This is a genomic window from Deinococcus deserti VCD115 (assembly GCF_000020685.1).
GTDB classification, from domain to species: Bacteria; Deinococcota; Deinococci; order Deinococcales; family Deinococcaceae; genus Deinococcus; species Deinococcus deserti.
In genome coordinates, this window is record NC_012528.1 from 227,887 (window position 1) to 343,229 (window position 115,343).

93 protein-coding genes and 1 pseudogene (1 of these 94 running past the window's edge) are annotated in these 115,343 nt (G+C 60.5%); 49 read left to right on the plus strand and 45 right to left on the minus strand.

Annotation, left to right across the window (positions count from 1 at the left end):
• Window positions 1–386: 386 nt before the first annotated feature.
• Window positions 387–1,295: a hypothetical protein gene (locus DEIDE_RS17070; protein ID WP_012694986.1), complete on the plus strand. Its 909-nt coding sequence runs from the start codon at window positions 387–389 to the stop codon at window positions 1,293–1,295.
• A gap of 119 nt (window positions 1,296–1,414) precedes the next feature.
• Window positions 1,415–2,395: a transaldolase gene (gene tal / locus DEIDE_RS17075; protein WP_012694987.1), complete on the plus strand. Its 981-nt coding sequence runs from the start codon at window positions 1,415–1,417 to the stop codon at window positions 2,393–2,395.
• A gap of 133 nt (window positions 2,396–2,528) precedes the next feature.
• Here the strand turns inward: tal and DEIDE_RS17080 are convergent, their stop codons facing one another.
• A complete protein-coding gene (locus DEIDE_RS17080) occupies window positions 2,529–4,889 on the minus strand; it encodes an isoamylase (protein WP_012694988.1) in 2,361 nt (786 codons plus the stop codon).
• A 1,065-nt stretch (window positions 4,890–5,954) separates the two neighbouring features.
• Here DEIDE_RS17080 and DEIDE_RS17085 point away from each other — a divergent pair.
• The 16 genes from DEIDE_RS17085 (at window position 5,955) to DEIDE_RS17170 (ending at window position 20,678) form a co-directional block, all read left to right on the plus strand.
• On the plus strand, window positions 5,955–6,866 hold the full coding sequence (locus DEIDE_RS17085; RefSeq protein WP_049760579.1) for a metallophosphoesterase: 912 nt from the start codon (window positions 5,955–5,957) through the stop codon (window positions 6,864–6,866).
• Between the two features lie 290 nt (window positions 6,867–7,156).
• Window positions 7,157–7,573 (plus strand): cupin domain-containing protein, encoded by a 417-nt coding sequence (locus tag DEIDE_RS17090; protein WP_041228062.1) that lies wholly within the window; start codon window positions 7,157–7,159, stop codon window positions 7,571–7,573.
• Between the two features lie 151 nt (window positions 7,574–7,724).
• Window positions 7,725–8,075 (plus strand): Rid family detoxifying hydrolase, encoded by a 351-nt coding sequence (locus DEIDE_RS17095; protein WP_338032152.1) that lies wholly within the window; start codon window positions 7,725–7,727, stop codon window positions 8,073–8,075.
• A 423-nt stretch (window positions 8,076–8,498) separates the two neighbouring features.
• Window positions 8,499–9,479: a proline iminopeptidase-family hydrolase gene (locus DEIDE_RS17100; RefSeq protein WP_012694992.1), complete on the plus strand. Its 981-nt coding sequence runs from the start codon at window positions 8,499–8,501 to the stop codon at window positions 9,477–9,479.
• Window positions 9,480–10,080: 601 nt separating this feature from the next.
• Window positions 10,081–10,848, plus strand: coding sequence for a hypothetical protein (locus DEIDE_RS17105; RefSeq protein ID WP_012694993.1), 768 nt, complete (start codon window positions 10,081–10,083; stop codon window positions 10,846–10,848).
• A gap of 2 nt (window positions 10,849–10,850) precedes the next feature.
• Entirely contained in the window at window positions 10,851–11,378 is a 528-nt protein-coding gene (locus DEIDE_RS17110) for a DUF5946 family protein (RefSeq protein ID WP_242403037.1), read from the plus strand.
• 588 nt (window positions 11,379–11,966) lie between these two features.
• On the plus strand, window positions 11,967–12,515 hold the full coding sequence (locus DEIDE_RS18270; protein WP_012694995.1) for a GAF domain-containing protein: 549 nt from the start codon (window positions 11,967–11,969) through the stop codon (window positions 12,513–12,515).
• 47 nt (window positions 12,516–12,562) lie between these two features.
• Window positions 12,563–12,751: a hypothetical protein gene (locus DEIDE_RS17125; protein ID WP_012694996.1), complete on the plus strand. Its 189-nt coding sequence runs from the start codon at window positions 12,563–12,565 to the stop codon at window positions 12,749–12,751.
• Between the two features lie 39 nt (window positions 12,752–12,790).
• Window positions 12,791–13,219, plus strand: a complete 429-nt coding sequence (locus tag DEIDE_RS17130) for a response regulator (protein WP_012694997.1) — start codon at window positions 12,791–12,793, stop codon at window positions 13,217–13,219.
• Window positions 13,220–13,371: 152 nt separating this feature from the next.
• Complete coding sequence (locus tag DEIDE_RS17135) at window positions 13,372–13,875, plus strand: hypothetical protein (protein ID WP_012694998.1); 504 nt, start codon at window positions 13,372–13,374, stop codon at window positions 13,873–13,875.
• A gap of 705 nt (window positions 13,876–14,580) precedes the next feature.
• Window positions 14,581–15,627: an ROK family transcriptional regulator gene (locus DEIDE_RS17145; RefSeq protein WP_012694999.1), complete on the plus strand. Its 1,047-nt coding sequence runs from the start codon at window positions 14,581–14,583 to the stop codon at window positions 15,625–15,627.
• 1 nt (window position 15,628) lies between these two features.
• Complete coding sequence (locus DEIDE_RS17150) at window positions 15,629–16,867, plus strand: extracellular solute-binding protein (protein ID WP_012695000.1); 1,239 nt, start codon at window positions 15,629–15,631, stop codon at window positions 16,865–16,867.
• Window positions 16,868–16,943: 76 nt separating this feature from the next.
• Window positions 16,944–17,801 (plus strand): carbohydrate ABC transporter permease, encoded by an 858-nt coding sequence (locus DEIDE_RS17155; protein ID WP_012695001.1) that lies wholly within the window; start codon window positions 16,944–16,946, stop codon window positions 17,799–17,801.
• On the plus strand, window positions 17,798–18,712 hold the full coding sequence (locus DEIDE_RS17160; protein ID WP_012695002.1) for a carbohydrate ABC transporter permease: 915 nt from the start codon (window positions 17,798–17,800) through the stop codon (window positions 18,710–18,712). Before DEIDE_RS17155 ends, DEIDE_RS17160 begins: the two co-directional genes overlap by 4 nt.
• Window positions 18,713–18,717: 5 nt before the next feature.
• Window positions 18,718–19,731 (plus strand): SIS domain-containing protein, encoded by a 1,014-nt coding sequence (locus DEIDE_RS17165; protein ID WP_041228199.1) that lies wholly within the window; start codon window positions 18,718–18,720, stop codon window positions 19,729–19,731.
• Window positions 19,728–20,678, plus strand: a complete 951-nt coding sequence (locus DEIDE_RS17170; RefSeq protein WP_012695004.1) for a carbohydrate kinase family protein — start codon at window positions 19,728–19,730, stop codon at window positions 20,676–20,678. The genes DEIDE_RS17165 and DEIDE_RS17170 overlap by 4 nt, the downstream gene beginning before the upstream one ends.
• A gap of 327 nt (window positions 20,679–21,005) precedes the next feature.
• On the opposite strand, the gene DEIDE_RS17175 is transcribed toward DEIDE_RS17170, so the two are convergent.
• The 4 genes from DEIDE_RS17175 to DEIDE_RS17190 form a co-directional block, all read right to left on the minus strand.
• Window positions 21,006–21,965: a DUF4394 domain-containing protein gene (locus DEIDE_RS17175; RefSeq protein ID WP_012695005.1), complete on the minus strand. Its 960-nt coding sequence runs from the start codon at window positions 21,963–21,965 to the stop codon at window positions 21,006–21,008.
• Window positions 21,966–22,232: 267 nt separating this feature from the next.
• On the minus strand, window positions 22,233–23,327 hold the full coding sequence (locus tag DEIDE_RS17180; protein WP_162485747.1) for a hypothetical protein: 1,095 nt from the start codon (window positions 23,325–23,327) through the stop codon (window positions 22,233–22,235).
• Between the two features lie 48 nt (window positions 23,328–23,375).
• Window positions 23,376–24,326, minus strand: coding sequence for an anti-sigma factor (locus DEIDE_RS17185; RefSeq protein ID WP_012695007.1), 951 nt, complete (start codon window positions 24,324–24,326; stop codon window positions 23,376–23,378).
• A complete protein-coding gene (locus DEIDE_RS17190; RefSeq protein WP_012695008.1) occupies window positions 24,323–24,859 on the minus strand; it encodes an RNA polymerase sigma factor in 537 nt (178 codons plus the stop codon). Before DEIDE_RS17190 ends, DEIDE_RS17185 begins: the two co-directional genes overlap by 4 nt.
• 1,535 nt (window positions 24,860–26,394) lie before the next feature.
• On the opposite strand from DEIDE_RS17190, the gene DEIDE_RS17200 reads away from it, so the two are divergent.
• Window positions 26,395–28,161: an ABC transporter substrate-binding protein gene (locus tag DEIDE_RS17200; RefSeq protein ID WP_012695009.1), complete on the plus strand. Its 1,767-nt coding sequence runs from the start codon at window positions 26,395–26,397 to the stop codon at window positions 28,159–28,161.
• A 502-nt stretch (window positions 28,162–28,663) separates the two neighbouring features.
• A complete protein-coding gene (locus DEIDE_RS17205) occupies window positions 28,664–29,266 on the plus strand; it encodes a response regulator (protein ID WP_338032144.1) in 603 nt (200 codons plus the stop codon).
• 683 nt (window positions 29,267–29,949) lie between these two features.
• Here the strand turns inward: DEIDE_RS17205 and DEIDE_RS17210 are convergent.
• On the minus strand, window positions 29,950–31,338 hold the full coding sequence (locus tag DEIDE_RS17210) for an RtcB family protein (RefSeq protein WP_012695012.1): 1,389 nt from the start codon (window positions 31,336–31,338) through the stop codon (window positions 29,950–29,952).
• 501 nt (window positions 31,339–31,839) lie between these two features.
• Here DEIDE_RS17210 and DEIDE_RS17215 point away from each other — a divergent pair.
• From DEIDE_RS17215 to DEIDE_RS17225, 3 genes are all read left to right on the plus strand, one after another.
• Complete coding sequence (locus DEIDE_RS17215) at window positions 31,840–33,153, plus strand: hemolysin family protein (protein ID WP_012695013.1); 1,314 nt, start codon at window positions 31,840–31,842, stop codon at window positions 33,151–33,153.
• On the plus strand, window positions 33,153–34,478 hold the full coding sequence (locus DEIDE_RS17220; RefSeq protein ID WP_012695014.1) for a hemolysin family protein: 1,326 nt from the start codon (window positions 33,153–33,155) through the stop codon (window positions 34,476–34,478). Before DEIDE_RS17215 ends, DEIDE_RS17220 begins: the two co-directional genes overlap by 1 nt.
• Window positions 34,479–35,068: 590 nt before the next feature.
• Window positions 35,069–35,338 (plus strand): hypothetical protein, encoded by a 270-nt coding sequence (locus DEIDE_RS17225; protein WP_041228074.1) that lies wholly within the window; start codon window positions 35,069–35,071, stop codon window positions 35,336–35,338.
• Between the two features lie 171 nt (window positions 35,339–35,509).
• Here DEIDE_RS17225 and DEIDE_RS17230 read toward each other — a convergent pair whose 3' ends face one another.
• The 5 genes from DEIDE_RS17230 to DEIDE_RS17250 form a co-directional block, all read right to left on the minus strand.
• Window positions 35,510–36,505, minus strand: coding sequence for a Gfo/Idh/MocA family protein (locus DEIDE_RS17230; RefSeq protein WP_012695015.1), 996 nt, complete (start codon window positions 36,503–36,505; stop codon window positions 35,510–35,512).
• Window positions 36,505–37,479, minus strand: a complete 975-nt coding sequence (locus DEIDE_RS17235) for a Gfo/Idh/MocA family protein (protein WP_012695016.1) — start codon at window positions 37,477–37,479, stop codon at window positions 36,505–36,507. Before DEIDE_RS17235 ends, DEIDE_RS17230 begins: the two co-directional genes overlap by 1 nt.
• Complete coding sequence (locus DEIDE_RS17240; protein ID WP_012695017.1) at window positions 37,476–38,321, minus strand: carbohydrate ABC transporter permease; 846 nt, start codon at window positions 38,319–38,321, stop codon at window positions 37,476–37,478. Before DEIDE_RS17240 ends, DEIDE_RS17235 begins: the two co-directional genes overlap by 4 nt.
• The gene (locus tag DEIDE_RS17245) at window positions 38,318–39,259 is read right to left on the minus strand and encodes a carbohydrate ABC transporter permease (protein WP_012695018.1); all 942 of its coding nucleotides are present in this window, start codon (window positions 39,257–39,259) and stop codon (window positions 38,318–38,320) included. The genes DEIDE_RS17240 and DEIDE_RS17245 overlap by 4 nt, the downstream gene beginning before the upstream one ends.
• A 166-nt stretch (window positions 39,260–39,425) precedes the next feature.
• Window positions 39,426–40,679: an ABC transporter substrate-binding protein gene (locus tag DEIDE_RS17250; RefSeq protein WP_012695019.1), complete on the minus strand. Its 1,254-nt coding sequence runs from the start codon at window positions 40,677–40,679 to the stop codon at window positions 39,426–39,428.
• A 439-nt stretch (window positions 40,680–41,118) separates the two neighbouring features.
• Between DEIDE_RS17250 and DEIDE_RS17255 the strand changes: the two genes are divergently transcribed.
• Window positions 41,119–41,595 carry a hypothetical protein gene (locus DEIDE_RS17255; protein ID WP_012695020.1) on the plus strand — a complete coding sequence of 159 codons (477 nt, stop codon included), beginning with the start codon at window positions 41,119–41,121 and terminating at the stop codon, window positions 41,593–41,595.
• Window positions 41,596–41,779: 184 nt separating this feature from the next.
• Here the strand turns inward: DEIDE_RS17255 and DEIDE_RS17260 are convergent, their stop codons facing one another.
• Together DEIDE_RS17260 and DEIDE_RS18880 are read right to left on the minus strand one after the other, a co-directional pair.
• Window positions 41,780–42,553 (minus strand): IS982-like element ISDds4 family transposase, encoded by a 774-nt coding sequence (locus tag DEIDE_RS17260; protein ID WP_012695021.1) that lies wholly within the window; start codon window positions 42,551–42,553, stop codon window positions 41,780–41,782.
• 71 nt (window positions 42,554–42,624) lie between these two features.
• Window positions 42,625–42,870: pseudogene (locus DEIDE_RS18880) on the minus strand (nicotinate phosphoribosyltransferase); the annotation flags it as partial.
• On the opposite strand from DEIDE_RS18880, the gene DEIDE_RS19335 reads away from it, so the two are divergent.
• On the plus strand, window positions 42,843–43,007 hold the full coding sequence (locus tag DEIDE_RS19335; RefSeq protein WP_162485748.1) for an HAD family hydrolase: 165 nt from the start codon (window positions 42,843–42,845) through the stop codon (window positions 43,005–43,007). The pseudogene DEIDE_RS18880 and the gene DEIDE_RS19335 sit on opposite strands and share 28 nt — an antisense overlap.
• 10 nt (window positions 43,008–43,017) lie before the next feature.
• Here the strand turns inward: DEIDE_RS19335 and DEIDE_RS17270 are convergent, their stop codons facing one another.
• The 6 genes from DEIDE_RS17270 to DEIDE_RS17295 form a co-directional block, all read right to left on the minus strand.
• Window positions 43,018–43,224 (minus strand): hypothetical protein, encoded by a 207-nt coding sequence (locus DEIDE_RS17270; RefSeq protein ID WP_041228077.1) that lies wholly within the window; start codon window positions 43,222–43,224, stop codon window positions 43,018–43,020.
• A 204-nt stretch (window positions 43,225–43,428) separates the two neighbouring features.
• Window positions 43,429–44,532, minus strand: coding sequence for a BMP family lipoprotein (locus DEIDE_RS17275; RefSeq protein ID WP_012695022.1), 1,104 nt, complete (start codon window positions 44,530–44,532; stop codon window positions 43,429–43,431).
• Between the two features lie 276 nt (window positions 44,533–44,808).
• Window positions 44,809–45,057 carry a hypothetical protein gene (locus DEIDE_RS17280; protein ID WP_041228079.1) on the minus strand — a complete coding sequence of 83 codons (249 nt, stop codon included), beginning with the start codon at window positions 45,055–45,057 and terminating at the stop codon, window positions 44,809–44,811.
• 364 nt (window positions 45,058–45,421) lie between these two features.
• Window positions 45,422–46,708 (minus strand): DUF945 family protein, encoded by a 1,287-nt coding sequence (locus tag DEIDE_RS17285; protein ID WP_162485749.1) that lies wholly within the window; start codon window positions 46,706–46,708, stop codon window positions 45,422–45,424.
• A 455-nt stretch (window positions 46,709–47,163) separates the two neighbouring features.
• Window positions 47,164–48,138, minus strand: coding sequence for a hypothetical protein (locus DEIDE_RS17290; protein ID WP_041228081.1), 975 nt, complete (start codon window positions 48,136–48,138; stop codon window positions 47,164–47,166).
• A gap of 219 nt (window positions 48,139–48,357) precedes the next feature.
• The gene (locus DEIDE_RS17295) at window positions 48,358–49,110 is read right to left on the minus strand and encodes a helix-turn-helix domain-containing protein (RefSeq protein ID WP_041228082.1); all 753 of its coding nucleotides are present in this window, start codon (window positions 49,108–49,110) and stop codon (window positions 48,358–48,360) included.
• A gap of 112 nt (window positions 49,111–49,222) precedes the next feature.
• Between DEIDE_RS17295 and DEIDE_RS17300 the strand changes: the two genes are divergently transcribed.
• Window positions 49,223–50,131, plus strand: a complete 909-nt coding sequence (locus DEIDE_RS17300; RefSeq protein WP_041228083.1) for a DMT family transporter — start codon at window positions 49,223–49,225, stop codon at window positions 50,129–50,131.
• Between the two features lie 331 nt (window positions 50,132–50,462).
• On the opposite strand, the gene DEIDE_RS17305 is transcribed toward DEIDE_RS17300, so the two are convergent.
• The 3 genes from DEIDE_RS17305 to DEIDE_RS17315 all read right to left on the minus strand — a co-directional run bounded on the left by DEIDE_RS17305 (window position 50,463) and on the right by DEIDE_RS17315 (window position 53,257).
• The gene (locus DEIDE_RS17305) at window positions 50,463–51,509 is read right to left on the minus strand and encodes a chemotaxis protein CheB (RefSeq protein ID WP_041228085.1); all 1,047 of its coding nucleotides are present in this window, start codon (window positions 51,507–51,509) and stop codon (window positions 50,463–50,465) included.
• 397 nt (window positions 51,510–51,906) lie between these two features.
• The gene (locus tag DEIDE_RS17310; protein WP_162485750.1) at window positions 51,907–52,641 is read right to left on the minus strand and encodes a metal-dependent transcriptional regulator; all 735 of its coding nucleotides are present in this window, start codon (window positions 52,639–52,641) and stop codon (window positions 51,907–51,909) included.
• A 37-nt stretch (window positions 52,642–52,678) separates the two neighbouring features.
• The gene (locus tag DEIDE_RS17315; RefSeq protein WP_162485751.1) at window positions 52,679–53,257 is read right to left on the minus strand and encodes a hypothetical protein; all 579 of its coding nucleotides are present in this window, start codon (window positions 53,255–53,257) and stop codon (window positions 52,679–52,681) included.
• Between the two features lie 709 nt (window positions 53,258–53,966).
• Here DEIDE_RS17315 and DEIDE_RS19940 point away from each other — a divergent pair.
• Window positions 53,967–54,125 carry a hypothetical protein gene (locus DEIDE_RS19940; RefSeq protein WP_415543109.1) on the plus strand — a complete coding sequence of 53 codons (159 nt, stop codon included), beginning with the start codon at window positions 53,967–53,969 and terminating at the stop codon, window positions 54,123–54,125.
• A 1,020-nt stretch (window positions 54,126–55,145) separates the two neighbouring features.
• Here DEIDE_RS19940 and DEIDE_RS17320 read toward each other — a convergent pair.
• The 5 genes from DEIDE_RS17320 to DEIDE_RS17340 form a co-directional block, all read right to left on the minus strand.
• Window positions 55,146–55,559 (minus strand): response regulator, encoded by a 414-nt coding sequence (locus DEIDE_RS17320; protein WP_012695032.1) that lies wholly within the window; start codon window positions 55,557–55,559, stop codon window positions 55,146–55,148.
• Window positions 55,560–55,595: 36 nt separating this feature from the next.
• Complete coding sequence (locus DEIDE_RS17325; RefSeq protein WP_012695033.1) at window positions 55,596–56,435, minus strand: coiled-coil domain-containing protein; 840 nt, start codon at window positions 56,433–56,435, stop codon at window positions 55,596–55,598.
• Between the two features lie 292 nt (window positions 56,436–56,727).
• Window positions 56,728–57,654 carry a DMT family transporter gene (locus DEIDE_RS17330; protein WP_162485752.1) on the minus strand — a complete coding sequence of 309 codons (927 nt, stop codon included), beginning with the start codon at window positions 57,652–57,654 and terminating at the stop codon, window positions 56,728–56,730.
• A gap of 551 nt (window positions 57,655–58,205) precedes the next feature.
• Window positions 58,206–59,093 (minus strand): glycoside hydrolase family 16 protein, encoded by an 888-nt coding sequence (locus DEIDE_RS17335; RefSeq protein WP_012695035.1) that lies wholly within the window; start codon window positions 59,091–59,093, stop codon window positions 58,206–58,208.
• 345 nt (window positions 59,094–59,438) lie between these two features.
• Entirely contained in the window at window positions 59,439–60,464 is a 1,026-nt protein-coding gene (locus DEIDE_RS17340) for a LacI family DNA-binding transcriptional regulator (RefSeq protein WP_012695036.1), read from the minus strand.
• Window positions 60,465–60,698: 234 nt separating this feature from the next.
• Here DEIDE_RS17340 and DEIDE_RS17345 point away from each other — a divergent pair, with 234 nt between their 5' ends.
• The 6 genes from DEIDE_RS17345 to DEIDE_RS17380 all read left to right on the plus strand — a co-directional run bounded on the left by DEIDE_RS17345 (window position 60,699) and on the right by DEIDE_RS17380 (window position 70,250).
• On the plus strand, window positions 60,699–62,021 hold the full coding sequence (locus DEIDE_RS17345) for an ABC transporter substrate-binding protein (protein ID WP_012695037.1): 1,323 nt from the start codon (window positions 60,699–60,701) through the stop codon (window positions 62,019–62,021).
• A 96-nt stretch (window positions 62,022–62,117) separates the two neighbouring features.
• Window positions 62,118–63,044, plus strand: coding sequence for a carbohydrate ABC transporter permease (locus DEIDE_RS17350; protein WP_012695038.1), 927 nt, complete (start codon window positions 62,118–62,120; stop codon window positions 63,042–63,044).
• Between the two features lies 1 nt (window position 63,045).
• Entirely contained in the window at window positions 63,046–63,891 is an 846-nt protein-coding gene (locus DEIDE_RS17355; protein WP_012695039.1) for a carbohydrate ABC transporter permease, read from the plus strand.
• 143 nt (window positions 63,892–64,034) lie between these two features.
• Complete coding sequence (locus DEIDE_RS17360; protein WP_012695040.1) at window positions 64,035–65,618, plus strand: mannitol dehydrogenase family protein; 1,584 nt, start codon at window positions 64,035–64,037, stop codon at window positions 65,616–65,618.
• Entirely contained in the window at window positions 65,615–66,709 is a 1,095-nt protein-coding gene (locus DEIDE_RS17365) for an NAD(P)-dependent alcohol dehydrogenase (protein ID WP_012695041.1), read from the plus strand. Before DEIDE_RS17360 ends, DEIDE_RS17365 begins: the two co-directional genes overlap by 4 nt.
• A 1,366-nt stretch (window positions 66,710–68,075) precedes the next feature.
• On the plus strand, window positions 68,076–70,250 hold the full coding sequence (locus tag DEIDE_RS17380) for a cyanophycin synthetase family protein (RefSeq protein WP_012695043.1): 2,175 nt from the start codon (window positions 68,076–68,078) through the stop codon (window positions 70,248–70,250).
• Window positions 70,251–70,371: 121 nt separating this feature from the next.
• On the opposite strand, the gene DEIDE_RS17385 is transcribed toward DEIDE_RS17380, so the two are convergent.
• Entirely contained in the window at window positions 70,372–71,436 is a 1,065-nt protein-coding gene (locus DEIDE_RS17385; RefSeq protein ID WP_012695044.1) for a spore photoproduct lyase family protein, read from the minus strand.
• A 260-nt stretch (window positions 71,437–71,696) separates the two neighbouring features.
• Here DEIDE_RS17385 and DEIDE_RS17390 point away from each other — a divergent pair, with 260 nt between their 5' ends.
• Complete coding sequence (locus tag DEIDE_RS17390) at window positions 71,697–72,206, plus strand: hypothetical protein (protein ID WP_012695045.1); 510 nt, start codon at window positions 71,697–71,699, stop codon at window positions 72,204–72,206.
• 64 nt (window positions 72,207–72,270) lie between these two features.
• Here DEIDE_RS17390 and ddrOP3 read toward each other — a convergent pair whose 3' ends face one another.
• Window positions 72,271–72,660 (minus strand): HTH-type transcriptional regulator DdrOP3, encoded by a 390-nt coding sequence (ddrOP3, locus tag DEIDE_RS17395; RefSeq protein WP_012695046.1) that lies wholly within the window; start codon window positions 72,658–72,660, stop codon window positions 72,271–72,273.
• Window positions 72,661–72,737: 77 nt separating this feature from the next.
• A complete protein-coding gene (locus DEIDE_RS17400; protein ID WP_041228090.1) occupies window positions 72,738–73,127 on the minus strand; it encodes a hypothetical protein in 390 nt (129 codons plus the stop codon).
• A gap of 551 nt (window positions 73,128–73,678) precedes the next feature.
• Between DEIDE_RS17400 and DEIDE_RS17405 the strand changes: the two genes are divergently transcribed.
• Window positions 73,679–74,584 (plus strand): delta(1)-pyrroline-2-carboxylate reductase family protein, encoded by a 906-nt coding sequence (locus DEIDE_RS17405; RefSeq protein ID WP_012695047.1) that lies wholly within the window; start codon window positions 73,679–73,681, stop codon window positions 74,582–74,584.
• A gap of 559 nt (window positions 74,585–75,143) precedes the next feature.
• Here the strand turns inward: DEIDE_RS17405 and DEIDE_RS18275 are convergent.
• Window positions 75,144–77,978 carry a PAS domain S-box protein gene (locus DEIDE_RS18275; protein WP_012695049.1) on the minus strand — a complete coding sequence of 945 codons (2,835 nt, stop codon included), beginning with the start codon at window positions 77,976–77,978 and terminating at the stop codon, window positions 75,144–75,146.
• Window positions 77,979–78,158: 180 nt separating this feature from the next.
• Window positions 78,159–79,100 carry a MurR/RpiR family transcriptional regulator gene (locus DEIDE_RS17425; protein ID WP_012695050.1) on the minus strand — a complete coding sequence of 314 codons (942 nt, stop codon included), beginning with the start codon at window positions 79,098–79,100 and terminating at the stop codon, window positions 78,159–78,161.
• A 279-nt stretch (window positions 79,101–79,379) separates the two neighbouring features.
• On the opposite strand from DEIDE_RS17425, the gene DEIDE_RS17430 reads away from it, so the two are divergent.
• The 6 genes from DEIDE_RS17430 to DEIDE_RS17460 all read left to right on the plus strand — a co-directional run bounded on the left by DEIDE_RS17430 (window position 79,380) and on the right by DEIDE_RS17460 (window position 87,238).
• Entirely contained in the window at window positions 79,380–80,126 is a 747-nt protein-coding gene (locus DEIDE_RS17430; RefSeq protein WP_012695051.1) for a DUF1028 domain-containing protein, read from the plus strand.
• A gap of 122 nt (window positions 80,127–80,248) precedes the next feature.
• A complete protein-coding gene (locus tag DEIDE_RS17435) occupies window positions 80,249–81,760 on the plus strand; it encodes an ABC transporter substrate-binding protein (protein ID WP_012695052.1) in 1,512 nt (503 codons plus the stop codon).
• Between the two features lie 13 nt (window positions 81,761–81,773).
• On the plus strand, window positions 81,774–82,718 hold the full coding sequence (locus tag DEIDE_RS17440) for an ABC transporter permease (protein WP_012695053.1): 945 nt from the start codon (window positions 81,774–81,776) through the stop codon (window positions 82,716–82,718).
• Window positions 82,715–83,599: an ABC transporter permease gene (locus DEIDE_RS17445; RefSeq protein WP_012695054.1), complete on the plus strand. Its 885-nt coding sequence runs from the start codon at window positions 82,715–82,717 to the stop codon at window positions 83,597–83,599. Before DEIDE_RS17440 ends, DEIDE_RS17445 begins: the two co-directional genes overlap by 4 nt.
• 534 nt (window positions 83,600–84,133) lie before the next feature.
• Entirely contained in the window at window positions 84,134–85,312 is a 1,179-nt protein-coding gene (locus DEIDE_RS17455; RefSeq protein WP_012695055.1) for a M20 family metallopeptidase, read from the plus strand.
• 339 nt (window positions 85,313–85,651) lie between these two features.
• The gene (locus DEIDE_RS17460; protein WP_012695056.1) at window positions 85,652–87,238 is read left to right on the plus strand and encodes an ABC transporter substrate-binding protein; all 1,587 of its coding nucleotides are present in this window, start codon (window positions 85,652–85,654) and stop codon (window positions 87,236–87,238) included.
• 515 nt (window positions 87,239–87,753) lie between these two features.
• On the opposite strand, the gene DEIDE_RS17465 is transcribed toward DEIDE_RS17460, so the two are convergent.
• From DEIDE_RS17465 to DEIDE_RS17480, 4 genes are all read right to left on the minus strand, one after another.
• Window positions 87,754–88,149 (minus strand): sensory rhodopsin transducer, encoded by a 396-nt coding sequence (locus DEIDE_RS17465; RefSeq protein ID WP_012695057.1) that lies wholly within the window; start codon window positions 88,147–88,149, stop codon window positions 87,754–87,756.
• Entirely contained in the window at window positions 88,146–89,441 is a 1,296-nt protein-coding gene (locus DEIDE_RS17470; RefSeq protein WP_012695058.1) for a D-arabinono-1,4-lactone oxidase, read from the minus strand. Before DEIDE_RS17470 ends, DEIDE_RS17465 begins: the two co-directional genes overlap by 4 nt.
• Before the next feature lie 12 nt (window positions 89,442–89,453).
• Complete coding sequence (locus DEIDE_RS17475; RefSeq protein WP_012695059.1) at window positions 89,454–90,455, minus strand: AI-2E family transporter; 1,002 nt, start codon at window positions 90,453–90,455, stop codon at window positions 89,454–89,456.
• Between the two features lie 383 nt (window positions 90,456–90,838).
• Window positions 90,839–92,203, minus strand: a complete 1,365-nt coding sequence (locus DEIDE_RS17480) for an Nramp family divalent metal transporter (RefSeq protein ID WP_041228099.1) — start codon at window positions 92,201–92,203, stop codon at window positions 90,839–90,841.
• Between the two features lie 783 nt (window positions 92,204–92,986).
• Between DEIDE_RS17480 and DEIDE_RS17485 the strand changes: the two genes are divergently transcribed.
• Window positions 92,987–93,994, plus strand: coding sequence for a TIGR03885 family FMN-dependent LLM class oxidoreductase (locus DEIDE_RS17485; RefSeq protein ID WP_012695062.1), 1,008 nt, complete (start codon window positions 92,987–92,989; stop codon window positions 93,992–93,994).
• 753 nt (window positions 93,995–94,747) lie between these two features.
• Here the strand turns inward: DEIDE_RS17485 and DEIDE_RS17490 are convergent.
• The 4 genes from DEIDE_RS17490 to DEIDE_RS17505 all read right to left on the minus strand — a co-directional run bounded on the left by DEIDE_RS17490 (window position 94,748) and on the right by DEIDE_RS17505 (window position 99,317).
• Window positions 94,748–95,026 carry a hypothetical protein gene (locus DEIDE_RS17490; protein WP_162485753.1) on the minus strand — a complete coding sequence of 93 codons (279 nt, stop codon included), beginning with the start codon at window positions 95,024–95,026 and terminating at the stop codon, window positions 94,748–94,750.
• A gap of 206 nt (window positions 95,027–95,232) precedes the next feature.
• On the minus strand, window positions 95,233–97,524 hold the full coding sequence (locus DEIDE_RS17495; RefSeq protein ID WP_012695063.1) for an ATP-binding protein: 2,292 nt from the start codon (window positions 97,522–97,524) through the stop codon (window positions 95,233–95,235).
• A gap of 443 nt (window positions 97,525–97,967) precedes the next feature.
• Complete coding sequence (locus DEIDE_RS17500) at window positions 97,968–98,489, minus strand: hypothetical protein (protein WP_041228100.1); 522 nt, start codon at window positions 98,487–98,489, stop codon at window positions 97,968–97,970.
• A gap of 144 nt (window positions 98,490–98,633) precedes the next feature.
• Window positions 98,634–99,317 carry a response regulator transcription factor gene (locus DEIDE_RS17505; protein ID WP_012695065.1) on the minus strand — a complete coding sequence of 228 codons (684 nt, stop codon included), beginning with the start codon at window positions 99,315–99,317 and terminating at the stop codon, window positions 98,634–98,636.
• Window positions 99,318–99,472: 155 nt separating this feature from the next.
• On the opposite strand from DEIDE_RS17505, the gene DEIDE_RS17510 reads away from it, so the two are divergent.
• A complete protein-coding gene (locus tag DEIDE_RS17510) occupies window positions 99,473–101,911 on the plus strand; it encodes an ATP-binding protein (protein ID WP_162485754.1) in 2,439 nt (812 codons plus the stop codon).
• A 119-nt stretch (window positions 101,912–102,030) separates the two neighbouring features.
• Here the strand turns inward: DEIDE_RS17510 and DEIDE_RS18280 are convergent, their stop codons facing one another.
• Window positions 102,031–103,809, minus strand: coding sequence for a winged helix-turn-helix domain-containing protein (locus tag DEIDE_RS18280; RefSeq protein ID WP_012695067.1), 1,779 nt, complete (start codon window positions 103,807–103,809; stop codon window positions 102,031–102,033).
• A gap of 158 nt (window positions 103,810–103,967) precedes the next feature.
• Window positions 103,968–104,573, minus strand: coding sequence for a TetR/AcrR family transcriptional regulator (locus tag DEIDE_RS17520; protein WP_012695124.1), 606 nt, complete (start codon window positions 104,571–104,573; stop codon window positions 103,968–103,970).
• A 150-nt stretch (window positions 104,574–104,723) separates the two neighbouring features.
• Here DEIDE_RS17520 and DEIDE_RS17525 point away from each other — a divergent pair, with 150 nt between their 5' ends.
• Window positions 104,724–105,482, plus strand: a complete 759-nt coding sequence (locus tag DEIDE_RS17525) for a DUF4386 domain-containing protein (protein WP_012695068.1) — start codon at window positions 104,724–104,726, stop codon at window positions 105,480–105,482.
• A gap of 238 nt (window positions 105,483–105,720) precedes the next feature.
• Here DEIDE_RS17525 and DEIDE_RS17530 read toward each other — a convergent pair whose 3' ends face one another.
• Entirely contained in the window at window positions 105,721–106,182 is a 462-nt protein-coding gene (locus tag DEIDE_RS17530) for a response regulator (RefSeq protein WP_041228101.1), read from the minus strand.
• Window positions 106,183–106,548: 366 nt separating this feature from the next.
• On the opposite strand from DEIDE_RS17530, the gene DEIDE_RS17535 reads away from it, so the two are divergent.
• The 3 genes from DEIDE_RS17535 (at window position 106,549) to DEIDE_RS17545 (ending at window position 111,325) form a co-directional block, all read left to right on the plus strand.
• Entirely contained in the window at window positions 106,549–108,855 is a 2,307-nt protein-coding gene (locus tag DEIDE_RS17535) for an ATP-binding protein (protein ID WP_012695070.1), read from the plus strand.
• 443 nt (window positions 108,856–109,298) lie between these two features.
• Entirely contained in the window at window positions 109,299–109,622 is a 324-nt protein-coding gene (locus DEIDE_RS17540; protein WP_162485755.1) for a hypothetical protein, read from the plus strand.
• An 11-nt stretch (window positions 109,623–109,633) separates the two neighbouring features.
• On the plus strand, window positions 109,634–111,325 hold the full coding sequence (locus DEIDE_RS17545; RefSeq protein WP_012695072.1) for a cation:proton antiporter domain-containing protein: 1,692 nt from the start codon (window positions 109,634–109,636) through the stop codon (window positions 111,323–111,325).
• 340 nt (window positions 111,326–111,665) lie between these two features.
• On the opposite strand, the gene DEIDE_RS17550 is transcribed toward DEIDE_RS17545, so the two are convergent.
• Entirely contained in the window at window positions 111,666–112,661 is a 996-nt protein-coding gene (locus DEIDE_RS17550) for an ornithine cyclodeaminase family protein (RefSeq protein WP_012695073.1), read from the minus strand.
• The gene (locus DEIDE_RS17555) at window positions 112,658–113,641 is read right to left on the minus strand and encodes a threonine ammonia-lyase (RefSeq protein WP_012695074.1); all 984 of its coding nucleotides are present in this window, start codon (window positions 113,639–113,641) and stop codon (window positions 112,658–112,660) included. The genes DEIDE_RS17550 and DEIDE_RS17555 overlap by 4 nt, the downstream gene beginning before the upstream one ends.
• 115 nt (window positions 113,642–113,756) lie before the next feature.
• Here DEIDE_RS17555 and DEIDE_RS17560 point away from each other — a divergent pair, with 115 nt between their 5' ends.
• Together DEIDE_RS17560 and DEIDE_RS17570 are read left to right on the plus strand one after the other, a co-directional pair.
• Window positions 113,757–114,422 carry a helix-turn-helix transcriptional regulator gene (locus tag DEIDE_RS17560; RefSeq protein WP_012695075.1) on the plus strand — a complete coding sequence of 222 codons (666 nt, stop codon included), beginning with the start codon at window positions 113,757–113,759 and terminating at the stop codon, window positions 114,420–114,422.
• A gap of 537 nt (window positions 114,423–114,959) precedes the next feature.
• On the plus strand, window positions 114,960–115,343 hold the 5' portion of the coding sequence (locus DEIDE_RS17570; protein ID WP_041228105.1) for a hypothetical protein. It continues 96 nt past the right edge of the window; the window shows 384 of its 480 coding nt (coding positions 1–384); the start codon lies at window positions 114,960–114,962; its stop codon lies off the right edge, out of view.

Sequence of the window (115,343 nt, forward strand, 5' to 3'; positions counted from 1 at the left end):
GGCAGTTCCTGCGTTGCGCCTGAGCTTGCGTCCGTCGCCTTCGGCGATCGTCCTGGCACCCTGCCTGGGCATGTGCTGGTGCGGGTGGGGGACAGAAGGGGGGAAGGTACAGTGCGGTGGCGCTGCAAAGAGGTTAAGGTTCTTCTCTTCCTTTCCTACCATCACGCCTGCACCGGCGCACCGAGAAACAGGCCGCATCCATTCACTTTCCGAGCCTCTCACACGTAGCGTCGGTGAGTACGCCGTTAGAGATCATCCAGTATGCTGTGATCATCACATCCAAGGACGGCACCCTAAGACGGGCCCTGAATGCTGCTGAGGCACGAGGTCGGATCCACATCCCGTACCTTTCTTTGAGGACATTCCATTCAAGGACGGTTTCAATCATGAAAACCCCCGCCCCTCTGCTCACCCTGGTGCTGTGCACCTTCGCGCTCGCCCAACCCGGCCCGACGGGCTCATCGAGCCTGCTGCGCCTGCCGCTTACGCCCGGTGCCGTGCGCGTCACTGACCCTGCCGCCACCCGAGAATTCGGCCTGCTGCTGAACACTGTGGCCGCCGGGCAGGGCAGCGGTTGCCAGACCAGCGAATACCTCGCCTGGAACGATGCGGACCTTGCCGAGCAGATCAGCGACAACCTTGCCGCGCAACTGAAAGCTCGTGCCATCAGCTTCAAAGGGCTTGACGAGGAGGAGGACGAGGAAAGCTACTGGCTGTCGTTCCTGTTGACTGAAAAGCAGACCCGCTATGTGGGCGTGCTGTACGGTGACAATGAAAGCGTCGTGCTGGGCTGGTGCCAGCTCAAAGCCAAAGTAACGGTTAAACCCGAGACGCCCGCGCCTGCCAAGCCCGCCGTGCCTGGTCCCCCCAAGCCTGCCGTTGTTGTTCAGGCTCCGGCACCAGTTCCTCAGCGCACCACTGGCGCGGCTTTGGCGGGCGACTACGTGTGCCTGAGCGGCGGCGCACCGGAACTCTCGGTGGCCGGCCCGGTATCGCAAGCTCCAGTCGATCCAGCCGCAGCGCAGATCCGCAGTTACGCGAACGCCTCCAAGTACCGCCTGTCCGCGAATGGCGCCTGGGGCGACTTGACTTTCGGAGAGAAGTACGTCAACCAGAAAGGCTACAAGGGCACCTACAGAATCCTCGCGAACGGCGACGTCGACCTGCTCAGCGACCCGGGAAGCCGTCTGTACCTCTTCCGGCCCATTCCTACCACGGACCGCCGCCTGGCCCTGGTCGAGGTACACCAGCCTGCGGACCGTTACAAAGCGCAATTCTGCACCCGCGTGGATTGAAGCACGCAGTTGGGAACACCTCTGCTGCGTCTGCCTGCACACCCTCGGCAGCCTGCACCCGAGTAACACCATGCTCAGGCCGCGCGGCGGGTTATGCTCCGCGCAGGAGGGCAGGAAGCATGACGAGCAAACTCGAACAACTCCGGACCCATTCGGTGGTGGTCGCCGACACCGGGGACCTCACCGCCATCGCGCAGTTCCGTCCACGTGACTGCACCACGAATCCCTCACTCATCCTGAAAACCGCACAACAGCCGGAGTCCGCTGCCCTGGTGCGTGAGGTGGTGGCCCAGGCTGCGCGGGACGGCGACGACATCGAAGTCGTGCTGGACAAGCTGGCCGTGCGCATCGGGGTAGAACTCACCCGGCTGGTGCCGGGCGACGTCAGCACGGAAGTCGACGCGCAACTGTCGTTCGATACGGACGCCATGGTCACCAAGGCGCGCCGCCTGATCGCCCTGTACGAGACGCAGGGCGTGGGCCGCGAACGGGTGCTGATCAAGCTGGCTGCCACCTGGGAAGGCATCCGCGCGGCCGAGGTGCTCGAACGTGAAGGCATCCGCTGCAACCTCACGCTGGTGTTCAGCCTGGAGCAGGCCATCGCTTGTGCGCAGGCCGGCGCGTTCCTGATCTCACCGTTCGTGGGCCGGATCACCGATTGGTACAAGAAGGCCGAAGGGCGAGACGCCTACCCGGTAGATGAGGACCCGGGCGTACGCAGCGTCCGGACCATCTACACGCACTTCAAAACGCACGGCTACCGCACGGTGGTGATGGGCGCCTCATTCCGGAATGCCGCGCAGGTCGAAGCGCTCGCGGGATGCGACCGCCTTACCGTAAGTCCCACGCTGCTGGCGGAACTCGACGCGGACCACGGCCCGCTGCATCGGCAGCTCAATGCACCCACGCAGCGAACCGAAGATGCGCAGGAACCACTTACCGAAGCCGCGTTCCGCTGGGCACTGGTAGACAACCAGATGGCCGGTGAGAAACTCACCGAAGGCATCCGTCAGTTCCACCAGGATTACCTCCAATTGCACACCGACATCGCCGCGCAACTGAAGGCACACCCTACCCCGGCAGCCGTGCCTGCCGGCTGACCTGACTTTTTGTGATGGCCGGCTCTAGATCTCTTACAGGACCTGGCCGGGTCAGCCGGTGGACTGCTTCTGGCCTCCAAGGAGCCCGGCGTTCTCCGTTGCCATAAAGCCCAGGGCATGCCGGAAACAGGCGTCAGCGGGCAACAAGAACCAGGAGGCCCCGACCGCACACGCTGTATGTAGCGTACTCGCCGCCGACATTCGCTGCAGCATTCAGGTCCACCTGGGTGGCCCCCTCGGCCCACGGGCAGGTGTCCGTCACCCGGTACCAGCTTTTGCCGCTGCCAGGCCACGGCAGCTTGAAATCTACGCCTCCGGACCAGCCGTTATACGCCACGTAGATGGCGCTCGCGGTGTCCCCGAACTCCGTGCCGTCGATCCGGTACGCCAGAGCATGATTGTCCGCATTCCCAAAGTAGCCGCTGTCCGCGACGGTACCATCAGGCTTGAACCAGCGGATCTGCTCCATCACGTTCCCGTTGGTGTCTGACGAGGAGTAGAAGTTCGCGGGCCGGAGTGCCGGGTGGCCCCTCCGGAATGAAATCATGTTTTGCGTAAACGATTTGAAGTTCGTCTGATCGGTCGTCAGCGTCGGGTTCAGCCAGTTTCCGCTGGAGTCCAGGTTGTACGCATTGTTGTTGCACTGCACCGACCGCAGTGTTTCGTCACCGCCGTTGAACATCGGCGTCCCAGCATTCAGCATCAGGAACGCCATGCCGTTTCGGGCAGCTTTCCGCTGGTCGGCGGCTACTCCGGCCTGGTCCCAACTGTGATTGCTGTCCTCTCCACCGTCTGACGGGCCGTACGGCCACGCCTGTGAGTTGTTCTTGCTGTTGCAGGCGTACAAGTCCTTTAACGTGAAGCCGTCGTGGGCCACCATGAAATTCACGGAATTCCACGGCTTGCGTCCGTCGTCGCCGTACAGATCGCTCGACCCGGCGAAGCGTGTGGCGAGTTGACCCGGCGTGACGCTCTCCACACCCAGGCCGTTCTGATCCTTGCGGAGCGTGTCACGGTAAATGCCGTTCCATTCCGACCAGCCGGCGGGGAAGTTCCCGACCTGATAAGAATTTCCGCCGATCGCCCACGGTTCAGCAATCAGGTCGGTACCGGCGCCGCCAGCCTCCGGGCGTGGACTGAGATCACGGACAATGCGGTTCAGGGCGGTGCTGCTGTTCAGCTTGTCGTAGTTAAAGCAGCCGTGCGTACAGGTGTTGCCCAGCACCGACGCCAAATCGAACCGGAATCCGTCCACACCCAGCTCAGTGCGCCAGTAGTTCAGGGAATTCACGATCAGGTTCTGGGCGGCCGGGTTGAAGGTGTTGTAATTCGCACCGATGCCGGTATTGTCCCAGAAAAACTGCCGGTCAGAAGTCAGGGAGTAGTACGTGGCGTTGTCCAGTCCACGCCACGAGTACAGCGTGGATGTGGTGGCATCCGTACCGGACCAGGTACCTCCCTCGGCCGTGTGGTTATACACGACGTCCACAAACACCTTGATGCCCCGGTCGTGGTACGCCTTGACCATCGCCTTGAATTCCTTGGTGGGGCCGCCGGCGCTCTGATCACAGCTGTACCGGCGATCTGGCGCAAAGTAATTTACCGTCATGTACCCCCAGTAGTTGTCCCCGCTGGTGCTGGTACTGGAGCGGCCCGTGGCGGTATCGGTCGCGTCGTTGGCGTCATTGTCCGTTTCCTGTACGGGCAGGAATTCCACGGCCGTGACGCCAAGGGCCTGAAGGGCAGATGCCCGGGCTGCCGCGCCTGCGTAAGTGCCGGCACACGACACTCCCGAATCCCCCCGGGTCAGGCCGCGCAGGTGCACTTCGTAGATCACGTCGTCTTTCAGCGCGCGGGTCGGCTTGGTACCGAAGCTCGTGGTATCTGAGGCCAGCACGATGCCTTTCGACGCCACCCGTCCGGAGTCCTTGGCGCGGTGTGTGGCGCCCGACGCATACACTGCGTTGCTGTAGTTACCGCTGGCTGGACTGATGGGGTCGTGGCTGATTTCGAGTGCGTATGGATCAATGAGCAGCTTGTTGGGGTTAAAGCGGTTTCCTGACGAGTCCACGTCGCTGACAAATCCAGCCGTGGACCCTTTGGTCCAGCTGCTGCTGTACGGCCAGTTCGGGCCCCAGGCACGGTAGCCGTAGTACACGGGGCCGGTGATGCCGTAGGTGCTGCTGAGGGTGCTGACTGGCACCGTGACCGACCATACGTTCGTGGTCGTGTTTTTCGTGAGGGTGTACCGGACTTTCTCGTCCGCCCCGGCGCGCTGCGCGTAAAGGTTGACTTCCATGCGGGAAGCGTTCGCGGAGTACACGCGGAATGTGATGTGAGTCGTGCCGGTGGCAGAGCCGGTCGAGTCGGTGTATCGCGCACCCAGCGACGTCGGACTCAGCGCCTGAGTGCTCAACACCGTGCGGGTGGTGTCGGGCGTCGTGCCACAGGCGGTCACAAGCAGGGCGAGGGCCAGTAGAGCGACGTGACGCATGCGAACTCCTTTTTGCTGTCCTCGGGAAGATGCCGAGGGAAAGCGCTGGGCTCTCGATGAATGACCGGCCCGCTGGTGTGATGTGTGCAACAGGTGTAGCACGTGAACGCCGCGCTGTGTAGCGGGGGGCATTCATCGGTCGCAGGCAGAGGGGAGGCCCGCTTGCGCAAAGGTTTTCAGTCAGCTGCGCGCACTTCCGGCTCCGGTCGATGCAGCGGGAGTTCACTCAACCGCTGCACGTTTACGGTCACCGCACGCCCCAACCGCGTTACCTGCTCCCGCTTCAACAGGCGTGGTGTCGATTTCAGCAGCACACGACCCGTCACCGCTGGGTCGTCGAGCATACACGCGCATGGCTCAACCGGTTCATGGCAGGTTAGTGATCACCAATTCGGCTTGTGGCCGGCGCCAGCTCCGTCCTGCCTGATCGCACGGCCGCTGGAGCAGATTCGGTGTGACGTGGCCTTCTCCAAGGGGAGTATCAGCACGTAAAGCTGGCCTGATCGTGATCAATAAATAAAATGGGGCGGTAGGTAGTGGGGGAAGCACAACGCATCCCCATCCCGGAAGCGCCAGCACCTGGCCCCACTCGACCTGGAGGTGCGTCAGACCCGCCGCGTCTACGGCAGGAGCATGGCCCGACCATGAAACAACGCCTCGTGATTGACATGGGCGAAGACGGCTTCGCCCATGTCGAATGGGGTGAACACCTCCTCGACCTCCACCTCAAGGAACGTCTGCATAGCGTCCTCTGAACTGGTTTCAACGCCGGCACCTTTCTGACCGCTCTGCGCGGCGATTAGGTCTGTATGGATTTAAGGAGAACCGGCAGGCATCGCCTGACAAAGGCGCGTCTCCGAGATTCCTGTGTATTTGTTTCTCAACATCCTGAATGGCTTCGCTGACGCCGCTGTACACAGGAAACGATGGTTCAAGTTTAAGCCGGGCGCACATGTTGGCATTGCTGAAGTGCGACCGCACGATTCTTCCGCCAAGCTGTGCACCTCAGGTGATTTCGTTCATGCACGCCCAGATGTGATGCCATGGGCCCGTAAGCTGAGACTCATGCGATCAAGTCGCGTCCTCGGCACTCTCGGCTGGAGCATTCTGACCCTCGGTACCCTGGGAGTGGCCAACGCATACCGCTTCGTCATCTCCAAGCACCAGCTGTCGGTGCCTGGACTGTCCCGGCCTGTCCGGATCGTTCAATTGAGCGACCTGCATTATGGTTTATTCGTCGGCCGGGCCACCGTCGCACGCTGGGTTGACGCGGTTTTAAAGCAGGAGCCGGACCTGATTGTCATCACCGGTGATTTCCTCGACAGCGGCGTCGGAAGCCGGCGGCACCGAAAACTGATGGCGGAACTCGCCCGCCTTCGTGCGCCGCTGGGTGTCTACGGCGTGTGGGGCAACCACGATTGGACCAGCCTGAACACCAACGCCACGCGAATATCATTCGCCGAGCAATTGCGACTCCACGGCGTGCGACTGATCAACAATACGGGCGTTCAGGTGCGTGAGGACCTGTATGTGGCGGGCGTCGACGACTGGTGGTTTGGCACGCAGGATCTGGATGCGGCGCTCCGAGGGCATACGGGAGGGGCTGTGGTACTGCTGTCACACAATCCCGATTACCTCACGCAGGTGCCGGCGCGGGTTCACCTGACGCTGAGTGGGCATACGCACGGCGGGCAGGTCCGGCTTCCCCTGTTCGGCTCCCTCAAACGCCGCTCGACCCTCCTCAACGTGTTGAGGGGGTGGGTGCGGGGGCCGCACGTGGTGCAATCCCCAGCAGAGGGCACGCCAGCGACTCCCCCGGAAGGACATGCGCTGGGTTTTGTGTCACAGGGGCTTGGGGTCACAGGGGTGCCGTTCCGTCTGGCGTGCCCTGCAGAAGTGGTCGTGCTCACTCTGGTCCCCGTGGGGCAGGGGCCCTCCTCAACCTCACCTGTGAGAGGTGCGCCCACTGCCCTGTAAAGCAACTGACCGCCTGGCGTGAGGCCGACACACGAGACCGACCTGGCGCTGCACCAAAATCCAAAACCAGTCCACGCCCACCAACTCAACGCCGCTCCCCGTGATGCCCGCCCTGATACGTTGTCTCCACCGTGACCAGCGGCCCGCCGCGCGTCACGACCAGCGACGACACCGGCTGCACCAGCGTTCTCCCCACCCAACCCTCATGTTACGATGATGTTGTTTCACTGTGTTGATGTCCCGGTTCAGACGAACAGGAGGGACGTCACTGTGGACGGGTGAGGAGCACCATGAGTGTCAGCGATGCCGGTGATATTCACGTGGTCGTTCATGGACAACAGGCGTACCGGGGTAAGCAGGGACTGGACTACACGCCTGGGATCAGTGCCACAAGCGTTGGCTCACGGGCGCTGTGGTTGGGGGCGGTCACCATTCCGCCTGGCGGCCGCACCAAAGCGCATGTCCACGAACAGCATGAATCCGCGTTCTATCTGGTCAGCGGTGAGGAAGTAGAGCTTTGGATCGGGAACGCCCTGGAGCATCGTCACCTTGCGCATCCTGGCGATTATCTCTATATCCCGCCGGGTATTCCCCACGTTGCCGTAAACCGCACGCCTGTGCCGGCTTTCTTTGTGGGCGCACGCACTGACCCGAGCGAACAGGAAAGTGTCGTCATGACGCCGAATCTCGACGGCCTCGTTCCATAGCACGGACTTTCATCGGTCTGTTTCAAGTTCATTGCATCACCTGGACATGGCCTGCAGAACGAGGAGGAGCCTTCGGCAGCGGTTATGGGCCCGCTTGATGGAGGACGGTATGGAATTCGAAGTGATTTCTGTTCCTTGAGTCTCGATTTCGATTGGGCGGTACTCGCACGCCACCCGGGGTGGTGGTCTTATCTTTGTGTCTGGCCAGGGCGCGTTCGACCCTGAGACTGGACGAATTGTAGACGGGGGAATTCGTGAACAGACCAGTCAGGTATTGCGGAATATCAGCCTCATTCTGCAATCCGCTGGGGCAGACCTCAGCAGTGTTGTGAAAGTCACAGTGTTCCTCCACGCGTGGAAGGACTTCGCGGAGATGAACGAAGTGTACGCCTCGTTTTTCCCGGCCAAAGCCCGAGCCCGCTCTACGGTCCAGGGCGAGCGGTGGCCGGAAGGTTCGCTGGTGGCCATAGAAGCCATCGCCCTCGTGCCTCCTGAACACTGAACCAGACGGTGCACCCTGGATGATTCCGCATGTCCGGGCGTACCTCTCCGTCAGGAACAAGCTCGCTGCCAGATCCAACGGCCACTTACCTGCCTTTCCTGCTTCCGCGCGAGCATTGGCTTAAGAGGCAGGACAGACAGGTTCACGTGCCGTTCTTCCCATCCTTCCAGCTCGCATTGGCCCGTGCTCTTGCGTCCGCGTGCAACCGCCGCCCGGCGCACCAGCCGCTGCACATCAGAGAACGCGGCTGGGATGGCGAACGGAGGCGGTGGGGTCCCAGCTGGCTACTCTCGGCAGCCCTGGCCATCGTTGTTGTGTGTAGAAGCTGCAGCAGGAGGCCGGGGGCCGTCATTTCAGGAAGCAAAAGGCCTAAGGTACAGTCAGTCACCTCGACCACGGCCGCGACTCAGACAGGAGGATCGTATGACGAACAAGCAACCGACGCCCTCATACTTTGATACCACGGGCCGGGACGACCGGCTGAGCGGGGGCGTCAAGCTGATCCCCATCACGACACCGCACGGCACCTTCCGGGTGTGGACCAAGCGCATCGGCAACCACCCGACCATAAAAGTCCTGCTCCTGCACGGAGGGCCGGGAGCCACACACGAATACTTTGAGGCGTTCGACAGTTTCCTGCCTGCTGCCGGCATCGAGTACTACTACTACGATCAGCTTGGTTCGGCCTACAGCGACCAGCCTGACCAGCCTGAGCTGTGGGACCTCTCCCGCTTCGTTGAGGAAGTGGAACAGGTGCGCCAGGCCCTGGGGCTGACCAGCGAGAACTTTTATTTATTAGGGCACTCATGGGGTGGCATTCTGGCCCTGGAGTACGCCTTGCGTTATCCGCAGCACCTCAAAGGTCTCGTGATCTCCAACATGATGGCCAGCATTCCGCAGTACAACACGTACGCGCGCGAAGTGCTGATGCCCGCCATGGACCCGGTGGTGCTGGCCGAGATCCAGCAACTGGAGGCGGCCGGGAAGCACGATCAGCCCCGTTATATGGAACTGCTGGTGCCGCACCACTATGTCCATCATGTGCTGCGGATGCCGGTCGACGAGTGGCCCGATCCGGTCAACCGGACCTTTAAACACCTCAATGCCTCTATCTATGTTCCGCTTCAGGGTCCCAGCGAACTGGGTGCCAGCGGCAAACTCGCGGATTGGGACCGCACGGCTGACCTGAGCAGCCTCATGGTCCCGACGCTGGTGATCGGCGCTCAGCATGACACCATGGATCCGGCGCATATGGCGTGGATGGCGCAACAGCTCCCCAACGGCCGGTACCTGCATTGTCCTGAGGGCAGCCATATGGCTCTGTACGATAATCAGGACCGGTACTTCGAAGGATTGATCACGTTTCTTGAGGACGTGGATCAAGCAGCTCAGGGACAGCGCTGATCGTGGCGGACAGTGCCTCCCCAGTCCCCATTTCCGTCGGCCGCCTTCCTCTGAAGGCACTCCTACGACCTGCTCCCGGAGAGCGAGCGGGTCGGGCAAAACCTGATCGCCCAGGCTGGGAATTGCGCCGAGCACCTGGGCCGGGCGCACCTGGACTGCCACCCAGACCAAAACAGCTGGCGGGCCACAGCGCAGGAACCGCGACATCCGCGAAGCTCTGGGGTTTGCTACGCCTCAGGCCGTGGTGGGACCACAGTGACGCGGCATTGCGCTTCGAGATGATCTCAACGGGCTGTCGACACCCACTGAGACAGGGTCGCATGGCCCTGACCGGTCACTGTCCGTGGGGTTTTTCCCGACCCCTTGCCCTGCTGAACGGGGCGTTCGGAATGGCCGATCTGAAGGCCCAGCAGCAGGGGCGTTGCACGTTTACACTCCCAGCAGGCTTCCCTCACTGCAACTACTGACCCTCAGGATGGTTGTGCTGGGTGACTCGCGACGCGTGGACTGGTTCACCACGCCGAACTCACCACAGGTACGCTGAGGACCGGTAGGTGATTTGGCGGTTGTGGCCGCAACACATGCTTTGTAGGCTCCCTGCATGCGCTTCGAGCTGGTCCCTACCCTGAATGAATTGCGTTCCGTGTACGCGCGACCGCTGGACGCCCGACGTTTTCAGGCATATCTCGACACCGTCATCAATGGAGCACAATCTGCCAAAGCCGTCCGGTTGCCGCCCTTGGTCCTCGCGAACCCCATGGCCAAAGCGCACGTCCTCAACGTCCTTGACCAATGGCTAACGCTCGACGCAGAAGAAACCGCCCGCGCTGCGCTCGAAGAAGCCAACGCGCGCTTGCTCCACGTGGCGTACGACGCCGCCGTCAAGGTCGGGCTGACTTTGCTGGATGACGTGGCGGGCGGCTGGACCAATCGGAACATCAATGACGCGATGCGCTTCCACACCGCGCAGGCGTTGAAGACATCCGGGTGGGTGACCGTCTGCCTGTGGACGAGCGCCGTTCCGCAGCGCGCCGCGTTGCGGCAGACCGTATTGGAGTGCGCTCAACGCGCCGCGCTCGCGGCGTGTCACGGCGATCCGTGCACGCTGCTCGGCATGATGCGCCAAGAAGGCGCTGCGGCCGTCTTCGCGGAGCGCACGCTTGAATTCAACGCCGAGGAGTTGGCATATTCCCGAGCGGTGCTGGCGCCGCTCTTGGAGAGCAGCCATCAACCAACCGTCCTCGCGGCAATGTATGGCGATGAAGCCGCGCGTGACTGGGGGTACACGCCGCTTGGACTTTCCAATCAGGCCGGATTTCAGGTTGCTTTGGCCGACGCGCTCGAAAGCCAGGCACGACCGCCCGCGTGACCATGGATGCGCCCTCGATGGAAGCGTGCGTGGGCTGCGGCGCGGTGTTGCCTCGTGTGGAGGGTCCCATTCATCGCTACATGACCTCCAGTCCTGCCTGCTGGGCGGCTTTCACTGCCCTCGGAAGTGCACAGCATCTACCCACGAACGCGTCCTGGGAGGCGCTGCTGGTGGACGCGTACGCAGTTCAGCACCCGGGCACGCCGTCCAACCAAGCGATCAATTCGGTGGCAGTTCACTTGATGGTGCTGTACGGCGTGCTGGTGCGTGGGTACGCTCCCGATCAAGCCCAACGGTTGCGTCAACGCCCAGGACAGCAGACGAAAGGACACAAACACGAACGCTTTCACTGGTTGACGCCGCCGTCGTTTGCTTCGGTCTTGACGGTGGCCGACGTGCAGAACGCTGGTGACGCTCAAGTGCGCGCGCAGGTGGCAGAGGCGTGGGTGCGCGACGTTTGGTCAGTCTGGGCACAGCTGCACGAAGGGCAGGTCGCGTCCTGGTTCGCGGCGTACATGGCGTTCGAATAAGGCTTCATAAATACGGGCGACCCAAACCTTGGCCGGGACAGTGCGGCTGCGCTTCTCGACACGGGCAGCAAACGCAAAATTACTGTGCTTCAATTTACTGGCGCTCACGTTGATGTCGTTGGGACACCCTGAGGTATGGCGTTACTGCATGAACGTTGGTGTCCTCCCACAGCTCGGGCAAGGTATCCCTCTGACCGGACCAAACAAGATTCCGATTGATGCCCTCACCTGCAGGGTTGACATGGACCCACGGGCGGTCGGGCGGCCTCTCGGCTTCGGCAAACAGGTGCAATTCTTGCTGGAGTTGGAGTCTGTGGCACACCACCTGTGGTTTATAAAGAATCTTCAGCAGATTCTCCGACAGTCCCAGGGTTGATCCAATTTCGTTTTCCCGGCTGGTCATTCGTTCTGGAACGTTGAGGAGGAGAATGCCCGCATGAAGGGTGACGTCCACCTTCGCAAAAACGGACGTGCGAGCGGGAGAGCAGGCGGGTGCCCTGACTGGTTCGAGGCCAGTCTTCCGCTACATCTTCAGGGGCCTGATGAGGCCTATTTGTTCTCCTATGCCGTTCCGTGAAGGAGCTCACCATGCCCTCTTCAATCACCAACGCTGCCGTCCACGAAGAACAACGCCTCACGCTGCTCGAGCGCTGCCGGCTCATGAACACCGCACAGGAGCGCTCCTACGACCTGATCGTCGAAGGGCTGGCCCGGCTCTATGGCGTGCCGATTGCCCTGATCACCTTCCTGGATGGTCAGCGGCAATTCATCAAGGCCAATGTCGGCACGGACGTGCGGGAGATGCCGGTCACAGAGTCGTTGTGTCAGTACACCCTGGAATCGGACAGCCCCCTGGTGTTGCCAGACCTGACGCAGGACTGGAGATGTCATTCCCACTCCCTGGTCACGGGAGACGAGGAGCTGCGGTTTTATGCCGGAGCTCCGATCATTGTGGACGGGTACCGGCTCGGCACGGTGTGCATTTTTGACCGGGTGCCACATTCCGCGAATGATCTGGATGCGTCGCTACTGGTGCACATGGCGATGATGGTGGCCGCGACGATCAAAGCCCGCAGTGAGAACCCTAGAGCTCCGGTGTCGTACCCCCGATACCGGGCACCTCAGAATGAGGCCTAGCCATCCCTGGCGGTCGAAGCCTGGGAAGGACGTGAGGACACCAGAGGATGCCGGATCGTGACTGGATGGTCGGCGCAAAGTACAGCACCCCGAGGCTCGAGACGCACCTCGAGGAGCTCAGGAACCGTCAGCAGCAGCTTGAGGAGCACAAGGTGGCTTACCTGTCCCGCCTGCTGGAGTACCAGGTTCTGAAGGACGAACAGAAATGGCGAAAAGAACACCCGAAAGACCGTTGAGTACCCCTGCCTTCCTGGCTTTCGGAGGCGGTTGAAGCCATGCCGACCCCCTGCCATTACCTGCTGGTGGACGACAACCCGGCCGACCACCTCCTGGTGCAGGAAGCGTTCGAGCTGCTGGGCCCCGGACACTGCCTGACGTGGGTGCAGAGTGGCCAGCAGGCCTTACAGATCCTGAATGCAGGTACGACCCAGCCGGATGTGGTGCTGCTGGACATCAACATGCCGGGCATGGACGGCTTCGAGGTCCTGGAAGCGATCAAGCGGGATCCCCGGCTGCGGACGATTCCGGTGGTGATGTTGTCCACGTCCAGTGCCGGAGGAGATGTCAACCGTGCGTACCGCCTGTTTGCGAGTGCGTTCTTAGTGAAGTCAGCGCGTTTTGACGCTTTTCTGGAGCAGATTGAAGCCTTCCTGAACTACTGGCAGACCAACCGGGTCTGTACGCCCGACAGGTTGCTGGCTTAAGGTTTGCCAGGCCAGGTGATGCTTGTCTCAGCAGGCGGGAACCGGACCGGTCGAACATCATCGGACCAGCAGGCGTGCCCACCCGCATCAGTCACCAGGAAATCTGACACCCGAAAGACTCACCCCGGCCCGTTAGGTCCAAGGAGCACCCCATGCATACCCTGGTGAAAGGCCTGATCGCAGGAGCGGCCGGCGTGGCCGCCATGACGGTTGCCGAGAAGCTGGAGCAGCAGTTCACGCGCCGCCCCAACTCGTACGTGCCCGCACACACCGCCGAACGTCTGTTCGGGCTGAGGCACCGTCCTGACGAGGAACGGTTGTGGCTGAACTGGGCCATGCACTGGGGGCAGGGCGTTCTGCTGGGCATGGCGCGCGCCACCATGGCGCAGCGTGGGCTGCGCGGCCCGGTCGGGTCGTTCATGTACATGAATCTGCGGCTGCTGAACGACCAGAGCCTTGAGAACAGCACCGGGGTTGGCGCGCCACCCTGGACGTGGCCGGTGGACGAGCAGGTGATCGACCTGCTGCACAAAGGGATCTATGCGTTCGTGACGGGGTATGTCGCTGACCGCCTGATTCAGGGCCCACCGGGGATTCCCTCAGCCCGCACCCCGTGGACGGCCAGGCCGCAACCGCCGACCGCGCCCTCTGACTAATGGCTGACGTGTATTGCGTGGCCCGGGCAGCAGGGAAGAGCAGGAGCCGGGTAGTGGTCGAGTCACAGCAGGTGTCCTCATCCTCTCGGGAGACGTTCTGACACCGCGGTCAGATGTTCACGCCAGACGTACTTTCACGCCTCCGGACCCGTTATGGTGAACGAACCGTGCATACCACTGGCACCGCGAGGCTCCCCCTGACACGGAACGGTTGACCCTGGTGACCTCCCTGGGGGTCTTCAGGAGTGTTCCCTATGGCCCAGCAGAACCACAACCCGGCCGGGCCGGCTCTCGTATTGTCCGTTTCCCTGTTGCAGGGTCCTGCGGGAGACATATGGAGGCGCCCATCGGTACTCCGGGAGCGGCGCCGCCACTTCAGTCAGCAGGGCATCCTTTGCGCCGGCCAGGATCATGCGTCTGATCATGGGTGGGGGCAACGGCCCTTACTGCTGGCACTCTGCCTGGGCGTGTGCTGGCGCCGGAAGGGGTGGGGTGGCGAATAATCGCCCGGGCACACGTCACGGTAGTTCTTGTATCCTGCCCTACATTTCTCGGTTCGTCCTTTCTCTGCTGTCGTCTGAGCAGAGAGGGAGCGAACGGACTTCGAAGTGCGATGCGAAGAAGAGCGCACACCTTGCGCTTGGATGATCCGTCCTCTATTATTTAAGTAACTTCATTAACTAATTCGCTTGTTCTGGAGGGTCCTTGACCAACCCCAATCCACTGCGCAGGAAAAACCGCACCGCGCTCCTCCAGCTGCTGTTTCAGCACGGGCCTCTGTCTAAAACGGCCCTTGCACAAAACAGCGGACTCTCCAGCGTCACCGTCAACGCCATCATCAATGAATTGCTGGACGCTCAACTGCTGGTGGAAATTGGAAAAACAGGAGGGAATGCCGGTCGCCCAGCCGGAATCCTGGATTTTCATCCTCAGCTCAGCACGGTGGCCGGGATCGACGTTCAGCCCAAGTGTCTCAGCGTCGTGACCTCCAACCTCCGCGGTGAAGCCCGGAGCCAACGCACTCTCCCCGCGGAACCTGCTTATGTCACTGAGTCACTGCTGAACGCCATCGACGAACTTGCTCAGACAATGCCACATGGACCGGTAGGACACATCGCGCTTTCCGTGCCTGCACCGGTCAATCCGATCACCCTCAAACTTCTGGAGCCTAATAGTCTTCCAGAACTGGATCTGCCACACATCATCAACCACTGCACTGCTCGAGGCATCACCCTCCTGGCAGACAACGATGCGAACCTCGCGGCCGTCGCCGAACGGGCTTACGGTTGTGCCCGCGGCCACACCAATTTCGGCGTCCTGGTGACTCGCGATTCCGGCATCGGCATGGGGCTGGTTCTTGATGGACGGCTGTTTCAGGGCGATGACGGGCAAGCCGGCGAACTTGCGCTGGCCTACTGGCCCCTCAACGGCGAGCCCGTGCCCATCGAACACCTTCCGCCTCGGGAACAGGACATCGCCATCGCCTACCTGGTCAGTGGCAACGCGGTCACCCTCAATCTTTCCCAACTGGTGGTGTATCAGGCCAATCCCGACCCAAATTCAGACCTGATTCATCGACTGCGCCAGCTTCTCCCTGACCGGATTCCCGTCTGCGAAAGCCTCGTTGCGGCCGAAGGTCCAGTGCTGGGCGCCCTCACGATGGCCGTCGCCTCGCACGCCGAGCAGTTATTTACCACTCACCCTACGCCGGCCCCCGTCCCTACGCCCTCTCGTGACGCCTCTGGAGGCTGAAATGAACCGAATCCACCGCACGTTAGCCCTGCTCTCTCTCGCCATGACCACGGCCGCATCGGCTGCTCCCGTGACGCTGAACGCCCTGCTGATGAAACAGGCGGCCTACAGCGAACAGGACATCCGCAACATGACCAAGGAATTCGAGGCCAAAAACCCGAACCTGAAAGTCAATATCGAATTTGTTGCCTACGAAGCGCTGCACGACAAGATCGTGGCCTCACAGGCCTCCGGCTCAAACGGCTACGACGTCGTGCTCTTCGACGTTATCTGGCCCGCCGAGTTCGCGCAGAACGGCTTTTTGCAGGATGTCACCAACCGCATCCCCAAGGCCTCCACAGACCGGGTGATCAAGGGTGCCTGGACCACCGTGGAGTACGACAACAAGCGCTACGGCATGCCGTGGATTCTCGACACGAAGTACCTGTACTACAACACCGACATGCTCAAACAGGCCGGCATCAAGGCACCGCCGCGGACGTGGGAAGAACTCCTCCAGCAGGCCGACATCCTCAAGAAAAAGAAAATCACGCAGTATCCCATCGTCTGGAGCTGGGCTCAGGCGGAAGCGCTGATCTGCGACTACACGACGCTCGTATCCGCCTTTGGAGGCCAGTTCTATAAAGGTGGTACGCCTGCGTTCAACTCTGGTGGCGGGCTTAAGGCTCTGACCTATATGACCGATTCCGTCAAGCGCGGTCTCAGCAACCCGAATTCGAAAGAGTACCTGGAAGAAGACGTCCGGCGCGTGTTTTCTAGCGGACAGGCCGCCTTCGCCCTGAACTGGACCTACATGTACAACATGGCGAACGACCCGAAAGAGTCGAAGGTCGCCGGAAAGGTCGGTGTCGTCGCCGCTCCCGGTGCGGCCGGCATCAGCAAGGCCAGCGCCATGAACGGCTCCATGGCGCTGGGTATCAGCGGCAACAGCCAGAAGGCGGATGACGCGTGGAAGTACATCTCCTTCCTGACTTCGCAGCCCACCCAGAACAAATACGCCAAACTCAGCCTCCCGATCTGGAAAACGTCCTACACCGACCCGAAAGTCGCCCAGGGACAGCAGCAGCTGATTAAAGCGGCCAACACGGCGCTGCCCCTGATGTACCCCCGCCCGACCATCACGCGCTACCAGGAGCTGTCCGTGACCTTGCAGAAAGCCATTCAGGAAGCGCTGCTGGGCCGCAAGACCCCACAGGCTGCGCTGAACGACGCCGCGAAGACCGCGGCCCGCCTGCGCTGACATGAGGCTCCCTGTCCTGGCGTTCAGAGGACGGGGAGCCCAGGGCCGGCCGGCGGACAACCGCACGGCCTGGCTTATGCTGGCTCCTCTGCTCACGATCATTCTCCTGATCGTCGGTTATCCCCTCGTTCGCACGCTCTACCTCAGCTTTACAGCCGGCATCCTGACGGCCGTCAAGGTCCCGCCCCGCTGGGTCGGTTGGGAGAATTACACCCAGGCGCTGACCAACCCCGAGTTCCTGGCCTCCTTGTGGAACAGTGCGTACTTCACGAGCGTTTCCGTGGGGTTGGAAATGATCCTGGGCGTCCTGGTGGCCCTGCTGCTTCACCAGCAATTCCGCGGGCGGAAGTTCGTTCGCGCACTCCTGATCCTGCCCTGGGCCATACCGACCATCGTCAACGCCGTCATGTGGCGCTGGATTTTCAATCCGGAGTTCGGTGCGTTCAATGCCCTACTGACGCAGACCAACGTGCTGAACACCTACCAGTCATGGCTGGGTGAGCCTGGCCTCGCCATGAATATGGTGATCCTGGCGGACGTCTGGAAGAATTACCCGATTGTTGCCCTGATCGCGTTGGCCGCACTTCAAGGAGTGCCGGACGATGTCTATGAGGCCGCGTCTCTGGACGGCGCCAATGCGTGGACGCGGTTCTGGCGCATCACGTTCCCGGACATTGTGGGTCCCCTGAGCGTGGCGCTGGTGCTGCGCACGATCGAAGCGTTCAAGGTCTTCGACATTGTCTTTGTCATGACCCGCGGTGGTCCCGCGGACTCCACCAAAACCGCCAGCTTCCATGTGTATCAGGAGTCGTTTACCTATCTGCGGGCCGGCAGCGGCGCTTCCTACGCCTACATCGTGGTGCTGATCAGCATGCTGCTGATCGGCGCGTATATGTGGCTTCTTCGCCGTCAGGCCCAGGGAGCCCGAACATGACCCGAGTGCCGTCCGTTTCTTCTCCTGCCATTCGCCAAAGCACTGGCCGCCGGGCGCCCAGCATCAAACGTAACCGCTGGACCGCGCAGGTCCTGACCTATCTCGGGGTGGGCGTGTTCGTCCTGAGCATCCTGGGCCCTGTTCTGTGGCTGCTGATGACCAGTGTCAGCTCCACCAATGACCTCACCACCCTGCCGCTGCGATGGTTCCCGGCACAGCTGGATCTGTCCCGTTACGCGAGCCTGCTCACCGTGACGCCGAACTCGCCGGGGGAAACGTTCCTGTATGCGTTGCGAAACAGCGCCTTCGTGGCTCTCGTGACCACCTTTCTCGCCCTCCTGGTGGGCATTCCGGCTGCCTACAGCTTTTCGCGCCTCCCGCAGGGACGATCCGGGCTGCTGTACGCGACCATCGCCACGTACATGATGCCGCCTGTCGCGCTGGTCCTGCCGCTGTACGCCATCCTCGCGCGGGCTGGGCTGCTCAACAATGTCTGGGGGCTGATCCTGGTGTACTGCACCATCGTGATGCCCTTCACCACGTGGCTGCTGAAAGCCAACTTTGACGGTGTCCCCGTCGATATTGAGGAGTCCGGTGCCATCGACGGTCTGAGCCGGTGGGGCATTCTGACGCGGCTGACGATGCCTCTGGCCCTGCCAGGCATCGTGACCTCAACGATTTTCTCCATCCTGCTGGCCTGGGACGAGTTCTTCTACGCTCTGCTCTTCACCAGCAATATTCAGGCGAAGACGCTTCCGGTCGCGATTTCGGACTTTACAGCCGGCAGGTCAGCCGACTTCGGCCTGATTGCCGCGGCTGGCGTTCTTGCAGCCCTTCCCCCCGTGCTTATTGCATTTGCTCTTCAGCGTGGCCTGATGAAAGGCCTGACTGCTGGAGGTGTCAAAGGATGATTCTGATGAACCTCACCCATGAATGTACCGGTCTGCAACTTATTGAGCGTGAACGCGAACGCCAGTTCCGCGACGCGCTGGACACCCTGGACAGTAACCGCGAGATGGCCAGGCAGGTGGCCGGCAGTATCCGGCGGACCGGGCAGGTCCTGCTGCTTGGGATGGGAGCGAGCCATCACGCCAACCTGGTGGCGACGGCTGCGCTGCGCGCACTCGGCATCGAAGCCTTTGCGATGCCGTTGAGTGAAGCGTTGTACGTTCCCCTTCCAGAGCGGCCACGCACCGTGCTGCTGACCTCACAGTCCGGCGGGTCCGTTGAGGCCGAGCGTTACCTGCACCTGGGCCGGCAGGGCGAGGACTACTTTGGTCTGACGCTCAATCCTGACAGCCTGCTGGCCTGCGCCGTGCCTTGCCTGGTGGCGGCTGGAGGTAGTGAGCAGGGATTTGCCGCAACGCGCTCGTACCTGCTCACCCTCGCCCTCCACTCAACGATTGCAAAAGCACTGGGAGATGCACAGGAGGATTTTCGCGCTGTGGTCAAGGCAGCGATGTCGCCGGACGTCACGGCGGCAGTTGATCACCTGCGTCTTGCCAGGTCCTTTGTGTTCAGCGCCCGGGGAGGGCTCCAGGGTGTGGCCGAGGTGGGCGCCCTCGGGATCCTGGAACTCGCCCACGTTCCGGCCTTTGCGCTGGAAGGCGGGCAGCTGCGCCATGGGCCCATGGAGGCCGTGAAAGCAGATCTCGGAATGATTTTCTTGAGAGACGCTGCACATAGAGAGCTGATTGACAGCCTGATCCGGGCGTGTCAGGAGGCCGGTGTAGTCCCGGTGGTTCTGGACGTTTCAGGTGAGGCCCCGCAGCCGGGTCGGATAACGATCAGTGCGGGCCGTCATCAGGGCCTTGCGGCGGCTGCGGCACTCTGCGAGCCTCTCCAGAAGCTGCTGCTCGCGGTTGCTGGCCAGCGCGTCGAGCGTGTGGGAGAGCCGGTGCGGTCGTCGAAAGTGACCCGGACCGAATGATCACCCCACACCTGCTGGTGATTGGCGGCGTCAATATCGACCTGCTGGTCGGTCCTCAAGCGCCGTGGCCCACTCCGGGCACAGAAGTGATCCTGGACCACAGCGACCTGCGGGTCGGGGGCGGTGGCGGCAACACCGCGCTCGCTCTGGAGGCCCTGAGCGTTCCCAGCGTTCTCGTGGGCGGGTATGGAAACGACGCGTTCGGGCCGTGGCTGCGCGAAAAATTTACGGGTGTGCTGTGCGATTGGCATCAGAGCGCCAGCCCGACAGGGTTATGTGTCGGGATCACCCACCCCGACGGCGACCGGACGTTCTTCACGCACATGGGTCACCTGGGCGACGATCCGCCCGAGCGCGTCTACCGGGCCCTGGACCGGGCAGGGCCAGGAAGCACCGCCCTGTTTACAGCGGGGTTCCTGATGGCGTTGTGGTTGCCTGAATATGACCAGTTGCTGTCGTACGCGCGTGCACGCGGGGTCCGGGTGGCCCTGGATACCGGTTGGCCGCCTCCCGGTTGGACGCCCGAGGTCAGGGCCATGGTCCGGTCATGGCTCGGAAAAACCGACCTGCTGCTGATCAATGAGCTTGAAGCGACGGCTCTGGCCGAGACGGATGATGTGTATGCGGCAGGAATGGTACTTCTGGAGCAACTGGCACAGGACGCTACGCTGATTATCAAACGTGGACCTTGGGGAGCAGCGGCGTGGGTTGGGAGTCAACAGGTGGAAGTAAGTGCCCCGCAGGTGCAGGTGGTGGACACGATCGGTGCGGGTGACACGTTCAATGCGGCATTTTTGGCCGCCCAGTACGACGGCAGGTCACTTCAGAACAGCATGGCGGCCGCCGTGGCCTACGCCTCGCACTCGATCAGTACGCAGCCGCGAACGTACGCAGCTACGCTTGGTGACCCGCTGCAGGATCGACCGACCGAGTTGTCCAGGCCATAAATGCAAGGAAGCCAGCGTGAGCTCCGGAGAGAACCTGGAGTCCATGCTGGCTTCCTTACGCAACGTCCCTTCCCTGTTGGCCTCAATGTGCTGAGTTTAGCGTCAGCCCAAGCTCAACCAGGCGTGACCTCCGCATTGATTGAGCCGAAATACGTTGCCTTCAATAATCTCGTTGGAATCCTCCTGGCATCCTGCCTGGGCGTGTGTTGGCGCAGGAAGGGGAGAGCGTGACTTCGAACGGTCCGCGAGCCGGGTTGGGCGTGCGTCACCTGGACGGCTGGGCCATTAGCACAGAGCAGCAGGGCCTGGGCAAGGGTCAATAATCTCCTACCGGTCGTTCGACGATGAGCCGATGGGAATCGCCAGCCCGGTCACTGTCTCACCGCTCCCGATAGTTCCTACCCTTGAGGCACTACCCCGGTATATGGACACGGAGTACAGCTCCGAGGAGCGGCTGCCCTGTGGGGTGAAAACCGCGTAGGCGTTGCGCGAACTGTCAATGTCGAAGCCGGCGAGGGTAGAGACGTCTACTCTTAGACTGCTTTTGGAAAACAATTGCCCGGTGTTGGGCGAGACGGGCGGTGTGGCCGATGGGTTGCCCTGCTCGGCGAGCAGCTCAAGGCTGGCGTCAAGCAAGTACAAATTGGTCTGGGTGGCCCCAGCAACCGGGTTCGTGTAGGCGGCAGCCACCACATCGGGTTTCCGCCCTTGATTGCGGTCTCCGGCAGCGTAAGCCAGGCGGCCGTCCACGCCTGCGACAGCGCCGGTATCGGGATGTACCCGCAGATCCTGGCCCGTGTTACTCACTACGCGGATGCGGTCGACCACCGGGTTAAAGTCAAACCCGAAAGACGTTCCTTCGAGCACCGGCGTGAAGGGAGCACCGACTGGTGTCGCGGCGCCACTTGCGAGGTCGATGGTGTAGATGCGGCTGGTCGAGCCCAGCGCATAGAGCCGACCATTGGCGGGGCGAAAATCAATACCCAGCACCCGCTCACCGGGAGCCAGGCCTGTAATCGGCTGAGCCTGCACGTCGCCGGGAGTAGACGCAGAAAAGCGCAGCAGACGGTTCGATGCCGTGGTGGCGTACATCATGTTGCTCCCGCCGCTCCACGAACCGCCGTCGTTCCAGGACCCACTGCCCCAATCGCCACCACCGAACGATGCGGCCATCAGCGGCGCTGGCGCCGTCTTCCTGTCAGCCATCCCACCGTCAGGGACAGATGCGGTCCCGCAGGCGGCGAGGGCGATAACCATGGGAATGGACAGAAAACGAAGCTGTTGCATAAGGGTCCTCCTTGAAGCAAATGGAATGGACGGCCTGTTCCGGAGTCTTCTGGCCGCCCGTCCTGAGGGGCCAGAGGAAACGCTGATCTTCTCCACTCCTAGAAACGCACCGCGGGCCGCTTGAGATGCATCCAGTCATACGTAAAGATCAGGTGAAGCAGGGCATTCCAGCGGAACGCGGCTTTTCGTTCGTCCATCGCTGGAGCGCGGTATCTGCCGGCAAGGCATTCCCCGGGTACACCCGGGACGTCAGGTGCCGGACGCCAGTCAGCGGGTGGCTGGTGGGATCAGCATGACTGATTCCGGCGCAACGACCGTGACAGCAGCGCTCGGTGCCAGATCGCGCCTGCCTTTTAATTTCAGTAGTCCATCGAATCGCATCAGCGTGTGGCGCGCCCGGTCCGCCACGAAAAGGGCAGAACCATCGAACGCCACCCCGACCGGATTGCCCAGCAGTGACTTGGGCCCGCTTATCCGCAACCGGACAGGAGCCTCGCCTGTGAGTTGCCGGATGCCTGAAAGCACCAGAATTGCCCCGTCGCTATCGAAGTTGGATTGGTCCCGGTCGATGGCCGCCCCCACATCGACCATCAACACGGTGTCCTGGGCCGGAAGGTAGACCAGGTCGTGCAGATTGGCTGCGGCCCGCTGCCCCTGCATGGTGGGCACGATAACGCGGTAGGAGCCTAGCCCCCGGCCCGCCAGGTACCGGTCAAAGACGACCAGCGTTCCGTCAGTTGCGCCCACGATCAGGCGATCTGCCGACTCGTCGTACGCCAGACCCCACGGGCGGCGCGGTCCGGCGGACGTCCGGCCCAGGTCCGGGGTGATGAAGCGCGGCGCTATATCACCCCGGGCGCCGCCAGCGAATACTTTGAGTGTGGCGTCGCCGAAATCCGCGATGATCACCAACCCGGCCCGGGGTGACACCACGATGTCCTTGGGCTGCTTGAGTCCTGAGCGTGGACCACTGACCCATTGATCACGCGCCGCGTCGAAACGCCCTGCAGCGCGTCCGGCCAGGTTCCTGATCTTCAGGAAACCACCTGGAGCCACTAAGCTGGGACCGTCGTCAAAGGTGATGAAGGCGTCGCCCGCCGAGTTGAAGTCTACGTATTCCAGACTCTGTGGAGCACCATCAATGGTGAAGGCCAGTTGGGCCGCCGAGAGATCGGGGGGGGTTCGGAACACGCGGCCGGATGGGGGGTCGCTCGCCACCACAGGCCTCGCCGGCTTACTGATCACCAGCAGACCGGTCGGTGTGGTGTGCGGCGCCGCCTGGGCCGTCACCAGCAATAGCGCGGTTGCCAGCCGGCACAGCCCACGTCGTAAGACGAGTTGTGGTCGAATCCTATTTTCCATTGACAGGCCCCCAGACCTCAGCATAGCCACCTGACGACCGGACACCGTTTACCGGACGGTTATCCGGACGGCCGTTTGTGCCGACCCGGCCCGCACCTCAATGCGGTTTTCTCCTGACTTCAGGCCGAGTACAGTGAACGTGAAACGGCCTTCAGCCACCGCGGACGACCGGAGGGATCCCGAATTCAGGCGATAGGCGATGGTCGTGACGTCACTGGGCGCGGTGCCGCTCACGATGACCTGGTGGGTGGTCACGACCGTTCCGTCGAGGGGCTGACTGACCGTGAGCCTGTCAGGTGTTGGGGCGGCCGCAAGGTTTACCCGGCTGAGTGCGCGGCTGGGTTGGACGCTGCCACCGCCCGGTTCACGACTGAGGTACAGGGCCACGAAACGCTTCGTTTCCACCTCAAAGACCCCGTCGCGCGATACCCGCAGGGAGACCAGCCGCTCACGACCGCCGGGTTGCCAGTCGGCCTGAGTGTGGCCCCAGGCCTGATACGCCTGCCCGGGCGGTAAAGTCCGGCTCACGACGAAGAGCGCCCGCTGGCCTCTCATCAGGACGCTGCCGATCGTCTCACCGCCAGCGCGGAGTGGGAGGCGGCGGACCTCAGGATGTGCCAGAAAAGCGACAAGGAGGGCGCGGTCTCCGGCAGTCTGCTGATACATGTCGTAGGTCCTCAGGCCTCCTAGTGCCCCACCGACGAGCAGCGTCGTACACGCCACCGCCAGCCAGCCCTGCGGGAACGGCCACGCCGACCTGCGTCTCTGCGATATGAGCGGCGTCTGCGTGCGCAACCGGGACTCAATGGCCGCCCAGCTTCCGGACGGGGCCGGGTGTACGGGCGCCGCTTCCGCAAGGGCCACCAGCGCCTCTCGCAGCGCACGCACCTGAGCGCGTCCAGCGGGCGAATGTTCCAGCTCAGCCTCAACCTGAGATTGTTCGTCCGGACTGAGCGTACCAAGCACGTACTCTTCCAGCCGGTCAGGAGACCCGGTCATGGCTGCTCCAGAAAGCGCTCCAGAGCCAACAGGGCCCGCCGTACCCGGCTTTTCACCGTGCCCAGTGGTAACTTTGAGCGTTCGGCCAGTTCCAGGTGAGTGTACCCGGCGTAGAAGGAGTCGTGCAGCAGTTGACGGTCCAATGGCTCGAGCTGCGCGAGCGCCTGGGTCACCACGGCGCCCAGGTGGCCGTCCACCGAGGCTGACGGCAGAGGCGAGTCCAGTTCATGCACGTCCCAGTCGGCCTTTTGTGGACGGGCACGCCTCGCCCGCAGACGGGACATGCAGTCGTTGCGCGCGATGGTATAGACGAAAGCGCGCGGTGATCCCAGGTCAGCGCGGTACGTGCGTGCCTGACGATACACTTTCAGAAACGTGTCCTGCATCACCTCCTCTGCCTCCTCGCGGCTTCCCAGCAGCTGAAGCGCCAGTGAGAAGACTTTGCTCCCCATGCCGCTATACAGTGCAGCGAGAGCCGCTTCGTCTCCCTGCTGCAGGCGACCCAGCAGCGCGGCCTCCTCACTGGACTCCATTAAACCGAGCCACGCGTGCCCGGCGAGCCAGAGTCAACCCGCCACCCAACCTGCGCTGCGAGTCCATCCGTTTCAATCATCGAAAGCCATACCCTTACTGTAAGGAATCAACGCAGTGATGCGCGCAGGTGGCCAAGAAGTTCGCAATCGCATTAAGGGCAGAGTGAAAGGTCTGGAGAAACAGCGCATGTCGGGCTCCTTGCTGAGAGAACTGGCCAGTACATATGAGCGGCCTTGCATCAGTAGAAACGCAGGAAATCGACGTTTGGATGCACAGCAGAATGTACGTGCTTAGCTTCACTTGCCCCCAATGCCCACCTTCCTCCTCACCTTCATGGCTTCTGATCCCGGATGATGCGCACCACGACCCTTTATGACCTAATGGTTTATGACAAGTTCACCGTTCGACTCCTGAAGTCCGGACCTTGCGTAACACATCTGATCAGAACTTCAGGGCGATGATCATATTCACTCCATCATCTGCAGCACGCCGGGCCAGGTCGATATAGCCATGGAATTTCAGTGCCTCCAGGCCATGCGCGCACAGCACCAAGGTCCGCCGCCAGCTTTCTGTGTATCCCGGTGCGTTTGCTGACGTCCACGGCCAGAATTTTGGCCACCTCATCAGCGTGACCCCGCAGGGCGAAACGGCCCGCAGCGAGTACGTCCACATCGATCTCCTTCAGTGGCACAGCACGCCGCACCGGTTGCGTGCTGCGGGAGAGTCGCGGTTAAATTCGGCGTTCCTGATTCGCCCGATGAGCCCTGTTATGTCGATGAGCAGTGCTCCTTGACAGGACTGTCCTAGAAAAAGGAGAGCCAATGACAACTCTCCTTTTTTCTTGAGGAAAAGGGTTGCCAGCCGTCGTCGCGACGAGCGGGGCGTTCACCGTCAGCAACCATGAAAGCATCCTTCGTCAGGACGATGTTAGAGGTGCTTGTGACCGCCTAAGCTCTGCGCGGTGAGATCCCAGAAGCCGCGTTCCTGCCAAAAGCGAATTTAGGCCATTCCAATCCAACAGGCATGACCTGCCTGGATCAATCTCAGCATGGTCGGCAAATTCTCATGAGGGGTGGACTCGCGGGTGGCCTTACCACAAAAAGACTGCACAAGACGACGTTCCGTTGCCCGCTCCTGATCTGGAGAGGAGCCGCGATCATCAGTCATCCTCACAGTGATTTACTGTGACTCATTTCTTCCGGTTTTAAAGTGCTCATGCTTTTCAAAGCAATAACAGATCACGTGACGTGAAAAAGTGGTTTATTCGCTTCACATTGCCTTGGAAAGCCGACATTCAAGTAGAACAGGATCCCAGTCACATAACCATCAGGATTTCTGCTTTAGACAGTATGTTCATCATTCATTTCCTGTTCAAGGAAAACCGCCTCATGTAACAATAGAAGACGGAGTCCTTGCGTATCTTTGACCCTGCTTAAAGCTTAAACGCACAGGGAATAAGCTTCCAGTTACCAAGCACCGGTTCGTATCCGGCGTCGAAGCCTACGAACATCACTCGTTTCCCCCGAGGCCCAACATGAAAAAAGCTCTCTTTGTTGTACTCGCCATGACCGTCACCTCTGCTACTGCGGCTCCCTTCGTGTGGCCTGCTGCCTGGACTGGTGAACCGAACACGGCCAACAAGCGCGGCGGGGAATTCCGCAGTTACACGATCTCGGACTATAAGACCATCAACCCTTTCACCACCGCTGAAGCCGACAGTCTCACCGACCTGATGACCCTCCGGACCAGCGGCCTGTTCACGCAGGACCCCCGCAACGACGAGTTCATCCCCTACATGGCTGAGGGAAAACCTACCGTCAGCAATGGAAACAAGCGTTTCGTGGTCAAGATCCGCAAGGGCATGAAATTCAGCGATGGCCAGCCGATCACCGCCGATGACTGGGTCACGACTGCCACCATTCATAAGGACGACAAGGTCGGCAGCAACAGTCGCGACACCTTCTTCATCAACGACAAGCCTATTACGGTCAAGAAGCTCGATACGTACACCCTTCAGTTCGACTTCCCGCAGGTGAGTGCCGGAGCCTACTCGCGCATGACCTATGCGCCCTGGCCAGACCATGTCTTCGGCAAGACATATCGCAGTGGTGGAGCCGCGGCCATCAAGAAGATGTGGACGCTGGGCACGCCAGCCGACGAGATTGTCTCACCCGGTGCCTGGACGCTGGACAGCTACCAGGCCGGGGAACGCGCTGTCCTGAAGAAGAACACCTATTGGGGCGAGTGGAACAAGGACAGCCGGGGCAATGCCCTGCCTTACCTTGACCGGTACTCCTCGCGCATTACTGCTGACCTGAACGCGGCTCTGGCCGCGTACCTCGCCGGGCAGATCGATACCTTCGGGCCCAGCAAGGCCGATGAACTGGCCCAGATCCAGAAGGCCATCAGCGCGGGCAACCTCAAAGCCACCCTTATCCCCAACGTCAGCCCGCAGGCCGACAGCTCGTGGATCGTCTTCAACTGGAACAGGGCTGGCAATCCCGCCAAGCAGAAGCTGTTCCGCGATGTCCGCTTCCGCCGCGCCATGAGCCACCTCGCCAACCGTCAGGCTATGGTGAAGCTCGCCCTGGGCGGCCTGGGCACCGAGACGTACTACAGCGTGTATCCCATCTTCAAACAGCAGATCGCCGCTGGAGAAAAGGCGAAAGCCCCGAAATACCCCTACAACCCTCGCGAAGCCGCCAGGCTGCTCGCTCAATTGGGCTACACCAAGAAAAATGCGCAGGGTTACCTGGTCGACAAAGCCGGCAAGGTGCTCGAATTCAACCTCAGCACCAACGCCGGTAACACCGTACGCGAGCAGCTCGGGCGTGTCTTCGCCGACGAAGCCAAGAAAGTGGGTGTGAAAGTCAACTTTACGCCCATCGATTTCAACAACCTGGTCAACCAGCTGACCGCCAAGGGTGAGAGCCGCCCCTTCGATGCGATCCTGCTGGGCCTGTCTGGTGGCGACAATATCTGGCCGTTCGGGAATAACGTCGTGCCCTGCGGCGGTTCCCTGCACATGTACAACAACAACTCCAAGGGCACCTGCCTGACTCCACAGGAGACAGAGATGACGAAGCTTTACAACCAGGGCGACGCTGAACTGAACGCGGCCAAGCGCCTGGCTATCGGCGGTCGGCTCATGAAGGTCGAGTCTGAACTGCAACCGGTTATCTATATGGTGGGTTCGAACTATCACGTGACCTACAACAACCGTGTCGGTGGCACGCGGGACCGCAAGCAGATGGACGCCTACTACGGCTCCCGGGAACTCCCGCTTACGTTCATCAAGTAAGGCCCACTGAAGCTGGACTGCCTGACCCGTCATCTCTCGGGCTGGGCAGTCCAGCTTATGACATGATGGGATCCCTCCGGGCATTTGAGGGTCGGCACCCGCCACGATCGGTAAGCATTGACTGCCCGTGTAAGCCGTGTAAGAGACTCTCCAGTAGGGCGCGGGCAGAGCCCCACAACGTCAGGCCAGCCACGTGTCCCTCCAGGTCGCCGCAACGGAGACTGCTGCTGGAGAGGCCTGAATCTGGCATACCGAGGTTATGTGAGCCCTATGCACTGTGCTGACAGGACGTTTGCAGACTGCGCAGAAAACGAACACGTTCAACACATAGGCCCCGGCCTCCCCCGAGCGGTAAACATCCGCATTCCACACACTTCCAGGCTGCCGCTTATTTAGGATTTCATCGTGGACCGATCTTCCCGGGCTTCACCTCTGGTTTGGTCGCGGCAGGTACCCCGCCGGTTGATCCCTCCTGCCGCCGATTCGTTGTGCACTCCTGAACGTGAGCCAATCTCGCATATACGGTGCATTATGGTACGACGTGACCGTCCCGGCAGACGCCCCGCCGCTGTGCCCGGCGTACGCGAATGACGACAACCTCAACCATCTGATCGTGGTCACTTCATTTACCTCTCTCACTTGTGCAATTTTTGAGACCCGGTCTGTACTCTGCGGTACGATGTCCATCCCACAGCACTACCTGTTGATAGATGACAGCCCCACAGACCAACTCCTGGCGCAGGAAGCTTTCGCACAATTACAACCGAGATCCACGCTCACATGTGTGTCAAGCGGAAGAGAAGCTCTTGAACTCCTGGAATCCGGTTTCTCACTGCCGGACGTGATCCTGCTGGACATCAACATGCCTGAGATGAATGGCTTACAGCTGCTGAAGTTGTTAAAAGACCAGATGCCATTGAAGGCTATCCCGGTGGTGATGCTAAGCATTTCAGGTGCAGAGGATGACATCCAGCAGGCATACCGTCTGCACGCGAGCTCGTATCTGGTGAAATCCAAAGGGTTTGATGCGTTTTTGGAGCAGGTGAAGTCGTTCCTTCGGTACTGGCAGGCGAATCAGGTGGTGGGCGCTTCAGCGGGACGATGATGCACCTGCCTCTGACGCAGCACATGCTGGAGATCAGAAAGGAAAGCGCAAGGCTGGAGTACCAGCAGCAATTGCTCCCTCACAACAATCAGGGGAGCTTAAGACAACCAGGCAATCGGATGCGTTTCCACACGACTTCAGTTGCCATTGCCGACTGTCCTGGAACCCGACGTCCTAAGGGTCAGGAGCGTGTCAGACCTTATATTCGGGCCTTGCAAACCATGGAAGAGGATGTTCGAATCCGACAATGCACGCTGTTCGTGATAGCACTGACGCTATGCAGGTCATCCGGACTGCCCTCGACGCAGAGCAGGCAGTACTTTATGCGGTCTGGAAAACTTTTAGGACGTTCGACTTGAATGGACCTAAGAAGGCAGTGTCGGCCGACCCGGAAAGCAGCCAGTAAAAGCGGGATTCAGGAGGCAGATGCCCGCACTGATCGCAGCGGGCCATCGCCTTCTGGATGAAGAGTGGAGGGCCGCACAGAGTACTCCTCAGTCCTCAGTTTCGCGCACGCCGCCTTGCAGCAGCCCGCAGGAACAACACTCAAGCACCAATAGCCAGCTGGGCTTCGCAAGCGACACTTTTACCTGGGCAGGCCGTCATAGCGCCGGCACCCCCAGGGACCTCAACCCCTCTCCACTGCTGGCCCAGAACCTGCATCACCTTCTGCCGTGTGCACGTTAAATGTCCTGCCTGCCGGTATCCATCCGTACGACTCTGGGCATAAATCTGGCGACCACGTCCACCAGATCAGCCTGGCTGGCCATGACCCTGTCGATGTTTTTATACGCCTGGGGCGCCTCATCTACACCGCCGCCCATCACCGTGACGTCCCGCGCTTCCAGGTACTCCTTCACAGCGCTTCGGCTCAGCTCGCGTTCCGCCTGCTTGCGACCCAGCAGGCGACCTGAACCGTGTGACGCGCTCTCCAGAGCCTGGGTATTGCCCTTCCCCCGAACGACATACCCTGGGTCAGCCATACTCCCGGGAATAATCCCGAGCTGACCCTGTCCGGCGGGGGTGGCCCCCTTGCGATGCACAATGACCTCGCGTCCATCCGGCATCCGCTGTTTCCAGGCCAGGTTGTGGCTGTTGCGGACAGTCACGAGGGGTTTGACTCCCAGTGCTCGTGCGATGCGTGCGTGAATCACCTCATGATTGGCCAGCGCGTACCGACCCGCGAGATTCATAGCGGTCCAGTAAGCCTGGCCCTCATCCCGGTCCATGTCCAGCCAGGCAAGCTTGCGGGCGTCCGGGTCAAGGTCTGGATGAAGATTCTGCGCAACCTGGGTGTAATGACCAGCGACCTGGGCGCCGAAACCGCGCGAACCGGAGTGGGACAGAAGGGCAATGTACTGTCCCGGCGCCAACCCCAGATCGGCGGCCTCAAGCGTCAGGGTACCGAACTCCACGAAATGATTTCCTGACCCACTGGTTCCGAGCTGCTCCGCCGCTTTGTTCCTTAACTGGCGGAGCAGGGGAAGCTCATGCCAGGTATCTTCATCCAGCACCGCGTGGTCTGGGCGCAGCTTGCGCTCCCAGGCATGCCCCGCACCAAAGCGGGTATTGCGACGGAGGAGACGAACTTCGTCTTCACGCGAGAGGTTGGCAACCGGCAGCACGCTCAGGGCCATCGCACATCCGATATCGACTCCAACGGCGTAAGGGATCACGGCGTGATCCGTGGCGAGCACACCCCCTATAGGCAGTCCGAACCCGACATGCGCGTCCGGCATCAGTGCGCCGGCGACGCTGATTGGAAGACGCATCGCGGTGTCCATCTGGGCGCGGGTGTTCTCGTCGATCAACTCAGAGCCCCACTCGGTATAGGACAGAGGCCGCTCCCGGAGCGTGTCGGGAAAGCGGGCTGCTTGACCCAGAAGTTCCCGGCCGAGGTCAGCGTAGAGGGGGTCCCTGATGAACGCCTCAGGACGGTGCAGGACGCGACCGAGTTCTGCTCTGATCTCATCGTTTGTTTGGCCTGCGGTCTCCCGGTGCCGGGCCGCATTCAACGCAAGGCCGATGGCTTTGCCCGTAAAGCCGAGTGCTGTGATGTCATTCCCGTTCATAGTGGCCTGCTTTTTTGTCCGGAACTTCTGAAATGCGCGTCACTCTGCTGGTCGCTGGTCGATCTCCATCAGGATGATCAATGGACTGGTGAGAGGAATTATCTTTTTGCCGCGCAGCCTCCATATCACTGTATTTATCGAACGGTGAAAACGGATATCTTCTGGCCCTCTCCAACGCTTCAGCACCAAACCCAAATTGGGGGGAACTGGGTAGACAGCCTCCTCAGGTACTGCGCACTCAATCTGCAGTCAGGGCTCTGCGATATTCAGCTAGAGCCCAACCATCGTGGCAGGTGGCAAAGCGGTGCAGGTTTCCAGGACGCCTGAAAGGCGACCGGGGCCGGCACATCTCGGTGACGGCTCAGACCTGACCACCCTCCGACGCACCATTGCGCTATGGTGACCGTCTATGCCGTTGCCCGTTAGCGACAACGCCGAACCTCCGAGTTCGACTCACAATCCTGCACCTCTGGTACGCACCATCAGGCCTGGTGGTGCGCCTTGACGGCTGCGCTTCCGTTTCTGGTCATCCTGATGATGGTGGCCCTGAATGCGCTCTATGTGGCTGCAGAATTCGCTACCGTCGGCTCACGGCGCTCCCGCGTGCAGGAAGCCGCTGAGGGTGGCCACCGCACAGCCGCGGACCTGCTGGACATTCTGAAAGACCCCAAGCGCCTCGATACCTATGTTGCCGCCTGTCAGATCGGGATCACCCTCAGCAGCCTGGTCGCGGGAGCGTATGGTCAGGCGCAGCTGATTCCCCTCCTGACTCCCGTCGTCGGGCCGGTGGGTGGTCCGGTCCTGGCGACTGTGCTGGTCCTGGTGTTGATCACGGCCCTGCAGGTGGTTCTGGGTGAATTGCTGCCCAAGACAGTCGCGCTGCGGTACCCGGAGCGGCTGGCCATGGCCACCCTGCGTCCCATACAGTTCAGCCTCTTCGTGTTCCGGCCACTCATCAGCCTCTTTAACGGCACGGCCTTTTTCCTGATGCGGGCCTTGAAGCTCCAGGTGGACCACAGCCACGCTCACGTTCATTCCCCCGAAGAGCTTGAGGACCTGTACCGGCAGAGTGCCCGCGGAGGCCTGATCGACGCCAGTGAGCGCAACATGGTTGCGGGGGTTCTGAACGTCGAAGACCGGGTCGTCCGGGAGATCATGACACCGCGCACCAAACTCGTCGTCGTGCCTGGGCACCTTACCGTCAGAGAAGCGCTTGCACGCCTGGCGAACACGCCGTATACCCGCTTCCCGGTCAGCGGCGACACCCCTGATGATGTGACCGGCATCATCCACCTGCGTCAGCTGTTCCTGGCAGGTGAGAGCCAGCCGGGTCGACTGGTCAGTGATGTGGCCCGCCCGCCGTTGATCGTGGCCGAGAGCATGCCGGTTCCGGAACTCTGGAGGCGGCTGCGTGAAGCGTCCAGGCACGCTGCCATTGCCGTGGACGAGTACGGTGGCGTGGCCGGCATGGCCACCCTGGAAGACGCCCTGGAAGAGATTTTCGGGGAGATGCAAGACGAGTTCGACCACGAAGAGGACCCCATTACGGTCGATGGTGACCGGGTGCTGGTCCGCGGTGACGTGCTGATTGACCTGCTCAATGACCGCTTCGAGCTGGATTTGCCCACCGATGAGGTGGATACCGTCAGCGGCCTGATGTGGCACGAACTGGGCCGGCTGCCGATGGTAGGCGACGAGGCTGGCGTGCGAAACCTGACCCTGCGCGTCGAGGCGATGGACCGCCGGGCGGTGCAGCGGGCGAGTTTCATCCTGCCGAGAGGCACCACGGACGGCGACACCGGGAGGACGGTCTGATGCAGGATGTCTTCGTCCCCCTCGTGGTGATCGTGATCCTGGTGGTCCTCAATGGCCTTTTTGTCGCTGCAGAGTTCGCCCTGGTGGCCTCCCGCCGGTCCCGCCTGAACACACTGGCAGACACCGGGAATCCAGCAGCGCGCTGGCTGACGGCCGTTTTCGACGATGAAACCGGGAAGGACCGCTATATCGCCATTGCGCAGTTGGGCATCACGCTGGCCTCGATCGGGCTGGGCATGTACGGCGAGCCCGTGATTGCCAGCTGGCTGTATGGACCGTTCGAGGGTGCGGGTCTCTCTTATGCGGCGGCGCATACGGCCGGGTTCATCATTGCGCTGAGCGCGATCACGTTCATGCACGTGGTGTTCGGGGAAATGATTCCCAAAGCCCTCGCCTTGCAGGCGCCGGAAGCCGTCAGCCTGCAGGTCAACCCACTGATGCGTGTCTTCGGCTTTCTCTTCCGGCCCCTGATCATCCTCCTGAACGTTCTGGCCCTTGGGCTGATGCGGGCGCTGCGCATCCGGGAGCCGGGAAAAAACGCGTTCCTGTACACCAGCAAGGAACTCAGCATCATTACGGACGAAAGTGCCGAAAGTGGGCAGCTGGGCGGCGTACAGCGGGACCTGATCCAGAACATCTTTGCGCTTGAGGACCGCACGGCCCAGGAGCTGATGACACCCCGCTCCAGTCTGGAGGCCCTTTCCATCCATGCACCACCTGACGAGGTCACCCGACGGATCGCCGGGTCGCCGCGCAGCCGGTACCCCGTCTACGAGGACAATCTCGACGAAATCATCGGGGTATTGCACGTCAAGGACTTCATTCGCGCACGCGTATCGGGCGGGTCGCCTCAACTGGGCCGGCTGATCCGTCCGCTGCCCAGCGTCGCGGCGTCCACAAGTGCCGAGCATCTGCTCGCGCTGTTCAAGCGCGAACGCCTGCACGCAGCTCTGGTGGTCGACGAGTTCGGCGGCACCCTTGGCTTCGTCACCATGGATGACCTGATCGAGGACGTGATGGAGGAGGAAGACGCGGGGTCGTCCGACTGGGTGCAGACGAACCCGGACGGCTCGCTGATCCTGAACGGCGAGGTCACGCTGAGCGAACTGCGTGAGGACCATGGCCTGAATCTGCACAGTGAGGACGCGACGACCATTGCAGGGCTGCTGCTCGGGGAGTATGGGACAGTGCCGGCTGCAGGAACCACCGTGTTTGTGCAGGGCCACGATCTGACGGCTGAAGACGTGCAGGGCCTCAAGATCACCCGTGTCCGGGTTCGGCCCGTCGCTTCTCCTGATGAGGTCAGCACCACCGGGACGTCATAGGCCGACGGTCAGTGACGACCTGGAAGTCGACCGTGACGTTACGCCCACTCCCGTGTATCAACGTAATCTCCCCAACCCATCCGCGAGAATGCAGTACCCCGTTGATGCCCTGCCGAAGAAGTGATCATGGCAGGCTGACGCGGTGCATAAGCAAACAACGGGGACAACTGACGGAAGTGCGATCTGCACGGCCGGAATCTGGCCCAGCCTGGGCGGTTGACGAGGTGTGAATACCGCCATGGAATAGAGGAATCAAAGCGGCCTCCGGGTCGCTTTCTTCTGTATGGTGTCTCAGGATGGCCTGCAGCACCCTCGCCTCCTGACAGGGCAATCAGGAATTGGACGCTGACTCCAGCGGCGCGGCTCTCACCCACACACCATGGACTCGCCTCTAAGGGGCCATTTGCGCGGGCTTCATGAGCCGAAGCGCCGCCAGTGTCCCGTGCACCCCAGTCTCAGCACTTCGGTTTGCCTCCACCAGGTACACGTCTCCTGTCAGCAGGGAGAATCCACCCTACCCCCCCTTGTGGGTAAACCTTCCTGAATCCTGGCAGATCATGTCCTGCTCCGGGTCCAGCTAGCCTGCTGGTATGTCCACGCCGAGCCCTTGCCTGCTGGTGATCGTGCCGGGGAACTGGGAAGCAGTGCCCGAAGGCGTGCAGGAACTCAAGCGGTATATGGCGCATGAAGTGGGTGGCACGCTGACAGTCCAGCGCACACCTGCACCACTGCGGTTCCCCCTCGTCCTGCCTATTGGAGTGTGGCCGCCAGGCAGTTGGCGAGTGGCACGCCAGGATATTGAGCTTGTGCTGATGTCACAGGCGTTTTTCAGCCTGGGGTGGCTGGAAGAAGTATCGTAATCCTTTTCCTCCAGCCCCCACGACCTGCACACTGGTTCCCGCTTCTATTCAGAGCCCGCAACACCGCAACCTGTGCTCAATCAGTTGTACGGCCCTGTGGCTTCCCAGCTGGCTGCCCCGCGCGGCGTGCAGCTGCCTCCTGCGTTGCCAGAAGGGCCAACCCCAAGGTATTCAGAGGTGGACCGCCTGTGCTCCAGCTTCTGCCTGATACGCGGCCAGAACCACACGCAAGGCCTGGTACCCGGCGTGCCAGTCTGCTCCTGACGAGTGCTCCCGCAGCGTACACACGTTCAGAAAATCACGGAGCATCAGGGCGTTCAGGTCGGTTCCATACCCGGCCCAGTGACGGCCCTCCGAATTGGTGATGGCAAGCGACTCGGCAAAAACGTCCAGCGTCTGCAGGCCCTGGGTTCCGGTGACGTCAAGTTTGAGGTGACCCCAGCGCGGATACGTGCGTGGGCGGCTCCAGGATGAATCTATGGTGGCGCTGGCACCAGAGGCAAAGCGCAGCGTCACCAGGGCAGCTGCGTCCACCCGGGCATGCTCCGGCAGAACCCACTCGGGTACCGGCACAAGCCGGGCATATACCGTCTCCACCTGCTCGCCGAACAGATGAAACAGATCGGCCAGGTGAACGATATGATCCATTCCTGCGCCGCCACCCGCCATCAGCGGATCACTGAACCACTGGCGCTCCCGGTCGGGGCAGACGCTGTGATTCACGCCACCATAGGCGAGTATCTGTCCCAGACCACCGGTCAGCACCATGTGCCGCAGGTTCTGTACCTCCGGAGAGAAGCGCACCGGGAAGGCGGTGCGGAACTCGACTCCTGCCTGCAAGCAGGCCTGATTCATGGCGCGGGCGTCATCCAGAGTGAGGGCGATGGGTTTCTCGCACAGAACGTGTGCGCCTGCCTGCGCAGCAGCCTCGACCAGAAAACGGTGCCGCGCCGTTTCACTGCATACGATCACGCCGTCCGGACCGGACTCCAACAACTGCGCGAGAGGCAGATGACGCAGCCCGGTCCGGGCCGCGAATTCTGCGGCGAGGTGAGGGGAATCCTCACTGAACCCTAGAAGCTCGACGTGCTTACAACCAGTCAGCCACGCTGCGTAGGCGTCGGCATGAACATGTGCGGCCCCCAGAAGGGCGATGCGGGTGGGCATTATGCGTCCTCCATCCCAACGGCCTGACCACTGGCCAGGCTGCGCCGGACCGCGTGACTCAGGGCCAGGGCAGCGCGGGCGTCCTCTGGCTCCACCAGGAACGGCAGACCCTCTTCAATAGCCTGATAGGCATGCAAGAGTTCGGCGGCGTAGGGATCGCCCGCCAGGGCCGGAAGAGCCGCGCCCAACTGCCGCGGCTCCGGCTGTGGCCCATGCCTGCGCAGCGCCGCCGGAGCGTCGGAACTCCACTCGATGACGCCTCGCGTGCCGGCCAGGTCCAGCGCAGTGCGGAAAACCCCCGCGGGCGCCGCCCACCCGCCTTCGATCAGGCTGATGGCTCCGCTGATGTGCGAGAGCGTCACCTGGACCATCGTGCGCCCGCCGTGGTGGCGGCCCGCGGCGTAGACCGTATTCACCTCGCCCGCCACCCAGCGCGCAAAGTCAAGATCATGGATCATCAGGTCCAGGGGCACGCCTCCGCTCTGGGCTTCGTCCAGCAGCCAGCTTCCGGGAGCAGGAGGCGAACTGACACGGCTGAGCCGCAGCACCCGGGGAATACCGATATTTCCTGCCTGCACCTGATCCCAGGCTGCGCGGTACTGCGGGAAGAATCTCAGGACGTGCGCGACAAAGAGCCTCACTCCGGCAGTCCGGCAGGCGGCCATGATCCTGTCCGCCTCGGCGAGGGTCAGCGCCAGAGGCTTCTCACAGATGACGTGCCGGCCTGCCCGCGCCGCCTGCACGGCCAGGTCGGGGTGGGTGGGGGTGGGGGTGCACAGGTCCACAATGTCGACCCGGTCCAGGAGTTCTTCTGTGCTGGCACAGGGACGCAGGTTGAACTCACGGGCGAACGTGCGCGCGCGCTCGTCTGGGGCATATACACAGGTGAGGACGCCCGGGCGGGTCTGCCATCCCTGGGCGTGGGTTCGTCCCATCAGGCCTGTGCCAATCAGTCCGACACTCAGGCCACTCATTTCAGGGCACCTCCGGTAATGCCACTGACCAGCTGACGCGAGAAGATGATGTACAGCACCACCACAGGCACAATGGCCAGCGTCAGGGCCGCCAGGACGGCGTTGTAGTCGTTGACGAACTGCCCCAGGAAGGCGCTTGCTCCGAGCACAATGGTCTTGGTTTTTTCTCCAGGAGCGAGAATCAGAGGAAACCACAGGTCGTTCCAGATCGGAATCATACTGATCGCCGTGACCGCGCCCAGCGCTGGCCTGATAAGAGGAAGCGTCATGCCATAGATGCGGTACTCGCTGGCGCCGTCAATGCGGGCCGCTTCTTTCAGGTCGCGCGGAACCCCGCGCATGAAGGACGTGAGCACGAAGACGGCCAGTGGAATGCCCTGCGCCGTGTACACCAGAATCAGGGCCCAGAGGGTATTGACGAGGTGAAGACTGACCATCAGGTTCAGAATGCCGATGGTCCCCAGGCGGATCGGAACCATGATCCCCACCGCCAGGTACAGGCCCAGCAGAGTATTGAGCCGGAACCGGTATTCGCTGAGGGCGAACGCCGCCATGCTGCTGAGCAGCAGAATCAGGGCGAGCGATCCCAGCGTGACCAGCAGGCTGTTCAGGAAGAAGAGTGAGAAGTTGGCTGAGCTGGCCAGCGTGTGATAGCCGTCAAGGGTAAAGGTGCTGGCGGTGGGCAGGGCAAAGGGATCCGAGAAGATGGCCAGGCGGTCCTTGAAGGAGTTGACGATGATCAGCAGTGTCGGAAGGATGGCCAGCAGGGTGTAGAACATCAGCACAAGGTGCCCGAGCACCTGCCCGCGCCGGTTGAGCAGTGGCGCAGTGGACGCGCTCACAGCTGAACCTCGGTGATCCTGCGTTGCCACGCCGTCAGGTAGATCAGCAACCCGGCGAGGATCACAACCAGCATCACACCCGCTACGGCAGCGCCCATGTAGGGGTCACCGGACTGCAGCTGGTATCCGAAGAACGTCCGGTAGAACAGCGTTCCCAGGATGTCGGACGCAAAGTTCGGCCCTGCCAGCGCACCCTGGGTGGAATAGATCAGGTCGAAGGCATTGAAATTTCCCACGAAGGTCAACACGCTGACGATGCCTACAGTCGGGAGAATAAGTGGCAGCTGGATGCGCCGGAAAATCGTCCAGGCGCCGGCCCCATCCAGCCGCGCCGCCTCGTACAGCTCCTCCGGAATTCGCACCAGAGCAGCCAGAAACAGCAGCATCGGAATGCCAATGTTCTGCCAGACACTGATCAGGGAAAGAGTCGGGAGCGCCGTGGCCGGCAGGCCCAGCCACGGCAGGTCGAACTCCTGCAGGTTGAGTGGCGTCAGCAGCGCCCTTTGCACGCCCCACGCCGGATTCAGAATCAGTTTCCAGGCAAAACCGATAATCACCACGGACAGAATTGTCGGAGTGAACAGCAGGGTCCGGTACACTGCGCTGCCCCGCAGGCGGAAGCTGAGCAGCACGGCCAGCAGCAGCCCCACCGGATTCTGGACCAGCATGTGCACCGCGAAAAACACAAAGTTATTTTTCAGCGCGTTCCACATGGGCTGTGCGTACAGCTCCGATCCCAGGAGTTTCTGATAGTTGCTCAGCCCCACAAACACCGCCGACCCGTCCGGTGATCTGTTGTTCAGCGAAAGCCATAACGAGGACAGGATCGGGTAGATCATGACAAGGGTGTAGATCAGCAGGGCGGGAGCCAAAAACACCACCACGTGCCAGGGAAAGGGACGGCGTGTTCGTACGCGCGGCAGGGATCTGTCGGTCATGCAGGCATCCTTCAGGTTCAGGAAAAGGCCCGACCAGTGAATACCGGTTCGGGCCTTAGTTCAGTAACGAAGAGGGAAACGGACTACGATTCCTTCCAGGCAGGGCAAGCACCGTGGGTTGATCTCACATCCGCGGCTCCAGGCCCTCGCCACGGGGGTGGCTGCTTTATTTGCCCTTCTGCGGTGCGTACCAGGAACCCAGGTTTTTCTGGACCAGGTCGGCCGCAGCTTTCGGGGTCATACTGCCGTTCAGAAGCTGCGCACTGACGTTCCAGAGGTCGTTCTCATTGTTCGGATTGGCGTTGCGCGAGAGGATCTGATACGACGAGCGGAAGCTCTTGGCGCACTGGGTACGCCACTTCAGGAACTCCTGTGCAACCGGGTCCTTGACGGTGTACTTCACGTTTGCCAGCGGAAAGAAGCCCGGCAGCGCGTTGGCATACAGGGTCGCAAAAGCGTCCGAAGCCACCCAGTTCAGGAATGTCTTGGCCGCCTCCTGGTTTTTGCTGGCGGCGTTGATGCCCATGCCGATATCGGGGTGGTCGTCAATCACGCATTTCTTGCCATTGATGGAGTACGGAGCAAAGGCGCCCATCTCGAGCTTGGGATTCATCTGCCTGAAGGTGCCGATGTCCCAGCTCCCGGCCGGGTAGATCACGCCACGTCCCTGAGCAAACAGGTTCTGTGCGTCCGGGTAGGCCAGGGCCTGGTAGCCGTTGGGCAGGTATGGCTTCCAGCTGGCCAGGGAGGTAAAGGCCTGCAGAAATCCGCCTTTGTTGTACTGAGCGGTGCCGGAGATCAGTCCCTTGCGACCTTTCTCGCCGTCCCATGCTGTGGGACCGATGTTCTGATAGCCCACGGTCGCTGCTTCCCACTGGTCTTTGGTCCCCATCACCAGTGGAGCGTACTTGCCATTCGCTTTAATTTTGGCCAGCGTGCTGAGAAAAGCAGCCTCGGTTTTTGGAACGCTCAGGCCCAGCTCCCTGAACAGGGCCTTGTTATAGATGAATCCGTGAATGACAGACGCCATGGGGACACAGAAGGTGGTCTTGCCATCATCGGTGGACCACGCCGCCTTGGCGACCGGATCAAAGTTATTCAGGCCTTTCAGGCCGTTGAGGCTGATGACCTGTTTGGCCTTGTAAAGGTCAAGACTCTTGTCGAAAGGCCGGCAGGTGATCAGGTCTCCGGCCGTGCCGGCTTTGAGTTTTGCATCAAGGACAGCGTTGTATTCGGCGGGCGCACTGGGGGCAAAAACCACCTGAATGTTCGGGTGAGCTTTCTGGAATGCTGGAATGATGCTGTCGCGCCAGACCTTGAGGTCGTCGTTGCGCCAGCTTTCGATGGTGAGAGTGGTTTTCTGTGCCCCTGCCAGACTGGCCAGCAACAGTAGCGAAAGTGAAAAGCCCAGGCGTTTCATCGAAACCTCCTCAATCCATGTACCGAAGGAGCGCGCTGGCCCCAAGTGCAAACGAAAACTCAGATGTGTTGTGGTTCGTCTACAGGTATACTCCCGGATTTAGTGCTGGTCAACAATCACGCTGGCCAGCAGCCAATGAACTGCGGTCAGGAAGAGATATCAGAGGGATTGTTGGGAACAAGGTGGCCAAGCCTCTTGGCGCAATTGGAAGCCATCGTCAGTCCTCCCGTGCCGTGCAAAGAAGGAATTGTTGACTCGATGCAGCCTCTAGGTCAGACCTTCATAACATCTGCTGCAATCCGTAAAAAAGTTAGGAGTTCGACGAATCGGCATAAGGGTTCAGACGAACTGATCTATCCCCTGGAAGTGCTTGGCCTCGGCGTCTGCTCGTGTCTCACTTCACTGAAACCTCCTGAGCCGCTTATGAAACACTGTTCACATGACGACCATAACCGGCCGGGTAGGGGGCCGCTCTCAGGGCTATGACGTGAACCTCGGCGGAACTCCTACCGAGCTTAAGGGGCGGGTTGGCGGTGTGCATATTGGCCGTGATCTGGTCCTTCAGATCACGAGAACCCAGGTGAGAGGACGGCTCGGTGGCCCGACGATTGGTCACGACGTCAATCTGGCACTGGGCAATCACACCCTGTCCGGCCGCTTGGGAGGCGGAATCCTGGGCAGGAACGTCGACCTGACAGCCAGCGGCAGCAGTGTCGCCGGGCGTTGCGGCGGACTTATGAGTGGCTTTGATGTGATGCTGACGATCACCGCAGATGGGGTGAAAGGACGGCTGGGCGGAGCGAGGATTGGCGCGGACGTCAGCCTCACGGGCGACGCGCCACCCCTGCTGATGGCCCTCGCCGCGACGTTGGCGTACGACAGCCTGGTGGAGGACTCGACCGCCACCGGCGGGTAGTGATTTTCACACGACGCCCCGAAATTGAAGAGGGGAAAATAGCGATACAGACAGGCGCGGTCCTTGCGGCCAGTGAGAAGAGAATGACTGGCGCTTTTGAGACTATCTGGCCTGTTCCGCCCGCGCGCGGATAGTTTCAAGGTCCTCTTCGATCAGCAGGTCACCGTCGCGGTATACACCCCGTTTAGGGTTGCATGAGGTTGTGGGCGAGTATCGCCAGGACGACGCGGAAGCGCAATGAGGTTAGGGTTTTGGTTTGCACAGAGCGGATCTGAGACTCGACCAATTGAGAAAACACGGTCTCGATGCGTTTGCGTAATCTCGGGTGGCGGTTTTCCCGCCACCCGGTGTCGTAGCGCGTGTTTTTCTTGGGTGGGTAGATGAACCCCAGCGCGCAGTACCCCTTATCCCCGATTATTTGGGGTCCAGCGAAGTCTACCCAGCGTCGGTTAAGCTCGTAGGCGACGGTCGTGTCGTGCAGGTTGGCTGGTCGGATGAGGTACTGCATCACCTGGCCAGCGGGTGAGACCCAGGCGTGGAGTTTGAAGCCGAAGAAATCGCCCTGGGTCCCGAAACCCCACCGCGCACCAGGAAATGCGCAGCGTTTCCCTCGTTTCGGACGACACACTGGCAGTGGCATTGAGTCCACCACAACTTCTGTACAGGGCAAAGGTGGACTGACGAGAGCCTCAAGATGCTCCAGGAGACGTTGGCCGCGTGTGAACGCCTGGGTGTAACTGGGAAGGTTCGGACGATCTTCGCCCAGGATGTTCCACCAGATAGACGGGTACGGATGTTTGAAGACATACCGCGACAGGAGAAGCGCGACGAGGAACGCATCTGTCACCTTCTGGTGTCGGCAACTCTTCTGGTCGCTGAAATGCTTTCTGCCCCAACGCCAGAGGGTGCGGATAACGCGACGACGGCCTAAACTGTGGTGGAGTCGGTATCTAGCCATACCGACTCCATTTTTATCGACCTACAGGTGATGCAGCTGCGCTGATTCAGGCCCTAAACAGGGTTACAAGGGCGCATCGCGGAGCCAGGAAAATCCGTTTCGAAGGTCTGGTATTGCCTGGTGACGTACCGTTCCTGTTCGAGTGTTACATCCAGAACGCCATCCTTGCTGCGTTTTCCGGGGTCGGTGACAGGGTCTTTCTACACCCCAATGAACGTCCCGTCGCTGAACAGCTCGGCAGAAAGTTTATACGCCACGCGCTGCGTGTCGCGGTCTACCTGCTGAAGCAGTGCGCCGCCCATGCCGAACGCGACGTTGGGCGGGCCAAGGGGTAGCTGTCTGCAACGCGCACCCGGACCTCCGGCGCGTTGCAGACGAAGTCACGGGAAGCAACGATGAAGAGGGCGTGGCGCAGGTCATCGAACGTCTACTGCTCTCCAGCAGGAGGGTCTGATACGGCACGCTCAACTGCCTCTCTGTCGGTGAATGCCGTAAATCCGGCTGGCCTGGTGGTAAGGCACCAGCACCTCGTGGGCTGTCTTCCCTAGGGCCTTGCGTGCGACATACAGCTCATCCTCGGCAGCTTCTGGATAGTTGTCCTGGACGATATGCCTCAGAACCTTCTCAAGCGACGCTTCCCCGACCTTCAGCAGGTACGAGAAGCTCGGCATGTTCCAGGTGTGCCACGCTGTGCCGAACAGGTCCGAGGATTCCGGCAGGAGAGACTTCGCATCGGCGTGACCCAGCCACGCGCGTTAAGTCCCGCGCCGTACATGTGCTGGTGAGTGGAACCTAGGCAGAGAGGGCGTTGCACCCGGCGTGCCGTGAGGCTCCACCGGGTGCAACGCCCTGTTCTGGAATAAATCAGGCGGGAATTATTCCTTGGGCACCTTGATGGTTCCGTTGAGAATCAGGCGTTGCACGGTCTGGAGCTGCTTCTGAAGAGTAGCGGGCACCAGAGCGCGGTTGTAGCTGTCCAGGGCATATTCGACGCCGTCGTTTTCCAGGCTGAAGTTGCGGTCGCCTTTGCGCCAGGGCTCGCCGTGCACCATGTCACGGATCTGGGCATAGACCGCGTTGTCCACACGCTTGACCATACTGGTCAGGCCATGGTTCAGGGTTTTACTCTTGGTATCGGTGTCTCCCAGGTGGTTCTGGTTACTGTCTACCCCGATAAAGAACATTGGGCGGGTGTCGCCGGCGCAGGCAGCCTTGTACCCGGCGCTTTTGGCAACGCCGGCGTACTGGTTGTGCTTGAAGGCCAGGTCTTTGGGCAGGTCGGTGCGCTTGAGGCACTGGGTCTTGTTGACGTAGTCGATGACGCCTTTACCGCTGCCGCCGGCCGCGGCGAAGATAATGTCGGCACCCTGGGCTTTCATGCTGCCCGCGATGGTTTTGGCCTTGGCGGGGTTGTTCCAGGCAGCGGGCGTATCACCCACATACTGAACCAGCACCTTGCAGTCGGGGCAGCTGAACTTCACGCCGGCTTTGAACCCTGCTTCGAATTTCTTGATGACTGGAACGTTCATGCCTCCGACAAATCCGACCACGCCGGTGCTGCTGGTGCGCGCGGCAAGGTAGCCGACCAGAAAGCTGCCTTCCTGCTCACGGAAACGCAGTCCAGTGGTGTTGTCTCCCTCGGGCAGATCGTCCACCACGGCAAAGTTGCTCTTGGGGTAGGCCTTGGCGGCAGCGGTAATGCCAGCATTGGCAACAAAACCCACGCCAATAATCAGGTTTTTGCCTGCCTTGCTAAACTTGTTGATGCCTGGGTTCAAGTCGCCATTCTTGGCAGGCTCGAAGATTTCAATGTCCACGCCAAAGTCGCGCTTGGCACGAAGTGCACCTTCGTATGCGGCCTGATTGAAACTGCGATCGTTTTTGCCGCCGGCGTCAAGAACAAGGCCGACAGTGACTTGACTTTGTGCGTCGGCAAGACTAAGTGCCATAAAGCAAACAAGCATCATACTTTTTTTCATACATTTCAGTTTATTAATAATAGTGTCACATTTAACTTACTGGTCATATGTTCAACCCATCACCCTCGACAGGGTGTTGGGTCATTCAACAACAAAGGCACCACTGCCATTCTATCAGTGGATCTTTATTATTTATAAGTTTGTCTTGTTTCCATCACGAACCTGTAGAAATGCGTTTAAAGGCGTCATGTTCGAACAGTTCAATCCGGACCTGCACTCTACGCAGCAGCAACTTACGTTTCCATCACTCGCCTGGGCAGATACGCCTGGACGCTGTTATTGATGCAGGAGCAGCCAGGGAAAAAGGCCCCTTACCTCCATCAGGTTGAAACGATCCTTACTTGACTGCTTGACCCAAAAGAAGCTGCCGTCCTCACCAATCGCAGCCGTAGAGTCCGGGGAAAGAAGTGTCGCGTCAGCTGACAGTGTCACCTCAGGTAAGGATAGCGCAGCGATACTCAAAAGCAGCACAATCATGATGCTCACGTCGGGGCCGATGAGACTCCCCAGTTTCATCTTGGTCATGAGTCGATGAAAAAGTGATTCAGACTGGTGTACCTCCAGCAAAGAAAATCGGAGCTGAAACACCATAGAACGGCGTCAATAATCAGCCGCCTTAACATGGCGTCGCTGCACCTCATCACCACACCATGGAAAGTGGTGGACAGGCGCAAACTCTGGCCGACCTACCAGAAAGAAAGCGCCTGACGACAAACGTTGACGAACGCGTGACCCACCTGACGACGTAGTCGGAATATCACGCGGCCATGCCCTGAAGGTACGTCCATCAGGGCAATGATCGAATATCACTCATGGGAGCGCACGGCACGAGTCACGTAAGCAGCCCGCTGGTGACATGCGGGCTGCACTCTGCACTCCGGGCAGAGGGTTACTGAAGAGGTTGACCGTTGACCATCAGGCCATGCTCACTGAGCGAGACGTCCGTGACGATCCGGCTTCCTTCTTTGATAAGCATGCCGCTCTTCTCGCCCATGTTGATCAGTTCAGGGGCCATTTCCGGGCTGGGCGCAACCGTACTCAGCAGGTCAATAAGGGCGGCCCTTTCCGCCTCGCCGTGCACTTTGACGTGCAGAAGGCCCATCAACAGTTCAGGATTTTCGCTCACACGCGTCCAGTCTGTGCCCGCAGGCGCCTTCATGCCGATCAGCCCGTTCAAGCGCACTTCGTCCTGTCCAGTTCCCACGGAGAGCCGATCAAGAACCAGAGCGGGCTTGGCTCCTAGCATTTCGCTGACAATGCCGTCGATAGTGCGGTCACTCAGCGTCTTGCCACCGCGGGTCGCCTCATTGAGTTTGACCAGGGCGCTACGGTCAAGGTTCTTCAATGTGAGGTTGAGCTTGATGTCCTCAATGTCCTTTCCGCCAACAGTCAGGGCCTTGATACCGTAGGAGACCATGCTGTCGAACGTAGTGGCGCTTCCTCTGCTTTCGGTACGGACATTCAGCCCCTTCAAGGCGAAGTCAGCACCATCAGCACCACTGACCTTGAGTTCCGCCAGAGTGATGTTTCCCATACCATCACCGAGATTGTCAGCCGCTTGGGCAGCCTTCAGGTCCCACTGAACCCGGCCGAAGTTCATCCTCAGTTCCTCGCCCGTGACCTGCGCGCCGGGCCACTCCCCGGCCGTGAAAACCTGGTTGCCAGCAGCACGTACGGTCCCTCCGGCCGGCTGCCACGCCACCGTGGTGCCTTCATCGGTAAGGGTCCCTCCCGGCACTTTAAAGGTGGTCGTGCTGGTACCACCGAACTGGACAAGCGTGTTCAATTCGATTTTCTTGCCACCAAACGCTTTATCGAGTTGCGCCTGAAGGTCAGGCTCAAACAAAACGTTGGTGATGACAGTGGCCGCACCGAATCGTTTGCCTTGCGGAAAGGGTCCGCTATAAACCCGGCTGTTGAGCGTGATGACCAAAGGATCTTCGCTTTCAGGCAACACCGTGATAGTGGTGGTCTGCGTGCCTCCGAAGGCATTGCCCTGGAAGGGACCGCTGACAACCGTGGCCATGCCGGAATCATTCAGGGCTTTTTGCGTGCGGCTGAGCTGGGCCTGGATATCTTTCTGGGTCTGCTGACCGGCGACCGCGGCAATCCCAGCGCTACCAAGAAGTAGGGCTGCACTGATGGCGGCGATTTTTACAGGCTTTTTCATCGTCATTCCTTCGTCAGCGTACGCGCCGTGGATGGCGCCGTCTAACGATGTTGGGGATGGGGCTTGGTGTAGCAAGCACTCACGGCTGGCTGGCAGCCGGCTCTGGTAGCCTGGCGCGCCTTGTGGTGACTGGCGAGGTCGGATATGTGGTGGTGTCTGGTCACCTCTATGAGGCGCCGCCCAGGTTTCGCGCGCATGCACGAGAGATGAACGTGACTGTGTGGGACATCAGATTTTGATCCTCCATCCTGTGAAGCCGCTTCTTCTTGCTCTCTTCAATGGTGCGAATATGACCGCCGAACCAGTGATTCAGCAAGGGCAAAGATTGAATCTCTGAAAGGGGAGAACGTGTAATAAATACCTTTGGCGAAGGGTGGACTGATGGCAAACTTCCCCTTATTTGGGGTCAGATGACATACGAAATGGGAGATGCAGTAGATGCCCGGAGTGTTTATCAAGCTTTAAGGAGAACTCAGGTCAAACTGCACTGCTCCGTGAACAAAGTTGGCGACGAATCTGCTGAGCGTTGGATTGCACGCCAGTGAACGTACTTTACCGTCTCGAATCTTTTGCACGGTCAGGCTTGACTTGTGGACAGCCATAAGTGCCGTTGGGGTGGCGTAAACCACATAGTCCTGGGCGACACAGAAACTTTGAAGGCCTGGAGTCGAGACAGAGCGCACTGCTTTTCTCATGAGCGCACCTCTGTGAAGAAACAGCTTGGTTCGGCTGGCCATCACGAAGCCATCCTGATCTGGCTCGACATCAGTGATGACCTCATCTGTCAGCCGAACTGCCTGTTTCGCTGTATGAACCCAACCGCCCCCAGTGATCACTGCAGGCGCATCACGGAACGGAAGAACCGCCATGACGTTGTCGTGGGGCATTCCATCCAGGCTTTTGATGAGGACCTCGTGTCGCTTGCCTTTCTCATGGCGGGTCACTCCCCGTTGCCCACGCTTATAGGAGAAAGTAGCCTTCCCGATGACAGTTCCAAGCGGTCGGATCTCAACCACCCTCAAGTCCCGGTTCAAAATGATGGTGTGGTACTGGCCGTTCACCAACCCGTTGATGGCAAGTCGCTCGTCAGCCAGGTATTGCAAGCGGGGAGTGAACCCAAGAAAGGTGGACTCGTACGGCACACAGTGAAAACGCGTCTGCTCGGTGATGCACCAACGGAAACGTCCATCCACTGTTCCGCGCTCCAGGTACAGCTGATAGGAGCTGACGCCTCCGTACAGCTCCCAACGTTGAGTGAACGGCGGCAGGCTCTTATGGGTCAAGACTCCAACGCCGCCAGCCAAGGCGAGTGAGACCAGTACGTGAGTTACAGCCAGGAAGTATGTCAGGGATAGTTTCAAAGAAGTGCGGCAGTCACGCGCTTCCGGATTACGCTTCTCCTCAGAGAGTTCCTTTCTCGGCACGCGACTCATCATGCCGCCTGGGGCGGGCGATGAAATGCGACATTGAGCAGACGCTAAGCCATGGCAGGGGTAGCCGCTACTCGTCCGAGCACAGGTCGTGTGACTGATGGCAGAAATATCGCCATACAGGATGCCTCTGGGCTGCCAATGCTACGAATAAACGCACAGATCAGTAATAAGGTAGAGAGGTACTCCACGCCCCGTTCACTTGTCAGGTCCATGGTTCCCCAGCTAATCATCCCGGCCAGCGTGCTGGAGGCGGTGACGGTATTCCTGAGGTGTGAAGCCCGTCATAGCCCGGAACTTCCGGCTGAAGGCGCTGTGGTCGCTGTAACCGCATTCGTGAGCAATATCGGCGACCGAGCGGCGGCTCTCGCGCAGCAGGCGAAGGGCGGCGTCAAAACGCACCCGCAGCAGAAACTGCTTGGGGGTCATGTGGCAGACCCTCCGCATCAGCCGTTCAAAACTGTCCTCAGACAACCCGACCTGCGCCGCAAGTGCTGACGTTCGCAGAGGCCGCGCAAAATGGGCATGCATAAACGCCAGTGCCTGCGCGACCCGTGCAAAGTCCGCGTGACGTTCACTGAGCGGCGGTACATCCCGCGAGACCCCCGCGAGGCCCACGACCACACCATCGTCGTTTACCACCGGCAACTTATGTGTCAGACACCACAGGGCTTCCCCCTGCGGTCCGACGTACATTTCCAGCACGTCCCGCAACTCGCGGCGATGACGCATCGCATAGTCGTCCTGTTCGTTAAACCGGTGGCCCGGCTCACCGGTAAATACCTCCGCAGCAGTCCGCCCGAGCACATCGCGCTTGTGCTGTGCGCCGCAACGTCTTCGCAGCGTTTCATTCACGCTGACGTACCGCCCCTGCACGTCCTTCACGTAAAAGATCAGATCAGGCACCTCATCCAGAAGCACCTCTATCGGCCAGCTGCCGTCTGGAGCCGGCTGCAACCAGCGCCGAGGATCATTCATACCCGACTGTTGCACAGAGCTGGAAAAAAGGCCAACCGTTGTGCCAAAATCCGCAGGCGGTGGAGGGCTTTCACGCAAGACACCGCCAGGTGGAGGGCACTACGCTGCAGGTATGACTCAGGCCCACTCCGTCCCAATCTCTCCGGTCAGCACGAATCACCGCGAGGAGGTGTCCGGGATCGGACTGGCACTGGTGTCCGCCGCCGCATCAGGGACGCTGGGAGTGTGGGGCAAACTGGCAATGGGCCTTTCGCTCAGCACACCCACGCTGCTCACCTGGCGGTTCGGGCTCACGACGCTGCTGCTCCTTGCCCTCGGCTCGTTCAAGGTCTCCAGGCGTGAGCGTGTCACCCTGCTGCTCCTGGGCGTTCTCTATGCCGGCACCACCGTCGCGTACTTCATGGCACTGACGCGTATCACTGCGAGCACATCCGCGCTGCTGGTGTATGTGGCGCCGGCCTTCGTGATTCTGTACGGGGTCATGGCACGCGTCCGGCCCACACGGTGGCAGCTCGGGGCCTTGGCCTGCACGCTGCTGGGCCTCACAGTCGTGATCGGCATGCCGGGTGCGGCAGACGGTGACGTGCTGGGACTGCTGTTCGGAGGGCTCTCCGGCGCGCTGTACGGCGCTTATCTGTTTGCGAGTGGCCGCGTAGCGCGTGACGTGCCCCCGCTCACCCTGACCGCGCACGTGACCCTGGTGTGCACTGCAACGTTCATGCTGATGGGCGGCGTGACAGGACAACTGGCCGTACCGGTCATGCTGGAGCACTGGGGGGTCATTCTCGCGATGATCCTGATTCCCACGCTGGTCGCGTTGCCGGCGCTGGCGGGTGCCGTGCGCCGCATAGGGGCAGCGCGGGTCAGTTTGCTGGCGAGTACAGATCCGCTGTGGGCCGTTGCATTTGCGACGTTGCTGCTTGGCGAGGTGCTCGCAGTGTCACAGGTACTGGGCGGTCTGCTGATCCTGGTCGGGGCTGCATTCGCGCAGCGGTCCGACCGGGCAGCTCCCGCTCAGTGACCACAGGTGTGCAACTGCATTCCCGGTAGTGACGCGACATTCCGCGTCACTACCGTGGGCAACTGGGCGTGAGGTACAGGAGGGTCGGCCACACAGAGGTGCCGCACTTGAGGAGGGCATGTAGCAGGTTGTTCCCAGGTCGTTTCGTACTAACAGAGATTAGTGCTAAAAAACGTGTGAATCAGTCGCCAAGGGTTTGCCTCCTGGGATCAGTTGGAACCGCCTTTCTGAAGCTCTCAGGAGGAAAATGTTTTTTGATCGTCTGGAACAAGGTTTTTCACCAGGAAACGCCAGTCCGCAACGTTTTGCCCTCAGCAAAGACTCAGATTGATCACGGGTTCCGGTGTTGAACTTCATTTTTCAGAGTGTCCACACTCAGCCGTTCATTCTCCGTTACGTCCCTGAAAATAAGAACGCTCCGTTCCTCCAGGTCCCTGGCTTTCCGCTTATACGCTTCGGCCAGCCGCTGATCACCCGCCTGGGCGAACTCGCGACCTGTGTTTTCCAGCAGCATGACCGCCTCTTCCATGGTGCGCATCGTCCGCCAGAGGGTTTCCTCAACGTGCTCAGTCACACCCACCAGCAGTGTGTCTCCCGTGTAGGCATGACCGGTGTGACAACGGTAGCGCGTAAAGCCCCCTTCCTTGATCTGCACCAGCACACCGCCGCACTCCGGACAGGTCTGTGGCGTCACTTTCCCGAACTCCATCACGCCCTTCCGGAACGCATGATCACTCAACGCGATTTTTACTTCTGTTTTGACCCGGTGCTGGGTGGCCGGATCGATGTCCACCCCTGCAGCATATGGAAGAGGTTCAGCGACAAGCTGTACCAGCAGGTCGCCCAGGTCCTGACCTCGCACGGTGTGATCGACCTCGACCTGGTTCAGTGCACTGGCTGGCATCGAACTATGTTCTGCATCCTCGGGGTCCTGTACGATAGCGATACCGCCGAACTGCTTGATGGTCCACAGTCCTGAGGTCCCGTCATCAAGCATGCCGCTGAGAACGACCCCAATGACACCGGGTCCCGCACTATAGGCAGCTGAGCGAAACAGCGTGTCTACTGCTGGGCGCACCCGGTTCTCCTTCGGGCCCTTCTTGACTCCCAGGCACTCGTCCTGAAGCAGCAGGTGGTGGTCAGGAACGGCGCAGTAAATCCGGCCCGGCTGGATGGGTTCGCCGTCCTGAGCATGAACTACAGGAAGGAGCCCGGATCGGCCGAGAATCTCAGGGAGATGGCTGGGGGTGTAGGGCGGGATGTGAGTGGTGAGGCAGACAGCTGCTGGAAAATCGGCAGGGAGATTGGCCACCAGGTCCATGAGGGGTTTGGTTCCTCCCGCCGAAGCGCCAATGACAACCAACCAATACGGCAGCATTTCTCACTGTGTGTGGCTTTGCGATGAGAGGGATGGTGTGTTCCTGAAGCCAACTACAGCAACGGAAGGCCTGGTGCTGGTGCCAGACCGGGTCTGAAAATAGCTGCACCGGCTTTGTTGTGCAGCCGTCAGTGCTATACGCATGAGCAGGTGAGGCAGCAGCACTCTGCTTGAGCTTGAAACTGGGCTGATACAAAAAAGGCGACCAGGACGATCTGGAGCGGCTTACCCGATAACGGTATGAGCTGGTCGGTTCACACGAAGTTGCATAGATGCAACCCTTCTTCTATTCCCTGCATGTCCTCACAGGCATTTCGCATGGCCTGTGTCTATAGCAAGTGACAACTGACTGGAGGCCTGCGGTGACGAGCACAATGGGCGTCATGAAACACAAGCTTTACAACGTAGCTGGTGTTTCCTTGAGGGCTGAGGCGACTTCATCCTCCACCCAGATGCCTTCAGCCACAGTTGTCCCCAGGGCGAAGGAGTCACTGTCAGGGAGCTGAACGCGGATTACACCAAGGGAATCGACTTCCAGCACTTCCAGGTCGGTTCCCGGTACCACTCCCAAGCTGGCCAGGGCCGCCAGACGTGAGGGGTCATTTTGAGCCAGCCGTCCGACACGTACGGTTTCACCTGCCCGGACGTCCATCAGTGAACGTCTGGCTTCACGCGGCATGACTCCTGTCAGCGAAGGAATGGGATCACCATGTGGGTCGTGTGTGGGTGCACCCAGCGCAGCGAACAGACGCGCCTCGAGGGATTCTGAAATATGATGCTCCAGACGGTCTGCTTCCTGATGCAGCTCTTCGAGGGGAACGCCGAGCGAATGATGTAAATATGCTTCGATTATCCGGTGATGGCGTAGAATTTCCAGTGCGACCGATTCCCCAGCAGCTGTCAGCTGGACGCCTTTATACGCCTGATAACTCACCAGTTGGAGCTCGGCCAGACGTTTGAGCATTCCCGTTACGGAGGCTGAAGTGATCCCAAGCGACTGGGCAATATCCTGTGTGCCCGCTTTCCCCTCCCGAGAAAGAAGATAAATAGCTTTCAGGCAATCTTCCGACTGCGGGGTAAGTCTCTCGCGCACTTCCCTATGGTAGCTCAGTACCAGCGCTTTACGATGCATCAAAGAGAGGCAGGACCGGGGTCCTGCTCTCCTCTCCCTATGCCCGCATATTGACGGCAATTTCACTGTCGGCGACGCCAGCAGGAGCCAACTGTGTGCCCTGACGCCGCAAGCGAGTGCTCTTGAGGCGGGCATCCACACTCATGCTGATGGTCTTGCTCCACCCGATAAAAAGCACAAAGACAGCAGTATACAGAAATAGACTGATTTCATTCATGTTACCAGAGAGAACAAAATTAATATGCATAAACAGGCAGACAAACAACATTGGTAGAGTAAACAAGCCAATCATAATCAAAGCGCCTGCAATGACTTGCACCACCGGAATCGTATAATTAAAAATCAGGAGATTTTCCATGACCACGATTCTCAGGAAGTGCTTATAAGGTTCAACAACGTTTGGCTTGTCGAGGGCTTCTAAAAGGTACTGACGCAGAAAAAGTCCCGGCTCACTCCACCAGTGCTTCTCCGTTTCCTTAGTCACGCCCGCCATGATCCATGCCAACCCATATGCACAGCGCAGAACAACAAAAAACAGAAGGGAGGCAGTGTTGACGACTGTCTCAAAATTGACTCTTGGGTTGAGGGTGTGGTGATGAAACGTTCCTGGGGTCATGGTGTTCTCCAGATGGGGTGTGCGCTCCATACATCTGCCAGGTACGGCTGGCAGATGGAGCCACAGAAGAATGATTTAAAGATTTCAAAAGCCGACAGTTAATAACTGCAAATAAAATAGTTAGGGTGCCCAAAAATATCAAGTCGTTGCGTTCATCAGAACTTTAGGTTGGCCGGCCTCCACGTAGCAGGCCGGCGGGCTTTTCCCCCTGAGCAAAGCCAGAGGCACTTAAACAAACGTGCTGCTGGACAGCCAGGCACTGCCCCGTGCTGGAGAACGGGTCTGCACTTAACCCGCCTCTCCAGCACGGGGCAGGTCGTGAGCAGGTGAACACACTCGATTCGAGGGAAGCGAATTTCCCTTTCTGGCTCTTCTGCTGATGGAAGGTCTGGGGTGGGCAGCAGGAGGGATAACGGATGTCAATCAAGGACGCTTTCACCTTGAACTTCAGTGCGTCACGGATCAACCCACTGTGCAGTGCTTGTATTCCCCTAACTTCCCGTCCACCTGAAATGAAATTTCTTGACCTCGTTGAGACATGTGCTTGCTTCCTAAGTACACTTCCTGAGTGCTTGTTCCGGCATTGCCGCCGATGTAACGACACATGCTGCTCGCAAATCACGCGAGCAGCATGGCGCGCGAGACACATAAGCCGACGGCGTGAAGCATCGGCCGGTTTGCGAAACTCACCAGACTTACGGTCAAGATCCTGCAGTACTACAAAGAGGAAAACATCCTCAAGCTGGCCGTTGTAAGTCAACAACCCGGCTCCCGGTCGTACACCGAGACGCAGCGTAAGCAGATGCATGTTCTGGCGAAGCACACATTATGCGGGTCCCGCTCGCCATATTGCAGCACTCCATGCTGAATCCCACGCTTGAGCACCAGAGCGGGGTGTACGACAGGAAGAACTGGCAACTAGAGCAGGATTCAGGAGACGTCAGCATGGCCTGGAGTGGCTGCACCGTAGACGGGCCTATCCCTGGCCGGGGCAGCCGTACGAGGTTACAGCTGAGGTACCGCCGTCCCACCCCCGGGCATGCGTCCACTACGCGACGACTTGGGAGGACTCTCAGCAGAACGGGATTGGGCGTTCGACGTGGCCCTGTCGTTCCTGACCCGGCTGGGCGTGAAGCCAGCAACTCCTCTTCTGTCATTCGGCCTGCCGCCCAAGGAAACGCGAGGTGTACTGAACGGGTTGAAGTATACGCGGGCTTCGAGATCCGCGGGCCCGTCCTGCCGGCCAGCAACGTGCTGGGGGAAAGACACCATGGTTCAGGGGTACGGGGTCTTGCACGGGTCCGTCTGGGCACATCTGGCAAGTCAGACCGATGTTACTCGAACACCTCCAGCAGGAAGACTGCAGGTACTTCCGAACAGGAGAATTTTTACAGCAGCGGCTCTTCCATGTGGGACGGTGGGATCTCCCCGTCGTAGGACGCCAAGTGACGGAGGTGCGGTGGATTGTCCAGCCGGACTGCCAGGGAAACGTCGTCCCGAGAGTACGACCATTGGTCGGTCCTACACCTGATTAAGCACTGCTGAACGACGTCCCCCAGCTCATGAAGAGGGCCTTGGGACAGCTCTCTCCTATGAGTCCGCACCGACGCCTTACGCTGACCGGACAATGACCCTGCTCTCGTCTCCCACCGAGCCTTGCGTGCCCACGACCGTTTACCACGCAGACCATGGCCGGCTCTGTGTATGTCCGACGACCGGGGGCCTCTATGTGACGATTCAGCCGTATGGCGCACCTGCACAAAGCATCACCATCGACCGCGAACAGGTGCTTGAATTGATCCACCAGTTGCAACGAGAGTATCCGACTGAATCCTGATGGGCCTATCAAACCGCGCCACATGAATTACCGCCTGTCCCCTCTGGTCGCTCAGGGCATGGGCACGCGGTTGGCCTGCCAGTAGCTCAGAAAGGCTTCCGCCTGCTGCACGAAAGCGTCGAACCCACTTGATTTTACGAGGTAGGAGCTCGCGTTCAGGTTATAGGCCTGCGTGATATCCGCGTTTGCCTTGGAGGTGGACAGCATCACAACCGGAATAGTGCGCAAGGACGGCTCCTGTTTCAGCTGCTCCAGAACCTGGAACCCCGTGAGGCCAGGCATATTGATGTCCAGCAGAATGACGTCCGGACGAACTTCCCCATTCCTCAACTGCCGGAGTGCATCCTCGCCACTTGCGGCGCAGCTGAGGGTACATGAGGAACTGAGGTGATTGAAGGCTTCTTCAGCCAGCAGGCGGTCAGTGGGATCATCGTCCACCAGCAGGTAATGGTAGGGAGCGGGCATGCACTTGAGGATAAAGCGCCGATAACAGTTGCGCGTCTACTCCTGGGATTCATGCAATGGGGTGGTCTCTAACCGCGCCTTGCTCTCCACAACCTGAACTTCAAGAGCATGCTGAACCTCCGCTGACACCACTCGCTCCTGCTCCAGACGAGTCAACTGCGCCAGGTTCTCGCCTTCCTCGCGCTCCAGGGCCGAAATCAGCGACCGGGTGGAATCAGCCTTCTGCTCGAGATCGGCACGCTGAACGGCATGCGTCCGGCCGCTTTCTTCCAGTTCCCGCACGCGGTCCAGCGCTTCGCTGCCCAGAACTTCGAGTTGTGCCAGATCACGTTCCGCCTGTTCATGCTCTGTCTGTATCTGCCGGGCGTGGGCTTCTGTGCTGACCTGCTGGAGCTGGGCCACCTGGCCGGCCGTATCTGCTTCCTGAAGCGCGGTGGTAATGAGATCCTGGAGCTGCTCCATCTGCCGCTGTACCACAGCACTCAGGGTATGCAGCAGGGTGCCGCTGACATCCTCCAGAGGGGTCCCCCGTACGTTTTCGAGGGTACGTTGAATGGCTTCCCGCAGGTCAGTGGCGGTCTTCTTCTGCTCCTGACTGGAAGCAATGATGCCCTGGAGGGTCGCAATGTGCAGCTGCGCTTCAGGAGAGCTTCCTCCCCCAGCAAGGTCGCGCAACTGCGCTTGGGTCACGTCAATGACCTGCCGCAGGGACCTGGTGACACCGATCTGCTCCTTGCCTGCGCTGATGATCTGCTCGAGCACGTCCCGCTGCACAAAGCCTGCTGCGCCCACATGTCGACGGGCGGAGTTAAAAGAGGCGTTCTCAGTCACGTCCAGGAGCTCTGCGGCTCTGTGGTCATCGCGGGGGTTAGTCATAACGCAGTGTAGAGGCTCCTTCATTGCAGAAGGGGAGGCCCCGTGGCGCCGTCCGGTCGAGGGAACCGGCCAGCCTGTCGTTCAGCGGGGCTCCCAAAGTGCAGGCGTAAAAAAGGAAGTAACTGGTGACGACCTGCCTCCCCTTGGATGACGTGTAGTTGTGGTCAACACTCCCGCTAAATGATCTTTATTGGTTCAAAATCCGGCTGGTTCTTGTGGGTAGCAGATGGCCGGAGAGCGTAGCTTTGGAGGCAGCATTCGGCACCATGTCACCGAAGACTGCCTTCTGATTTCAATCTTCATCTGATACCTGAGCCGTCGGCGTTGATCTTGGACGAATGACGCTCACGAGCACGCCCAGGGTGACAATCATTACGCCCAGCACGGCGAGCGCAGACAATTCTTCCCCGAGCAGGGGCACAGCCGAAAGCGCCGCGAGAGCGGGCGTAAGAGACGTGATCGTCGTGGTGAGGTTGGGGCCCAGGATCTGAAGCGCGCGGGTGTAGGTGATCAGCGCGACCACGACCGCAAGCAGGCCCTGATACACCCCCTGTATGACGACCTCTGCGAGAGGGGCTTCAAGCAGATTCGAGTGCCCGGACAGCAGGTACGGCGGCCAGTACGTCACCAGGCAGAACACCCCAATCACCGCCGTCGCCTGAAGGGGTTGCACCCGCCACCGACGCGCAAGTACTCCGAAAACAGCCCACGAGACCGACGCACTTAAAAACAACAGGTCGCCCCGCCAGGTGGTGCCGCCGCGTCCGAGTTCGTCCGCCACAAGCAGCGCAACGCCTGCCGCCACAACGGCCAGACCCAGCAGGCGGCCGCGTGTCCAGCGCTCTCCGAGCAACCACCACGCCAGCGCAGCAGTGAAGAATGGAAGCATACCTGGCATAAACACTGCCGCGTGCGCTGCGGGCGCAAAATGAAACCCCGAGTACGCGAGCAGGGCGTACCCCAACCCCGCAGTCACTCCGAGAGCGGCGACCTGGAGCAGGGTCAATCCACCGGTGCCATGCCGCAGCAGGTACGGCAGCATGACCAGGCCGGACACGCCGAACCGCAGGGCGGCCACGTCAAAGGCCGACAGGGTGCCCTGCGCGCCCAGGCGCGATACCAGGATGAACCCCGACCAGATCACCACGGTAATGAGCGCGCAGGCATACCCCACAGAACGCTCTCGGGAGGCGGCCGACCTGACCGGGACCGTGCTCACGCGGACTGGTCGACTTTAGCGTGGGGAGGGACGGACGGGCCGCCTCTGAACTGGGAGGAAAGGACCACCGGTGCCAGCCTTTGAGCCGTGCCCTCTCCATACGTGAGGTGGCTGCTGAGATTTTCGAACAGTGCGGTGAGGTCCATCCTGTCTTTTATGGTCTGGCTTTTGCCGACGGACACTTCTTCGGGGAAGGTTCTTATCGTACTGAGGCACGCCCAGCCTCCAGGATTGTCGGAGTCATGGCGGTCGGTACCGAGACGTGAGGATTGGACAGCTTCTGACATAAGTGCCCCCAGTGTTGCACCAGCGCACGGTGTCTGCTGTGCGCCAGGCCTGTGCTTGATCACCAGTGCGCTGAGCGGGAGAGTTCTCAGGGCAAGCGGACCGCAGAATTGACCCTACCCGGGTTTGATGCGATGCCAGCAGGACCAGGCAGTGCGTGAGGTGTGCCCCAGGCTGCCTGTGATCCTGAGCCTTGTCGCGGACATCAGCTTGCCCGGCCTTTACCTGCTCCCAGCGGGTCTGGATAACCGCTGCGCGCCCTTCCTTCACTGGCCCCGGCGGCGGTACCCCCGGACGTAGTCGATGTGCGCTGTGCGGGGCCACGGCGCATCCACCGAGGCTTCGGTAAGCTGATGCGGCAGCTCATACAACGTCAGCATGAACTGCATCGGGTAGCTCGGTGACTGATGGATGGTCCTCACTGCTACGCCATCCACGAAAAACGTCAGACTATCCGGTTTCCAGTCCACCGCATAGGTGTGAAACTGCGAGGCGTCCATCTGGAAGGTCTCCGTGTAGAACTCATCGTACAGGGACGTGTCTCCGAACGGATGCACACCATACCGGACTTGTGCTGTCTCAGCCGTCATGTCCTGACCAAAGACTTCACAGATACAGATTTCGCCGGATTCATGCGGCTGCGTCTCCACGCCGATCATCCAGAGAGCCACCATGTAACCTGGAATCGGAACTGCCTGAAATCTCGTCTCAAAATACCCATAGAGTGGCGCGTACAACTGCAGGGTCGGCTGCTCTTCACGGACGCGGAGGTCCGGGTGAAACCGGTGCTGCCCGATGCAGCTTCCCACCGGCCCTGAGAAACTCCCTGTCTGCAGGCAGGACACGCGCAGCGCTCCGTCAATGTCAGGCAGCCACGGCTCCTGATCCCGCTCGATATGAAGGTGGAGCCCTTTTCCTGGAAGGGTATAGCGGGCAGAAGATTTCTCCCGCGCACTCCAGTGCGGGAGATAAAAGGGAAGCCAACGATGTTCACTGAGTGTTGCGCCCTCGAACTCTTCCTGAAATTCGAGTTGATAGCTGGATCTCTCTTGCGGGGCGAACGGTCCCTGATCCGGTGAGCGGAACGCTGGCAGGGCACGACTGTCATCTTCCAGGATGCGATCACTGTGGGGCGACTCAGGCTCAAGGTTCATAGCATGAAGAGTAATCCGGAGCTCGCCTCGTCGCTTGTAGCAATAGAAGACGACAGCGAGTTACGGCTCGGCGTGCACCCGCTGGCAGGACAAGGTGCTGGGCTCGAATCAGGGCGTGGTGGGAAGCCCGCTACTTTGTTGGCTCAGGGCTTTGTCCACTGCTGAAGTGCGCTGCAATGACCTTTTTCCAGCGCCGCTCGCGACTCAGCCTGCTCGCCTGCTTTTGGCCGCGCACGTAAAAGATGAGGCGCGTCACACCTCGGCCAGCCAGTGCGTCGTTGAGGGAATGGCGCAAACTTCTATCTGGTTCTCAGGAACTGGGTCTACCCCTCCACCTGCGTCTGCCTACCCGACTTTGCTGGAGATCGCGCTGCGCGGAGGAGCGCAGCTCTGCCGGGGTATCAGGTTGGCGGGGAACACCTGGCTGGTCACGGTGTGGCCTTCCAGAAGGGCGATCATGTTCCGGGCAGCTGTGACAGCCATATCGTGAACCGGCTGCTCGATAACTGTGACCGGAGGGGTGACCAGGGACGTCCAGGAGTAGTTGTCAAACGTCACCAGGCTGATGTCGTCCGGAATCTTCCAGCCGCGCTCCCGGATGGCGCGGAAGGCGCCGATACCCTGAGTGCCGGCCAGGGCGATGATGGCGGTGGGTGGGGTGGGCAGGGCCATCAGTTCGTGGGTGAGGCGAAAGGCCGTCTCCTCGGTGAGGAGGGTGACGCGCTGATATTCCGGGAGGACCGTCAGGCCCAGTTCGGCCATGATTGCAGGAAAAGACTGACTGCGAGTCTCGGGATGAATCAGAGGGTGGTAGGTGCCAAGAGCGGCGATGTGCCGGTGCCCAAGCGAGTGCAGGTACTGCACAGCCTGCCTTATGGCGCCCACGTGATCGACGTTGACGTGGGGATACGGGCTGCCTGGGGGGACATAGTCGTATTCCAGGATGTGAACGCCTTTGGATACGAGGCGGTGGATGTAAGCGCGGCTTTCTGGCCCGTAGCCGGGTCGGAGCAGGATGCCGGCAACACGCTGCCCGTACAGCCGCTGAAGTTCTTTGACTTCACGGGCGGCGGTGTATTCGATTTCGCTGATGATAATCGTGTACCCGGCCTCGCCCAGGGTCCGGCTGACGGTCCGCGCGAATTCAGCAAAGAAAGGTTCCACGATGCTGGCCACGGTCAGGCCGATGGTTCGGCTCTGACCTCCCCGAAGACTGCCAGCACGTTGATCCGGCTCGTATGCCAGTGTCTGGACGGCGGCTTGAACCCGGGCCAGGGTGTCCGGCGTAAGTTTGTCGGGTTCCCGCAGGGCTCGTTTGGCGGTGGTAGGAGAGACGCCAGCGAGGCGAGCGACGTCTTGGATGGTGGCCACGGGGCCATTTTAGGCGCAAACAGGGTCGCAAGATGTGCGAATTGATGGCCACGAGTTCATCACTGCACTGAGTCAAATTTGGTGACAGGTAGACATCAGCGTCAGGAGTGTGTTTCAATGATGGCCACGAGACCATTCAAAAAGAAGAGGGAATCCGCCCTCCCCTAGCACGAAGCGACGCCATGCCGATCGTCCGTTCGCCTGCCGCCCTGCGCGGTTCCCGGAGGTTTCCCCATGAAGAGAATTGCCCTGCTCAGCCTCTCATTGTTCGCCAGTGCTCAGGCAGCAACCATCACCATCGCCACGGTCAATAACCCGGACATGGTGACCATGCAGAAACTCACCCCTGAGTTCAACAAGAAGTACCCGGATATCAACGTGAAATGGGTGGTGCTGCCCGAAAACGAACTGCGCCAGAAGATCACCCTGGATGTGGCGAGCGGCGCCGGTTCCTTCGATATTGCCACCGTGGGGGCCTACGAAGTGCCGATCTGGGCCAAGAACGGCTGGCTCAAGCCGCTGACCCCGCTGTTCAGTAAAAACCCGGCCATTGCCAGCAGCTACAAGCTGAATGACGTCCTGCCAGGGGTGCGCGGCGCACTGACTGTTAAGGGACAGCTGTACGCCGTACCCTTCTACGCCGAGAGCTCCATGACCTTCTACAACAAGGACCTCTTCAAGGCCGCTGGCCTGACCATGCCCGCCAACCCTACCTGGAAACAGATTCAGAGCTTCGCCGCCAAAATCCACAATCCCTCCAAGGGCGTATACGGCATCTGCCTGCGTGGTCTGCCTGGTTGGGGCGAGAACATGGCTGTGTTTTCCACCGTAGTCAACACGTTTGGCGGCCGCTGGTTTGACCAGAACTGGAATGCTCAGCTGAACTCTCCGGCCTGGAAAAACGCCATGACCTTCTACGTGGACACCATCCGCAAGTATGGCCCTCCCGGCGCTACGTCCAACGGCTTTACCGAGAACCTCACCCTGATGAGCCAGGGCAAATGCGGTATGTGGGTGGACGCCACCGTGGCCGCCGGCTTCCTGAGCGACCCCAGCAGCAGCAAGATCACCAAGTCGGTTGGCTTCGCCGCCGCACCTGTGGGCACCACTCCGCGCGGCAATGCGTGGTACTGGAGCTGGAACCTGGCCATTCCCAAGAGCACCAAACAGGAGGACGCCGCGTTCAAGTTCATCACCTGGGCCACCAGCCAGGAGTACATCGCCCTGGTCGCCAAGACCAAGGGCACCTGGGCCAGCGTGCCTCCCGGCACCCGCACCAGCACCTACAACAACGCCAACTACAAGAAGGCCGCTGGAGCATTCAGCGCTCAGGTGCTGAGCTCCATCAGCAAGGCCGACGTGAACAAGGCCACCAAGGATCCAGTGCCTTACACCGGCATCCAGTACGTTGCTATCCCCGAATTCCAGGCACTGGGCACCCAGGTGGGCCAGTACCTCGCCGGCGCCATCAGCGGCCAGACCACTGTCGACCAGGCCCTGAAGCAGGCCCAGGAAGCAGCCCAGCGGGTGGCCAAGGAAGGCGGCTACCAGAAGTAACCTCCGGCGCACCCTGCTGTGGGAGGAGGGAGGCAGGGCACACGTCCTCGCCCCCTCCTCCCCGCTGTTGTCACGCCCCGAGCAGGAGACCTATCCATGACGGCTATCACGCCCCCTACAACCGTGACCACCACGTCGCCGGCTCCCAAGCGCGGTCTGCGCCTTACTCCCTCCGTGCTGATCTGGCCGGCGATGCTGTATCTGATTCTGACCACCCAGGTGCCGTTCTTCATGACGGTGTACTACTCGTTCTTCAGGTATAACCTCGTCGATCCCAGCAGCCGGCCGTTCATTGGTGTACAGAACTACGTCACGCTGCTGACCGATCCACAGAACCTGCGCATCCTGGGCAACACCGTGCTACTTGCCGGCGGCAGCCTGCTGCTGACCCTGATTCTGGGCGGAGCGCTGGCGCTGCTGCTCAACCGGCAGTTTGCCGGACGGGCCCTGCTGCGCACCCTGATGATCAGCTCCTTCCTGGTGATGCCGATCGTCACCGCTGTCATCTGGAAGAACATGCTGCTCAACCCGGTGTTCGGCTTCTTCTCCTGGGTGGTCGCCAGCCTGGGAGGTCAGCCGGTCGACTGGCTCGCGCAGTACCCGATGGCCAGCGTGATCGCCATGGTCACCTGGGAGTGGACGCCCTTCGCCATGCTGATCCTGCTCACCGGCCTCCAGAGCCTGCCGGACGACCAGATCGAAGCTGCCCGGCTCGACGGCGCCAGCCCCATGCAGGAATTCCGGCACATCGTGCTGCCGCACTGGATGCAGGCTATCCAGGTGGTCGTGCTGATGGAAACCATCGCGCTGCTTCAGGTGTACGGTGAGATCTACGGCTCCACCTCCGGAGGCCCTGGCGTGGCCACCACAAATTTGCCTTATTTCATCTACCAGAAGGCCTTTGCCGAGTACAACATCGGCCTGGCGAGCGCTGCAGGGGTCATCACGGTCATCCTCACCAACATCCTGGCCGTGTACCTGCTCAAACTCATCAACCGCTCGACCAGCAGCCGGGGAGGCTGACATGACCGCTTCACCCTTTATCCGTAACGTCAGCGATCGCCACCGCGTGCGCAATATCCTGCTGACGGTCCTGACGTACCTGCTCGCCGCGGCCTTCCTGTTCCCGCTGGTGTGGATGTTCATGGCCGCCTTCAAAACGGAAGCGCAGGCATTCGCCGCGCCGCCAGTATTCAGCTTCACGCCTATCTTCGACAACTTCGAACGGGCCCTGCCCGGCTACCTTCCCGCACTGAAGAACAGCTTGGTTGCTGCGGTCGGTTCGACCATCCTGGCGTTCATCCTGGGCCTGCCGGCCGCCTTTGCGCTTGCGGTGTACCCGACCCGCCGCGCCCAGGGCGTGCTGACCTGGATGCTGAGCACGAAGTTCATGCCAGCTGTCGGCGTGATCGTGCCGCTGTTCCTGCTGTTCCGTAACCTGCAGCTGCTCGACACCCTGCCCGGCCTGATCCTGATGTACACCACCATGAACCTGCCGCTGGTCGTGTGGATGATGCACTCGTACATGACCGAGATCCCCTTCGCGATCTATGAGGCCGCGAAGGTGGACGGCGCCACCGTGGGCCAGGAGTTCTTCCGGATTGCCCTGCCGCTCTCGACTCCTGGCATGGCCGCTACCGCGCTGTTGTGCCTGATCTTCGCGTGGAACGAGGTGTTCTTCGCGCTGAACCTGACGAGTTCCGATGCGGCGCCCCTGAGTGTGTTTATCGGTTCGTTCAAAACCAGCATGGGTCTGTTCTGGGCGCAGCTGAGCGCTGCGGCCGTCCTGACGGTGCTGCCGGTGCTGATTTTCGGCTGGGTCGCCCAGCGTCAGCTGGTCCGTGGTCTGAGCTTCGGCGCCGTGAAGTAAGGCCGCGTCCTGTGCCCGCTGAGGGCCAGGGAAGCTGATCCCCGGAGCTCCCTGGCCAACCACCTTCTTTCCCACATCCATAACATGCCCCTGGCCCCTGGCCAGATCCGACGTTCTCACGTTCGACGGAGTCCGGAGATTTTATGACGGTCAAACTGAACGCCTCCACGCTTGCTACCCTCAACCGCAACGTCGCTGTCCCCCAGTACGATCCCTCACAACTGACGTCCGGCATCGTTCACTTCGGGGTAGGCGCCTTTCACCGCGCTCACCAGGCCATGTACCTCGACCGCCTGCTGAACACCGGGGCCGGCTCCGAATGGGCCATCTGCGGCGTCGGTCTGCTGCCAGGTGACGCCCGCATGCGGGACGTCTTTGCGGCCCAGGACAACCTGTATACCCTCGTCACCCGCTCGCCGGAAGGACACTCAGAAGCGTGTGTCATCGGCGCCATCCGCGAGTACCTGTATGCGCCGGACAGTCCAGAAGCGGTGCTGGAGAAACTGGCTGATCCGGCCACGAAAATTGTCTCCCTGACCATTACAGAAGGGGGGTACGGCACCAACAACGCCACCGGCGAATTCGATCCCTCCACACCGGAGCTTCAGCACGACCTGACCGAGGGCGCTGTTCCCCGCACTGTCTTCGGGTTTATCACCGAGGGCCTGCGCCGGCGGCGGGAACGCGGCCTTCTCCCCTTTACGGTGATGTCCTGCGACAACATGCAGGGCAACGGCCATGTCACCGCCCGGGCCTTCATCAGCTTTGCCCGCCTGAAAAACCCGGAGCTGGCGGAATGGATCTCACAGGGAGTCGCGTTCCCCAATTCGATGGTGGACCGCATCACGCCGGTCACCACCCCCCAGATCCAGCAGGACGTAGCAGACCAGTACGGGATTGACGACGCCTGGCCCGTGGTGGCCGAGTCCTTCACCCAGTGGGTTCTGGAAGATACCTTCACGCTGGGCCGCCCTCCCCTCGAACAGGTGGGAGTGCAGCTTGTGCAGGACGTAGAGCCGTACGAGCTGATGAAACTCCGGCTGCTTAACGCCACCCACCAGGCCATGGGTCAACTGGGCCTTCTGGCCGGATACACCTACGCGCACGAGGTCTGCCAGGATCCCGTTTTCGTGGACTTTCTGCTTGGTTACATGATTGACGAAGCCACGCCAACCCTTCACCCGGTGCCGGGCGTGGACATCGCCGCCTACCGGGAGCAGCTCATTGCCCGTTTTGCCAGCACTGCCATTCAGGACACCCTCGCCCGACTGGTGGTGGACGGTTCCGAACGCATTCCGAAATTTCTGCTTCCAGTTGTCCGTGAGCGCCTGGCGGCAGGTGGCTCCGTGAACCGCTCAGCGCTGGTGGTCGCTGCCTGGAGCCGGTATATTGCCGCCGCGCATGAGGGACACTATCCCGCGCTGGTTGATCCCCGCGCTGAATCCATCACTGGCGGCGCTGTCAGAGACGTCCAGCACCCAGGAGCTTTTCTCGAACTACAGGACATCTTCGGGGACCTCGCGCAGAATGCCCGGTTCCGCGAAGCGTACCTGACCGCGCGAAATACTTTGGACAGTCATGGTGCCCTGGGGGCCATTCAGGTCATGGTTCAGCAGCACGCAGCAGCACCCGTCCAGCCCTTGTCGCCGGCTTTCACTTCTCCCAAAACCGCAACCAACCTCCCCGATGCAGGCCAGAGCAAACCGGTGCATGAGGAAACACCATGACCTCGTCTGATCTCGCCTCTCACAGTGCTGCCCGTTCTTCCCGCACCAGTGTGCTGCACGGCATTCGTGATCTGCGCTGGGAGACCCGCGACGTCGGCGTTCCTGGTCCCCGCGAAGTCCGCGTGCGCGTGCGCCGCATCGGGGTCTGCGGCAGTGACATCCACTACTACACCCACGGCAGGATCGGCCAGTACGTGGTGGACGCGCCCCTAATTCTCGGCCATGAAGTGATGGGCGTCGTCGACGCGGTGGGCGAAGAGGTCACCCGGGTCAAGGCCGGCGACCGGGTCGCTCTGGAACCCGGCTATCCCTGCCGGCGCTGCGCCTACTGCAAACGCGGCGAGTACAACCTCTGCCCGGACATGACCTTCATGGCCACGCCGCCCATTCACGGCGCGCTGTCAGAGCATGTCCTCTGGCCGGATGATTTCGTGTTTCCGTTGCCGGACAGCCTGAGTGATGACGCGGGAGCATTGATCGAGCCGCTCGCGGTGGGCGTGTGGGCGGCACGCAAGGGAGCGGTCACGCCGGGGCAGAGCATTGCGGTCTTCGGTGCCGGCCCGATCGGATGCACGACGCTGCAAGCCGCCAAGGCCGCCGGCGCCACCACCCTGATCGCTGTGGATCTGGAGGACTTCCGGCTGGACCTGGCCCGTCAGGTGGGCGCCACGCACACGATCAACGCCCGCCATGAGGACCCCACCCAGCGAATCCGTGAGATTACCCGTTCAGACCTGCCCGAGTCACATGCTGGCGTGGACGTGGCGTTTGAGACAGCGGGAAGCCTGCCCACCACCCGCCTGAGTCTCGCGGCGCCCCGCCCCGGAGGCTCGACCGTCCTGGTGGGACTGCCGCCGGACCCCGAGGTCAGCCTGGATATCGTGTCCGCGGCCAGCCGGGAAGTGACGATCCGGGGCGTCTTCCGGTACGCCAACTGCTACCCCGCGGCCATCGCCCTCGTGGAAAGCGGGGCGGTGAACCTCGACGCGCTGGTCACCCACCGGTACACGTTCGATCAGACGCCGGAAGCGTTCGAATTCGCGGATCGCGAGAAGCGCACCAGCATGAAGGTGATGATCGACGTTGGCTGAGTGGTCCCCGTCTGCTTCTCCACGAAAGGTTCTGACATAAGGTGCTCGGCTGTATCTGACTGTAAACCCTCCCGCCACCGTTTTCCAGCAGCATCATCAGGCAGGCACTCTGGTAGTACGATCGCCTGCCTGTCAGCCAGCATGACGTTTGGGAACCACTCCACAAGCGCGAGGTTCAAGTTTGCCTGTAGACCCTAGGACAGGGAAACATCATGTTAGCGCCGCGCCTCACCGAGAATCCCGGGGGATTCCCAATGGCATCTGGACCTAGTGTGCGTCGAAGTGGGCAATCAAGCGTTTTTCGTGGCCAGCGCTCGACGAACACAGGCACGCGCTGAACCTTCTCCTTAAGGCACACCGCCTGCTGAGGCAGCTCATTCTTTTTCCGGGCGCCTGCTGGAGAACTGCGTTGTACCAAAGATCATTCGCACTGACCAGCTATGGGGTTACGGGGCAGTGCTGCGCGAGCTTCCTGTGCTCCACACTGTCGAGCACGTCCAGGTCATCTTGACGACCGGCTGCAACAACCTCGTAAAACAGTCTTATCGGCCCACACAGCAGCAGCAACGCACTACTCTCAACTTCAATCGACGACTGACTCAAGAATCTATAGCTCTGCACGTCAGACTTTCGAATCTTCACTGCGACACCTGCACCACCATCTGTGCCGCAATGACGAGAAGCACCCATTCAGCAGCGCTTCCGTCTGGCGTGAAGCTGTCAGAGCCCCTGCTTACGCCGCGGTTACTCGCATTCCAGCAGCATTCACGTCAATCGAAGAACAACCAGGCTACTCGTTTTGTCATCATCGCCAGGCCGCCCCAAGCGGGCACGTATTCTGATGGCCGATGTCGAACTATCTAGGCGCGCAGAAGGCACGGAAAATTCTTGGACACAGCGACTGGCATGCCGACACTGTGGAGGTTGGCCGGTGATCAGAGACGTAGTGAACGAGCTGGCGCAAATCCTCCCGGAGCGGGTGAAAATCAGCCCCGTCAGCTTTACGGTACGTCATTCCCAGCGGAGTCACTGGACTTCCTGGGGAAACCATAACGGACCAATTCTCCTTGAGCTTGCTCTACGCGAAGAAATTGAAGCGCGCGGGTGGTACTGGAGTGTAGAGAGCACTCCGAACAACGAGTACAGTGCCGTCATTCACAAGGGCGTCAAGACATTTAGTGCCTACGCTTGTGCATCCACGCCGACTGAGGCCCTCGCCTGCGCCCTGATGGCAGCCCTCAAAGCTCCCTGACCACTCCGCTCTTCCTGGCGAGTGCCCTCGTCGCTTCCCGTTCTCCCCTCCCTGCTCCCTTTGTCCCCATGGGTGAAGTGACCCCCACACCTCATTCCCTCCCAGGGGCTCTCAATGACGCTGCCCAGGGGTGTGACCGCCACCGGTTATGCTGGGAACACCCATGACGCTCCTCCAGCGAAGGACACAACGGTGGTAACCGGAAGTCAGGCCGCGCCCTCCGAGGGCCGCACGACCCTTCCCATGCGCGTGCTGGAACGCGGCGTCTACCGGGGCCCGCACGTCCACTCGATGCGGCCCATGGTGCGCATCGTCCTTGACCTGGGCGCGCTTGAGGCCTGGCCCACGACCCGCCTGCCGGAATTCACAGACGCCCTGCTGGAGCAGCTTCCAACGCTCAAATCGCATCCTGGTTCGTCGCGGCAACCCGGAGGGTTCATCCGCCGCCTGCAGGAGGGTACGCGGCTCGGGCAGGTCGCGCAGCACATCGCCCTAGAACTGCAGTCGATCGTCGGCGAGCGCACCCGGCACGGCAGGACCCTGCGTGCGCATGGGCAAAGCGGCCTGTACACCGTGATGTATACGTACCGGGACGAGCATGTCGGGTTCCTGGCCGGGTTCCTCGCGCTTCGCCTGGTGGACTCCCTGTTGCCACCGCAATTGCAAGGCCTCCGGAACCTCGAGAGGTTGTACCACGACCCCGCAGAGCCCGCGCTGACCGCTGTACCGTTCGACCTGGCGGCAGCCATGGCGGCCCTTGAACGGCTCGCCCACCGCACGTCCCCCGATCCGGCCACAGAAGCGATTGTGCGCGCGGCGCGCCGGCGTGACATTCCAGTGATACACCTCGATGACGGCGAGGTGCAGCTGGGATACGGGCACCATGCCCGGCTGGTCCAGCGCAGCAGCGCAGGCGATACGCGGCACCCTGCCCCTGGGGCTGGCATGGATGGGAAGGAACCGGACCTCAGCCGCTCGGCCGTGGACCCCGTCCGAGGCGTTCAGAGACACCCGCCGGCTTCTGATGGTCAGCTGCGTGGAGTCGCGAAGGCCGTCCTCGAGCAGCTGTTCCCCTCAGGCAGCCGCAGCCGCATTCCAATCCTGGCCCTCACAGGCACGAACGGCAAAAGCACCACGGCACGGATGGTCGCGCATATCCTGGCGCACGCTGGCCATACAGTCGGATTCACGAACACCAGCGGGGTGTATGTTGCCGACAAGCGCATTCACTCAGGCGACGCGACCGGACCGAAAAGTGCGCGTATGGTGCTGCGTCACCCGGCAGTAACAGTCGCAGTGCTGGAAACTGCTCGGGGAGGCCTGCTGCGTGAAGGTCTGGGTTTTGACCGTGCGGACGTGGGGGCGGTTCTGAACGTGAAGTCCGATCACCTGGGCCTGGGGGGCGTGAATACCGTGCGGGACCTTGCGCGGGTGAAGTCACTTGTCGTGCGTGTGGTGGCTTCATCCGGTTTGAGTGTCCTCAATGCGGATGATCCTCTGACGCTCGGGATGCGCCGTGTGGCGCGCGGTCGCATTGCTCTGTTCTCTATAAGTGGTCTGGACGGCAATAAAGCGCTGCGTGACCACATTGATGCTGGTGGCCTCGCCGTCGTGTGCGAACCGCAGGCGGACGGAGATGTCATCGCGGTCTATGACGGGGGCGAACGACAGAGCCTGATGCGCGCCGCCGATATCCCGGCCACCCTGGGCGGCCTGGCACGTTTCAACGTCGAAAACGCCCTCGCGGCGGCGGCAATGTGCCTTGGCCTGGACCTCACGCTGGAGGTGATTCGGTCCGCGCTCACGACCTTCACGTCGTCATTCGAACAGAGCCCAGGCCGCCTGAACGTGCACGATGCGCACGGCTTTCGCGTGATCCTCGATTACGCGCATAACCCGGACGCACTGGCTGCCCAGCGCGCCCTGCTGCACCGGCTGCGGTCCCCTGGAGGTCGCCTGATCGGCATGGTGAGCGTTCCGGGAGACCGGCGGGACGACGATATCCGCGAGGTGGGCGAAATCGCGGCAGGAACATTCGACGAGCTGGTGTTCCGGGAGGGTCCGGATGGACGTGGCCGCCCCCGGGGCGAGACGATGAGTCTGATGGCCGAGGGTGCCCGTTCAGCGGGTTTCGCATCTGAACGCATCCACCTGGTGCTGGAGGAATCCGACGCAGTCGACGCGACCCTGAACCTGGCGCGGCCAGGAGATATTGCCGTCATCATGCCCACCCAGGTGGACGCCGTGTGGCAGCAGATCGTGCGGTATGTACCGCACGAAGCCCGGTAAGGGGCAGGTTTGGCACCTCTTGGTCCGAATCTGAAAGCGCCCTTCGGCCTGCAGCCCGCCTCTATGAAAGGACGCCTGACGCTCTGTCGGCGTCCATGTCGGCGTGCCCGACGGGCCTTTTTCAGAAGGCGTAGCGAACTGTGCAGTAAGGCAGTTCACGGCGCAATAACGTCGTAAAACGCTCGACCGCCTTGCCTTTCAGACCCCTTCGGTACCGAATATTCACGCCCCCGTATTCCGACCGTTTGGTTTCCTGCCACTGCGGCGTCCAGAGCAGCTCCTCAGCCTTCGGGTGCCAGCCGAGATTCACTTCGTGGAGGCCAACGTTGTGTGTCAGGAAGATGACCTCGGCGGCCAACTGTGCTTTCGCTTGCGGCGAGAGGAGAGCGTCGATCTGACGGAACAGCTCGGTATAGGCGGCCGTCCAACCCTCAAAAATCACCACGGGTGAAAAATTCAGGTGAACTTCGTACCCGGCTTCCACAAAGTCGTTGATGGCCGTGAGGCGCTCAGGCATGGGCGACGTGCCGATATCCACGACCCGGGCCATGGACGCCGGCATCAGGGAAAACCGCAGGCGCGTTCGGCCCTGGGGGTCATAGGTCAGCAGGTTCCGGTTGACGTACTTGGTGGCGAACGAAGCCTTGGCGTTGGGCAGACCCCGGAACAGGGTCACCAGGTCAAGCACATTGTCCGAAATCAGGGCGTCAACGCTCAAGTCGCTGTTCTCACCCAGGTCATAGACCCACGAGTGGGGATCAACTGAATTCGGTTCCAGTTTCGGCCCCAGGCGCTGGACATGTTTACGCAGCGCCGCGTCCACATCGCCGATGTTGGCGAAGGTGGTGATGGGATTGGCATACCCCTTGTGTCTGGGAACGTAGCAGTAGGCGCAGGACAGCGCGCACCCATTTGCCATCCCTGGGGCTATGAAGTCTGCACTGCGGCCGTTCGGCCTCATGGTCAGAGTCTTACGGATGCCCAGCACGAGGACCTGACGTTTGATACGCAACCAGTCCTTGACCAGGCCGGCGTTCCCGTGCAGCCCAGGAATGTTCTGGTGCGACGTGACCTCGATGCGCTGGGCGTCAGGAAAACGGTTGAGAATGTCCTGCCCCCGGGACAACTGCGCTGCCTGGGGGTCAACATAGATCAGGCGAATGTCGAGGGGGAACCGTGAAGGCATGTCTCAGTAGAGAGCTTGCGCGATGAAACGAACGCGAGTTGGCAGACGAAGTTGCTCCGGCCACTGAGGTGGCTTCAGGGTTCCCCTGGGGTGGGTCCAGGAGCATCTCATGCCTGCGACTTCAGAAGGATGAAAACCCAGCGATCCTCACGTCAGTTGCTTTGCTTGCTCTTAAACAACAGCGGCAAGAGAAGGGCAGTTGATCGCCACGACGGGCATTTTCGCCTACGCAAGCAGCTTGCCGCCGACATACTGACTGCATGCGCCGCATCACCTGGCTCGCCCTCCTCACCGTTTCTCCCCTGGCGCTGGCGCAGAACGCTAAGGTGCCGGACTTTCTGCAACGAATTGATTCTGTTTCCAGCCGGCCCTTCTGCCGTACGTATGGTTGCCGTCCCCTGAAAGTCACGGTCGGACCCCACGAGACCTACCCCTCAGTCGTACTGACGACCTCGCGGTATGAAATTCAGAAAATTTTTGGGCAATTGACCATCATCCGCATGACCGACGGGTACGTCTACGACATGCAGCTCACGGCGAGTGCCTATCCACTGGCGGAAACACACGCCCAGGCGTTCTCGGCACTGACGAAGGACTTGCTGAACCTGTCGCTGACCAAGGACGAGCTCAACACGTGCCTGAACAACGCCCGTAAAGAGAAGGACCTGGGGATGTACCTCACCCTGGTGGACCAGTGGGCGGTGGGGTGTGCATTGATCCCGCAGGACGGCGGGTTCAAGAGTGTGCTCAGCATCTGGCCTATTGGATGAAGCGAACTCCTCTGAGTGGCCCGGGGCATCCGGACGCACCCACCGGGAACATGACCCGCTTGCCTCAATCGAGGATGCGTTTCAGGTGCAGGTAGATCTCGAACCAGTCCTGCTTGTCGCGCGGGCGCTTGCCACGCAGTTCGATGCGGGCCAGGGTGCGTATCCAGTCGGGCGTGAGCTGCGCGCCCAGAGCCGGATCAGCGATGAGGTCCGCCAGACCTTGCGGAAGGGCTCCGGCGGTCTGATCGCCATAGAACTCGACCCCTTCAAGCAGATCGTGGACAGTAATGCCATACGTGCTTGCTAAGGACTGGAGCGTCTCCAGGCTGGGGTTGGTGCGGCCGCGCTCAAGGTCACTGAGATACGGGACACTGATCTGGGCGGCACCGGCAATGTCTTTGAGGCGTAATCCTCGTTCCTGGCGGAGTTCACGGAGTCGCTCGCAAAGTTTCATATGTCCTCAGCTTAAACCCTTCCCTGCGTTTTGTTGTGAGACGGACTTGATGTTCGCCCGGTTGAGGGCAAGGAGTATCATCGGAGAGCGTCGGCGGCCGTCCAGCGCATCCTGGTCTCGCCCACATAACGGATTCCGACCACCGTCCCAAACGCACTGCCCGCTTCACGGTATACGGGCTGCCCCTTGCGGATGGTGGTGCACCCGTACGTTTCATAGGCGCGGGCCGAGGCGGTTTCGTCCCCTGAAGACGCCAAGCGAGAGAACGTCTCAAATCCGAGGCGCGTAGGGCAGGCTGTCCAGCCCGACTCGTCGACCGTGATGACGCTTGAAGCTGCAGAAGCCTGCGGGGCGCTGTCTTCCTGGCCTGGTACGGAACGCAGAAATGCTCCTAGACCGAACGCCAGCACGATCAGAATGATGTACAGGAGCCAGCTGCCTGGTTTCGCATTGGCGGGTGAAGTCATAGCGTTCAAAGTATGGGGCAGTGCTGCCCTCAGAGCGCTTCAGGCAGGTCCTTCTATCGGTCCTGGGGGCCCCATTCTCCAGAACCCGCCAGTTCAGGTCTGCGGACGGCGGGAAGGGGTGAGTGCGCGGCCAGGTCGCCAGAACGGTTCCCGATAGCGGGCTTGACAACCTATGGGCTCCCGTTGCGCAGCTCCTGCCTGAGTCCTTGGATTCCGTGCGGCATTCGTGTGTCATCGCACAGCCATACCGCACGAATCCGGATCTCGGCTGGGGCGAGACGCGGTTCAGGTGCGGACTGGGACTGCTGTTCCAGACTGACCACCTGCTGCGACGGATGGCAGATCATTACCCGTACCGGCAGAACCCTATCTGCGAGGCACCGCACAGGTAAACACAGACAGTCGCCTGCGTCCTGAAGAACGTTTCGCCCTTACGCTGTACGTATGCGTTCCTTGATCCTGCCAGCCTTCGTTTCGGCTCCTGCCCTGGGCCAGGGTCCGTCTACTGGCACAGACCTGTCCATCATCCACAGCATGGGCGGCCTGGCATCATGCTGATTCTTGACGCCAGGCAGATCAGGCAACGAACCACCTATGGTCGGGTGGCCGAGGCCATTGCGGACCTTCTGCGTTCCGACAGTCCCCCCGTGGCGCCCCCCCGGCAGGTGATTCCCTTGCCCTCAGGCGGCGCCATGCTGGTGATGCCTGTCGCGGATGAGCAGTGTGCTGTGGTCAAGACGGTCACGGTTCACCTGGAAAATGCGCGCTCCGGTCGCCCGGCGATTCAGGGACAGGTTCTTGTGCTCCATGCCCGGTCTGGAACGTCTCTGGCCCTGCTGGATGGGCCAGCCATCACAGCTCTGCGCACCGCGGCCGTCAGCCTGCTTGCCGCCCGGACGTGGGGCATCCCAGAGGGGCCTCTCCTGATGATTGGGGCCGGTCAACAGGCGCAGGCTCACCTTGAAGCCCTGACCGAGGGCTTGCCGCCGCGCGACATCTGGTGCAGTTCAGTCCGCCCCGAAAGCATGAATGCTCTGGTTGCGTGGGGTGACGAACGGGGACTCCGGATCCGGCTGGCTGCGGATCTGGGGCAGGTCGTACGGGACGCTGCGGTTATCGTGACAGCAACGACGAGCAAGTCACCGGTGATTCCCGACGTGGTGCGTGATGACGTACTGGTCTTGGCTGTCGGTGCGTTCCGCCCGGATATGCAGGAGATCCCACCAAGCCTGGTCGAGCGGTCAACAATCGTGGTAGATGACCTTGCTGGTGCGCGGCATGAAGCTGGGGATCTGCTCCAGGCCAGGGTCGATTGGAACACCGTTTTGACGCTTCGTGAGCTGGTACAGAGCGGGGCGCCCGCTCACGGCCCGAGACTGTTTAAGAGCGTCGGACACGCTTTTTGGGATCTAGCAGCGGCCAAACTGTGTCTGTCCCCCGCCGCACGGCCTCTTTGAAGCCACTCGGACTTGGCTCCAGCTGAGAATCACAGCTGGAGCAAGTAGATGTACGGCCAGGGTCTGGCATTTGAATCGAGAACCGGGAAATGTTCGAATATTGATGCACCCAGGAACAGAGGTGAGCTATCAAATTAGACCCACTTAGAGAAGCTGCGCGCAAACCATTCTCAGGGAAGTGCGTTCGTAGAGCTATCAGAATTTCAAAGACAAAATCAGCCTTGGCCTCTAAACAGTGAATATTATTCACAAGCCGGGCAGCAAAATTGCTGACGTCATCGTATTTTTCTGGAGAAACAGACAGTAACCCTTCTGTTGACCACAAGATCATGACACTGGATAGAAAGAAGGCCCAGATCATTCAGATCAAGATGGTGAATCTGCCCAGAATTTGAGTGAGGGATGTGCTCATTGCAGGCCAGCTAAGGAAGCACAAAGTCTCCATACAGAAGAAATAAGCTTCTGCCACACTCCGCACTTCTTCTGATGTGTTTAGCCGCCGAACGCCAACAGGTGTTTGCGGAAAAATATCAGCACTGTCCTGAAACTGTCAGTGGCGTCACCGGAACTGCGCGGTGACCTTCGCTGCGGGCAGGGTGAAATGGAACGCTGCTCCTTCACCTTCCGTCGACTCGACCCAGATTCGCCCGTCCTGCTCTTCAATACTTTTCCTGACAATCGCCAGGCCCAGGCCACTTCCCGGATACACGCTGGCAGCATGAAGTCGATGGAAAACCTCAAAAATCTGGTCGAAGTAGGCGGGGGCAATACCAATTCCATTGTCTTTCACCGTGAAGTGAACGAAGGCCCTTTCTTGAATGGCCGAGACACGGACCCGGGGGGCACGACCTGTCGGCTGGAACTTCAGCGCGTTCCCAACGAGATTCTGTAGGATCTGCCGAAACAGCGTCTCGTCGGCTTTCACCCAGGGAAGGTGCCCGACGCTCACGTGCGCGTTGCGCGCCTGAATGGTCGCGTCCAGGTTTGCCAGGACATCCTGCATCACCAGGTGAGCATTGACGTCCGTCACCCTCCGCTGCTGCCCCAACTGGGCGTATGCCAGCAGGTCATCAATCAATGCGTCCATGCGGTTGGCCGCTTCAACGGTGAAGGAAATCATCCGATCGGCTTTCTCGTCCAACTGCCCGCCGTACCGCCGCTGGAGAAGTTGCAGTTGGGAGCCGATGGTTCGCAGGGGCGCCTTGAGGTCGTGGGATGCCACGGCCGCAAAGCGCGTGAGTTCAGCATTGCTTCGCTTCAGATCCTGCGTGACCCGTTCTACAGCCTGCTCCGCTTCCCGCTGCGCGGTCACGTCATGAAGCGCGACGACTGCACCCAGCTTCTCTCCACCAGGTCCAAAAATGGCACTGCCGCTGGCGGTCACATACCTTCGGGGCGCTCTCTCAGGAGCGATGACTATAGGCTGGTCACGCACCTGTTCGCCCGAAAGGGCGCGGTATAACGGCACCTCTTCCACGGACAGCGGCGTGAGACCGTCGAGCTGGTACAGGCCGAAGTGCGCGGGCCATTCGATGGGGCGAAGCGGCGCGGCGGGCAAGCCAAAAAACCGCGTAGAGGCGTCGTTGAACAGATTCACCTGGCCGTGAGCGTCACAGGCGACGATGCCTTCGGCCAGACTTTCAAGCAGCGCACGCAGGAAGCGGCGCTCCTGTTCCAGGTCTCGGGTACGGTCCCGCACCCGCGTTTCGAGCTCCAGGTTCAGACGGTGAAGCTCCGCCTCCGCCAGCTTGCGTTCCGTGATGTTTGAAATGACCGCAATGATGTACTGTGGCTCGCCGGTCTCAGAGCGCACGACGGTGACCCCTGAATTGGACCAGACTATCGTGCCGTCACCACGCACGTATCGTTTTTCGAGAGTAGTGGCTGCGACCTCTCCGGAAAGGACCCGTCCTAACGCAGCAAACGTGTCGTTCAGATCATCCGGATGCGTCACGTCCTTTACGCTCATGCCAGCAAGCTGCTCCTGGGAGTACCCCAGGAAGGCCGCCGCAGCTGGATTCACATCGATGAACGTTCCGTCCAGAGAAATCCGGGTTACGCCGGCAATGGTGTATTCGACCAGGGCACGGTAACGTTCCTCACGCTCACGAAGCTGCATCTCCGCTTCATGTCGTTCAGTGACGTCCTCGTGCGTGCCGATCCATTCGACCAGTTGACCGTTATCGCTGAGCACAGGGGTGGCGCGCGCCTGCATGAAACGGTACTGGCCATCGTGACGGCGCAGGCGGTGCTGCACCTCGTACAGGCACTGGGTCTCTACCGCCCGCATCCACGCTTGCAGGACGTCCTTACGGTCGTCTGGGTGAATGGCATCCAGCCAGCCCCGACCGAGCTGCTGCTCCGCGTTTTGCCCGGTAAAGCGGCTCCAGGATGGCTGCTCGCCTGGGAACTCGCCGTGTGGAGTACAGCTCCAGACGATCTGGGCGCTGGCTTGAACGAGCGACTGGAAGCGCCGCTCATTCATCCGGGCATCCTGTTTCAGCTGTGTATTGTCGAGGGCGCTGGCGGCCTGTGCCGCAATGATGGTAGCGAGCCGCTCTGATCGTCCGTTGAAGATGCCTGGTCGTTCATGACTGAAAAAGAACCGGCCAATGACTTCACCGGAGCGGGAAATGGCGGGAATGGCAAGAAAACTGCGCACTGCCAGGGACCCCTGAGGCATCGCCTCACACGCGGGGGCACGACCGAACCGTGCGTCCTGGGTGATGTCGTCGGCGCGCAAAATGCCCCGGTCGTCGACCTTTGGTGCGAACGCCGAGGCCATGTGGTGCAAAGGAGAGTTGACAAAAGTATCTTTCGGAACGCCCGACAGGGAGTACTGGGGAAGCTGTTCGCCCCGCTGATCCTTGAGGGTGTAGATGAATACGCCGCACTGAGCGCAGGTCAGCCTGACAGCTGCGTCCGTCACGGTCTGAGCAAGCCCTTCCTCGTCGAGCTGCGCAGAAATGGCCTCGTTTATCTGATCGAGTGCCGTCAGCAGCTCATGGTGCTCAACGTCATCCGTCTGGAGCGGCGTGAGGGTGACAAGCCATTGGTCATCGAAACCGGTGAGGTAGGAAAACTGAGCCTGCGCGAGGACGCAGTCGTTCCCCTGTTCAAGGGGCAGCTGAAGCTCAAGTGCGAAGGGGGCCCGTGTGTCCTGCGCGTGACGCCATGCGTGTGCACCTGCGTCCTGCTGGTGTGCCCCAAGGAACTCCGTGAAGTGCTGGCGGAGTACGGGCATCTCTGGTAGACGAAGTTGCACTTGATAGGCCTTATTGGCAAAAATGATTGTTCCCTGGCCATCTAGGATCCAGGTAGGGGACGGGAGAGCATCGAGGAGTGTGCCCTGCAGCGGCTCGAATCCAGAGCGATTCGAGGAAGGGATCAACATGCAGGCACTATTCCAGACTTTATGTCCGGAATGAAGACACCATCCATTAGATAAGGAGTCGTTATTGCATACCTACCGATTCTTAAACCTCCTATCTATTCTGCGCGCTACAGAGGGTGGATCAGCTGCTGGCAGGCGCAGTGCACTGCAGCGAAGCGGTCATCACAGATGACGGTTTCCCTAGTGGCTGAGCACTTCCTCAGGATGGCGAGTCGGGTCTGTCCAACCAGGCCGGACAGCGGGATCATTCGCCACGAAAAGGTTGCCGGCTTTGGCCAACCCCTCAAAGCGCTGCAGGTTCCTTAGGCTGTCTTCGGGCAACCGGAGTGCTGTGGCGTCAATCAACAGACTGGCAAGCATCATCATGGAAGCTGGGACCGCTGTGGTCGGGGTGTTGCTGACGGGGACCACCAGGGTCTCGGTGACGCCCTCCGTAAAGATCAGTCCCGAGGGATCGGTGACGAGGATGACCTGTACGTCGCGCTGCTGCAGAAGACCGAGCATCCGGGCCAGGTCCCCTGTCATTCGCGGGACGCTGAACAGCAGCGCACAATCGCCAGCACTGTAGTGAACAGCCTGCGTGAACAGTGAAGCGTTAAATTCTGTCGCGCACTGGACCTGGGGACGCAGGCGCGAGAGGTACAGATGCGTATGGACTGCCAGGGAAGTACTGGCTGCGCATCCAGCCACCAGAACACTTCTGGATTGGGTCAGCAGTTCAACACTCCTGTGAAATGCCTTGGTTTCAACCAACGATTGCAGGCTGCGCAGGTGGAGAATCTCCTGGTTGATAAGGCTGGCAAGACCGCCGTTCCCTTCGCTGTGCCGGAACCGCTCCAGCGGGATGTTCATGTGCAACTCGTCAAGCACCATTCTGCCGAGTGCATCGGTGAAGGCGGCATAAGAGGAGAAACCCAGCCGCGACGCAAACCGCGTCACAGTGGACTGACTGGTGCCTGCCGCCTGCGCCAGGGCAGTCGTCGTCAGCATAGGGAGCTCAGCGGCGTGTTGAAGGATGTAAAGAGCGAGCCGCCTCTGGGCGCCAGAAAATTCTGGCAGCTCGGACTGAAGAAATTGGCGAAAACCGTTCAGATTTATGAAGCCTGGTCTTGACGTTGACATCGATTGACTCCTGACGCATTCTATTCATGTTCAGCCAACTTGAATCGTTTCATCCATCGCCGCACCGAGAGAAGGGGGATACCTTGCTCCAGTTCTACCGTGGATAGCCGCATGCTTGAGATTTCTGAGACTCGTTATGGAAGCAGGGGAACAGTGCATCACGCTCACGCCCGGCCCGCTCTACTTCCTTCATGCGTCACCACCGATGGTCCGGTCCACCCCGGGACCTTCCTGCGGTGAAGCAGAGTTCCGTTCGCCTGAACGGGTGAGGGGTTAGCCGTGATCAAGCTCAATACCTTTTCGATCACCGCACGATGTGAGCACACCGGACAGCTTGGCGTGGCGGTCTCGACGGCCATCCCCTGTGTAGGAATGCTCTGCCCGTTCGTGCAATCCGGCGTTGGTGCCATCGCTACGCAATCTTTCGTAAATCCGTACCTCGGCATCTGGGGGCTGGAGAACCTGGCGCAAGGTCACTCCGCGGAGGCCACGCTGAAAAAGCTCAGTGACCGTGACGACGGCTTTGATCTGCGCCAGATCGCCATTGTCGATGCCAACGGCGAGTCAGCAGCCTTTTCCGGGAATCAGTGTGACGGCTGGTATGGGCACCTGACCGGACGAAACTATGCCGTCGCCGGCAACATGCTCACTGGCCCAGAGACGCTTGAAGCCATGCAGGCCTCGTTTTGCCAGGACATGGCGTTGCCGCTTGCTGAACGCCTGGTTCACGCGCTGGCTGCGGGCCAACGGGCCGGCGGAGATAAGCGTGGGAAGCAGTCGGCAGCGCTGAGAGTGTTCAGTACCGAACAGTATCCACTTGTGGACCTGCGTGTAGATGACCACCCTGACCCTGTGTCTGAACTGGACCGGATCTACCGGGTCGTGGAGCGTCAGCTGCTGCCTTTGATGGACCTGCTTCCCAGCCGCGCTTATCCAGCCGGGCGGCTCGACCTGGACGAAGCGCGCAGGCGCAATCTGGTACAGGCATCAACGGCTCCACCACTGAGCCCTACCAACACCACCTGAAAGCCGGGTGATTGTGCCGGCCTGGTCCGGTTTTCAGCTTCACCCGACATCATTCCTGGCGCAGTCCGTTCAAGCTTTTCCTTCATCCACCCAGCGATTCCTACAGAGTGACAAGGAGTGTTATGCGCCATAACCGTATGATCGGATTTGCTCTCACCATCCTGCTCAGCGGTCTCAGTGTCAGCGACGCGCAGACCCGGGGCGGAACCCTCCGCGTCGGTGGGCAGGCAGATATTGTCGGCCTGGACCCTCACACGGTGTCTGCAGCCTCTTCCGCCTGGGTGGCCGAGCAGATCTATGACTCGTTGCTTACCGTGACGCCCACCGGCGAGCCCGCCCCGTCCATCGCGCAGAAGTGGACTGTGTCGTCCGACGGGCGGACCTATACCTTCAACCTGCGCCCTAACGTGAAATTTTCCGATGGTAAGGCGCTGACCTCCAAGGACGTGGTGTACTCGCTGAAGCGCATCACTGACCCCAAGACTGCCTCTCCACGCCAGAACGATCTTGGAAAAATTGCCTCCATTACTGCACCGAACGCCACGACGGTTGTCATCAAGCTCAAAGAGCCCTTTGCTCCGTTCCTGACGAAGGTCGGTGGCTCGCTGATGGGCATCATGCCCAGCGGCTATGCCGAGGCCAATGACGTCAACAAAAAGCCGATGGGCTCAGGACCGTTCAAGTACGCCGCCTGGGTGCCGGGAGACAGCGTCACCCTGGAGCGCAACCCCCACTATTGGGAGGCTGGCAAACCGTATCTGGACAAGGTCATCTTCAAAGCTCTCAAGGATGACGTTACCCGGATCACCAACGTGCAGACCGGCACTGTGGACCTCGCGCTCAGCGTGCCGCAGAACCAGGTCGATACCCTCAAGAAGTCCTCGAGCATCAAGCTCGTCGGAGGTGCCGGCACCTGGTACGACTATCTGGGCCTGAATCTCACCAAGAAACCGTTTGGCACCCTCAAGGTGCGCCAGGCCATCTCGCTGGCCTTGAACCGTGACGTTATTGTCCGGACCGCTCTGTTCGGCAAGGGCACGCCAATAAACTGCGGACCGATTCCGCCGTCGCACTGGGCGTATGCCGACTGCAAGGTCCAGGTGGCCAACCAGGCGCGGGCAAAGCAGTTGCTCAGCGAGGCAGGCTTTGCGAATGGTTTTGATATGACCATCAAGGTGGGGGCCGACTACAAGTCGCAGGTCAATATCGCTCAATCCATTCAGGCGCAACTCAAACCTCTCAAGATCAACGTCAAGGTCATGCCGATGGAGTGGGGCTCGTTCCTGAACGATTTCAATAAGAAAAATTTCGACGCGGTGGTGCTCGGCTGGATCGGCTCGGTGGACCCCGACGATTACCTGTACTACCAGTTCCGCTCCGGCGAGAAGTTTAACGCTCAGGGCTTCTCAGACAAGACCGTCGACCAGCTGCTTGACCAGGGCCGGCGCACCGTTGATAAGGCCAAGCGGCGGGAAATCTACCGTAAGGCGCAGCAGCGCATTGCAGAGCAGGTTGGCTACGTCTTCCTGCACATCAACGACCAGTACGAAGCGTTCCGGCCGAATGTCCAGGGCTACGTGCACTACTCGACCGGCTCGCTCGAATCCCTGAAAGACACCTTCCTCAAGAAGTAACCTGGCTTCCCGCGTGCTCGTCTTTGCCTTCAAACGTCTGGTGTCCGTGATTCCCATCTTGCTGGGAATCACGGTCATCGCTTACTTCCTGACCCGCACCATTCCTGGTGATGTCGTTGCAGTGATGCTGGGCACCAACGCCGACCCTGAGGTCGCGGCTCAGTTGAGGCGGAACCTGCGTCTGGACCAGCCAATCATCGTCGGGTACTTCGACTGGCTGGCTGCCCTGTTGCGCGGGGACCTGGGGGAATCTATCCGTTCCGGCCTGCCCATCGGTCAGGACCTGATGACCCGGTTCGGCCGCACCGCGCAGCTCACCCTGGCTGCCATTGTTCTGGCCACTGCACTGAGTATTCCGCTTGGCATCCTGGCTGCCGTCCGGCGCAACCGGGCTGCGGACCAGGTCATCAGCATCACCGCCCTGCTCGGCATCTCCGTGCCTGACTTCTGGTTGGGTACGCTGCTGATTTTGTTTTTCGCACTCAAACTTGGCTGGCTGCCACCAGCCGGGTACGCCTCACCGTCGGAAGATCCGGCGCTGTTTCTCAAATTGCTGATTCTTCCAACCATCACGCTTGCGTTTCAGGTCATGGGTATCCTGACTCGCTTCACCCGCGGCGCCATGCTGGAAGTACTCAACCAGGATTTCGTCCGCACGGCGCGCGCCAAAGGGGTTGCCGAACGGGCCGTACTCTACCGCCACGCCCTGCGCAACGCCCTGATTCCTGTGATTACCGTGATTGGCCTGAACATCGGCTTCCTGCTCAGCGGGACCATTCTCGTAGAGACGATCTTTGGCTGGCCGGGCGTCGGCAGTCTCGCAGTGACGGCGATCAACCAGCGCGACTATCCGGTGGTCCAGGCCTGCGTCATGCTGTTCGCGCTGACCTTCACGGTCGTCAATCTTGTTGTGGACCTGCTTTACGGCGTGATCGACGCAAGGATTCGCTATTCATGACCCCCATCAATGCCACCCCTGCTGCACCCCCCCGTCTTTCCGACCGGCGGCGTTTCCTCCGCAAGTATCTGCAGAACCGGTCACTGATGGTAGGCACCGTGATTTTGCTGATTATGGCTCTGTGCGCGCTGCTGGCCCCCTGGCTCGCCCCATATGATCCGGCCGAACAGTACACCGACTACGCGCTGCAGGGGCCATCGCCCCAGTTTCCGCTGGGTACCGATATGTTCGGCCGCGATCAACTGAGCCGGATCATCTATGGCACGCGCCTGTCGTTCGTGGTGAGCAGCGTCTCGGTGGGCATTGCGCTGGTTCTCGGAACGTTGCTGGGACTGATTGCCGTCACCGCGCGGGGCTGGGTCGACAACGTCATCATGCGCGTGATGGACGTCCTGTTTGCCTTCCCGTTTCTGCTGCTGGTCATCGCCATCATGGCGGCGTTCGGAACCAGCCTGACCAACGCCATGATCGCCATCGGCATCGTGTATACGCCCTCGTTCGCCCGGGTCACGCGCGCAGCAGCCCTGAACGTCATGGAGCAGCTGTATATCGAAGCCAGCCACAGCTTGGGGGCCAGCCGGTCGCGGCTGATTTTCCGGCACATCCTGCCCAACATCCAGGGACCACTCATCATTCAGACCACGCTTTCGCTGGCATTCGCCATCCTGGCGGAAGCGGCGCTGTCCTTTCTCGGTCTGGGTGCTCAGCCCCCGGCGCCGTCCTGGGGCCTGATGCTGAACGAGGGAAGGGATTTCTTCAATATGGCGGACTGGCTGGCGATCTTCCCTGGCCTGGCCATCACCGTGGCGGTGCTGGGCTTTAATCTGCTTGGTGACGGCCTGCGTGATCTTCTTGACCCCCGGTCCCACAGAGAAAACTGATCTTGCTCATGGCCTGAATGCACAGATCGCCGTGTCCGGACATGCCTGACGTTTCAAGTTCTGGGTGGACTCAGCAGCTGGGACTTCGCAGCCCACGTTATCCAGGACACGGTTCATGAGGTAGAGCAGCACAACCGTCTGAAACGAACCGAGCATCTACTCTGCTGCATGCTGCCGGGCTGTCCACCAGTCAGCCCGGCTGCTCCATTGTCGGTTGTCTGACATACCAGTCTTGCTGGCCTGGGGACAAATTCACTGTGTCGGTGGACGTCATGGTCGACAGCAAAATGAACCTGTTTTTCCCTACAGCCCCGCCCACCTGGGGAAGAAGCAGACTAGTCGATTCCTTTGTCCTCCGCACCTCTTGAATAAGAATAGTCATGTGTTAGACTTCTGAATAACTCAATTCAAAGTCGGCAATAGTGGTTGTCTGCATAGAACACTGCACTCTCTATAGCGGTGCAGTGAAAGGCTACCTGCAGAGCCATGAGCCATTGCGCCCGCCGTGTCAGCTCAGACCGATAAGGACTAAACATGACCACCGTAAAAGAAGCCCAGTCCGCGCTAGATGCCCAGGTTATTGCCTGGCGCCGTCACCTGCACCAACATCCCGAACTGTCTTTTCAGGAACACGAGACAGCCAACTATGTGGAAGCACAATTACGGAAGATGAAGGGATTGAGTATCACCCGTCCAACCCCAACGAGTGTGTTGGCCGTGCTGCGCGGCCAGGGTGGAACAGGCCGCACCGTGCTGCTCCGGGCCGATATGGACGCGCTTCCTATTCAGGAAAACACTGACTTTGACTTTGCTTCGCGGAACGATGGCGTGATGCACGCCTGCGGGCACGACGGCCACACCGCGATGCTCCTGGGCGCCGCGCAGGTGCTTTCAGAACAGCAAGAGCAGCTGCGCGGGGAAATCCGCTTCATCTTTCAGCACGCAGAAGAACTGTTCCCCGGTGGCGGGCAGCAGGTGGTAGACGCAGGCGTCATGGATGGGGTCGATGTCGCGGTAGGCACCCACCTGTTCTCCCCGATTCCTGTCGGGCTCGTGGCCTTAAAGTCAGGACCGCTGATGGCTGCTCCAGACACCTTCGAAGTGACCGTCGTTGGAAAAGGTGGCCATGGTGCCATGCCGCAAGAAACCATTGATCCCATCGTGATCGCATGTCACGTTGTGACGGCCATGCAATCCATTGTTTCACGCCAGCGTGATCCGCTGGAACCCGCTGTCGTCAGCGTGACGACCATTCATGCAGGGACTGCCCACAACGTCATTCCGAACACAGCTGTCCTTACAGGAACGGTCAGAACGTTCGACCCGGCCCTGAGAGAGCAGATCCCACAGCTGATGGAGCGACTTGTGCGAGGAATCACGGAAGCGTTTGGCGCTACATACGAATTCAGGTATGAGCAGGGGTACCGCGCAACCATCAACGACCCCGCAGTGACCGAGGTTCTCCGGGAAGTGGTTCAGGAAACGGTAGGAGCACAAGCCCTGGTTGAAGCACAACCGACGATGGGAGGAGAAGACTTCAGCGCTTACCTCAGCCGTGCGCCCGGCGCATTCATCTTTATCGGTGCCCGGAATGAAGAAGCAGGCATTACCGCTCCGCATCACCATCCTAATTTCGCGATTGACGAAGACGCCCTTGCCATCGGAGTGAAGGTGCTTGTCGGAGCAGCCCGGCGTCTGTCTGCCGGTGCCTGACAGGGATGACCATCTTGTGCACCAACTCAGGATGGTCATCCCTGCCGGGAGTCGCAGTGAGTCACGCTCAAGCTGTGGCTGCCTCCACTTCGGTAACTGTTGGTGCGGCGCACTTGCGCTATTCTGAGTGGGCCGCTTAATTATGCAGTCGGATTCAGACCTGGATTACGCCACACCAGTGCCTGGGTGGTAAACCCTCGTCACAATCGCACGAAGAGGAATCTCACGTCGGTGTCCGCCTCCAGATTCGGCTTCCTCTCATGCACTTTTATCCAATCCTGTGTTCGTGTCCGTCCTGACTACGTTGCACCCTAATCCCTCTTCCATCTGGAGACCACTATGATCAAGAAGCTGTTATGCACTGGATTGACCCTCGCCCTGATCTCCGGCACCGCCAGCGCCAGCACCCTGGTCTTTGGCGCTGGCGGCGAGCCTGTCTCTCTCGATTCCGGGACCATCACCGACGGTAACTCTTCACTGGCGCAGGCCCTTGTGTACGACATGCTGGTCCGGTTCAAGAAAGGGACAACAACCATCACGCCGGGACTGGCGACCAGCTGGAAGGCCAACAAGGACGCCAGCGAGTGGACCTTCACCTTGCGCCCAAACGTGAAGTTCTCCGACGGCACGCCCTTTAATGCGAATGCCGTGGTGTTCAACGTGAACCGCTGGTGGGATCAGGCGGCAGACGCTGGCGCGAAGGAACACAGCAAGACCTTCACCTCATGGACGTTTATCTTTGGGGGCTTCAAGGGCGAGCAGAACAGCCTGTTGAAGAGTGTGCGTGCTGACGGGCCGAACAAAGTCGTCTTTACGTTGAACCGCTCCTTTGCACCCTTCCCCGAAGCCCTCGCCACCCCCTTCTTCGGAATCGCCAGCCCGGACGCCGTCAAGAAGGCTGGGGCCCGGTATGGCACTCCTGCCGCCCTGCCCGTGGGCACCGGGCCGTTCATCATGCAGTCGTGGAAGACAGGCGACCGCATCACACTGGTGCCCAACAAGGGACACTGGGGCAAGAAAGCCAGCTACGACCAGCTTCTCCTGCGCTTCCTGAAGGACCCAAGCGTCCGACTGAACGAGCTCAAAGCCGGAACCATCGACTTCACCACCGATCTCAACCCTGATCAGCTCAACGTCGTGAAGGCCGACAAGAACCTCAACCCGGTCATCATTCCCGGCTTCAACGTGGGTTTCCTCAGCCTGAACCTCGGGAACCAGCACCTGAAAAATGACAAGGTACGGCAGGCCATCAGCATGGCGATCAACAAGAAAGCCATCGTGGAAGCCTTCTGGGGTGACCTGGGAGTTTCGGACGCCAGCTTTCTGCCGCCTGCGCTTGGTTGGGCCAACAGCAAGAAGGTACCGGCCGACTACAAATTCGATCCGGCCGCTGCCAAGAAGCTGCTGGCCGAAGCCGGTTACCCGAACGGCTTCTCGATCGACCTGTGGTACATGCCCGTCAGCCGCCCGTACTTCCCGACACCGAAACCGATTGCCGAAGCGATGGCCGCAGACCTGGGAGCCATCGGCATCAAGGCGACTCTGAAGACCGAGGACTGGGCCAAGTACCTGGAAGACCGCAACAAGAAACCTGGCTTCGACATGTACATGATCGGCTGGACGGGACCCTATGCCAGCCCGTACAACTTCTACAACGTCTATTACGGCGAGGAAGCTTCGGCAGACAGCAACTACGGTAACCCCAAACTTTTCCAACTGTTGAGGACCGCTGTCGCCACCAGCAGCCGCTCTGCACAGGCCAAAGCGTACTCTCAGATTCACGAAATCTCCTATGATGCCAACGTCCGCATTCCGATCGTCCACTCCCGTCCGCTCGCTGCAGCGCGCACGTACGTCAAAGGCTGGGTCCCCAGCCCGTCGGTCATCACGCCGTTTGAAGACATCACCATCAGCGGAAAAAAGTAAGGCGCGACTGACCAAAGGACTGTTACCGGCAACGTAGAAGACGCTCACCTCCGGGAAGGGCTGCGCTCCCAAGTTCTTAACCTCAGCCTCGTACCATTTACCATCAGAACGATCTGCATGATCTGCGTCGTCAACCAGGCGACATCGTGACCGTCAGCGATCTGCTCGTTGGCGGCACGATCATTCCCGGATGAAGTGGGCAGTGCTGGGCTGTTTCAACTGCTCTTCTGGATCCGCAACCAAGCCATGAACCGTCACATAGCCCTCCCGCTGGTAAGCAGGAGGGCTATGTGACGGTTCAATAGAGCACCTGAACGTTCGTGCCTCCCTGCGATCTGAACGCGGCCCACAGCTACGGGCGGCTCTGGTACAAGTTGCAGCATGGGTGGCCGTGACCCCTGAGTCACCTGCGTTCCTGATACGCAACTGTCTGCTTGAACTTTATCCAGGTCATCACAAGTCAGCTCCGGGCCAGCACCTGCCGGGGCAGCTGAGCGGCAGAAGGTCTGGTGCAGCTACTCCTGATGGTCACCTGGGTCATGGAGGGGGTAAGCCATGCTCGTCATGAGAGCCTGCGCGCCGGCACTGGTGTCCTGCCGGACAAACTGCACCACGACAGGTACTTCCGATTCAACCAGGCAGGCGTATTCCACATCCAGGGGGATGGCGCGGGGGTCGATCAGGTCATTCACACGTACATGCCGGACACGTCGGCTGGCCACGCACAGCAGATAAGGTCCTTCCGGATCGCGGTCGGCATAGAAGATACTCAGCTTGAGTTGCGCGTCCTGGTCACCAGTATTCAGGATGCACAACTGGTCATAACTGGTGTATCGCGGCTCCTCGCCTGTGCTCCTCAAGGGTATGTGTCCGGCCGGCACGCACCAGATCCTGTGACCATAGGACTTCATGCCCGCTCCTCAGGAGCTGCCTTTGGGCTTATCTCGTGCAGAGGCACCTCGTGGACACGGACGGCGCCTTCACTGCTCTCCTGCTCTCCCAACAAGGCACGCAGGTAGTCATTCAGAAACATGCCCTGCGGGTCCATCCTGCCCCGCAGGAGCTGAAAGTCATCCCAGTGGGGATAGAGGTCTCGCAGTTGGGTGCCGCCCAGCGTATGCTTCTTCCCCCAGTGCGGGCGCCCTCCGTAAGCGCGGAAGATCGACTCGATGTCCTTGAAAAAAGGCCAGTAGGCGAGTCCAGCATTCTGATGCAGGGAGATGGTCACGGAGGCACGTCCTGAGGCGTTCCCGAGCCAGGAATCGTCTTGCTCGACGGTGCGGTACAGCACCCGCCAGCCAACATGCTGCCGATGACGCTCCAGAATTCGGTCCCGGACCTCCAGGAAACAAGCAGGGCCAGCTTCCAGAGGCACGGCGTACTCCATCTCGTCAAACTTCAGGGTCCGGTTGCGGGGAAGCGCCTGCCAGCTTGGCGAGGTTTCCTCTTTCACCAGGCGAGCATACGGCAGCGCTCCTTGTTCCTTTCCAGGCTCGTTGAGCAGCCGCAGTTTGACGGCGTCACTGCGGGGATACCAGTAGAAATCGAAGTTGCGGTTATGTTCGATCAGTTCATCCAGATGTTCCAGGCACAGGGCAGTGGTTGTGCAGAACTCCTGCCGATGCAGGTCATAGGTGGGAAGAACGCGAAGCTTGAGCTGAGTGAAGATCCCGAGCGTGCCCAGGGAGACGCGGGCCGCACGCAGTTGGTCGGGATGTTCGTTTTCATTCCATTCCTGCACTTCCCCGGACGCGGTAACGAAACGCACCTGGATCAGAGCACTCGACAGGTCGCGCAGGCGCCGTCCCGTTCCCTTGGTGCCGGTCCCGAACGCTCCAGCAATGTACTGGGTGGCTACGTCTCCATAGTTGTGCAGGGCCAATCCCGCCTGGTAAAGCGCTTCCCCGACCTCACGCAAAGGCGTTCCAGCCCAGACGGTAGCTGTTTGCTCGTCGCCGTTGTGGTCGATGAGGCCACGCAGATACTCCAGAGAGATAAGTTGCTGTTTCGTCTGCATTAAAGGGACGGACGAGTGACCGTGTCCGCACACCCTGACGGTTGCGCCAGCCGCTGCGCTGCTGCGTACCAGGGATGCCAGTTCCTCCTCCGAGCGGGGCCGCGCCAGTTCATCCGCAGTAAAACGGAGGCTACCGGACCAGTTGAGAAATGTGAAGGGAGGGCAATCCGGATGCAAATGGGACATGGCTTCTCCCTGTCACGACCCTTCTGGCCCCTCGCTGTGTCCCAGCAGGACAGCAAGGGGCCGGGTCGAAGAAAACTCGGACAGCAGAAGTGCGATGCCAGCCGTAAGAGGGACGGCAATAATCGCCCCACCGACGCCCCACAGCCAGCCCCAGAACACCACCGAAAACGCCACGACTGTAGGTGAAAGCTTCAACCTGTCGCCCTGCCACTTCGGATTCAGGAGGCTTCCGACGCCCAGCTGAACGACCGTCAACCCCAGAAGGACCAGTGCGCCCTGCGCTGCGCCACCGAACGCAAAGGCAAACAATACAGGAGGCACCACAGACAACAGCGAGCCGATGGTGGGAAAGAATTCCAGAACGAACGTCAGTACTGCCCAGACGAAAGGAAAAGGCAACCCCACCAGGGCGCATATTCCCCAGGTCAGGACGGCAGTGATGAGGCCCGTGACCGTCTGGACCCACATAAACTGTTCGAACTGCCGCCCCATGCGCCCAAAGGCGTCTGTGAGCCGTCGACCGCGCTCAGCGCCAAACGCCTGGACCAACCGCCGACGCCAGGCGTCCGCTTCTGCCAGCAGGAGGACGAGAAACACCAGCAGCAGTCCAGTCAAGCCGAGTGGTGACAGGACGGCTCGAAGGCCGCCAAACACTACTCCCATCACGTTCGATCCGGACGGACTGCCAGACGACAGGCTGTCCGGGAGCCGGATGCCATATCCTTTCAAACGCTCGGCGTATCTGGGCAGGTCCTGAGCGACTACATTTACAGCGTAGACCACGCTACCCAGAATCAGAGCAAGAAACGCCAGAAACAGCAGGATAATGAGGGCCACGCTGAGCCACCGGGGCAGACGTTGCTCAAGTCGGCGCTGAAGAGGCCGGAAGAACAGCGCGATCACAGCACCGAACACCAGAGGCAGCGTAGCGTCCTGGGTAACATGAAGACCACCCAAGGTCAGCAGGACGGCAATAGTGACGATTGCAACCGTCGAGACCGAACCCATCAGCATGACTGATGCCGCCCCTGGTAGACAGAAAGAGTGCCTCGCATTGATCGCAGTTCACCATAGGACTCCCAAAAACCCATTCTGAAAGCCTTGAGCAATCCGCACCAGCCCGCAGGACCCTGAGCCTGCTTTCAAGGTGTGAGCCGTCAATCTGTCGGAAGTGCCTTCCGCGGGTGGACTGTTCAGAAGGGGTCAACAGAGATGCAGGCACCGCCAGGTATTCACCGATCTGCTGCAACTGGTCTGTGGCCACAGGAGTTATCCCAGGATGATTCATTCGATCTGACTTCCCACGGCATTCAGGAATGTCCGAACCTTGGGACCACTCCTGCGACATTGACGACCGGCACGGTGTCGCGTGCCCTGGAGAACGGTTGCACAGGGACCTAACCGGCAGTGGCGACCTGGTACATGTAGTACGCCGCAAAAGCTGCGAAAAATACGGCCGCCAATGCAGTCGCAGCCAACGCCAATCCTGATGGCTGAAGCTCCTGCGGGAGGGCGCGGCGGTTCAGGAGCAGCGTAAGGAGCGCCACGACAGGAATGTGCGCGGCCTCGATGGCTCCTGCGAGCTGGAGCAGGGCGACCGGCTCTCCGAACAACAGGTAGGCACCGATAGGCAGGGCCACCAGCAGCCCCACGACCACACCGCGCCGCATCCATGTACGGTTGACCTCGCTGGCACGTACGCCGAAACCGGTCAGCAGCGTCCGTACGCCACCGCTGAACATCCGCGCAAATCCGTCCTGGGCCGACAGGATGGTGCTACTGAACGTCACCACTACTGCCGTTACCATAAACCAGAAGCCCGCCGGCCCCCAGACGTCTCCAAGCAGCCGTCCCAGGGTGCGTGCCACTTCGCTCTCGTCGGGAACCAGGCCTTCGGGACGCAACAATTCCGTTCCCAGTATCAGGAATGCCACGGCGATAATCAGGGCGCCCACAACTGCGAGCGTATTGGACAGTGTCAGGAATGCAAGCCAGCCCCGCAGCCGACTGCGCTCCGTGTCAGACAGGCTGTGCGGGTCTACTTCCTCTGCGGCGTACGCTGCGCCGTAGCCCCGCGCCTGCACCCAGTAAGAGAACCACACCAGCCCTGCGGCTCCCGCCAGCATGAAGCCGAGCCACGGCACGACTTCTGCAAAGTCCACCCCTGCAGGAAGCTGCGGCGCCAGGCCACCAGCGAGTGCTCCAAGGTCCGGTGTCACACTGATGGCCGTGACGAGCACCGCCAGAGTGATGAGCACGGCGAGCCAGGTGATCACCCGCTCTACGAGCTTGTACTGCCCCAACACAATGACGGTTCCTGCCAGAAGAACGATCCCGATGGACCAGGCCGCCGCACCACCAGACGTAAACAGCGCGCCCGCCGTGCCTGCGGTTCCCGCGAGCCCTGCGACAGTCGCAACGGCCACGACGATCTGCGGCACCAGGATGAACCACAGCGCCCAATGTCTGGGGCCCGGCAGGTTCGCGAAGCCCCGTAGAACATTGCCACCTGTGCACACGGCATATCGCCCCACCTCGCGGTTGATAAACCACTTGAAGGCGACGGCAATCAGCAGCGCCCACAACAGGGTGTACCCGTACTGGGCTGCGATGCGTGGGGTAAACAACAGTTCTCCGGATCCAGCTGCAGACATCATCCACAAAAAGCTCGGGCCAAGCCATTTCAGGCGTTCGCGGCCCTGGGGCGCTTCCGGCACGCGGGAGTGCTCGCTGTCAGGCTGACCGTGAGCGCGGTCATTCATGACGCGACCTTTCGTGACCGGAACAGATAAAGCGGTACTTTACCCGGGCTGGTCTGCCCGCAGGGCGCTCATGCCCTGGCAATGAAGGCCGAATAAACCTGAAGGTGAGGTTGCACGGCCATGGCTCAAACCGCCAATCGTCCTGACGTAAGACATCCAGGACATGATCACCGTCTTTCGGCAAAAAGATTCTCAGCAGGGCAGGCATTCTTGCCAGGACTCCCTGCGCCACTGAAGCTGTCCGCCTGTTCGGTCCAAATTCTGGAGGCCAGGAAATATCCAGAGCACGAGTGGGGCTGATCATAGTCGCCTCTATTGCCGGAAAAGGACAGGGTGATTGGACAGTGTGACAGCTTGGCGCACGACACAGGAGCGATCAGTCAAGCCTGAAAGCTCCTGATCTGCGCCAGGTATAGCGGAAATACAGCACCCAGGCTTTTATTCCTTCTCTACTCCTGTCCCACCTGATTTATGGTTTATCTAAAGTTCGGTTGAAGTGCTATCTACCTTCCATGCAACGCTGATGCCTACGGTAGGCGCAGGGGATCACGGGAACCCAATATTTCCGGTTTACGTGAGGTCAGGCGCTCCAGTGCATTGATCAACCCTGGTCGAGCTATCGGCCTCCATCCTGCACAACCTGGGCGAGTAGGATCAAAGAACTCTGCTGTACTCTTCCGAGGTTTCAGCCGCCATCCGGACCGTACTCGACCTGAAATCATCGGCGACCTGATCACACTGCACGCCCCCGGGCCGGTGCCCGCTACGCCAGAAGGAGAGCGCATGACAGATCCCACGATCGGCTTTCACGCCTCGCACGAGCAGTTCACGCCAGCCGAACTGCTGCGGCTGGTCCGCTTCGCTGAGCAGGCCGGTTTTGGGGCAGGGATGTGTTCCGACCACTTTCACCCTTGGACCCCGGCGCAAGGACAGTCTGGATTTGCCTGGGCCTGGATGGGCGCCGCTCTGCAGGCGACATCGTGGAGTTTTGGAGCCGTCAGTGCACCGGGCCAGCGCTACCACCCGGCTATCCTGGCTCAGGCTGCCGCAACTCTGGCGCAGATGTTTCCTGACCGGTTGTGGTGCGCCCTGGGGTCCGGACAGCACCTCAACGAGCACATTACGGGGCAGCGCTGGCCGACCAAGACCGAGCGTAATGAACGGCTGCTGGAATGCGTACAGATTATGCGGGCACTCTGGCGCGGTGAGACCGTGACGCACCGGGGCCACGTGGTTGTTGAGGAGGCGAAGTTATACACCCTTCCCGCTCGCCCACCGCTGATCGTTGGTGCCGCCCTGACACCGGAGACGGCGCGTTGGGTCGGGTCGTGGGCGGACGCCATGATTACGGTATCCGCCCCCCATGACGAACTGCGCCAGATGGTGGAGGCCTTCCGTGCGGGGGGTGGAGACGGCAAGCCGATGTACCTGCAGGTCCATCTTGCCTATGCACCCACCTCTGAAGAGGCCCTGGCGGCTGCGCATCAACAGTGGCGCGCAAACGTGTTTGGCAGCCCGATCCAGTCGGAGGTCAAAACCCCGGAGCAGTACGAAACGCTGGGCAGCCGTGTTCGTCCGGATGACATGCACGGCGTCGTTCGGATTTCGTCGGACGTTGAGCAGCACCTGACCTGGCTCCGGCAGGACCTGGACCTGGGCTTTGACCACCTGTATCTACATGAAACTGGCCCCCATCAGGAACGCTTTATCGAGGTGTTCGGTCAGCAGGTGCTGCCTCGCCTGAGAGGCGGCTTGACAGCGTTCCCAGCACGCCGCTCTGGTCAGAGCTGAGCAGTGACGGTGCAGCCCAAAGCTGGTGCCAGGACGAAGCTCTTCACCCATACCCAGCGATCGGGGATAGAGAAAGCGGGAATTTATTTCACCTCCGCTGGGCGAAAGGCATTCCACAGCATCTCAAGGTGTCCGGTCTGGATGTCGAACTGACTCCCTGGCCGCAGCAGCCAGTTGACCGACAGCGCATTGACCTGAAAACCACTGAAATGTCACGGCCAGGCAAGCAAAACCTTACGGAACAGCGATGGTGACGCGTGACGCGTCGCCACGACGAGCCCCCTCCACGCCAGATTTGTGGCCGCACCGGCACATGTGGCTGTCGGCGCAGCGTACTGCCGGAGCTTGCACGTTCCTGGCAAGGAGGTCTGGGTGATTGGGGAGGGGCCTGCGACGGGAGAACTCACATACTACTCGGCGAACCTTCCAGCATTTACGTCCTTGAAGCGGCTGGAAAAGGTAATCACGCGGCATACGGGTCTGTGAGAAATCAATCGGAAACCCAAAACTTCGCCGGTGCATAAGGGGCTTCTATGCCAGAAATGCAACGCGCAGCACTTCCCCATCCTGGACGACACACTGGCAACGGCACCACTTCTACCGCAACTCCTAAAGGCGGACGATGGCCTCGAGGTACACCCCCTCTATCAAGAAGATTACAGTGGGAGCCCCCGAAATTATGCGCAGGAGAAAACCACGATCTGGTTCGTTTGCTCGCAATCCTCCATTCGCGCATGGCGGTCACTTTCCTCTTTAGTCCTGCCTCTCCTGAGCGAACGACCCCGTTCTGTAGAGGGACTCCTCTACTGTCCAGGCAGTGGGCACGACCAGCTCGCCAGGATCTGTCCCCGCCAGGGCGGCAAACTGGATTCGGTCCTCAGTGATCTGGTAGATGTTCAGCCAGGGCGTAGGGGCGGTAGGCCCGTTAATCTGGTCGACCACTGCCACATCCACAAAGTGCTGTCCATCAAAAAGACGCAGGCCCCCGGCGACGAGTTGATCGACGAACTGCTGCGTGTCCTGGGGGGTCATGAATCCAACTCGAATGAGGTGAGCATCCGCGCAGGACGACGCGTTGGGCAGAAGGGCATGAAAGGCGTCAAGGCCTCCTTGAAAATGGCTTTCAATTGAGCTGAGTCGCGTGATGACTGTAATTGCTTCGACAAGGACGGCCATGGGTCTATGATGCCTGTTGCGCACGGCGACGGCTCACTTCGGGGTCCGAACGGCGTCGCGGGTCAGCTCGTTGGGGGACTGATTCCATGCTCGATCGCCCAGCGGGCAAGTTCGACGCGGTTACGCAGCTCAAGCTTTTCCAACACGTGTCCAACATGCTTGCTGACAGTCCCCATACTGATGCCCAGCACCTGCGCCACTCGCTTGTCTGACATTCCAGCCGCCACAAGCGCCACGACATCCCTCTCTCTGGACGTCAGGCCTCCCTGCGCCGGGGGAGTTGCTGGCGAATTCCTCTCCAGCGGGAGGTTTAACCAGCGGTCAATCTCCGTACGAAGCTCGGGCAAGGGGAGCTGAGACCCGGCCTGCCACTCCCGCTCGAAGACTCCTTCGCCGAGTGCGGCGCGCAGAAGTTGCTCCTCTGCAACGAACCTCGCTTTGTTCTCCGGCGATGGGGGAAACTGCGTTGTTGCCAGCACAGCGTCCCGCGCGCCCGTCAGGCGAGCAGCAAAGAGGGGCTGCCCAAACACCCGCGCAAGCGTCGAAAGGAGCCACAGACAAGCCCAGTCGAACATTGCGTCTTCCATTCCTGCTCCCAGTTGCCAGGCCCGGCGGCATTCGTCCAAAGCAGCCTGGGGGCGATCCTGGCGCTGGTAAAGCACGGCACGCCACGCACTGTCCCACGCAAGTGCGAACACGTCGCCACGCCGTTCAGCGAGGTCGCGGGCCTTATCGAGAAATTCGGAACCATGTGCTGCATCTCCCTCATTGATGTAGCCAGACCCCAGATTGAACCAGGTTGCGTGCAGCCAGTCCAGGCGACCATAGGCCTCAAAGCGGACCGCCAGATCGAGATGCAGTCGCCGCGCCCCTTCAGTGTCTCCTCGCGTTCCCAGAACGGCCGCCATGCCGTCCAGGGCGAATGCCTCCCCTTCTTCGTCGCCCAGCGCCGCATACAGGTTGAAGCTTTCCTGGAAGTATCGCTCGGCATCATCCAGCCGCGTGGTGACACGAACCGCATGCATCCCAGCCTGGCGGAGGATCAGAGCCTGCATGGCTGGCGCGGCTTTTGCTCCGGGCATAGCGAGCACCTGCGTGATCCACTCCAGAGCAAAGTTGTTCAGGCCTCTTCCGCGCCAGTAGTTGAAGAGCCCCTGGCAAAGGCTGACGGCGTCCTCGAATCGGTCGCGGTGAATGAACCAACGCAGGGCAGCATGCAGGTTGCCGTGCTCGTCCTTGAACCGCGCCATCCACTCTGATTCAAGCGTTTGAATGGACTGCCTCGCCTGCCCGACCAGGCTCAGGTAGAAGTGCGCGTGACGCTCGCGCACCCGCTCAGCATCCGGGTGGCTGTGGAGTTGTTCTTCCGCGAACTCGCGGACAGGTTCCAGCATGGACCAGCGCGCCTCGAGGTGGGCCACCGGACGAAGCAGGCTGTGCTCCACAAGGTGAAGCAAGACCGATCGTCCGTCCTGCTGGCCGGTGACCGTCTCGAACGCTGCCCGTGTGAAGCCCCCCACGAATACCCCGCAGGCGATGAACACGTCCCGTTCAGCTTCCGACAGCAGGTCTGCACTCCAACGCACGGCGTCGCGCAGGGACCGTGCCCGCTCCGGCACATCACGAGGCCCGTCCCCGAGCACCTCCAGCGGCTCAGCCAGCCATTCCACCAGGGCCGCGAGCGGCAATGCGCGTAAGCGGGCTGCAGCAAGCTCGATCGCCAGTGGAATTCCGTCAAGAAGCGTGCACACGTGTTCCACCTGCGTTCGGTTATCGGAGGTCACTTCAAAGTTCGGGTCAACGGTACGTGCCTGCTGCACGAAGAAAGTCACGGCCTCGCTCTCCCCTGCAATCCCGTGGGGCAGCGTGAGCGGCCCGAGGGCAAGTTCGTGCTCATCGCGCAGGTGCAGCACCGCCCGGCTTGTCGAAAGCACCGTAAGATTCTCGGTGTTCACAAGGAGCGTCACGAGGGCCTGCAGGCCAGGCAGCAAGTGCTCAAGGTTGTCCAGGATAAGCAAAGCCCGCATTGTGCCAAGCGTTTCGATAATCCCCTGGAGTGGAGGAATGTTCTGTGGAGCGCGCACGGCTGTGGCAATGGTCGGAAGAAGCAGCGCGGTGTCCCGAATGGGCGCCAGTTCGACGAAGTACACCTGCTCGAAGTGAGGCGCCAGAAGGCGAGCGAGTTCGAGAGCAAGGCGCGTCTTGCCGATGCCGCCTGGGCCACGCAGGTTCAGAAGCCGTACATCTGGCCGGAGGAGCAGTGCCTGCGCAATACGAAGTTCGGACTGGCGGCCAACCAGACGCGGTTGGCGCCCTCCTGCTCCCCAGACGTGGTGACGCTCCCGCCCGTCCATACTTCAGCGTAAATGATTGACCCCACCCTGAGAAGGTGGCTTAGACGCGTGCCAGAGGCATGCTGGTCGAGCCTATGCATCTGTCTGAAGAAGCAGATGAATGAACATTTTCACGTGACCAACGGCGGGTTCAGCCTGCACTGTCACGATCGATTCGATCACATGACTCTTTGCACTCTGCGACTACGGAGCGTCAACCTGTGTGGAAACGTCGGCTCCGTTTAGGCATACCAGGCGCGTTGCAATCTTTCGCCACCGTTAGAACGGTTTTTGATCGACATGGCTGCAAGTCACAAGGGTCACCATAAATTCCAAAAAGGCCGCGCGGATGCGCAGTTCTGACTCAGGCGAAGCACCGTGGCCCGGCTCGGCTGGCCTCATGCAGACGGATGAACGCGTGCCCCGTCCCTGTGCAGGCAGCGCAGTCCTACACAATTTGTTGCTCAGCAGGGCTTGATGCGGCTCAAAGCCTGGCGAAACCCCTTGACAGCGAAGACGTACGTAAGCTCTGACATCCCGAGCCGGGGGATACGCAAGGTCACACGCCTGACCGCGTGCCGGAATGCGTCGACCACCAGCTGGTCATTTTCGAAAGCCACGGATTCCAACAGCCCTTGTCCTGTTTTGGAGAGCATCCCCGATACTTTGAAAGTTTTGAGTTGTTGATCGTCGACCTGATACACCACCAGCGGATACAACTCCATGGCCCGGGCCGCCGGTGACACGAGCGGATTCTTGCCGTGAAAGTACGCCTGCAACACCCTTGCCTCGCAGGCAAAACGCACATAGGTCAGCCCTGTGGTGTCATTTATTTCAAAGATGCGGACCACTCCGCGGTTATCTGTGGTCACCGAATCCTGTGCCGCGAAATAGTCCACTCTGGTACCAGGAATGTTGATGCCTGCGGCCTCGTGCATGCCGGCGACGATCACGCCCAGCATGACCTTGCCCCAGACGGTGTTCATACGGTGAGCATAGCGGTCCCGGACAGTCCGCTTTTCCTGTCATATAACTTCAACAGCACGGCAAACCCAAGCCACGATGGGTCCTTTCCCGAACCTCGTAAACGACCGCTTGCCTCGGCACCCGCCATTCCACCTCACTGCGGCTCAGTTCTGAGCATCACCAGCATCGCGCAGGGCATATCCGACCCCGCGAACCGTCCTGAGTACGCCCGCTCCACCAACCTCCCGTAATTTTGAGCGCAGGTTCGCCATATGCACCTCCACCACGCTGCGGCCTACATCCACCACGCCTGGCCAGAGTTCGGCCACAATCACGTCCCGGCTGTAGACCCGGCCCGGCACCTCTGCAAGCAGTCCCAGCAGTTCAAACTCCTTCGGAGACAGCCGCACTTCACGTCCCTGATAGAGGCACACCTGCTGTTGCAGGTAGAGCTTCAACGCCCCCACGCTCACTTCTCCAGCCTGCTGGTGCTTTCTTAGCTGGACCCGCACGCGGGCCACGAGTTCCTCCGGATGAAACGGCTTGGTGAGGTAATCCGACGCTCCGGCTTCCAGCAGGCCTACCTTGCTCGCCACAGTATCCATGCCGGTCAGCACCACGATCGGTGTCCGGCTGGTCCGGCGCAGGCGCCGGGCAACTTCTGTACCGTGCATATCTGGTAGGCCAAGGTCCAGGATCACCAGGTCAGGCGCTTCAGAACGCGCGCAGGTGAGTCCGGACATTCTGTTTGGTGCTGTGAGCACACGGTATCCGGCGTCTTCAATTTCGGTCGTGAGTATCTGTGCGATGTCCGGGTCGTCTTCGATCACGAGGATGGTCTGCTGCATGCGCTCCTCCCGCGTGTACAGCTTTATGGTACGAAATAACGTTCCAGGCGCAAGTGCAGGCACTCAAGTTCGGTGAGACCCCGCTCTTCACTGATCAGACGCGCAATCTGGGCAAAGCCACCAATGCCGCTGTCACTGACGCCCTATCCTGCAGCATGCCCGACCCATCCGCAGGGGACGCGATTCTTTCGTCTGCCGCCTTCCCTCATCTGGCCTGGACAACCGGTAGGCACGGACACCTGCTCTGGAGCAATCACGCGTGGCTCACCTACACCGGCGCGGAGGCAACCCAGGGAACGGTGTCGTTTGTCGACCTGCTTCAGCCTGAGGATCAGCATCTCATGGCTGTTCAACTCGCGCAACGGGTTCCTTTCGAACTGGAGCTCAGGCTGAGCGACAAAGGCGGCCAACTGCACTGGTTCCGGGTGCATGGTCAGCCTTCAACCCTGGATGGGGGCCCTGCGTGGGTATTCACGGGCGTGAACATCGACGACCTTCAGCAGGAGCGGCAGCGAAGCGCCCAGCTACAGAGCATGATGGACGCGAGCTCCAGCTGCATCAAGATCCTGGACCTGGATTCCCATCTGCTCTCAATGAATGAGGGCGGCATGACCACCATGGAGATCGACGACTTCGATGTCTGCCGTAATCTGCTGTGGCTGGACTTCTGGGAAGGCAATACCCGCACTATGGTCGAGGACGCTCTCGAACGCGCGCGCCGCGGCGAGCACGTATCGTTCGAAGCCAGCCGGACAACATTCAAAGGCACACCGAAATGGTGGCACATCAGCATCTCTCCGCTGTATGACACCGAAGGCCGTGTTCATCAGCTCAGTGCCGTGTCCCGAGACATCACCTCAACCAAAGCAACTCAGGAAGCCGTGGCTGCCCTGGATGCCTTTGTGGCCTTCAGTGAGATCTCGGGCGCCAGCACGGACGTTCTGCTCCTTGCACAGCACGCCAGGGAAGTCCTTCAGGCGACGCTGGGAGACGTCACTGTCGCGTATTACACGCTTGAAGGTGACCTTTGGAAGTGCCGGGTATGGTCGGACAACCTGGCTCCGGAAATCGTGGATGTGCTGACCGCCGGCATTCCCGTGACGGCGCCCAGTTACGCCCAAGCGACACAGACTCTGCAGCCGGTGTTTGTGGCCGGCTGGAACGCCGAAACTCAGGGCGTGTCCAGGACAGAGCAGTACAATGCGGCAGCCTTTTATCCCTGTGTGGTGGACGGCCGTGCTCAGGGGCTGCTGGCGATGGGCATCCAGAAGTCCGGAGACCTCACCGAGCGGGAGCGGGCGGTGTTCCGCTCTGTCGGCCGCAGCCTCACCCTTGCACTGGAACGCGCGGACGTGGCGCAGCGGATTGACGACCAGCGCGCTGAACTTGAGGCGCGTACCCGGGCACTTGAAGGCTTTGCCACCCTGACCAGGGACCTGACCTTGCAACCAGAGCGGGATGCACTCTTCCGCCGGTCGATGGAACTGGTCTTGTCGTTGATCCCCGAAGGCTACGCGCTGTACTACCAGCCGCATGGGGAAAAATGGTGCGCCACAGCTCAGGTCGGCCATGTCCGATCAGCGCCACTTCAGGCGGCCATCGAAGGCGGGTTCCCGGTGGGACAGACCCCCAGCCTGGATATCCCGTGTCAGACAAAGGAAGCGTTGTTTCAGGACGAGTACGACTGCACCAGGGACGTGGAAGCCTCCCTGGTGCAGCACGTCCGCACCGTCGCCTCACTGCCGGTCGTGGTGGGAGGGCACGTTCACGGCATATTCAGTGTGGCACTGTTTGAGCCCCGCCCCTGGAGCGCGGCGGACCGGGCGGTTCTGACCACCACGGTGCACAGTCTGGGTCTCGCGCTGGAAAGTGCGCAGAGCGTGGTTCACCTGGCTGAAGAGCGCCGAAAGCTCGAGGCTGCAAACGAAGAACTCGAGGCATTCGCCTACTCGGTCTCGCATGACCTCCGGACCCCGGTGCGGCACATTGTCGGTTTTGCGACTCTGCTCCGCAAGCATCTCGGCACCGGGCTGGACGACAAGGCAAACCGATATCTTACGGTGATCGACGAGGGCGCCGGACGCATGAATACCCTGATCGACGCCATGCTGGACCTGTCACGGACGTCCCGACTGCCACTGCGCGTCACTCCGGTGGACCTTGAGATCCTGATCGACCGGGTGAAGCTGGACCTGCGGCCGGATCTGGTGGGCCGCGAGGTGTGCTGGAAAGTCAGTCCGTTACCGCTGGTGATGGGAGATCCGGACATGCTGCTTCAGGTGATGGAGAATCTGTTATCCAACGCCTTGAAATACAGCCGGAACCAGAACGTCGCAACAATCGAGGTCTGGGCAGAGGAACGAGAGTGGGACTGGGCGGTGTTCATCCGCGACAATGGCGCAGGCTTCGACCCCCGCTACGGAGACAAGCTGTTCGGAGTCTTTCAGAGACTGCACCGACAGGACGAGTTCGAAGGTGTTGGAGTCGGGCTCGCAAACGTGCGCCGCATTATTCACCGGCATGGAGGCGAAGTCAGTGCGGTGGGACTTCCGGGGCAAGGAGCGACCTTCGGGTTTACCCTGCCCAAACCGTGAGATGTCCCTGACCAGCCTGGCCCAGATGCTCACAACCGTGCCAGCCCGTGACAGACGCAGAAAACTTGCCTATGAGGGGCGTATTTCATGAACCAGGGGAGGCCCTTTGGGAACGATATTCAGGCCTCGGCTGCCCCTTGCAGGCTATACCCCTGCCCCCGGACTGTATGAACCAGCGGGTCTGGATGCAAGCGCAACAACTTGCGGCGGAGGTTACTGATGTGGACATTGACCAGTGGATCACTCTCCAGGCGAACTTCTCCCCACGCTGCGGCAGCAAGGCGCTCGCGGGAAAAGACCTGGTGGGGGTGCTGCATCAGCACAGCAAGAAGTGCACACTCCTGTTTGCTTAACTTTACGAATTCATGGCCTCCACGCACGACCCGCTCGCGGCAATCCAGGGTGAGTGACCCATGGGAGAGCACCTCCGGCGCCCTGGGCTCCTCCTTGCTGGTATTGCCCAGCCCAGCCGACTCTAACCGTGCCAGACGCGCCTCCGCCAGCGCCATCAGGGCGTCTGCGTCCGTAGCGTCTTCCGGCATGCGGGCGATACCCACCTGCACCTGCGCTCCCTTCAGACCACCGGAAAGACCCTGCTGCAGTACGGCCTGAAGGTCATGCATGCCGTCTGTGGAAATCACAGCGTACTCTCTGTCTCCAAGTCTGCACGCGGTCCGGTGTTCTCCTGGTCCGGTCTGCAGCATCAGCGTCAACCAGCGAGCCCACTCGCTGTCCAGGGGGGCACCGCGCACACTCAAGCGCACTAAGGTCAGCTCCAGGGAGTTGAGGTGCGCATGGTGAACGGCTGAGTAAAGCGTGGCCTGGGTTCCAAGGTGGACATCGGGTTTGTCATTGCGGGCCATGTCACGCCGAGCAATGTGCTCCCAGCGGGACAGCAGAATATTCAGGCCTTGCGCAACGGCAGTGAGGAGCTGTCGGTCCTCGGGGCTCCACACAACTGCCTCTCCGCCACGGGCATATGACACGACATGGCGGGCACCTTCTACTGTGGTCAGGGGGAGAAAGGCAGCGCTGCCCACGCCATCACGAATCCAGTCAGAGAATCCAGGTGCAGTGCGCAGATTTTCGAGGAACACCGGGAAGTCCATATCAAGGGTGACATTCGGGAGGCGCGTCCAAGCCGGAGGGTGTTCCCCGGCAAAAGCCTGAACCGGGACTGTCCATGAGGGGGCTTCGGCGCGCATAGACTCACCGCGGGCGTGTAGGGTTACGCTGCAAATATTGGTTGCCTGCGCCACCAGCGGGCCAGTGGCCTGAAGGTAGGCGTCAACGGTCAGATCATAGGCGAGGAGCTGTGTCACTGCCGCAAGGTGTTGCGCGTGATCGGCCGCGCCGGTCATTCGGGTCAGCATCTGCGATTTCGCCTTCGCGTCCCGGGCAAGGGTCAGTTGCGCCAGGCGCAGTTCCAGTTCGTCCATGACCAGCGCTGCGAGGTCCTGCAAGGTTGAACTCTCCTCGTCACTCAGGCCAGTCCGGGGCTGCTCGTCGAGCAGGCATAGCGTTCCGATGCTGTATCCATCGTGTGTCACCAGAGGGGCCCCAGCGTAAAAGCGCAATCCATGTTCGGCCATCACCCCATGCGAAGCAAACCGGTGATTCTGCCTGGCGTCTGGCACCACCATAACCTGAGTAGACTCGATGGTTCGGACGCAGGGAGCATGCTCGCGGGTCAGCGAACCTGTCTTCGTACCAAAACACGCTTTAGCCCAGATCTGCTGTTCGTCAATCAGGTTGATCATGGCGTAGGGAACGCTGAACAGACGAGCCGCAAGGGTCGTCAGTCGGTCAAACGCCGGTTCAGGCAGGGTGTCCACCACGGCGTATCGCGCGAGCACCTCTATGCGCCTGAGTTCGTTGTCCGACAGCGGCTCGTACATAGGACCATCGTACGCGGCAGGTCATGACCGGACTCTCTCACTTCAGCGCCTGGCGAACGAACAGTCGGTCTGAGGCACAGACTGATTCTCTGTCGACCAGAAGTCATTGAATCGAAGTATCGGTGCCCCATGACGCCGGTGAACAGATCAATTGAGGATCAAGCCACCGGGTCTTGGACATACCCGGTCGCAAGAAGGCCAGCCGACAGAAATACCATGGCTTCCTCGATGTATGCCTCCAGGGGAGGCGGTGGGCTTTGAATGGCCCAGGCGGTCGCAGAGCTATAGATCCCGCTGGCCATTAACGTTGCTGTCATATCCCGGCTGATGCGGCGTGAATTACAGCGTTGCTCAGAACCTCGTAGAGCGTCACTGACCAACGTATTGAGCTGCCGCTGAACTTGCAGGTCAACTTGGGCATCCATCTCACAAGGGTGGGCGCGGCGGTCAAGATGTACCTGCGCGAGAAAGACGCACACGCCCTGGAACAGCCGGCGAACATCTTGTATGAACACCTTTCCCGGTGGCAGGGCGTGTGCCGTAAGCACGCTGGCGAAATGCTTTTCGACGAGTTGCACGAAGAGTTCGTGCTTCTCCCGGTAATGCGCATAGAAGGTGGCCCGGTTGATCCCCGCACGTTCTGCAATGTCGTGAACTGTGATGGAGGAATAGGGCCGCTCGCGCAGGAGGGCCTCCAGGGCTTCAAGGATGGCTTGACGTGTCCGCCTGACACGCGGATCCACTCTGGCAGGCACAGGCAACATAAAAAGCCTCCTGTCGTTTACACGACATTTTCCCCCGGTTGTGTCTGGAGTAAACCAGGCATACCGCTCACTCTGTATACGATAAGTGTTGCTCAAGCGCCGCTGATCACACGAGTCCACCGGTGTACACGCCACCACAAGGAGCGCTTTATGACATCCAGCAAGATGGACGCCCGTATCACTGGGGTTCTGTTTATCCTCGCCACAGTCTCTGCTGTGCTTGGGGTTCTTCTCTATGCCCCGCTGCTCAATGACCCGGATTTTCTTCGTTCAGGGCAGTCCCACACTCACCGGGTGATACTTGGTGCGCTGTTCGAATTGATTCTGGCAAGCGCGGCAGTGGGAACAGCGATCACCCTCTTTCCTTATGTCAAGCGCCAGAACGAAAGCCTTGCCCTAGGCTACGTCAGTTTCAGAGTGCTTGAGGCCACCCTGATCATCGTCGGTGTTCTGAGCATGCTCAGTTATCTGACGCTCCGAAATCAATTCATGGCGGCGCCTGCACCGCACCTTCCTTCTTTCCAGACAGTGGGTGGCCTGCTCCTGGCGCTGCATGAGTGGACGTTTCTCCTGGGCCCCAACTTCATGCTGGGCATCAACACCCTGATGTGCGCCTTCTTGCTTCATCAGTCAAGGCTTGTTCCGCGCGGCATCGCAACCCTCGGCCTTGTCGGCGGCGCGCTTATTCTCACGGCGGCGGTACTGGAACTCTTCGGAGTGGTCCGTCAGCTGTCCCCATGGGGTGTCGCTCTGGCCCTTCCAGTTGCCGCCTACGAGATGATTCTGGCCGGATGGCTGATCACAAAGGGGTTCAGACCTACGGCAATTCACCACCTTGAGAGCGGCCCGCAGGCCTCCGGCAGCGCTGCGGCACAGCCAATGCAAACCCTGTACGGGACCGGCAAATAACCTGAATCCAGCGGGGGGTCAGCACAGCCTCCGAACTGGGTTCCAGATGGTTCACGCTGCATTGACAGCGTTGACCCACTGTTCCCGAGCTGAGCACAGCCAGGTGTAGACCTTTTAAGCTCTACACCTGGCTGTGCTCACCGACTTTCCTCTCCAGATCTTCCGGCTGACCAGTGCACAAAACTTCCGGATCATTCAGGACGAATAGGGCCTCAGGAGCATCTGGCCTGTTCTCAGGTTAGCGGGCTGCTCGTGTCGCGACCTCCGCAATACTAGGAAGTCGCACCAGGCCACGCCAGTACGCTTCAATGGTTTTGACAACACGGACAAATTCCTCATAGGTGCTGGGTTTCACGACATAGCCGCTTGCATACCCGTGGTAGGCCCGCTGAATATCGTCCGGGTGATCCGAGGTCGACAGGATCATGACGGGGATACTCCGTAATTCCGGCTGCTGTTTGACGTGCGCCAGGAAATCATGTCCGTTCATGACTGGCATGTTCAGGTCAAGGACCACGAGATCCGGGTAGGTGGCATTCAGGAACTGGTCTTCACGGTTGAGGTATTGGAGGGCCTGCCGCCCGTTCTCTACATGAATGACGTCGACCTCAGCCACAGCGTCTGCGAGAAGATCCTGAAACAGCGCAACGTCTGCCAGTTCATCTTCTACCAACAGCAGCGTGAAGGACTTGCGATTCATGAGCTTCACCATACACTTTACGCCCTAGGCGCTAAAATTGTTAGAAAAGGCTTCAGGTTCGTTCATAGACCCTTATTTCCTTTTCACGGGTACATTCACGCAGTGTTAACGTGAGCGGGATGGACTCCTCTCTGCCATGCTCGGCTACACCGCTGAGTCCATATCCAGTCAAGCGTAGGGACCGGAGCCTGGGCATGCACTCTCTTGACCGCAGGACCGGGCCAAGTGCTGAGAACAGACAGCTCAGGCTGGCGCCGGCCCCTGGAGTCTGCTCCCCTCAAAAACAGTCCGCTGGCCCCAGCTTGCGGAGGCCTCGCTCCCGTCCTCATCTTGTCAAGACCGTTTCTGAGCACAGGGACAAGACCCGTGTCTGACGAACACCTCCTTGCCCCTGCACACCTGGGCGGTCCAGCCATCGACGCATCGAATTGCGCCCGCGAGCCGATTCATATTCCAGGCTCCATACAGCCCCATGGAGCGCTGCTGGTTCTTTCGGTTCATGAGATGTGCATCGTGCAGGTCAGTGCCAACATCCCAGAGTTTTTTGAACGTCCTGCTGAGAGCCTCCTCGGACAACCTCTGGAACTCCTGGTGACCCCAACGTCACTGAGTCCCCTCAAAAAGATGCTGACGCTGGAAGGCAGGACTCACACTTTTCCGGTCACCCTTTTGAAAGGCCTGACATACGACGCCACAGCGCACCTGGCCCAGGGCGTGCTGGTCCTTGAACTTGAGCGTCCGAATTCCCCCGAGGTCGCTGCTGACATTTACCGCGCGACGCAACAGGCCCTGACCGAACTCGACTCTTCCCGAGACGTCCTGGGGCTCTGTGCGACAGCAGCCTCGCAGGTCAGGGAACTCACGGGGTTTGACCGGGTCATGATCTACCGCTTTGCTGAAGACGGCAGCGGCGAGGTCGTCGCTGAGGCGCGGCACAGCGACATCGCAAGCTACCTCGGACATCGTTTTCCAGAGTCGGACATTCCTCGGCAAGCACGTGCGCTCTACCTCAAAAACCTGCTGCGCCTGACTGCTGACGTCAATGCTGGTGTCATACCCCTTGTCCCGCTGCTCAATCCGGTGACGGGCGCTCCTCTTGACATGAGCCTGATGGTATTGCGGAGCACCTCGCCCATGCACGTGCAGTACCTGAAAAATATGGGCGTCACCTCGAGTCTGTCTGTTTCGATCGTTCAGGACGGGCGCCTCTGGGGCCTGATCGCCTGCCACCACACCACTGCCAGAGTCATTCCTCATCAGGTTCGCGCTTCTTGTGAGTTCCTTGGCCGCGTTCTGGCCATGCAACTCGCGGCCAAGCGGGACGCCGAGACCTACCGCTTCCGGGAAAAGCTGAAGCATCGTCATCAACAGATTCTGAACGCCATGATGTCCAGCCGCCTGCCGGTTGAAGCGATCAGGCGTCCCGACCTTGATGTGGTGGGCTTTATGCGGGCAAGCGGATTTGCCGTTCGTCTGGCCGGTCAAGTGGTGACGCTGGGTGAAACGCCTGCGGAGCCTGAACTTCAACACCTGCTGGGCTGGCTGCGCGAGCACCACCCCTCCAGTTTTCACACGAATACCCTGAGTGCCTTCCTTCCGGCAGCCACTGCTTACTCGGATAAAGCAAGTGGAGTGCTGGGTATGAGCGTGTCTGGCCACTGGGAGGAATACCTGTTGTGGTTCCGGCCAGAGATTCCCCAGACGGTAACCTGGGGCGGCAATCCGGCTAAACCGGTGCAATCCGGTGAAGACGGTACGGTTGACCTGACACCTCGGGCTTCTTTCGAGGCGTATGTCCAGCAGGTGCGGCACACGGCCCTGCCATGGCATCCAGGCGAGGTCGCCGAAGCCGAAAGCATGCGGGATGCATTGGTGGAGACGACAAGCGTGCGCCTGACCGCGCTGCAAGAGCATCATCAGCAACTTCAACGCGCACATGATGCCCTTGGGCGGAGCAACGCAGAACTCCAGCGTCGAAACGAGGAGTTGGCGCAGTTTGCGTATGTGGCGTCGCATGATCTGCAAGAACCCCTGCGTATTCTCGGCACCTACAGCGACATTCTCCTCCACCGGTATCAGGGACAGCTCGACGAGCGTGCCCAAGGGTATCTGCGGCACATTGGCGAACAGGTCTTCCGTGCCCGGCAGCTGGTCCGGGATGTTCTCACGCTCTCGAATGTGACCGCTCAACCCCCCCTGACGGATGTGGATCTGAACAGGGTGTGGGAGGACATCAGCCCGACGCTCCCCTGGCCAGCAGATGCCCAGGTAGAGTGTGCCGACCTTCCACACGTCCACGCAAATGTTGCCCAGGTTCAGCAGCTCCTTACAAATGTGTTCGGGAATGCCATTAAGTTCCGCGCGGACCGACCCCTCCGTATCCGCTTTACCGGGGAACAGCGGGGGGAATGGGTGCATCTGGCGATCCGTGACAACGGGATTGGCATCGCCCAGGAGCACGCAGAGCAGGTCTTCGTCATGTTTCAGCGCCTCCAGAGCAGGACCGATCAGCTCACTGGGAACGGAATTGGACTGGCCGTGTGCAAGAAGGTCGTGGAGCGTCATGGCGGGAACATCTGGATTGACGGTCAGGTCGGCGAGGGTACGACGGTCTCGTTTACCCTTCCTGCCGTGTCCACCAAAACCAGGAGCTCGCCTCCCGTAATGACCTGAAGGTTTTCCGGCGGCGCGGCGGCGTGCACCAGAGTGGACGGCGCACCTGTCTCTCCGGCTGCTGAGGGAGGTCAGGCCGTTCGTAATCTTTTCTTATGTCAGTCTGGCGGTTCATGACGTGGTGCCCACCTGTGGTCAGCGAGCAAGGCACAGGGTATGCCCGGACTGCCGAGCGGAACAGCAGCCTGCACCTTGAGGTGCTCACGGTTCGGACCCCTCCACGCGGCCCGGCAGCAACATGGTCTCTGAGGCATGGGACCCCACGCCCAGGTGACCGATGTCTGGCTATGTCCGCGCTTCAACCGACAACTTTCCTGAAGTTCTGACGCGCCGGCACCCATGGAGCGCTCAGTGGTTGTGTTTGGGACTGGTTCCTAACGTGAACAACAGTTACACTAAAGATGGCAAATTGCCATCTTTAGTGGGAATCTTTCGGAGAAAAAATGGCAACCAAAACAAATTCACGTGTTCAGACCCTTATCCGCCACGCTCTAGACGAACAGGCTGCGCGCGGGCATCAGGGAGATTTACCTGAAGGGAAAGTCACCTTGCGTCTGCAGGCCATCGACCTCTACTGGCTGTCTCAGCTTGCGGTACTGATGGACGCCAGCCGCACCCGCGCCGCCTCCCAATTGCTATCAGCCGCTATCCGGGACGCCGCTCACACCGCCGGCCTGCCTACCGAAGGCGAACAGTTCCAGACGAGTTTCCAGGCGTTCCTGAAGCAGGAATTCCCACACGAGACGTCCCCGCCCTCTGACACCTGACTGGAGGCCGCATGCCGCACCACACAGAACTGATTTCTGCCCTCGCTGTCGGCCTGACGCTGGCTTTCTTCGGCGGCCTGCTCGCGACCCGTCTTCACCTGCCTCCCTTGATCGGCTACCTCCTCGCCGGCCTCGCTGTCGGGCCGTTCACCCCGGGCTTCGTCGCCGACGCCAGCATTGCCGCGCAGCTGTCTGAGATTGGCGTGATGCTTCTGATGTTCGGCGTTGGCCTCCATTTCTCCATCAGCGACCTGCTCGCGGTGCGCCGCATAGCCGTTCCCGGCGCGCTCCTGCGCATCCTGACCATCACCCTGCTGGGTGCTGGCGTCTCGCAACTGTGGGGCTGGTCCATGGGAGAAGGCCTGGTGTTTGGTCTGGCCCTCTCCGTGGCCAGCACTGTGGTGCTGCTGCGTGCGCTTGAAGAACGGGGAACGCTCGACACCACCAACGGGAAGATCGCGGTGGGGTGGCTTGTGGTTGAGGATCTTGTCATGGTCCTGGCGCTGGTTCTGTTGCCTGCGCTGGCCCCCTTGCTGTCGGGTGGCGAGGGAACGGTGAATCTGGGAGCGCTGGGCATGTCCCTGGCCCTCACGCTGGGAAAAATGCTTCTGTTCGTGGTGGTCATGATGCTCGCTGGCCGGCGCTTCATTCCATGGATGCTTGCCCGCGTGGCCAGGATCGGCTCCCGCGAACTGTTTACGCTTGCCGTCCTGGGCACCGCTCTCGGCATTGCGTACGTGGCCGGAGCATTGTTTGGCGTGTCGTTTGCGTTGGGAGCCTTCCTGGCTGGTGTGGTGGCCAGCGAAAGCAAATTCAGTCATCAGGTGGCGGAGGACGCCCTGCCGTTCCAGGATGCGTTTGCCGTTCTCTTTTTCGTGTCGGTCGGCATGTTGTTCAATCCTGCCATCCTGCTTCAGGCACCGCTGCTCGTGCTGGCCACCTCACTGATCATCGTCGTGGCGAAAACGCTGATCGCGTTCCTGACCATGCGTCTGCTGCGCGCCTCCTTTACCACCTCCCTCACGGTGGCCATCTCTCTGGCACAGATTGGGGAGTTCTCGTTTATCCTGGCGACGCTGGGCCGCGACCTGAACCTGCTGAGCGTTCAGGGACAGAACCTGATTCTGGCAGGCGCGATCGTCTCAATCATCCTCAACCCCTTCCTGTTTCGCCTGATTCCTCTGGTCCAGAGGTGGCAGCAGAGAGGTGAGCCTCAGGGCACGCCACAGAGTCACCCGCCGGTCGGCCTGACACGGCACGCTGTGCTGATCGGCTACGGCCGGGTTGGTCGCATGATTGCCCAGACTCTCCAGGCCCAGCACGTGCCGTTTGTCGTGGTCGAGCAGGACGAACGCCGCATTGATGAACTCAGGGAATCAAACATTCCTGCTATCTACGGTGATGCAGCCCGGACATCCGTCTTGCACCAGGCAGCGCTCCGTGACGCCCGTGTGGTCATTATCGCCACTCCTGATGCCATTCAGGCTCAGTTGATCGTGGAGCATGTGCGCCGGGTCAATCCGGATGTGTATGTCACGGCCCGGAGTCATGACGAACACACCCAGCGGGCCCTGCGTGATCTGGGGGCAAGTGATGTCCTGTACGCGGAACACGAACTTGGCCTGGCTATGGGCAACCATGTTCTGGCGGCCCTGCGCCCGGCGCATGATGCTCCCGCCAGTCGTGCCGGAACAAGCTCCTGACTGGCATCGTCCTGGCTCCGGCCTTGAGGTCGAGACTCTTTTCCGGCGCCGGTCAGCACCCACTGGATTGCAGGCGCCTGAACTGTCACCGGCCACATGAGGCAGTCACACCAGAGGACTTTCGTTTGATCGAGGGTGCTGTCTCAGGCTGGTGTCACGCTCATGCCTGCCACCTTGTGCTGGGAGTTGAGGACGTCAGCTGCCTCTGTCTTGCTTGACGACCTCAGCGGGTCCGGTCCTGCGTCTCATGGAGCCGTCTGCCGATGAATCCTGCCAAAAGCGAAAGCCGCACCGGGCTCAAGGACTTCTGCCGTGTCAAAGACATCACCCACAGACGCTCTTACAGCGACACAACCTCGCCAACGCATCGCTGCTCGGCCAATCTCAGGAGATGCCCAGCCAGTGCAGTGTCCTGGAAAGACACTCCCGTCGAGTCGAACACTGTAATTTCTTCTGAGTGTTCCCGGCCCGGCTTCAAGCCTGCACACAGCTCACCCAGCTCTGCGTAGATGTCCTCCGGTTGTACGAGCTGCAGGGCGACCGGGCGCTGCATTTCCCCTATGGTCAGGCTCTGGGCACGCCGGTCTACCACGACTTTGGCCACGGCGACCAGATATGGATCAAGTTCCTGCTTCCCGGGAGCATCAGAACCCATGGCGTTGATATGCGTTCCAGGTCTGATCCACTGCCGCGAGATGATCGGTTCCTCCGCCGGAGTCACAGTGACGACGATGTCCGCGTCTTCGCAGGCGGCCTGTCCGTCCGGCACCGCCCGCACAGCGAGGCCCGGCAGGTCGGCCGCTTCCACGAATGCCTCGGCACGCTCGGGGGTGCGTGACCAGACCCGCACTTCCTTCAACGACCGCACTTCCTGAAGAGCTCGAAGTTGCGCCAGCGCCTGCCCTCCTGTCCCGAACAGCGCCACCACCTGAGCGTCCGGGCGGGAGAGCATCTGGGCCGCCACGGCCCCGGCAGCGGCCGTGCGAGCCTCTGTGATGACGTTGGCGGCCAGAAGCGCGTGCGGTTGCCCGGTGACAGGATCGCCCATCAGCATGACTGCGCTGTGCGTTGGTAGGCCACGGCGAACATTGTCGGGATAGTACGATCCCATCTTCAGACCAAAGACCTCGTGATGCCCGGACAGCTGCAGATGACTGGTTTTAATGCTGTAGCGTCCGCCGTTCAGGGAATGGCCGACCACAGGCAGCACTGCAGCCTGACCGCGACCATCTGCCGCAAACGCGTCCCGGACGATGTCTATAACTTCCCGCTCATCGAGGAGTGAGCGAATCACGGTATCGCTGAGGACCGTCAGAGGCATCGCACCGTGATTCATTCCTGTTCCTCTTTCAACAGGTGCACGAGCAGATCACGATCGAGATTGCCGCCACTGAGGACAGCGACGAGTGGGCCGGCGGCTTGCAGTTCCTGGCGGTGTGAGAGCGCCGCAGCCAGCGTCACGGCTCCACTGGGTTCCGTCACAAGGCGGGTTCGCAGGGTGGTCTCGCGCACCGCGCGCCGAAGTTCGGCTTCACTGACGGTAATGATGTCATCCACGAATGCCTGAACATGAAGCCAGTTCAAATCGCCCAGGTGCTGCACGCGCAGACCATCAGCCAGGGTGCGGCCCACCTGTTCGGCCGTGTAGGTGACGCGCTGCCCGGACTTGAAGCTGTCATGGGCGTCGGCGGCCACCTCGGGCTCCACACCAATGACGCGCACGTCTGGACGCTGCAGTTTCAGCGCGGCGGCCACACCCGACAACAGGCCCCCGCCACTCACCGGAACCAGGACGGTGTGTACGTCGGGCAGGTCCTCCAGAATCTCGAGCCCGACAGTGCCCGCCCCCGCGATAATGCGGGCATCGTCATATGGGGGAATGGGGCTCAGCCCCCGCTCTGACGTCAGCTCCTTGGCCCGGGCGGCGCGCTCCTCACTCGCGGGCCCCACCACGATCACGTCCGCACCGAACGCCCGGGTCATGTCCAGCTTCAGCTGGGGGGCATTGTCTGGCATGACGATCACGGCAGGGATCCCCAGCTGTTGGGCGGCATAGGCGACAGCCTGCGCATGGTTGCCGCTGGAATGAGCAACCACGCCTCGCTGCCGTTCGTCTTCGGACAGCGCAAGGAGGGCGTTGAAGGCTCCGCGCAGCTTAAATGCCCCAGTAGGTTGCAGGTTCTCCGGTTTGACCCAGAATCCTTCGAGCGGAAACGGGACCAGAGGAGTGCGTACGACGTGGCCACGGATGCGCTGGTGTGCGCTCAACAATTCATTCAAAGCGATGAGGGAGGAAACAGCAGTTGGATGCGACATGAACAAACCTCGGAAATGATGGGGTAAGCAGACCTGCTTGGCGGCGACCCACGAAGAATAAAGCCTTGCCCGCCGCATATGTCCTGAATGTCCAGACTCTGGATAAAATATCTTTGTGTCAGAGACAGAAGCCGACCATATCCATCTCCTGGCGCAGCTCCAGCAGATCGCCCAGGGACTTGCCGAGACGTTCGCACCATTCTGTGAGGTGGTGGTGCACGATCTGACCTGCCCAGACCATGCGGTGATCGCGATCCACAACAACCTCTCGGGACGTGAACACCATCAGCCCGCCACAGAGCTGGGGCTGGCCCGTATTCAGGACTCCCAGTACCCGCAGATCATCACCAATTACGCCAACCGCTTCGCCGATGGCCGCCCAGCCAAAAGCACGTCTATCGGCATCAAAGACTCCCGGGGCAGTTATGTGGCCGCGCTTTGCCTGAACATTGACCTGACGGTTTTCCGCAGCCTGCAAAGCGTCATTGAATCTTTCGTGCAGCTGGACAATACAGTCAGCGTTCAGGAATCCCTCGAGCCCGCGGGGGCAGAGCTTCTCCGGGCGCACATGGACCAGTTTGCCGCCAGACGCGGCACCGTACCCCAGGCTCTCAAGGTTGAAGACAGGCGAACACTCGTGAAAGAACTCAAAGCTGGCGGCCACCTGCAGGTGCGGCGAGCGATGGAAATCGTGGCGTCTCACCTTGGGGTTTCGCGGGCAGCAGCCTACAGCTATGCGAAAATATCACCGGGTGACCAGCTCAGGTCGCGTCGACCATAACTGTTTGGTGGTGAATTGTCCGGCACAGTTCAAAAGCCTCATACGTGTGCAGGCGAAAGGTAAGGCTGAAGCAACCGCCTGGTGTGCGCTCACGGACATGCCGTCCAGCCGGCGTCACTTTGCCGGATGACGGGTCAATGGGCTATGTCAGCTTGAGGTTACCGTCCACGGCGCCCCTCTCTGAAAAGGGGCTTGCTGGCGGATATCCGAAGAATCTCTTCCCAGCGTTTACGCCGATGGAGCAGATCGTTCCTAGTTGCGAGGGAATGCAGCAGGCCTCTGCGCATCGCTTACGGGGACTGATGAGCGGCCAAAACGACGTGACGGTGCTGCGCGGAGCGATTCAACGGTTGCAGCTCATCGACCGGGTTGAATCTAAGGACGTGTAAACTACAGAGCTTTCATAAGTGACTTCAAAAGGACGTCTTCACAAGGCAGTCCGAGCGTGAGCGCTGGCTCAAGTCGAACCTCAGAGACGATAAACCGCGTCGACTTAGCTTTCATATCTTCTGTCGCGTCCGGTCAGAGAATAGGCAAATGTTTCGCATGCGCCCGGCTCTTGTATTGACTTCAGCCCTCGTCATTGCTGCACCTCTCCAGAGCGCCCACGCCACAGCCCTTGAGAAAGCAAAATTTGTCTTTCACCTTGGCGCAGCGTATTACGCATTCAACACCTGGGTCTGGAAGCCATACCGTCAGTACAAGTTCCAGGTAGGAGCACCAAACCAGAAAACGAATATTGTCAAAGCCGGCGCCGCCCTTCTGTTCGCCGGCTATCAGGTAAATTCAGCCATCAAAATGACCAGAAATACCCAGGATCCCTTCCTGAAGAGCATCGGTGGCCTTTTGCCCAACTTCAGGAAATCACTCACTGCTGTTGGAAACGATCTTAAACAGGGGCGCTTCAATGAGCAGGGAATT

Bases quoted from the DNA above. Each gene is read 5' to 3' on its own strand.
- DEIDE_RS17545 (WP_012695072.1), top strand. From the start codon at position 109,634: ATGCCGCACCACACAGAACTGATTTCTGCCCTCGCTGTCGGCCTGACG.
- DEIDE_RS17475 (WP_012695059.1), bottom strand. From the start codon at position 90,455: ATGCTGATGGGTTCGGTCTCGACGGTTGCAATCGTCACTATTGCCGTC.
- DEIDE_RS17530 (WP_041228101.1), bottom strand. From the start codon at position 106,182: ATGAATCGCAAGTCCTTCACGCTGCTGTTGGTAGAAGATGAACTGGCA.
- DEIDE_RS18275 (WP_012695049.1), bottom strand. From the start codon at position 77,978: ATGTTGATCCCTTCCTCGAATCGCTCTGGATTCGAGCCGCTGCAGGGC.
- DEIDE_RS17085 (WP_049760579.1), top strand. From the start codon at position 5,955: ATGCGATCAAGTCGCGTCCTCGGCACTCTCGGCTGGAGCATTCTGACC.
- DEIDE_RS17225 (WP_041228074.1), top strand. From the start codon at position 35,069: ATGTCCACGCCGAGCCCTTGCCTGCTGGTGATCGTGCCGGGGAACTGG.
- DEIDE_RS17220 (WP_012695014.1), top strand. From the start codon at position 33,153: ATGCAGGATGTCTTCGTCCCCCTCGTGGTGATCGTGATCCTGGTGGTC.
- DEIDE_RS17490 (WP_162485753.1), bottom strand. From the start codon at position 95,026: ATGACCCCCCAGGACACGCAGCAGTTCGTCGATCAACTCGTCGCCGGG.
- DEIDE_RS17160 (WP_012695002.1), top strand. From the start codon at position 17,798: ATGACCCGAGTGCCGTCCGTTTCTTCTCCTGCCATTCGCCAAAGCACT.
- DEIDE_RS17190 (WP_012695008.1), bottom strand. From the start codon at position 24,859: ATGGAGTCCAGTGAGGAGGCCGCGCTGCTGGGTCGCCTGCAGCAGGGA.
- DEIDE_RS17505 (WP_012695065.1), bottom strand. From the start codon at position 99,317: ATGCAGCAGACCATCCTCGTGATCGAAGACGACCCGGACATCGCACAG.
- DEIDE_RS17460 (WP_012695056.1), top strand. From the start codon at position 85,652: ATGATCAAGAAGCTGTTATGCACTGGATTGACCCTCGCCCTGATCTCC.
- DEIDE_RS17435 (WP_012695052.1), top strand. From the start codon at position 80,249: ATGCGCCATAACCGTATGATCGGATTTGCTCTCACCATCCTGCTCAGC.
- DEIDE_RS17380 (WP_012695043.1), top strand. From the start codon at position 68,076: ATGACGCTGCCCAGGGGTGTGACCGCCACCGGTTATGCTGGGAACACC.
- DEIDE_RS17105 (WP_012694993.1), top strand. From the start codon at position 10,081: ATGCGCTTCGAGCTGGTCCCTACCCTGAATGAATTGCGTTCCGTGTAC.
- DEIDE_RS17325 (WP_012695033.1), bottom strand. From the start codon at position 56,435: ATGACTAACCCCCGCGATGACCACAGAGCCGCAGAGCTCCTGGACGTG.
- DEIDE_RS17465 (WP_012695057.1), bottom strand. From the start codon at position 88,149: ATGAAGTCCTATGGTCACAGGATCTGGTGCGTGCCGGCCGGACACATA.
- DEIDE_RS17270 (WP_041228077.1), bottom strand. From the start codon at position 43,224: ATGCCGAGCTTCTCGTACCTGCTGAAGGTCGGGGAAGCGTCGCTTGAG.
- DEIDE_RS17355 (WP_012695039.1), top strand. From the start codon at position 63,046: ATGACCGCTTCACCCTTTATCCGTAACGTCAGCGATCGCCACCGCGTG.
- DEIDE_RS17555 (WP_012695074.1), bottom strand. From the start codon at position 113,641: ATGTCGCATCCAACTGCTGTTTCCTCCCTCATCGCTTTGAATGAATTG.
- DEIDE_RS17425 (WP_012695050.1), bottom strand. From the start codon at position 79,100: ATGTCAACGTCAAGACCAGGCTTCATAAATCTGAACGGTTTTCGCCAA.
- DEIDE_RS17550 (WP_012695073.1), bottom strand. From the start codon at position 112,661: ATGAATCACGGTGCGATGCCTCTGACGGTCCTCAGCGATACCGTGATT.
- DEIDE_RS18280 (WP_012695067.1), bottom strand. From the start codon at position 103,809: ATGTACGAGCCGCTGTCGGACAACGAACTCAGGCGCATAGAGGTGCTC.
- DEIDE_RS17350 (WP_012695038.1), top strand. From the start codon at position 62,118: ATGACGGCTATCACGCCCCCTACAACCGTGACCACCACGTCGCCGGCT.
- DEIDE_RS17260 (WP_012695021.1), bottom strand. From the start codon at position 42,553: ATGGCTAGATACCGACTCCACCACAGTTTAGGCCGTCGTCGCGTTATC.
- ddrOP3 (WP_012695046.1), bottom strand. From the start codon at position 72,660: ATGAAACTTTGCGAGCGACTCCGTGAACTCCGCCAGGAACGAGGATTA.
- DEIDE_RS17100 (WP_012694992.1), top strand. From the start codon at position 8,499: ATGACGAACAAGCAACCGACGCCCTCATACTTTGATACCACGGGCCGG.
- DEIDE_RS17250 (WP_012695019.1), bottom strand. From the start codon at position 40,679: ATGAAACGCCTGGGCTTTTCACTTTCGCTACTGTTGCTGGCCAGTCTG.
- DEIDE_RS17310 (WP_162485750.1), bottom strand. From the start codon at position 52,641: ATGCATCGTAAAGCGCTGGTACTGAGCTACCATAGGGAAGTGCGCGAG.
- DEIDE_RS17155 (WP_012695001.1), top strand. From the start codon at position 16,944: ATGCTGGCTCCTCTGCTCACGATCATTCTCCTGATCGTCGGTTATCCC.
- DEIDE_RS17365 (WP_012695041.1), top strand. From the start codon at position 65,615: ATGACCTCGTCTGATCTCGCCTCTCACAGTGCTGCCCGTTCTTCCCGC.
- tal (WP_012694987.1), top strand. From the start codon at position 1,415: ATGACGAGCAAACTCGAACAACTCCGGACCCATTCGGTGGTGGTCGCC.
- DEIDE_RS17520 (WP_012695124.1), bottom strand. From the start codon at position 104,573: ATGTTGCCTGTGCCTGCCAGAGTGGATCCGCGTGTCAGGCGGACACGT.
- DEIDE_RS17470 (WP_012695058.1), bottom strand. From the start codon at position 89,441: ATGTCCCATTTGCATCCGGATTGCCCTCCCTTCACATTTCTCAACTGG.
- DEIDE_RS17245 (WP_012695018.1), bottom strand. From the start codon at position 39,259: ATGACCGACAGATCCCTGCCGCGCGTACGAACACGCCGTCCCTTTCCC.
- DEIDE_RS17130 (WP_012694997.1), top strand. From the start codon at position 12,791: ATGCCGACCCCCTGCCATTACCTGCTGGTGGACGACAACCCGGCCGAC.
- DEIDE_RS17385 (WP_012695044.1), bottom strand. From the start codon at position 71,436: ATGCCTTCACGGTTCCCCCTCGACATTCGCCTGATCTATGTTGACCCC.
- DEIDE_RS17485 (WP_012695062.1), top strand. From the start codon at position 92,987: ATGACAGATCCCACGATCGGCTTTCACGCCTCGCACGAGCAGTTCACG.
- DEIDE_RS17135 (WP_012694998.1), top strand. From the start codon at position 13,372: ATGCATACCCTGGTGAAAGGCCTGATCGCAGGAGCGGCCGGCGTGGCC.
- DEIDE_RS17235 (WP_012695016.1), bottom strand. From the start codon at position 37,479: ATGAGTGGCCTGAGTGTCGGACTGATTGGCACAGGCCTGATGGGACGA.
- DEIDE_RS17540 (WP_162485755.1), top strand. From the start codon at position 109,299: ATGGCAACCAAAACAAATTCACGTGTTCAGACCCTTATCCGCCACGCT.
- DEIDE_RS17070 (WP_012694986.1), top strand. From the start codon at position 387: ATGAAAACCCCCGCCCCTCTGCTCACCCTGGTGCTGTGCACCTTCGCG.
- DEIDE_RS17150 (WP_012695000.1), top strand. From the start codon at position 15,629: ATGAACCGAATCCACCGCACGTTAGCCCTGCTCTCTCTCGCCATGACC.
- DEIDE_RS17320 (WP_012695032.1), bottom strand. From the start codon at position 55,559: ATGCCCGCTCCCTACCATTACCTGCTGGTGGACGATGATCCCACTGAC.
- DEIDE_RS17400 (WP_041228090.1), bottom strand. From the start codon at position 73,127: ATGACTTCACCCGCCAATGCGAAACCAGGCAGCTGGCTCCTGTACATC.
- DEIDE_RS18270 (WP_012694995.1), top strand. From the start codon at position 11,967: ATGCCCTCTTCAATCACCAACGCTGCCGTCCACGAAGAACAACGCCTC.
- DEIDE_RS17165 (WP_041228199.1), top strand. From the start codon at position 18,718: ATGAACCTCACCCATGAATGTACCGGTCTGCAACTTATTGAGCGTGAA.
- DEIDE_RS17390 (WP_012695045.1), top strand. From the start codon at position 71,697: ATGCGCCGCATCACCTGGCTCGCCCTCCTCACCGTTTCTCCCCTGGCG.
- DEIDE_RS17300 (WP_041228083.1), top strand. From the start codon at position 49,223: ATGACTCAGGCCCACTCCGTCCCAATCTCTCCGGTCAGCACGAATCAC.
- DEIDE_RS17510 (WP_162485754.1), top strand. From the start codon at position 99,473: ATGCCCGACCCATCCGCAGGGGACGCGATTCTTTCGTCTGCCGCCTTC.
- DEIDE_RS17175 (WP_012695005.1), bottom strand. From the start codon at position 21,965: ATGCAACAGCTTCGTTTTCTGTCCATTCCCATGGTTATCGCCCTCGCC.
- DEIDE_RS17210 (WP_012695012.1), bottom strand. From the start codon at position 31,338: ATGAACGGGAATGACATCACAGCACTCGGCTTTACGGGCAAAGCCATC.
- DEIDE_RS17345 (WP_012695037.1), top strand. From the start codon at position 60,699: ATGAAGAGAATTGCCCTGCTCAGCCTCTCATTGTTCGCCAGTGCTCAG.
- DEIDE_RS17405 (WP_012695047.1), top strand. From the start codon at position 73,679: ATGCTGATTCTTGACGCCAGGCAGATCAGGCAACGAACCACCTATGGT.
- DEIDE_RS17480 (WP_041228099.1), bottom strand. From the start codon at position 92,203: ATGAATGACCGCGCTCACGGTCAGCCTGACAGCGAGCACTCCCGCGTG.
- DEIDE_RS17185 (WP_012695007.1), bottom strand. From the start codon at position 24,326: ATGACCGGGTCTCCTGACCGGCTGGAAGAGTACGTGCTTGGTACGCTC.
- DEIDE_RS17255 (WP_012695020.1), top strand. From the start codon at position 41,119: ATGACGACCATAACCGGCCGGGTAGGGGGCCGCTCTCAGGGCTATGAC.
- DEIDE_RS17180 (WP_162485747.1), bottom strand. From the start codon at position 23,327: ATGGAAAATAGGATTCGACCACAACTCGTCTTACGACGTGGGCTGTGC.
- DEIDE_RS17090 (WP_041228062.1), top strand. From the start codon at position 7,157: ATGAGTGTCAGCGATGCCGGTGATATTCACGTGGTCGTTCATGGACAA.
- DEIDE_RS17280 (WP_041228079.1), bottom strand. From the start codon at position 45,057: ATGACCAAGATGAAACTGGGGAGTCTCATCGGCCCCGACGTGAGCATC.
- DEIDE_RS17110 (WP_242403037.1), top strand. From the start codon at position 10,851: ATGGATGCGCCCTCGATGGAAGCGTGCGTGGGCTGCGGCGCGGTGTTG.
- DEIDE_RS17500 (WP_041228100.1), bottom strand. From the start codon at position 98,489: ATGAACACCGTCTGGGGCAAGGTCATGCTGGGCGTGATCGTCGCCGGC.
- DEIDE_RS17360 (WP_012695040.1), top strand. From the start codon at position 64,035: ATGACGGTCAAACTGAACGCCTCCACGCTTGCTACCCTCAACCGCAAC.
- DEIDE_RS17275 (WP_012695022.1), bottom strand. From the start codon at position 44,532: ATGAAAAAAAGTATGATGCTTGTTTGCTTTATGGCACTTAGTCTTGCC.
- DEIDE_RS17305 (WP_041228085.1), bottom strand. From the start codon at position 51,509: ATGCTGCCGTATTGGTTGGTTGTCATTGGCGCTTCGGCGGGAGGAACC.
- DEIDE_RS17200 (WP_012695009.1), top strand. From the start codon at position 26,395: ATGAAAAAAGCTCTCTTTGTTGTACTCGCCATGACCGTCACCTCTGCT.
- DEIDE_RS17495 (WP_012695063.1), bottom strand. From the start codon at position 97,524: ATGGACGGGCGGGAGCGTCACCACGTCTGGGGAGCAGGAGGGCGCCAA.
- DEIDE_RS17335 (WP_012695035.1), bottom strand. From the start codon at position 59,093: ATGAACCTTGAGCCTGAGTCGCCCCACAGTGATCGCATCCTGGAAGAT.
- DEIDE_RS17455 (WP_012695055.1), top strand. From the start codon at position 84,134: ATGACCACCGTAAAAGAAGCCCAGTCCGCGCTAGATGCCCAGGTTATT.
- DEIDE_RS17315 (WP_162485751.1), bottom strand. From the start codon at position 53,257: ATGACCCCAGGAACGTTTCATCACCACACCCTCAACCCAAGAGTCAAT.
- DEIDE_RS17290 (WP_041228081.1), bottom strand. From the start codon at position 48,138: ATGATGAGTCGCGTGCCGAGAAAGGAACTCTCTGAGGAGAAGCGTAAT.
- DEIDE_RS17295 (WP_041228082.1), bottom strand. From the start codon at position 49,110: ATGAATGATCCTCGGCGCTGGTTGCAGCCGGCTCCAGACGGCAGCTGG.
- DEIDE_RS17125 (WP_012694996.1), top strand. From the start codon at position 12,563: ATGCCGGATCGTGACTGGATGGTCGGCGCAAAGTACAGCACCCCGAGG.
- DEIDE_RS17285 (WP_162485749.1), bottom strand. From the start codon at position 46,708: ATGACGATGAAAAAGCCTGTAAAAATCGCCGCCATCAGTGCAGCCCTA.
- DEIDE_RS17080 (WP_012694988.1), bottom strand. From the start codon at position 4,889: ATGCGTCACGTCGCTCTACTGGCCCTCGCCCTGCTTGTGACCGCCTGT.
- DEIDE_RS17230 (WP_012695015.1), bottom strand. From the start codon at position 36,505: ATGCCCACCCGCATCGCCCTTCTGGGGGCCGCACATGTTCATGCCGAC.
- DEIDE_RS17445 (WP_012695054.1), top strand. From the start codon at position 82,715: ATGACCCCCATCAATGCCACCCCTGCTGCACCCCCCCGTCTTTCCGAC.
- DEIDE_RS17525 (WP_012695068.1), top strand. From the start codon at position 104,724: ATGACATCCAGCAAGATGGACGCCCGTATCACTGGGGTTCTGTTTATC.
- DEIDE_RS17170 (WP_012695004.1), top strand. From the start codon at position 19,728: ATGATCACCCCACACCTGCTGGTGATTGGCGGCGTCAATATCGACCTG.